Origin of the sequence: Myxococcus sp. SDU36 (assembly GCF_030168875.1) — a bacterium.
Lineage (GTDB): Bacteria > Myxococcota > Myxococcia > Myxococcales > Myxococcaceae > Myxococcus > Myxococcus vastator.
Genome location: NZ_CP077414.1, coordinates 5,266,390 through 5,381,732, shown reverse-complemented (window position 1 = coordinate 5,381,732; position 115,343 = coordinate 5,266,390). Strand labels below are relative to the sequence as shown.

The following is a 115,343-nucleotide window of genomic DNA, read 5'->3' as shown; positions in this document are numbered from 1 at the left end:
CGCTCCGGTGGCTTCCAGCGCCGCAGCGCGGTTTGTTGTTCGTAGGGTTGGGGCGACGGGTAGCTGATGAACTCGATGAGGGTGCCCCAGGGGGACCGGGCGTAGCAGAAGGCGTTGCCGGGGCCTTTCTCCAGGGCTGGTAGTTCGTGGGGGCTGGAGAAGACCTCGCCCCCCGCCGCCTGGAAGCGCGCCAGCGCCGCGTCCATGTCATCCACGTAGACGGCCAGGTGCTGGATGCCCAGGTCATTGGGGCGCGCGGGTGGGCGCTGCTCGGGGGCTGTGTATTCGAACAGCTCGAGGCTGGGGCCGTTGCCCAGGCGGAGCAGCCGCATCGCGCGGATGCTGGAGCCCCGGAGGAAGCGCAGGCGTCGTTGCAGGTCCGCGCCTTCCTGGGGCGGCTGTCCTCTCTCCAGGCTGTCGTAGAGGACCTCGGCGCCAAGGGCTTCGATGAAGAAGGCCGTCGCCGCTTCGAGGTCAGGCACCGTCACGCCGACATGGTCGATGCCGCGTACTCCGGGAGAGGCCGAAGGCATGTCGCGCACGCTCCTGAACGAGATGGAACGCCAGACTGCTGGGCCCTCCACGGTGCGGCCACGTGGCGTGTTCCGTCAATGTGTGGTGCCCCTCGGGGTGGGCGGGTGTTCATTCATGGGCGGGCCATGCCCCGACACGAGAAGCCCCGCCCCAGTGCTTCGCGGCACCGGGACGGGGCGGGGTGTGGGTGAAACAGGTCGCGGAGTGACTACAGCGTGGGCGTGCCGACGCGGTTGCTGCAGTACGCGCTGGAGCCGCAGGTGGTGCCGACGTTGGCGTACCAGGCCGTCTTGCGCGTGCCGTACTGACGGTTGTCCGCGTGGACGTGCGCGCCCGTGGAGTTACCCGTGGAGCCCACGAGCCCTAGCGCGCAGCGGTCGCACGTCTTGGTCCCCGACGACACGTTGGAGTTCAGGTGGAGCTGGCGGAAGTCCCAGCCGCTGCCACCCGTGACGACGTAGTAGTTGCCCGCGCCGCCGTTGCAGCTCGTGCCGCCGCTGCAGTTGTTCGCACAGCCGCCGTAGTAGGTGTAGCGGCGGCTGACGTTGATCATCCCGCGGTGGTTCCACACGCTGCAGGTGCCGTTGCTCATGTCGAGCGCGTTGTGGCTGCCGCCCGAGCAAGAGTAGTACGTCGTGGACCCCACGCGCGCGGCGGTGTCACAGATGGGACCCACTGCCGTCGCGGCCGTGACGGAGGTGGCCCAGCCCGCTGCGGCGAGCACCAGGCCCGCCATGGTCAGCTTCATCGTCTTCATCAAGAGACTCCCTCGTTGGTGTTGCGCTGCGTACTGCGGTGAAGCAGGGGTCACCTCCGGCGGCGCTGCTTCTCACGCAGCACCAGTTCCCACTCCTGGAGGTTGAGCTTCAGGACGGACACCCAGGCGTCAATCTCCGCGTCCATGGCGCGGTCCACGCCGCGCAGGGACTCCAGCACGGGCACCGCGTGGGCCTGCCCCAGCCGGGCAATCCCCTGGAGCGCCGCCTTGCGCACCGCCGGGTCCTTGTCTTCGCGGAACAGGTCCACCAGCGAGCCGCGCGCACCCGCGGACTCGCCGCCGGGCACGCCGCCCAGCGCCGTGGCCGCCGCCGCGCGCAGCTCCGGGCTGTCCGAGCGCAGCTGGCGCGTCACCTGCTCCACCGCCTCGTGGCCCACGGCCTCCATGGAGACCTCGCGCAGCAGCTTCGCCGCCACCGCCGGGTCCTCGGACGCCGTCGCCACCGACACCGCCGCTTCCGACACCCGGCGGTCATGGCCGCTGTAGACGTCCGCGCTCTCGGAGACGATGTTGTCCGCCACCGCCGCGCGCACCTCGGGGGACGCGTCGCGCACCAGCTGCTCGTAGGTCACCACGCCGCCGTTCTTCTCCATGAACTCGACGGAGGGCACGCCGCGCAGGCCCCGCACCGCCGCCGCGCGCAGCGCCGGGTCCGAGTCCCCGGTGGCCCGGGCGAGCAGCGGCTGGATGAGGCCTGGGTTCTCCGCGTTGCTCGCCTTGGTGGCCAGCGCCGCGCCCAGGGCCTCCAGCACCTCCGGGTCCCGCTCACCTTGCAGCGCCGCCAGCAGGGACTCCGCGGGCATGGCGAGCGCGGCTTCCTTCAGCCGCATCTTCACGTAGCGCTTCAGCGCGGGGGAACCGTTCTTCATCGCCACGCGCACGTCGTCCAGCATGCCCTGTACCGTGCATTGCGCGGGGTGGAGCGTCAGCTCGGCGCGCGCCGTCACGGGCAGCAGGGACGACAGGGCCACCAGGAGCGCCGCGCGCCCCATTCGCTTCATCGACAGGGGTGACATCAGTGCGGCGCTCCTTCTTCGACCAGGCAGTTGTGGTGCTCGCGCTTGCCCAGCCAGATGCGGGCGAAGTCCACCGTGCCCGACGCGTAGAGGGCTTTGAACTCCAGGTAGTCCTGCGTGAAGCGCGGGTCCTTCGCGGCGAACTGCTCCAGCAGCGGCAGCGCCTTCTCGCCGCCCGCGCGCACGGTGAAGCGGAAGATGGCCCAGCGCACGCAGAGGTCGTGCTCGGCCTGGAAGGCGGCGCTGAGGATTTCCATCGCCTGGTCCGGCTCGCTGGTGACGCCCAGCCGGAAGGCCGCCATCTCCCGCACGTCCCGCTCGCGGTCGCTGGAGAGGATGCGCTTGAGCGAGTCGAAGGACTCCGAGCCGATGAGGGGGTTCGAATACGACGGCATCTCCAGCGCGAGCAGCCGCACCGCCATGTCGTCGGATGAACCGCTGATGTCCAGCAGCTCCTTCCAGTAGGGCGCGTAGTTGCCGGTGCGCTCGAAGTCCTCCTTCATCACCCGGCCCAGCGTGCGCGTGGCCACCCACGCGGTGGAGTCCAGCGTCTCATCCAGCGCCAGCTTCTTGAGCCGCTGGATGTCTCCCGGCGCCAGCTTCCGCTGCGTCTCCAGCGCGTCCAGCGCGGCGGAGCGCGTCTGCAGGGGCGCGCCGGGGTCCTCGCCCAGCTTCAGCAGGTTCTGCGCCACCTGCGGCGCGTGCACCGCGGGCGCGGCCTTCAGCGCGTCCATGTAGATGCCCAGCTCCGGCCCGCTGGCGCCCTTGGCCCACTCCAGCACCTGGAGCGCGCGGGCCGCGTCGTTGCCCACCAGCTCCGTCAGCCGCTCCTGGAGGTACGCCGCCAGGTACCGGTCGCCGTTGCCGATGGCCGTCGCCAGCGCCTGCCGGAACGAGTCCATGGACACCGCGGCGTCGAAGGCGTGCAGGCCGTCCCAGCACCCGGGCATGGGGATCTGCTCCACCGCGGGCTCGGGCTCCGTGGGCGATGCGCCTGGGACGCCAGCGCCGGACGTGCCGCGAGGACCGGAGGCCGCGGAGCCGGTGGGCTCGGCTGCTCCGGGCTCGCCAGGGAGAGAGGGGACAGTCCGTGGCCACAGCAACGCCACGGCCGCCGCGACCAGCAAGACGCCCGCGGCCACGGTCCAACGAAGGTTTCTGGAAGTCATCAGGTGGGGGGCTGACTCGGTGAATACTGCGAATTCTTGAATACTTTGAATTTGAGGTCCTTGGCAATGGGAACCCGCGGAACTCAGCCTGTGCGCCGCGTCATCGCTTCAGAGGGGGCGGAAATGTCCACGGCACGCACGGTTCGAATGGGAGTCATTGGCGCGTGTCTTCGCCGCAACGACAACCGCGCCTCCTGGACCCATTGTCCGTCGCAGTGTGATGGCCACCCGCCCCCTGCCCAGGTGGAGATGCGCGCGACCGTTGCCACATTGAGTGGGAAGGAGCCACCGGATGAGAGACCCGCCCGCCGCACCTGAACGACCGGATGCACCAGCGCCCGCCAGGCCGCCTGCCGGCACGAAGCCTCCGTGGCATGCGCTGCCGCCGGACCAGGTGCTGTCGTCGCTCGAGAGCACGGCGGAAGGGCTGACGGACGAGGAAGCGCGCCAGCGCCTGTCACGCCATGGGCCCAACGTGCTGGAGCGCACCCAGGGGGACGGCCCGCTGAAGCTGCTGTGGCGGCAGGTGAACAGCCCCTTCATCTGGGTGCTCATCGCCTCCGCGGTGCTGGCCGTCATCATGGGGAAGGTGACGGACGGGCTGGTGGTGGCCGCGGTGGTGGTGCTCAACACCCTCATCGGCTTCGTGCAGGAGTACCGCGCGGGGAAGGCCATTGAGTCGCTCAGCCGCATGGTGCCGGAGAACGCCACGGTGATTCGCGCGGGCCGCAAGCTGCGGGTCCCCGCCGCGCAGGGCGTGCCGGGGGACGTCATGGAGCTGGCACCGGGGGACAAGGTGCCCGCGGACATGCGGCTGCTCACCGCGCGCAACCTCACGGTGGAGGAGGCCGCGCTCACGGGCGAGTCCGTGCCCGCGCAGAAGGCCGTGGCCCCCGTACCGGAGGACGTGGAGCTGGGAGACCGGACCAGCCTGCTCTTCGGCGGCACCCTGGTGACGTCCGGCTCCGCCACCGCGGTGGTGGTGGCCACCGGGCAGGCCACCGAGCTGGGCCGCATTTCCACGCTGCTCCATGAGGCCACCGACCTCCAGACGCCGCTCACCCAGGCGCTGGCCGTCATCGCCAGGTACATCACCCTGGGCATCCTGGTCATCTCCGCCGCGCTGCTGGCGGTGGGGCTGGTGCGCGGCTACGCGGTGAGCGAGGCCGTCGTGGTGGCGATTGCGCTGGCCGTCGCCGCGATTCCGGAAGGGCTGCCCGCCATCGTCACCATCGCCCTGGCCATCGGCGTGCAGCGCATGGCCGCCCGGCGCGCCGTCATCCGCAAGCTGCCCGCGGTGGAGACGCTGGGCAGCACCACCGTCATCTGCACGGACAAGACAGGCACGCTCACCCGCAATGAGATGACGGTGCAGGCCCTGTGGACGACCCACGGCCGCTACGCGCTCAGCGGCGTGGGCTACTCCCCCAAGGGGAGGCTGACGCGGGAGGGCCAGCCGGTGGAGGCGCCTCCACCGGACGTCCGCGAGCTGCTGCTGGCGGGCGCGCTGTGCAACGACTCCGCGCTCCAGCACCGCGACGGACAGTGGGACATGACGGGCGACCCCACCGAGGCCGCGCTGCTGGTGGCGGCGGAGAAGGCGGGGGTGCGCGTGGACGACGCGCGGCGGGCGCACCCGCGCGTGGACGCCATCCCCTTCGAGTCGGAGAACCAGTTCATGGCCACCCTGCACGACGACGGGAAGGGCGGCCGCCGCATGCTGCTCAAGGGCGCGCCGGAGGTCGTCCTGCGCCGCTGCGTCCTGGAGGAGGGCTTCTCCTCCAGCACGGTGCTGACGGAAGTGGAGGGCCTGGCGCGGCAGGGCATGCGGGTGCTCGCGGTGGCCTCCCGGGAGGTGCCGGTGTCACACGCCGCGTTGCGCATGGAGGACGTCGAGGGCGGCCTGCGGCTGCTCGGCCTGGAGGGGATGATTGACCCGCCACGCGAGGAGGCCATGGCCGCGGTGCGCGCCTGCCACGAGGCGGGAATCACGGTGAAGATGATTACCGGTGACCACCCCGCCACGGCGGCGGCCATTGGCGCGCAGCTGGGGCTGCTGAAGCCGGACGAGGAGGGCATCCCCGGCGCGCGGCTGGCCGCCACGGAGGACACGGCGCTGGAGGAGGTGGCCTTGCGCTCCAACGTCTTCGCGCGGGTGGCGCCCGAGCACAAGCTGCGGCTGGTGCGCGCGCTCCAGCGCCGGCAGCACGTGGTGGCCATGACGGGAGACGGCGTCAATGACGCGCCCGCGCTCAAGCAGGCCAACATCGGCGTTGCCATGGGCGTCACCGGCACGGCGGTGGCGAAGGACGCGGCGGACATCGTGCTGACGGATGACAACTTCGCCTCCATCGTCGCGGCGGTGGAGGAGGGGCGGCGCGTCTATGACAACCTCATCAAGTCGCTGGCCTTCGTGCTGCCCACCAACCTGGGGCTGGCGCTCATCCTGCTGTTCGGCGTGTCCTTCTTCCCCATCCAGGAGGTGGAGGGACGGCTGGTGCCGCTGATGGCCATGCTGCCCACGCAGCTGCTCTGGATAAACCTGGTGGCCACGGTGTCGCTGGCGCTGCCGCTGGCCTTCGAGGCCCGGGAGCCGGACGTCATGCGCAGGGCGCCCAGGGCCCCCGGGGCGCCGGTGCTCAGCCGCTTCGTGCTGATGCGCACCGGGCTGGTAGCGCTGCTGATGGCCGCGGGCGCCATCGGCCTCTTCCTGTGGGAGTTCCGCCGGGACATTCCTCGCACCGGGCAGGCCCACGCGCTGGCCGAGGCCCAGACGATGGCGGTGAACACCGTCATCAGCTTCCAGATATTCTACCTGTTCATGTGCCGCAGCCTCATGGGCCCGGTGCGCAAGGTGGGCCTCTTCAGCAACCGCGCCGTGTTCGTGGGCATGGGCCTGCTGGTGCTGCTCCAGGTGGCCTTCATGTACCTGCCCTTCATGCAGCGCGTGTTCGGCACCGCGCCCCTGGGCTGGGAGGACGTGGGGCTGTCCATCCTGGTGGGCGCGGTGGTGCTGCCGGTGGTGGGGCTGGAGAAGTGGCTGCGGCAGCGCAAGGAGGACACGGACGCTTCGTCAGGGCGCGGCGCCCCGCGGCTGCGCGAGCGTGCGCCCGCGTGAGGCGGCGTCCGGCAGCGTCCAGTCCTGGGCCATGAAGGCGATGTGGCACTGGTCCAGCCGGGGGCCGCAGGCGCGGTCCAAGTCACTGCGGGTGTCGCAGCCGGGCCGCTCCTCGCAGGTGTCCGGCAGGAAGGCCCAGACGAACTGGAGCACGTTGCCGCCGCGCCCTTCGGGCAGCGCGGCGAGGAAGTCCTCGCGGTACTCCTCGAAGAGCGACGTCAGGTAGACGGTGTCCCGCTCCAGCCGCACGTTGCGCCGGTCTCCCACGAAGCGGCGCCCGGCCTCGTTGAGCTGCGAGTCCAGGAACTCCGGCTGGAAGTGCGAGCCGTCCAGCCGGGGGCCGCCGCGCGCGGCCTGGAAGAGCGCCAGGTGGATGCGCGGGTCGACGAACTCACGGCGCAGCACGCGGTTCTTCAGCGCCCACAGCGTCAGCCGCTCACCCCCCACCGGCCAGGAGCGGCCCCAGAAGAAGCGCCCCAGCCAGGGCTGCTGCACGGTTTCGAGGTACGGGTAGCCGTCCACCACCTGCTGGAGCACGAGCGCGTTGTAGGCGTTGAGCCAGTAGGCCAGCGCGTCCTCCGGCGTGGGGAAGACGTCCGGGCGGTTGTGGGGAGAGAACGACGCCAGCGATTCGACGAAGCCGTCCAGCGTCTTCCGCTCGCGCCCCACCGAGGCGAAGTCCACGTCCCCGTCGGAGCGCACGTGCCGCAGCACCTTTTCGTAGTCCTGGTAGCTGAACGGGGCGGCCGGGGAGGGCACTCGCGCGGGCAGCAGGCCCTGCACGTGGAGCGCGCCTCCCGCGCCCAGCAGCGCGGCCACGGCGAGCAGCACGGCGAAGACGTGGGGACGGCGTCGAGGTGCGGAAGGGGTGGCCACGGGGGCGAAAGCATAACCCAGGGGGAAGGGGGCTGCCCGGCCCTCCAGTTCACCCCGCGTAACTCGGAGTCCATTCCAAACCGGGATAGTCGTCGACTTATACTGGGCCCTCATGGAGCCTACCCCCAAGGTCATCCGTCACTTCCATCCGGTGCTCTCGGCCCGCGCGCTGGGCACCCGGCCGGTCCGCGTGGAGGTGGCGGGCCGCGCCTACGCGCTCTTCCGGGATGGCGCGGGGCAGCCCGCGGCGCTCGCGGATGCCTGCCCTCATCGCTTCGCGCCGCTGTCCAAGGGGACGGTGCGCGCGGACGGACGGCTCCAGTGTCCGTACCACGGCTGGCGCTTCGACGCGCAGGGGCGCGGCAGCAACCCCAGCCAGCCGGAGCTGCGCCACTGTGACGCGCGGAGCTTCCAGGTGGTGGAGCGCTACGGCTACCTCTGGCTGGCCGAGCGGGACACGCCGCTTTCGGCCATGCCCGACATGGGCGATGAGGGCTACGTCTTTGGCGGCGCGTTCTCCACGCACTTCGCGGCGCCGCTGCACGTGTCGCTCGACAACTTCAGCGAGGACGAGCACACGCCCTACGTCCACACCCGGCTGGGGTGGGACGACCCGAACGCGGGCCGGGTGGAGTTCGAGGCGCGCAACCTGGAGGACCGCACGGAGGTGCACTACCGCGCCCCGCAGCGGCCCGCGCCCATCATGGCGGTGCTGGGCGTGCGGGACGGCGACCTCTTCCAGAACGACTGGGTGACGCGCTTCGACCCGGTGCGCAGCCAGTACACCATTTGCTGGGTGGCGCCGGACGGCTCGCCGCGCCCCTTCATCACCCGGGCGAACATCTTCTTCGTGCCGGAGACGGCGCGCACCACGCGCCTGCACGTCTTCTCATTCCTGCGCACCGAGCAGCCGCTGCTGCGCCCGCTGCTCCCGGTGGCGGCGCGGGCGGCCATGGCGCTCACCTGGTGGGAGGTGCGCGACGACGCGCGCTTCATCACCACCGTGGCGGACACGCCGTACAGCCACAAGGGCATGCGGTTGGACCGCTTCGACGCGCCGCTGGTGCACCAGCGGCGCCTCCTGGAGCGCATCTACTACGGCGCCGGCCCGAAGATGACGGGGGCCGTGGTGCCGCTCACACGCGAGGCCCCGGGCCGCTGAGGGCCCGAAAGGCGCGCCCCGCGCTTCAGTGTAGCGAAGGGGAGGGCGCTTCGTACGCCGGAGCGGCCACGCCGGTGCGCGCCTCGTAGGCGTTGCAGCCGCTCTCTCCGGACAGCTCCAGCTCGAACTCGGCCAGCTCCGGCTGCATGCAGCGGTGCGTCTCGCCGGCGCTCTGGGGGTTCTGGTTGGCGAAGTAACGGCAGCCCCTGCAGTTGCCCCACTGTCCTTCCGCCATGACGTCCTCCTCGGAAAGGGTGTGATGCCTCTCTCCACGAGGGTGGGGCCGGCGACGGCCGCTCACAACCGGCGCTCGGCGCCCGCCTTCCTGGCGGGCGCCGGGACGCCGCGCCGCGGGGTTACTGCTGCCGGGGGGCGTCCGCCGGCCCTTCCTGCGGGGGCTGCGTCGGCTGCGTCTGCTCCGGCAGCGGCTGGAGGAACGGCGCCTCCGAGTCCTCCACCTTCAGGTCCGCCGTCAGGGGACGGGCGCCGAACACGCCCACCGCGCGCAGCAGGCGCAGGCCGGCGAGCGAGGCCTGCAGCCGCTCACTCACCAGGCCAATCTCCGCCTGCGTCAGCGCGGTGTTCGCGTCCGCGACCTCCAGGTACGTGGCCACGCCTTCCTTGAAGGAGACCTCGGTGAGGCGCTGGGACTCGCGCGCCAGTTCCACGGCCTGCGAGGCCTTGAAGCGGTTGGCCAGAGCGCTCTCCAGGTCGAGCTGCGCGGTGTTCACTTCCTGGCGCGCGGTGAGCTCCGCCTTGCGCTGCAGGGCCCGGTTCTCCGCGATGATGGCCGAGGCCTCCTGCAGGTTGGCCTCACGCAGGCCGCCGTCCCACAACGTCCAGCTGGCGCCCAGGGTGATGAACCAGATGCGGTTGGAGCCCACGAGGCCCGCCGCGTTGCTGATGTTGTAGGTGCCGGAGATCTGCACGTTGGGCAGGTAGCTGAGCCACACGCCGCGCTTGTTGATTTGCGCGAGCTCCACGGACTCACGCGCCGCGGCGACGTCCGCGCGCTGCTCGAGCGAGCGCTCGACGAGCACGCCGGTGTCCGTCTTCTCCGGCACCTGGGGCTCCGGCGGCGGCGCCACGTTGAAGTTCGGGTCGTCCAGCGCCAGCAGGGTGGCCAGCACCAGCTTGGCGGACGCCTCCGCGTTGCGCGCGCGGATGAGGTCCTGCTCGGCGCGGGCCAGGTCCTGCTCGGCGCGCAGCAGCGCCACGCGCGTCACCGTGCCCGCGTCGAAGCGGACCTGCGTGTCCTTGGCGCGCGCGCCGTTGAGCTCCACCAGCCGCTCCTGGACCGCCACGGCCTGCGCCTGCGCCACGGTGCCGTAGTACGCCTGCGCCACGCCGAAGAAGATTTCGCGCCGCGCCTGCTCCACGTTGAGCTCCGCCACGCGCTCCGCCTTGTAGGCGGCCTGGATGCCGGCCCACAGCTGCGGGGCGATGAGGGCCTGCCGCACCTGGCCCTGGGCCTGCAACTGCACCCGCGGCTGGATGACGATGTCCACGGGCGCGAGCGGACCCGCCGGAATCACCGCTTCGACGGAGTTGCGGACGATGGCGCCGTTGACAGTCACGTTGGGCAGGTAGCCGGCCCAGGCCTTGCGCGACGCGGTGTCCGCCTGCGCGAGGCGGGCCTGTGCGGCCTTGAGGTCCAGGTTTTCCTTGCGGGCGCGGTTGAGCGCGTCCTCCAGGGTCAGCGTAGGCGGCGGTGCCGCGGCCAGGGTGGCAGCCAGGGACAGCGCCAGGAATGAACTCATGACCGCCTCTACCTCCTCAAGGGCCCGCGCCGACGGGGGCCACTGCGTCCGGGATGGACTTTCTACGGGTTCGAGCCTCGGGTCGGCAGCCATAGTCCATGACGTCCGAATTTGGAAGCTCCGGAATGTAGTAGCTCTCAATAGTTGATGAAGTCAATTGTTTAGGTGGTTCAGGTGACATAACATGAGGAGTATGAACGGGAGCGGCGAGCAACTGGAGCGGAAGACGAAGCCGGGGAGTGGGCCTGGGCAAGCCGGACCTGAGGGTGACTTGCCACGCCAGGCGTGGACCCTCCTCTTCGAGCTGATGCACACGCACATGCGCAACTTCCCCGCCCTGGCGGCGGAGTTCGACTTGTCGCCGGTGCAGGCGCACGTGTTGCGGCAGCTGGGGGAAGGGCCGCTGGCCATGAGCACGTTGGCCGCCTACCTGTCGTGCGACGCGTCCAACGTGACGGGGCTGGTGGACCGGATGGAGGCGCGCGGACTGGTGGTGCGCCGCAGCTCCGAACAGGACCGGCGGGTGAAGATGCTGGTGCTGACGGACGACGGCGCGGCGCTGCGCGAGCGGCTGCTGGAGCGCATCTTCGAGCCGCCGGACGCCATCTGCGGCCTGCCGGAGGAGGACCTGTGCGCGCTGCGCGACATCATGCGCCGCGCGCTGGGCGCGCAGTAGGCGCCCCGCGTCAGTCCAGCAGGAAGGTGTACGAGTACTTCATCTCCGTGGAGACGGGCTCGCCGCCTTTGATTGCGGGCTTGAAGCGGAAGCGGCGGATGGCGTCCCGCGCCGCCTCGTTGAGGCCATAGCCGGGGCCCTTGAGAATCTTCACCGCCGTCACCGTGCCCTCGTGGCTGATGGTGATGGAGAGCGTCACGGTGCCCTCCACGCCCGCGCGGCGCGCCTCCTCCGGATAGGGAATCTTCACCTCGGAGGCCACCGTGGGCTCGGAGTCCACCTGGTAGATGGGCGCGTACTTCGGCGCGCTGTACCCCTTCACGTCCTTGGGGTCCTTCGCGGTGGGGCCCGTCCTGCCGTAGGCGGTGTTGCCCACGGGCGCGGCGAACGAGCCCGCGCTGGTGGTGGAGGACATCGTCATGCCCACCACGAGCGGCGGCGGCTTGGCCTGCGGCTCCGGCGGCGGCGTGTCGTTGGGCGGCGGCGGCGCGTCCACGGGCGGCGGCGGCAGCGGCTTGGGGGCCTCGGCCACCTTCACCGGCGGCGGCTTCACCACCTTGGGCTTGGGCGGCGGCGGCTTGGGCGGCTCCTCCGGCTTCGGTTCTTCCGGCGGAGGCGGGGGCGGCTTCACCACCTCCACCATCACCATCTCCACGGGGCGTTTGGCGGCGGGGAGGGTGCGCGCGGCGCCTTCTCCCAGTGCCCAGAAGCCGCCGACGTGAAGCCCCAGCGACACGAGCAGGAAGACGCCCACCACGGCCAGCGAGCGGTCGCGTCGGGGCGTCGGAGCGTTGTCGAGGACCGCCTGACTCATGAAGTGACGCCTTGCCTCAGGGTGCCGCGGGCGCGGCCGCGGGGGCCACGTCCTTCTCGATGTTGAGCGCGAACTTCGCGATGCCCTGACCCTTCACCACGTCGATGAGGCGCATGACGCGGCCGTAGGGTATCGACTGGTCGGCGCTGATGATGGCGCGCGTGTCCTTGTCCTTGGCCACCGCTTCCTGGACGCGCTTCTCCAGGTCCTGCTCGGTCAGCTCGGCGCCGTCGAAGAAGAGCTTGCCCTCCTTGTCCAGGACCACGTTGACCAGGCCCTGCACCGTCTCACCGCCGTTGGCGGCGCGGGGCAGGTCCACCTCCACCGTCTCCCGGACGATGAAGTTGGCCGTCACCATGAAGATGATGAGCAGCACCAGCACCACGTCCACCAGCGGGGTGACGTTGATGCCGGTGATTTCGTCGTCGTTGTCCTGCGCGCCGCCCGCCATGGCCTAGCGGGCCTCCGCGGCGCGAGCCGCAGTGGCCGTGCTGGCCGCGGGGCGCTCGGCGCGCATGCTGCCCACCAGGGCGTAGCCCAGGGCATTGGTGCGGCTGGTGAGCGTCTTGAGCTGGCGGTTGAAGACGTTGAAGGCCACCACCGCCGGAATCGCCACCGCCAGCCCCACGGCCGTGGCGACGAGCGCTTCGGAGATGCCCGCCATGACGGTCTGCTGCATGGCCCCGCCGCCGCCCTGCGCGTTCATCTTCCCCAGGTCATTGAAGGCCTTGATGATGCCCAGCACCGTGCCGAACAGCCCGATGAAAGGCGCGTTGTTGCCCAGCGTGCCCAGGTACGACAGGAAGCGCTCATACTGGGGGCGCTCGCGCGACAGGGTGGAGGCAATCACCTGCTCCACCGTGTCCGCGCCCTGGTCGGCGGAGGCCAGGGCCTCACGGATGATGGCGGCCTCCATGCCCGTCTTGCCTTCAATGGCCTTGCGGGCCACGTCGTACTCGCCGCGGGCCAGCCGCACCGCCAGGGCCTCCGAGTCCGGCAGCCGGTGGCGGGCGAAGTACACCGTGCGCTCCAGCATGATGGCGATGGAGAGCACGGAGAGGATGACGAGCACCCAGAGCACCCACTCGGCGGAGGTGAGCGTCACGCCGAGCAGTTTGCTGCTGAGCCAGCCAAGCTCGGTGTGACTCGTCTGGGCCAGGGAGAGGAAGGGCGTCATGGAGGGAAGCCTGGGTAAAGGTGGGTCACGGGGTACTCGCAACCCGGTTGCCAACTTGCGGGCCCATGTCTTGTTCCCTTGGCGCGGAAAGTCAAATGGAACGGCTCGGGTGGGGTGTCGCCCTCCCGGAAGCGGACGCTCAGGCGCCCGCCCGGGTGGGACGGCTCAGGGGCGCTGGGCGGGGACGTCGGTCAGGGCGGGATTCCGTTCAATGGCGGGGCCCAGCACCGCGTCAATCCGGCGCAGCAGCTCCGGCTCCAGCTTCACGCCCGCGGCCTTCACGTTGTCGTGCACCTGCTCCGGCCGGGAGGCGCCGACGATGGCGGAGGAGACGCTGGGATTCTGGAGCACCCAGGCCACGGCGAGCTGGGCCATGGTGAGGCCGGCGTCCTTCGCCAGCGGGACGAGCTGCTGCACGCGGGTGAGCACGTCGTCCGTCATGAAGCGGGTGATGCCGTAGCGGACGGCGTTGGCCTCCGTGGCGCGGCTGCCCACGGGGGGCGCCTGGCCGGGCAGGTACTTGCCGGTGAGGACGCCCTGGGCGATGGGCGACCAGACAATCTGCCCCAGGCCCGCTTCGTCGGAGGCCGGGATGACCTGCGGCTCGATGACGCGGTAGAGCATGGAGTACTGCGGCTGGTTGGAGATGAAGGGGACGCGAAGCTCGCGGGCCAGCGCGGCGCCCTGGCGAATCTGGTCGGCCGTCCACTCGGAGACGCCGATGTACAGCGCCTTGCCCTGGCGGACGATGTCGGCGAACGCGAGCATCGTCTCCTCCAGCGGCGTCTCCACGTCGAAGCGGTGGGCCTGGTACAGGTCCACGTAGTCCGTCTGCAGCCGGCGCAGCGAGCCGTCGATGCTCTCCAGGATGTGCTTGCGCGACAGGCCGCGGTCATTCTTCCCGGGGCCGGTGGGCCAGTACACCTTGGTGAAGAGCTCGTAGCCGGCGCGGCGCTGGCCCTTCAGGGCGCGGCCGAGCACTTCCTCTGCGCGGGTCGCCGCGTACACGTCCGCGGTGTCGAAGGTGGTGATGCCCACGTCCAGCGCCGCGCGCACGCAGGCGAGCGCGGCCTCCTCCTCCACCTGGGAGCCGTGGGTAATCCAGTTGCCGTAGGAAATCTCACTGACGACGAGGCCGCTGCGGCCGAGCTTGCGGAAGTGCATGGTGCGCGCGAGCCTAACCGCGGGCCTCCAGGCGCGCACGGCCGCGGACGGGCCACCAGCCGCCGGCCCACGCCACCCAGGCGACGTAGACGAGCTGGAAGGGGATGCGCAGCCAGAAGTACCAGTCCGGGAAGGGCAGCACGTGGGCGGCGGTGTTGGCCTGGGCCTCGTGGATGTTGGCGGGGAGGATGGCCAGCAGCAGCGCGATGAGCCCCAGCGCCGCGAGCCGGCGCGTGCGTGGCAGCAGCAGCCCCAGCCCGCCCGCGACCTCCGCGGCCCCGGAGAGGTAGACCCAGAACGCGGGTGACGGCAGTCGCGGCGGAATCATGGCCGCGTAGCGCGCGGGCATGACGAAGTGCATGACGCCCGCGCCCACGAAGAAGAGGCCCGCGGCGACCGCGGCGCGCGCCGTGGGCGTGGACAGCGCGGCGAGGCGCCGCAGCGGAGGCAGGTGCAGCAGCAGGAAGAAGGACAGCAACAGGATGGCGAAGGACATGGGGTGTGCTCCTGAAGAGAGGCACGGGCGGGTGGCCTGCCGTGCCGTTGACTCCAGGATGGGGCCCCGGTGCCGCCGTCCGCTTGAACGAACTGGCTGCGTTCTGAGCGGCGCGCGTCGTGCAACCTCCGGTCTCGGTGCTACCGCTGGACGCGCGGGTGGGTGTGGTGGGCCTACCCACCACGGCAGTTGCGGTGTTGGTGGTCCACTATCCAGGTTTGTCTGTGATGTAGTGTTTGCGTGAAGCTTTGGCGCCGCCAGTGCTTCGTGAGCGTGTTCTTGCTCCTCGCCGTGGGCGGCTGCGGGTCGGCCACCGTCAGCACCGCAGCCGGGAAGCCTTCAGCGAAGTGGGTGGGCCCGGCCATCCCGAGCCCGGCTGGCGGGAAGGTGCAGACGACCATCTACTATGGCCCTTGGCTGTGTAGTGCCTCGCTGCTGTCTCGCTGCGAGCGCCGGTGCGTGGCCGAGGGGCGTGCGCCCTTGCTCGGCTGCATATGGCTCGCGGACATCGAACAATGCGCGAGTTGGCTTTCGCGAAGCGTGGGGAAACGAATTCGGCGGCTGGCCGCAGTCGGACGGGCGCAACTGGCCGGGGCACCACATCTTCGACTTGTTTCACGGCGGCCACCCAACAGCGCTTGCGAACGTGTTGCCAGTGCCTCCGCTCGTGCATGACGTCTTCAGCGGGGCCTACCCGGCTTGCTATAGTCGCGGCGGCCGATGGCGCTCTGTGGGGCCGGACAGGCCCTACGTGGACTAGCGATGGCCATTGAGTCACTGCTCGCGGAAATCTCACGGGCGCATTTCCCGCACCCTCCGGCGACGCCAGAGCGGATTGCTACCTTCGAGGCGCGGATGGGGTGGCGCCTGGACGAAGACTTGCGCGCCTTCTTCCTGCACTGCGACGGCGCAGAGCTGTTCGAGCGGCTTCCCGAGGCAAACTACAGCATCCTCTCGTTGGCGGGGATTGAGGAGGCGACCCTTCGGCTTCGCCGTCGCGACCACAGCGATGGAGAGGCCGCCTGCTGGTATCCACTGGTGGACTGCCAGGACTCCGACTTCGTACTGGTCGATGTGGCGCACCCCGGAGGCCCGTACCCTCTCCTCGACGCCTACCACGAGACGTACCCGCGCGAGGTGCGGCGAGTCGCCGGCTCGTTCCGCGAGTTCCTCGAGCGCGCCCTGGCGAGTGACAACCAGTTCTTCTGGCTGGAGGAGTAGCGGGCTTCGTCTACGACTCCGTCAACCGGAATCGGGGCAGGCTCACTCACCTGTTCGGCGCTCTAACTCCTGGGCCTTGTCGGTGGTGGCGCGCCGGTGCGGCCCTGCGCCTGGACGCGCGGTCCACGGCGCTGAAGTGATGACGGCGTGGTGCCGAACATCCGCCGGAAGGTGCGCGTCAGGTGCGCCGCATCCGAGAAGCCGGCCGCGTGGGCGGCGTCACCCAGGGTGCGGCCCGCGGCGATGGCGCCCGCGGCCCGCTGGAGCCGGAGCCACAGGAGATAGGGCCGCAGCGGCACACCGACGGATTCGGTGAACGTGTGCATCAGCCTGCCGGGCGAGAGGCCCGCGACCTGGGCCAGGGCTTCGAGCGAGGTGTCTTCCGGCGCGGCCTCCGCGCGCAGGTGGCGCAGCAGCTTGCGCACGCGCGGGTGGAGGTGACGGGGAGCTCCGGGCGTCCCGGAGAGGGCCGCCAGCGTGGACTCCATCCATCCGCCGACCGCTTCGTGCGTCAGTGCTCCCGCCGTGGGCAGCCCGCCGAGGAGGGCATCGCGCTGCGTCGTGTCGAACAGCCGTATCGGCCCGTCGAGCGCGGCCTGGAGTCGCGCGCCGTCGTCGCTCTCGGGCTCGATGAAGAGGATGATGATTTCGCTGTCGCGCGCGTCGAGCGCATGGGGAAGGTCCGGGCCCACGAGCACGCCGGCTGCCTGCTCGGCCGTCTTCACGCCCTGCGCGCGGACGGACAGGACGCCCTGCCGGCACAGCACCAGGTGCATGGCGTGGTGGGCGTGCTTCGTCGTCGCGTCGCCGGGGCCCCACATCGCCAATGCGGTGGGCCACACCACCAGCGGCATGTCCGGCCACGGCGCCTGGGGCGCCAGTTCTGGAGGGCGGGCGAGGAGCATCCGGAAGATGGGTTGTAGCAGCAGTCCGGTGGGCTTGATGGCACTTGGGGACAGTGGGTGGGCCATCTTTGGCGCGCGAGGCGGCACCTGGGGCAGTCTCGCGTGAAGGCGCGGCCATGGGCACTTCCTCCGCGGGGATGCCGCGTCGGTGTCCGCGAGGCTCGGGCGATCCACGCCGGGCAGCGGGAGGGGGCGTCAATGCACGGCGGGAGGCGACCGCTCACCCCCGGACCGCGACGGCTGGGCGTCGCGTCGCTTGTGGGGAATGGGCCGAGTAGTCGACACTCGGCGCTTCATGGCTGCCAGTGAAGAACGCCGCTTCCAGGCCCTGGTGCTCGCGCCCATCCGGCGCGTGCAGCGGCGCCTCAACGCGGTGGCATGGGCGGAGGCCGGCATCGTCCCGATGTGGGCCACCGCCACGGCCTGCGTGCTGACCCGGCTCCTCCTGCGCGGCGCCTTCGTCTGGGCCCTGCCGCCGGTGCTGGCGCTGGGGCTGGGCGCGTGGTTCTGGCGCGCGCGTTCCCGGCGGGTGTCGTTGGAGCAGGCGGCGGTGCTCGCGGACCGGTCGGCGAACGCGGGCGGGCTGCTGCTCACCCGGCTGGAGCGCCAGGTGGGGGAGTGGGAGCTGGCCGTCAATCAGCTCGCAAGTGGGGTGAAGCCTCCCGACGTGAAGTGGCGACGCCCGGCCGCCGCGCTCGCGGGCGCGGTGCTGTTCGCGGTGGCGGGCTTCCTGTTGCCCCTGTCCGCGCCACGAGGCCGCGCCGTGAATGCCGCCGCCGCGGCGAAGGTGGCCGCGGTCCAGGCGCGGGCGGAGGCGCTCGCCAAGGAAGAGGTGCTGGAGGAGGCCGTCGAGGACGAGCTGCGGCGCCTGGCCGAGGAAGTCGCCGATGGCCGCTTCGACGCTGGAGACTGGGAGGCCGCCGACGCGCTGGAGAAGCGGCTGTCCGAGCAGGCCGCGGAGGCCGCCGCGCAGCTGGCCCAGGCCGCGGAGGCCGCGCGGGCGTTGGAGGATGCGCTGGGCGCCGCGGGAGGCGCCGAGGCCGTCACGCGTGAGCGCGAGGCGTTGGAGCAGGCGCTGATGGCGCTGGAAGGCGGCAAGGAGGGCGGCGCGTCCGACGACGCGGATGGAATGGGGGAGAACGGGACGCCGCACGCGTCCGAGAACGGCGAAGCGGCACAGGCGGAGGCCGCGCGCGCGTCCGGCCAGGGAACGGAGGGCGCCGAGGGACAGCAGGGCACGGAAGGTTCGCAAAGTGCTCGCTCCGGTGAAGCGCAGGCCGCTGCCCGCGCGCGGGCCTCCGGTTCACCGGACCAGATTGCCAGCCTGCGCGAGGCGCTGGAGCGCAGGCGTCAGTCGCTGGAGAACCGCTTCGATTCGAACGGCCGCAACGGCTCCGAGTCGCAGGCCCGTCGCCAGAGCCGTGGTGGCCAGCGCTCGGGACAGGGGCGCCAGGGGCAGTCGGGGCGCGGCGGCGAGGGCGAGGGGCAATCCGGCGAGGGCGAGGGGCAATCCGGCGCGGGCGAGGGGCAATCCGGCGCGGGCGAGGGGCAATCCGGCGCGGGCCAGCAGGGGCATGCGAGCCGGGGCGTGCAGCGCGGCGCGGGTGCGTCACGCGGCGGCGGAAGCCAACCGCTCGTCTTTGGCGACGAGGCGGAGATGGACCCGGAGCGGCTCGCGTTCGAGCCGCTGCCTCCCGGACAAGGGGGCGACGAGGGCGAGGAGCTCTGGGGGCTCCGGGCCGCGGACCCTCGGCGGCGCGCGGGCCCGGCCGGGCCTGGCGGCGCGCAGGGCACGCAGGCGCGGGGCGATGCGACGGCGGGGCCCGGTGCGGCGCCGCTGCTTCCCCGCAACCGGGACATGGTGAGGCGGTACTTTGGTGGCGAGTCGTCTGGAAGGGGGCAATGACGTGGCAGCAGAGCTTCTCAGTCCCGCCGAGGCACAGGGAGCGGCGGAGGTGGCGGCCCGGCTCAAGGACGAGCTGAACACCGTCATGCTGGACCAGGAATCCGTCGTCGAACAGGTGGTGGTGGCGGTGCTCGCGCGCGGGCACGTCCTGCTGGAGGGGCTGCCCGGTCTGGGCAAGACGGAGCTGTGCAAGGCGCTGGCGCGGCTGCTGTCGCTGCCCTTCCGCCGCATCCAGTTCACCCCCGACCTGCTGCCCGGCGACATCACCGGCACCTATGTGCTGGAAGGCGACGGCCGCCGCGACTTCGTCTTCCGCGAGGGCCCGCTCTTCGCCAGCCTGGTGCTGGCGGACGAAATCAACCGCTCCAGCCCGAAGACACAGTCCGCGCTGCTGGAGGCCATGCAGGAGCGCAGCGTCACCGTGCTGGGGCAGACGCGGCCGTTGCCGGACCCCTTCTTCGTGCTCGCCACGCAGAACCCCATCGAGCTGGAGGGCACCTATCCGCTGCCCGAGGCGCAGCTCGACCGGTTCCTCTTCCGCATCCAGGTGCCCCCCGTGGGCGCGAAGACGCTGCGCGCGCTGCTCACCACGCGCGTGCGGGGCGCGCCGCCGGAGCTGTCGCCGGTGCTGGACGCGGAGGGCCTGGGCCGCCTCTTCGCCGCCGCGGACCGCGTGCACCTGCCCGGCCCCGTGGCGGACTTCATCGGCCGGCTGGTGGAGGCCTCCGACCCACGCCAGGCGTCGGCGCCCGACGCCGTGCGCCGCTTCGTCCGGTACGGCGCCAGTCCTCGCGCGGCGCTCGCGCTCGCGGCCGCCGGGCGCGCGCTGGCCCTGCTGCGAGGCAGGCCCAACGTGGGCTTCGATGACGTGGTGGCCGCCGCGTCCTCCGCCCTCAACCACCGGCTGGTGCTCGCCTACGAGGCCTCGCTGGAGAAGGTCAGCGCGGCGGACGTGGTGCGCGCCCTGCTCCAGGCCATCCCCGAGGTGCCGCGTGCGTAGCGCGGTGCTGACCGCCAGTGTCCTGCTCTGCGCCCTGGGCGGCGCGCGGGCCTTCGCCAGGTCGCCGGCGGTAGAGGCCGCTCCCACGGGCTATGGGTACCACGCTGCCTCCGGAACCACCGATACGCGGGAGCACGGCGACCTGCGCATCACCCACCGCTCCAGCGTGCTGAAGCCGGAGCGCGGCTACACCCCGTTCGATGTCGTGCTCCAGAACTCGGGGCCCGTGCCGCTCCAGGTCCGCCTGACCTTCCAGGGGCATTCGAGCTCAGGCCCGAGAACCGCCGAGCGCACGGTGGAGGTGGCGCCGCGTCAGCGGCTCGTCACCTGGCTGTTCGTGCCAGCGGAGGTGCAAGCGGGGAGCCTCATGGCGGAGTCGCCCGGCCTGGCTTCGCTGTCGCCCCTCGCCCACGCCCCCGTCTATCTGGAGCGTTCCACGGGTGGGACGGTGTTGGTGCTGGGGACGCTCAAGGACTTCGACGACACGTCGGGGGTGCCTCGGGTGGAGGCGAGCGGCAGCCCGCTGTTCTCCGTGCGGACCGTTGAGCCGCGCGACGCGCCCAGGGAGCTGTCCGGCTACGTGGGCCACTCCGTGGTGATGGTGCCCGGGGACCTGGCTGCCGTGCCCGCGGATGTCTGGGCCGTGCTGGAGGCGTACGTCCTCACGGGAGGGCGACTCGTCCTGCCGCGGGTGTCGAGCAGCCTGACGGACCGTCTGCCGTTGCTCCCCGCGGAAGGCTCCTGGGATGTCGTGCCGTATGGCTTTGGCCGGGTGCAACTGTGTGGCGCCGCGGTCGAATGTGAACGGGTCTTGAACGCGATGCTGGGGGAGGTCATCCCGGGGCCGGTGAAGCCCGCGGGGGACGCGCCTCGGTGGGAGCGAAGCAACCTGCTCGCCGGGGGCATCGCGCCGCTGCTGGACCATGCCAACACACCCGTGGGGCGGTTCCTGCTGCTCATCTTCGCCTTCGTGCTGGCGGTGGGGCCGGGCGGGCTGATGCTGGCGCGGCGCCGGGGGCCGGTGGCGGTGCTGGTGGCGGTGCCCCTGGTGTCGGTCATCACCTGTGTGGCGCTCGTGACCTGGTCGGTGCTCGTGGATGGCTTCGCCGTGCACGCCGCGCGCTACAGCCTCACATGGCTGGACTCGGAGCGCTCCCGCGCGGTGACGCTCGGCGTCTCCGCCTGGTACGCCAACGTGTCCGCGGGGCCGGTGCGCTTCCCGGCGACGAGCGCGCTGCTGGCACCGGACAACGCCGACGAGATGCTGGCGGACCTGGACTGGACGCATGGCCTGACGGTGACGCATGGCTTCCTGCCGCCACGGACCTACCGTGAGTGGGGGGAGGTGGCCGTGCTGCCTTCTCGCGCCCGGCTCGTCGTCCGGGAGGAAGGCGGCATCGTCCGCATCCAGAACGCGCTGGGGTCGCGACTGGAGAAGGGCTACGTCCGGGTGAACAGCCAGACCTACGCGTTGCCCGCGCTGGAGGATGGCGCGGAAGGAGCCCTGGGCGAGCCGCTGCCCGCGAGCGAGACGCCGGTGAGCCAGGTGTTGTCCGGCGTGGAGGGACAGTCGCTCGCCGCGGGACGTCTGGCGGCGGGCGAGGAGCACTTCCGCGCTCCGCTTCCGGAGGGCGGCTTCATCGCGCGGCTGGGGGGCTTGGGACTGACGCCTTCGTCCGCCGTTGACGTGGAGCTGGAGGCCGGCATCCACCTGGTGCGAGGCCAGTCGGAAGCGGGGCGGCCATGAGCCTGCTGGAGGTGAAGGGACTGCGGCGCGACTACGGGCCGCTGCGCGCGGTGGATGGCGTGTCGTTCTCCCTGGAGGCCGGCAGCATCCTGGGCTTCATCGGGCCCAACGGCGCGGGCAAGAGCACCACGCTGCGCATCCTGGCCACGCTGGACGTGCCCACGGCGGGCGAGGTGCTGCTGGACGGGCACTCGCTGGTGGATGCGCCGGACCGGGCGCGTCCGCTCATCGGCTACATGCCGGACCGGTACGGCACCTACGACGACGTCACCGTCTTCGAGTTTCTGGACTTCTTCGCGCGCGCCTATGGCCTGAAGGGCGCGGCGCGCCGGCAGCGCGTGGAGTCGGTGATGGAGTTCACCGGGCTCACCCCCCTGGCGGACCGGCTCACCACCACGCTGTCCAAGGGCATGCGGCAGCGCGTGGCGCTGGGGCGCACGCTGCTGCACGACCCGTCGCTGCTGCTGCTGGACGAGCCCGCGGACGGGTTGGACCCGCGCGCCCGCATCGAGCTGCGCGAGCTGCTGCGCGCCCTGGCGGACCAGGGCAAGGCGGTCATCATCTCCAGCCACATCCTCACGGAGTTGGCGGAGATTTGCGACACCTGCGCCATCATCGAGCAGGGGCGGCTGCTGGCCACCGGGAAGGTGGCGGACCTGCTCCAGCAGCAGGAGGCGGGCGCGGCGGTGACGCCCGAGTTGACGGTGCGGCTGGCCGTGGGCGACGCGGGCAACGCCGTCTGGGAGCGCGCGGAGCGGCTGCTCCTGGAGCAGCCGCGCGTGAAGCGTGTGGCGCGGGAGGGGGAGTCGCTGCGCGTGCGCCTGGAGCTGGAGGCGGGCGCGGGCCCCGCGCGGGTGGACGCGGCGGCGGCGGCGGTGCTGGCGGCGCTGGTGTCCGCGGGGCTCCCCGTGTGTGCCTTCAGCGCGCGGGAGCGGAACCTCGAGGATGCCTTCATGACGGTGACGAAGGGGAGGGTGGCGTGAGCGCGCCCGTGGATACGGCGATGAGCCCTCCGGCCCAGGAGCCGACGGCTTCGGGGGGCGCCCGGGTCGCGGGCGCGGAGCCCTGGTCTCAGCGGTGGGGGGACCGGCTCAACCCGTTGGTGGTGAAGGAGCTCCGCCAGGGACTGCGCACGCGCGTCTTCTGGGTGTGCTTCGGGTTGATGCTGCTGGCGTGCCTGGCGGTGGCGCTGGTGGCCTACGTGGAGACGCGCGAGGGCGCCTACTCGCGACGCGGTCAGGGCTACTTCTTCGCCTTCTTCATCTGCCTGGGGGTCGCGCACTTCTTCGTCATCCCGTACAGCGCCTACCGCTCGTTGGCGCGTGAGCGCGAGGACGAGACGTGGGTGTTGCTGGTGCTCACCGGCCTGGGGCCGCGCCGCATCCTCCGGGGCAAGGTGGCGTCGTTCCTGGTGCAGGCGGCCCTGTATGCCTCCGCGGCGGGGCCCTTCCTCCTCTTCAGCTACTTCCTCAATGGCATCGCGCTGCCCACGATTCTGGTGGTGCTGGCGCTGGGCGGCGCGTGGCTCGTGTTCCTCACGGTGGCCAGCGTGTGCGCGGCGACGCTGGCCGATGGCCGCATGGGGCGCGCCTTCGTCCACTTCGGCTTGCTGGGCGCGCTGGGCATGGCGCTGTTGCAGGGGCTGGGCGCGGCCTTCGCGATATCGGAGATGGGCGACCGGTTCCTGCGTGACTCGGACTTCCTCTATCTGGTGGGCTTCGCGTTGCTGCTGATGCTCATGGACGGCTGGCTGCTCTTCGAGGCCGCCGCATCCCGGCTGTCCCTGCCCACGGAGGACTACACGCGGGGGCCGCGTCGCGCGGTGGGGGTGCAGGTGCTGGTGGGCATGCTCGCCGGAATCGCCATCTGGTGGCTGACGGGGCGTGCGCACAAGGTGCCGGAGATGTTCGCGCTGCTGGGCGGCGTCCACTTGATTGGCGTGGGCATGTTCGTGGTGGCGGACGTGGATGGACAGGCGCGCCCGCTGCGCGCGGCCACCCGGCCCTGGTCCGTGCTGCGGCCCGGCGCGCTGCGGGGCTTCCGCTGGATGGTGTTCCTGCTGGGCGCCTGGGGCGCGCTGTTCTGGGGCTTGCAGGTGGGGTCCTCGGACCTGCCGCTGAAGGGCACGTCCCTGCGGATGGCCACCCTGGCGCTGCCGGCGTACGGCGTGCTCTTCCTGTCGCTGGCGGTGTGGCTGGGGCGGAAGGTGCGCCCGGACCGGCTGGCCACGCCCGCGGCGGTGCGGTTGATGTTCGTGGCCTCCGTGGCGCTGGCCTCGGCGCTGCCCCCATTGGTGGCGGTGTTGATGGGGTTCGATGGGGATGACCCTGTCCTCAACCTCTTCAACCCCGTGGTGGGCATCGCGAACTTCGCGACGTACGACTACGGGGCGTCCGGGCCGAAGATGTCCTGGGACTTGCTGGGCGCCGTCGTGGGGCTGGCGCTGGTGGCCGCCTTCGGGACGGACCGGATGCTCGTGGAGCGTGAGCGGCGGGCCCACGCGTCGTGAGCGAGCGGATGGACGCATCCGCCGTCGCGCGGCTGGTTCCGGGGCTGGCCCTGGCGCTGCCCAGGGGGCCTCACCGGGGCCTCTTGGGCGAGGTCCGCGCCACGTCCGCGGGCAGCGCGCTGGAGCTGCATGACTTCCGCGCGTACCAGCCCGGAGATGACCTGCGGCAGGTGGACTGGAACGCGGTGGCGCGCACGGGCGAGCTCGTGCTGCGCATCCGCCAGGACGAGGTGTCGCCGCGCGTGGAGGTGGTGCTGGATGGCTCGCGCTCCATGGCGCTGTCTCCCCGCAAGGCCGCGTGCGCGCGGGAGGTGGCGCTGCTGACGGCGGAGGTGGCGGCGCGGCAGGGGCTGACGCCCACGTTGATGGTGGCCGGTGCCCGGCCGGAGCGTGCTCAGGGGCAGGCGTGCCGGGCGGCCCTGGACGCGGCGGACTTCGACGCGCGGGATGGGCTGCCGGAGTCGCTGGGGCGCCTGCCGCCGCTGCGGCCGTGTGGGCTGCGCGTGGTGGTGAGTGACTTCCTCTTCGAGGCGGACCTGCCGGCGCTGTGCGCGCGGCTGGCGCGGGGCGCGTCCGGGCTCTTCCTGGCGCAGGTGCTGGACGCCGAGGACCTGGACCCCGCGGGTGGGGAGGGAGCCCGGCTGGTGGACTCGGAGAGCGGCGCGGCGCTGGAGGAGTTGCTGACGGACGAGGTGCTGGCCACGTACACGCGCCGCTTCGCGGAGCACCAGCGCGGCTTGAGGGGCGCGGCCTTGCGTGCTCGCGGAGCGCTGCTCACCGCGCGGGCACAGGATGGGCTGGGCGCGTTGGTCTCGGGGCCGCTGCGGCCCCTGTTCCTCGCGGCGGGGGCGTCATGAGGGGACGCCGGGTGGATGACGTTGCCTCGCGCCTGGGGCGTGCCGTGGGCGGTGACGCGTGAGCTTCGGCTTCCCGTGGGGGCTGCTGGCGCTGGGCGCGCTCGTGCCGCTGGTGGCGGCGTACTTCCTGCGGCGCCGGCAGAAGCCGGTGGTGGTGAGCGCGCTCTTCCTGTGGCGCAGGCCCAGTCCCCGCGCCGAGGCGGGGCCTCGCTGGGAGCGCTTCACGCGGGAGGCCTCGCTGCTGCTGGAGGTGCTGGCGGTGGTGGCCGCCGCGCTCTTCCTGGCGGACGTGCGGTGGGGGGAGGCCGCGCGGGCCCGGCACCTGGTGCTGGTGGTGGACGGGAGCCTGTCCATGTCGGCGCGCGGGCCGGACGGCGTGACGGTGCTGGAGCAGGTGCGGCGCGAGGCGGCGGCGCGCGTGGAGTCGGAGGAGGCCACGCAGGTGACGCTGCTGGCCAGTGGTGGCACGCCGCGCATGCTCGCGGGCCCGGAGGCGGAGCCCTCCCGGGCGCTGGCCGCGCTGGAGTCCTTCCAGGCGCAGGGCGCGGACCATGACCCGATGCCCACGCTCATCTGGGCGCAGGAGTTGGCGGGGGCGGGGCGGCGCGTGGCCTTCTTCACGGACGTTCCACCGGAGAACGCGGCCCTGGTGCCCGCGGCCGTGCGGTGGACGGCGCTGGGGACCGCCCGAGGCAACGTGGCGCTGGTCTCCGCGCAGCGGCGCGATGATGGGCCCACGGCCACGGTGACGCTCCGGGTGGCGCGTTTCGGGGAGGGGCCGGGGGAGGTGGACGTTCGGGTTCGCGCGTTGCCAGGGCCCGGTGCGAAGGCCGGCGCGGAGCGGGTGGAGCGCGTGCGCCTTCCGGAGGAGGGCACCGCGACGGTCCGGCTGACGTTCCAGGGAGCGGGCGAGGTGGAGGTGACGCTTCCGGACGACGCGTTGCCCGAGGACGGCCAGGTGCGGCTGCCGCCCGCGCCCACGCGGCCCATCGCGGTGGCGTTGGCGCAGGGCTTGGGGGCTCCCGAGCAGACCGCGCTGGAGCGGTTCCTCGCGGTGTCGCCGGAGGTGGCGCGCGGCGCGGAGGACGTGGTGTTGGTGCTGGGGCCTCCGGGGACGGATGCGCGGGTGACGGTGGGGGCGGGCGGCGCGCCGCGCACGTTCGTGGGGCCGTTCTTCTCCGAGAAGGGGCACCCGCTGCTGGATGACGTGCAGCTTTCGGGCGTGCGGTGGACGGCGGGGGACAATCCGCCGGGAAAGCCGCTGGTGAGCGCGGGGGACGCGGTGCTGGTGTCCGAGGAGGCGGATGGCCGGGTTCACGTCAACGTGGACCTGTCGCGCTCGAACGTGCAGCGGGTGTCCGCGTGGCCGGTGCTGCTGAGCAACCTGGTGCGCGAGGCCCGGCGCACGCGGGAGGGGTTTCCTCGGAGGCAGTTGATGCTGGGTGAGCCGCTGCCGGTGGTGACGCTCGCGGGTGCGCGTTACGCGCTCGTGGGACCGGGGGGGAGCCGGCCGGTGTTTGGCGCGGGCGAGGTGACGCTGTCTCCCCCCACCGGGCCTGGGGCCTATTCGCTGGAGCGCGACGGCGACGTGGTGGACACGGCGCAGGTGCTGGCGCTGGATGCCCGGGAGTCGGACCTGCGGACGCGCGGACGCGCGGAGGTGCCGGCACGCGAGGCGGGGGAAGACGACGCGGGAGGCAACGCGCCGGGCCGGGCCCGATGGCCCCTGGTCCTGCTGCTCGCCGCGTTGGTGGCGGACTTCTACCTCACGCGGCGGGAGCCGCCGGGCGCCTCCGGGACGGGGGCGCCTGGCACTGGGGGCGTGTCATGAAAGTGTCGGAGTCGCGAATCCCGGACCGTTGCGCCAACGGGACGACAGGTGCCTCGAACTTCAGGTCCTTCAGTCGCTCCCGCTTCATGGCGTCATGGCTGCTCATCGGTGGTGCCTGGATTGCCGCATGCTCCAGTCCAAACCCGAATGTGCGGGCCCGTCGGTTGCCCACTGGCGGAATCGCGGTGAAGGGGCCTATGGCAGGGCCATTCGAGACTGAGCAGGAGCTTGCGCAGAACGCATGCTCCATCATGACGAGCCAGCCCGGCGCATCCGCGGGGATGTACGGAACGGAGTACTGCGCGCTCGGGTACTACTCAGGCCAGGGAAAGGGCTACTTCCTGAGCTACCTGTCCGAGTTGAAGTCACGCTTGGACAGTGGAAGGAAGAGCTGCCTGATTCCATCGGCGCTTGACGATGAAGCGCATGGTGATGCGGTGGTCTTCTGGGCGCCGCACACGCATCCGCACAATCGAGAGTTCTCGCGAGTCGACCTCAAGACGCACCTGCGCTGGCTGCCGACGCGCGTGGCGGAGAAGGGCACAGGGAGGACCTTCCCTAGGTCCATCGTGCTCCTCTACCGGGAGAAGACGGGCGAGTGCCGGGTGTATCGGTACGAGCTACCGTCAAAAGGTGTCTTCGCGCTCCGCGACGGAGCGTGGGTACCGATTGGCCGGGTCTACGATGACGAAGGGAACGTCGAGATGCTGGACGGGATGGGGTGGCTGCCATGAGGTGCTGTCACGATGGGGGAGCCTCCCTGCGGTGGGCGTTGGCCTGTGTCCCACTCCTCGGCCTCTGCGGCTGTTCCACGCTGGGCATCTACCGATTCGACAAGCCGGAGAGAGCGCCTGCGAATGAATCGGTGACGATTCCGAGCCAGATGGAGGGCGGCGTGGCGCTGACCGGCCCCATGATGGCGGCCCTCAAGGCGGCCATGGATGATTTTCGCCCACCCTGGGTGACGCCAGAGAAGCAGGAGCACTTGGAGGAGAAGTGCCTAGCGGATTGGCGGTACATCGACGCTCGCGTGGTTCAGGCGAATGACGACCTGTTCTATGTGACGTTCTCTCCCAACCTGAGTGCATGTGGCCCAGGCCTTGTTCTTCTCGACGGTGGCGTCGTCTACGCTATCGATGGGAAGGGCCGCATCCTCGCGGAAGGAGAGTGACGGGCGCATGACCTTCTCCCTCCCGCAGGCGTGGGTGCTGCTGCTGCCGCTGGGCCTCTTCCTCTGGAAGTACGGCCGCCGGCCCGGCCCGCCCATGTGGCTGCGCGCCGCGCTGCTGGTGCTCGTCGTCGGCGCGCTCTCGGGCCCCGAGCTGCGGCTGGCCGACGCGGGCAGTGACGTCGTCGTGGTGGTGGACCGCTCCGCGTCCATGCCTCGCGACGTGGACCGCACGGCCCAGGAGCTCGTCACCCTGCTGGAGTCGCAGCGCCGTCCCGGGGACCGTGTGGGCGTCATCACCTTCGGGCGGGAAGCGCGCGTCGAGCAGCCCCTGTCCAGCCTCGGAGGCTTTGGCGGCTTCACGCGCCCCGTGGACGCGGAGGCCTCCGATTTGTCCGCCGCGTTGGACGCCGCGAGCGCCCTCATCCCCGACGAGCGCACCGGCCGCGTGTTGGTGCTGTCCGACGGCCGCGCCACGGGCGTGGATGCGCGCGGCGCCGCGCGGCGCCTGGCGGCCCGGGGCCTCGCCGTGGACTGGCGTCACCTCGCCCGTCCCGAGCCGCCGCTCGACGTGGCCGTCGTCTCCGTGGACGTCCCCGCCGCCGTCTCCGAGCGCGAGCCCTTCCAGTTCTCCGCCGTAATGCACGCCTCCGCCGCCGTCACCGGCACCGTCCGCCTGGAGCGCAACGGCCGCGTGCTCCTCCAAGGCCCCTTCGACTTCCAGCCCGGCCCCAACGTGCTTCCGCTGCGCGACCTGGTCGAGGAGCCCGGCCTGGTCCGCTACCAGCTCTCCGTGGCCGCCCCCGGCGACGGCGTGGTGGAGAACGACCGGGGCGTCGCCGTGCTGCGCGTGGAGGGCCCGCCCCGGGTGTTGCTGCTCACGAACCAGTCCCGGGGCACGCTCGCGCAGTCGCTCGCCGCTTCAGGGTTGCAGCTCGACGTGCGCCCACCGTTCCGCCTCACGCTGGATGACCTGGACGGCGTGGGCAGCGTGGTGCTGGAGAACGTGGACGCCAATGCGCTCGGCGAGCCGGGACTCAACGCGCTGGCGGCCTACGTCGAGCAGGCCGGTGGCGGGCTGGTGATGACGGGCGGACGCAACAGCTTCGGTGAAGGCGGCTTCCGTCGCTCGCCCGTGGAGCCGCTGCTCCCCGTGTCCCTGGAGATGCGCGAGGAGCAGCGCCGCGCGTCCCTGGCGCTGAGCGTGTTGATGGATGCCTCCTGCTCCATGGGGATGACCGTCCCGGATGGGCGGACGAAGATGGAGCTGGCCGCCGAGGGCGTCGTGGCCGCGCTGACGCTGCTCAACCCCAAGGACGAGGTCTCCGTGCACATGGTGGACACGGCGGCCCATGAAATCTTCCCGCTCAGTCCGGTGGAGGCGGGGTTGCCCCTGGACGCCGTCGCGCGCGGCTTCAGCGGTGGCGGCGGCATCTACGTGGGCGAGGCGCTCCGCACCGGCCGCACGGAAATCCTCCGCAGCGAGAAGTCCACGCGCCACGTCCTCCTGTTCTCCGACGCAGCGGACTCCGAGGAGCCCGAGGACTACCAGCGCACGCTGGCCCACTTGCGCGAGCAGGATGTGACGGTGTCCGTCATCGGGCTGGGCGTGCCCTCGGACCCGGACGCGGACCTGCTCCGGGAAGTGGCCCACCGGGGCGGTGGGCGCGTCTACTTCGCCGAGGACGCGATGAGCCTGCCGCGCATCTTCAGCCAGGAGACGCTCACGGTGGCGCGCGCCACCTTCGTGGATGAGCCCGCGTCGCTGGAGGGCGCGCCGGACCTGCCGCTGCTCGGCAGGCTGTCCGCGCAAGGGCTGCCCCAGGTGGGCGGCTACAACCTCACCTACCTCAAGCCCCGCGCCAACGTGGCGCTGCGCACCCTGGACACGAATGGCGCGCCCATCCTGGCGATGTGGCCGCGAGGCGCGGGGCGCACGGTGGCCTTCACCGCGGAGGTGGACGGGCCGTACACCGGCGAGCTGCGAACGTGGACCTCCCTGCGCGCGGCCCTGGAGGGGATGGTGCGCTGGACGCTGGCGGGCGCGGCGCCCGTCGGGGACGCGGTGGTGCGCACCGAGCGGCGGGGGCACCTGCTGCGCGTGACGCTGGACCTGCCTCCGGGCGAGGCGCTGCCCGGCGCGGCGCCGACGATGGTGCTCCTGCCCGGCGACGGACGCGCCGCGCCGGTGGAGCGTCCGATGCGCTGGGAGGATGAAGACCGGCTCGTCGCCGAGTACCCGCTGGAGGGCAGCGGGACGTGGCACCCGGTGGTGCGGCTGGGCGCGAAGGTGCTCCGCGCGCCGCCCGTCACGCTGCCCTACGCGCCGGAGTTCGAGCCCGGCTCCGCGAAGGCGGGGCTGGAGTTGCTGCGCGCCATCGCGGCGGTGGGAGGTGGCGTCGAGCGCTTGTCCATGACGGGCCTCTTCATGGAGGCCCCGGAGTCGCTGGGCCGCGTGGCCCTGGCGCCGTGGCTGGTGGCCCTGGCGCTGGCCCTGCTGCTGGCGGAGGTGGCCGTGCGCCGCTTCCTCTCCGCGCCACGGCTGCGTGCGTCGCGGACCCGTGAGCGCTCAGTGTCCGTCCCCGCGGCACCCGGGGCGTCCTCGGCGCCGTCGCACGCCCAGGCCACACGGACGACCCAGACGTCCGCTCCGCCCACCCACGAGGGCGACGCGGCCGTGACGCCAGCGAAGCCGGCCGAGGGGAGCGTGGACTCCGCGCTGGACGCCGCGCGAGCCCGGGCCCGTCGGCGGCTGGACCGTTGAGACGATGGCGTGAGGAGAGGTGCGGGCCGCCCCGGACAGGAAGGGGCTGGCACAGGTGAGGGCGACTGTCCGCGGTGGGTACGAGTCGCCCCGAACAAGAAGGGGGGATCGGAGATGTGGGGCGACCCGCGCCCTGCGAAACGCACAGGGTGAATGAGTGGATACACGAGCAGTGTATGATTTGCAACGCGGGCCTAAAATTTTCCGTGAGTGGAATGTGGTGCGGTAGCGCACGTCCTGGCCGGGTCGAGGTGTCGGGTACCCGGCAGCGGGCGCGCGTGGCTCCCAGCATTGAACATCCGTGGCGTGCCGGAAGGGCCGTGGGCGCTGCCTCGCGGCGGAGGCTTCGTAAAGAGGGCGCATGAACGTGCTCTCCCGACTCTCCCTCGGCGCGGCGGCGCTGCTGTTCCTGGTGGACTGCGCGCACCGCGCGCCCTCTGCCGCGCCGGAGCCCGAGGTCCCCGCGCCGACGCTGCCGCCCCCGGACCCGAGCTTCGACGTGCAGCGCTACAGCACCGTCATCGGCTGGCCGGAGGGGACGCAGCCGGTGGCGCCCGACGGCTTCGAGGTGACGCGGTACGCGGACGGCTTCCAGAACCCCCGGTGGATGTACGTGCTGCCCAACGGCGACGTGCTGGTGGCCGAGGCCGCCTCCCTGTTCAAGGACGAGGAGGACCGCGAGGAGGCCATCGAGACGGGGAAGGTCCGCTCGCAGAATGTCGGCACCAGCGCCAACCGCATCACCCTGCTGCGGGACGCGGATGGAGACGGTCGCCCCGAAGTGCGTGAAGTCTTCCTGGAGGGGCTGAATCAACCGCTGGGCATGGCGCTCGTGGGCAACCAGCTCTACGTGGCGAACACCGACGGCGTGTGGCGCTTCCCCTACGCGCCGGGCGCGACGACGCTACGCGCCCAGGGGCAGAAGGTGCTGGAGTTGCCCGCTGGCGGCTACAACAACCACTGGACGCGCAACCTGCTGGCCAACGCGGACGGCTCGAAGCTCTACGTGGCGGTGGGCTCGGCGAGCAACAACGCCGAATACGGCCTGAAGGAAGAGGAGCGCCGGGCCAACATCCTCGAAATCAATCCGGATGGCAGCGGCGAGCGCATCTTCGCCAGCGGCCTGCGCAACCCGGTGGGCATGGGCTGGGCGCCGGGCACGCGCACGCTGTGGACGGCGGTCAACGAGCGCGACAACCTGGGCGAGGACCTGGTGCCGGACTACCTCACACACGTGGAGGAGGGGGCCTTCTACGGCTGGCCCTATGCCTACTTCGGCGCGCACGAGGACCCGCGCATGGCGGGCCAGCGGCCGGACCTGGTGGCGAAGACGCGCGTGCCGGACGTGGCCCTGGGCTCGCACACGGCCTCGCTGGGGCTGGCCTTCTACGAGGGCCAGGCGTTCCCCAGCCGGTACCACGGTGGGGCCTTCATCGGGCAGCATGGCTCATGGAACCGGCGCGTGCTGTCTGGCTATAAGGTCGTCTTCGTGCCCTTCCGGGACGGCCAGCCCAGCGGACCGCCGGAGGACTTCCTCACGGGCTTCATCGCCGATGAGGCCTCGGCCCGCGTCCATGGCCGGCCGGTGGGCGTCACCGTGTTGCCAGACGGCTCGCTGCTCGTCGCGGACGATTCGAGCAACACCCTGTGGCGGGTCGCCGCGAAGCGCTGAGCTTCGCGGAAGCCACTCCGCCAACGCCGCGCGCCCGAGCACTGTCTGGGTGGCCTGGGTAACGGATTCAGCCGGACACCAATAATCCGTCAGCCATTTAAAATAAGAAATTCTTGAATAATGTTTTACGCGGCTGGAGCCTCGGCCTCCCCTGGCCGTGGCCGGTGAGCGCTGCTCTCCGGGTTCGCGGCCCATCCCCCCGAGGACGCGATGAAGACGCGATTGTGGTTGCTCCTGGTGCCCGCGTTGGTGGCGGCCGGCTGTGGTCCCATCGACGCGGAAGAAGAGCCCGTCATCGACGAGCTGACCGGTCAGGTGCTGCTGGAGGCCACCACGAAGTACGACATGCACCGGCTGCTGGAGGACACCGACATCACCGGGAGCCAGTGGGTGACCACCGCGCAGGTGCAGGCCTTCCTCCAGCAGAACAACTCGTTCCTGGCGAACTACCGGGACCCGGCCTTCAACAACAAGACGGCCGCCGCGCTCATCGTCGAGCGCTCCAAGGCCTTTGGCATCAGCCCGCTGTACATGCTGGCCCGCATCCAGGTGGAGTCCAGCCTCATCCAGAGCGGCAACTCCAACAACCTGGCCAAGGCCACCGGCTGTGGCTGTCCGGACACCAGCGGCTGTGACGCGCAATACGTGGGCTTCGGCAAGCAGATTGACTGCTCCGCCAAGAAGCTGCGCGGCTACCTGACGGACCTGGACGCGGGCCGTCCCACCATCTCCGGCTGGCGCGTGGGCGTGACGAAGTCCACGTCGGACCCGTGCTCGGTGCGCCCCGCCAACAAGGCGACGGCGGCGCTCTACACGTACACGCCCTGGGTGGGCGCGTATGCCCTCCAGTGTGGCCGCACCAACGTGGGCGGCTCGTCGCTGGTGGCCGTCGTCTACCACCGCTACGAGTCGGCCTACGCCTGGGGCTCCGCCTCCGGCTGCTTCTCCGAGACGGCCGGCGCCACCTTGCCGGAGCTCGGCTGCGTGCAGAGCTCGTCGGATGCCATGTGGCGGCAGTGCCAGTCGGGCGCCTTCACCGCGGGCAGCGTGGCCAAGCCGACGAACTGCACCGCGTCCTACGGCTGGTGCTCCTCCGCCACGCTGGGCCGCTCCGTGCCGGTGCGCACCTGCGTGCAGTCCACGGGTGACGGGCAGTGGCACCAGTGCGGCGCCAACAGCGCGTGGCTGAGCGCGCCGAGCGCGCCCATCTCTGGCGCGGGCCCCGCGGGCTCGTGCTTCGCGATGTACGGCCTCTAATCGTCGAAGCGGCGGCTCCCGCCCGGAAGGACGGGAGCCCGCCGTGTCCCAGCGCGCCTCAGTACTGGTGGGTCCAGATGAGGTCCAACCCGCCCGAGCGCGCGTCGCCGTACTGGCCTTCCAGGCTCCAGCGCGTGCCCAGCTGGTACTCGAAGCGCACCGCGTTGGCGTTCTCTCCCTGCTGGAGGTTGGCGCCCACGCGGCCGGTGTAGCCGACGTAGATTTTGTCCGTCACGTACGTGCCGACCTCCAGCTTGGTGCCCGCGATGCCGGAGTCCCCCGCTTCGATGGAGACCACGTCCAGGGGCAGCTTCGCGGCCAGGGCCTTGCGGGCCTCGTTGGCCACCAGCGAGCCCACCACGGACGCGGCCTGCGCGCTGGCGTTCATGGAGGCCCCGGAGCTGCGCTCCAGCGTGCGCCGGCCCGTCGCCAGCAGCGTGTAGATTTCCGACTCCGGCAGCGGCGGGTCGCTGGTGGGTTTGATGGTGATTTCCCGCCCCTGGCCCCGGATGGTGACGAACACGGTGACCTTGGCGCCGTCGTTGCGGTGCTCGGCGGTGACGTTGATGTACGGCGACATGGCCGGGCCGGTGAAGCGCACCTGGCTGTCGCGCTGGACGTCGAAGCGGCGGCCCAGCACGTCCACGCGTCCGCGCAGCACGCGCACCTCACCGAACAGGCGCGCCACGTCCGTGTATTCGACGCGGAAGTCCCCCGACAGCCCCAGCTCCGCGTTGATGTCGGAGCCCTTCACCCAGAGGTTGCGGGGCGCATTCACATTCACCCAGAACACCATGGGCGGCGTGGCCGCTTCGTCCGGGGGCGCGCCTTCGGCGGGGGTCCCATCGGGGTTCGTCGGAGGCCGCGCCTGGGCCGCCTCCTTGCGCTTCTTGGGGTTCAACGGCTCGCCGTTGCGCACCAGCACCACGTCCCCGGGCCGCTCCAGCGCCTGCAGGTCCTTGCGCTTGGCTTCCGGCAGCTCGATGGTGGCCTCGGGGATGGCGACGTTGCGCAGGTTGACCAGGCGCTGGGACAGCGTGCCCTCCACCTTCGCGCGCAGGCTCACCAGCGCCATGAGCTGGTCGTCGACGATGATGGGGAAGTTGCGCATCACCAGCGGCGGCTCGGCCGTCCCGGGGCTGGACAGCTCGTACTCATTCCGGGCGTTGAGCACCGCGGTCAGCGGCGAGTTGAGGTGGAGTGAGCCGTTGCCGGCCTTCGCCGACAGCGTCGTGACGGCGATGGACTCGCGGCTGGCCTTCAGGGCGAGCTGGATGTCGCGGTACTCGCCCAGGCCCATCAGCCCCAGCTTGCCGTCCTTCCACTCCAGGCTGCCGTTGATGCGGGGCGCGCCCAGCGTGCCGGCGACGCTGGCGTCCGCCTGGAGCACGCCGCCGATGCTGCGCAGCATCTCCACCGTGCCGGAGAGGAAGGCCGGGTTGAAGTCGCGCGCCTTGAGCGTGACCTCCACCGGCGCGTTGTCTGTCTGCAGTCCCTGGGTGAGCGCGGGCAGTGACACGTCCAGGCCCAGGCCTCCGTTCACCAGCATGGTGCCGCCGCCCGGCTCGGTGAGCAGCAGGTCGAAGCGGGAGCGGGTGTCCCGGTACGTGTAGTTCAGGCGCACCTGACCCAGCCCCGTGTTGCCCACGCCCAGGTCCTGCACGCCAGCGGTGAGCTCCAGCTGCGGCGTGTCGAGCGTGCCCCGCGCGCCCAGCTCCATGGCCAGCACGCCCTGGATGCCCGTGGGCCGGCCGCCCCGCGGTGGCGGCGCGCCCTCCGCCACGGGCGACGCCGGGGTGGCCAGGCCAGGGAGCTCCTTCAGCGGCACCGGGCCCACGCGGCCGGTGAGGTCGAAGGGGACGTGGCCATGGGCCTCGCGGTCCTGGAGCGCGCCCAGCGGAGCCGCCAGCGTGGCCGTCAGCTGCGCCAGCGGCCCGTCCTGGCGCTGCGCGTTCAGCGTCAGCTTCACGTCCTGCTCGCCGCCCACGACGCTGAGCTGCCCGTTCATGGGCGGCAGCCCGTTCATCGTCACCGCGTGGGCCTGCACGCGCAGCGTCGCCTGGGGCACCAGCACCGAGCCCTCGAAGTCCAGCTCCGCCGTCACCGTGCCGCCCGGCTGCTGCACGCCGCTCATGCCCTTGAGCAGGGTGAGGGGCAGCTGCGTGACGCGAGCCTCCACGCCCAGCGTCGTCGCGAAGAGCTCATCGGGCGTGGGCGGCTTCGCCATCAGCCCGCCCACCGTGAAGGGCGTCCGCAGGGCCACGTACGTCGGGGAGCCCAGGCCCTCCACGTCCAGGCGCGCAGCCAGCGTCGGGTCCTCGCGGTCGGACACGGCGCGCAGCTCGAAGGCCAGCGGCACGGGCAGCGAGAAGCCCGGCGGCGGCGTCTGGTAGCGCACGTCCTGCCCGCGCAGGGTGAAGTCCAGCAGGGGCTCCCGCGCGGGGCCCTCCACGGTCAGCGTGCCCGCCAGCCGGCCGCTGGCGCTCTCTGGCTGGCCCGCGAGCTTCATGGCGCCGGCGATGTCCAGGTCCTCCAGCTTCACGCGCAAGGACATCGCGTCGCGCCGGCGCTTGAGCACGCCCTGCACCGGCACGTCGAACTCGGCGGCGAGCCGCGCCACGGGCAGGCTGGCCGTCAGCGTCCCGGTGGCGCGGTCCTTCACGTAGCGCGCCTTCACCTCCGCCTGGAGCCCCTCGTAGCCGCGCGCGCTGCCGTCTTCCAGCCGCAAGTCGGCCTCCGCGTCGGGGCGCGCCATCGTCCCGCTGACGGCGGCGTGGCCCGTCAGCCTGCCACCCAGTCCCAGCGACTCGGGGACGAAGGACCTGGGCAGCCGCGACAAGTCGAACGCGCCCAACTCCGCGCGCGCCGTGACGCGCTGGCCGCGCAGCGCGCCCTGGAGCGACAGCGTCTGCCCCTCCGACGCGAGCCGCAGCGGGGGCGCCACCTCGACGTTGCCTCCGCCGAAGCCCAGGTGCGTGGGCGCCTGGAGCGTCCAGGTGGCCTCCGGCCAGAACAGCGCCAGCCGCTGGAGGGTCAGCCCCTGGCCACCGTCGTCCACCTGGCCCCCGAGCGTGAGCCCCAGCTCCGCGTCTCCCGCCACGCGCACGCTGGCCTCCAGCGCGCGCTCCTTCGTGGCCAGCGTGACGGCGACGTCGCGCAGGTCCCGCCCGCCCGCCTTCAGCCGGGACACCACCAGCGCGGCGTTGGACGTGAGAGGGCGGCTGACGTCCGGCATCTCCAGCTTCAGGGACACATCCTGCGCCGCCACGTCGCCGTACCGCAGCGCCGCGAAGCCGCCGTCGACCTTCACCGCGGGCGTGCGCGGCCGGCCCTTCACGGAGAAGTCCAGCGTGCCGTTGCCCGCCATGGGCGCCACCCCGCCCGGCATCAGCTTGGACAGCAACCGTGACAGCAGGGCGAGGTTGCCGGCGGTGAGGCTGCCTTCCAGGTTCACCGACTCCGCCGTGCCGTCTCCCTTGGCCATCAGGGCCAGGCCCGGGGCGAGCATCCGCAGCCGCATCAGCGAATACCGGCCCTCCTTCGCGCTGGCCTCCAGCTCCACCGGGCCCAGCGGCTGGGCCAGGTACTCGGACGGGGACACGGTGAGCTTCACCTCGCCCTCCAGCGACTCCAGGCTCGTGCCTCCGCCCTTCGCGTCCAGGTCCGCGGCGATGCGCGTCTTGGGGCCCTGCGCCACCAGCTCCGACAGGTCCACGTCGCGCGCCTTCACGGACAGGCCGTCGGTGCGCATCCGCTCCAAGTCCAGGTCGCCCTTCACGGACACGGAGGCGCTGGCGGCCTTCGCGGTGACGTCCACCTGGGCCGCGTCGCCCTCCAGCCCGGCGGAGCCCTCCGCGGACACCGGCACCCGCAAGGGCCAGGTGGGCACGAAGGCCCGCAGCAGGTCGGGCGGCGCGGACAGGCGCCGCAGCTCCAGACCCGCCTGGAGCGGGCCCTCCGGCACGCCCGGCGGCGTCTCAGGAGGGAGCTTCGCGCGGCCGCTGGCCTCCAGCACCAGCCCCGCGGCCTCCAGGTCGACGTCGCCCTCGAAGGCGCCCTCTTCGCCGCGGGCCTTCAGCGCCAGCCGCACCGGTCCGGGCACGGGGTGGGTGAGGCGCGCGGTGGCCTCCAGGTTCGCGCCCACGCCCTGGGTCGCGGCGGCGTAGCGGCCCGAGCCCCGGGCGTCCAGGCCCTCCAGCCGCACCTGCCGCTCACCCCCTTCGGGCAGCGCCTGCCGGAAGTCGACGAAGCCGTCCGCGAGCACCAGCTCGTGCAAGTCCAGCGTCAGCGCGCCGCGGCCCGTGGCGGGCTGCGCGGGGCTGGGCGCGCGGGGCTCCAGCGCGCGCGTCAGGTTCAGCCCGCGCTCGTCCTGGGCCAGGTACAGGCGCGGACGCTCGAGGCGCGCGGAGGAGATGTTCACGTGCGGGCGCCCCAGCCCCGCCAGCCGCGCGCGCACGTCCACCCGGGCGACTTCCGCCACCAGCTCGCCTTCGGGGTCATACAGCTTCACGTCCTCCAGGATGACGCCGCCCGGGGACAGGTCCAGGCGCCCCAGCTCCAGCCGGCCGGAGAGCTGCTCGTTGGCCAGCGCGAGCCCCTTCTGGGCGAGCCAGGCCTCTCCGCGCGACGTCGTGGCGAAGACGAGCACGCCCGCGACGACGAGCACGATGAGGCCCACCAGGCCCAGCAGGCTCCACAGCACGCGGCGGCCCCAGCGCGCGGGTCGGCTCGGGGGGGATTGCGTCAAAACGCCTCTCCAATCGACAGGTGCAGCGCGCACTGCCCGTCCGGAGCGCCCGCGAACGCGCCGCTGGGCGTCGTCGGACCCGTGGGCCGCCACCGGCTTCCGATGCCGAAGCAGCCTCCGGCTTCGGGATAGATGTATCCCGGGGTGGAGACGGGCAATCCCCCGCCGATGTTCAACCGCCGGGCGATGTCCAGCCGGATGGGCCCCACGACGGTCAGATACCGCAGGCCCATGCCCACGGCGTGGTAGTGCTGGGGGCCGAAGAGCTTGGGCCGGTTCGCGTGGGCGAAGTCCTCGATGCCCACCAGGCCCGTGTCATAGAAGGCCGCCACCATCAGGCTCTCCGTGAACTGGTAGCGCAGCTCCACCGACGTTTCAAAGAGGCTGTTGCCACCCACGGGCACGGTGTCCCACTCCTCGTCCTGGACGACCTCCGGGACGCCATCGCCGTCCACGTCCGCGGTGCGCTGCAGGGCGGCCAGGGGGGACAGGCGCTGGCCGTTGAAGCCCCGCATGAACGTGCCACCGCCCGAGAAGAAGCGGGTGACGATGGAGCTCTGGCCGCCGCCCGCGGGGTTCAGCGTGCCCGCGCGCACCTTCGCCGCCAGGATGAACCGCTTGTCCTCGCCGAACGAGCGGTAGACGCGCAGGTCGGGCAGCAGGCGGACGTAGTTGAAGTCTCCGAAGAGCGGGCCGCCGCCCTTCTGGACGGAGAGGGAGACGTAGTAGCCGTCGCGCGGCTCGATGACGTCATCGCGCCGGTCCCAGGTGAAGGCCAGCTCCAGGAAGCTGAGCGCCACGTCGCACTGCTCCTGGCCTTCGCCGCAGCCCAGGACGATGGGCGGCACCCGCGAGCCCGCGCTGACGCGGCCGCTGAGCCGGTACACCTGGAGGTTGTACGAGGGGAAGATGGAGAAGTCGGGGTGCGGCTGCCAGATGACACCCGTCTGGAGCCTGCCGCCCCAGAAGTCATAGGCCTGCTCCAGGCCCTTCTCCACGCTGAGCGAGTTCTGCGCCCGCAAGTCCCGGAAGAGGAAGCGGGGCTGCTCGTACTCGGCGGTGACGTCGAAGACGGGGCCGTTCTTGTTGAAGCTGAGGACGTTGGGGATGAAGGCGTAGCCCAGCCGGCCGCGGACCGTGAAGCGGCGCAGGCCGCCGCCGAAGTTCCGGTGGGTCCACTCTCCCACCGCGCGGACCTCCTGCCGCGCCGCGTCCACGCCCAGGCCGCCGCCCAGCCGCACGGAGCGGAAGGGCGCCTCGCGCACGTCCACCACCACGGGCACCGTGCCGGACTCGCGGTCCGGCGCGCCGCGGTTCACCTTCACCGCGCCGAACACGCCCATGCGGAACACGCGCGCCTGCGCGTTGGCCAGCGCCGTCTCGCTGTACCAGTCCCCCTTCTTCAGCGCGCCCGTCACCTGTTCGATGATGCGGCGCGGAGGCACCTGGGGGTTGGCGTCCGTGGCGACGAAGGTGTTGCCGAAGCGGTAGCGGATGCCGGGCCGGGTGCGCAGCGCCACCACCGCCTGCCGGGTGTCCACGTCCACCCGGACCTCACCGTCGACTTCGGCCTCGGCGTAGGCCAGCTCGCGCAGCCGCTCCTGGACGCGGACCTTGGCTTCCTCCCAGGCCGCTTCCCTGAAGATGTCGCCCTCGTGCAGGGGCAGCCCCTCCAGCACGTATTCGCGGTGCTCCTCGCGCACGTCCTCTGGCAAGGTGTCCAGGCCCGTCACCTGGATTTCGCTGATGCGGGTGGGCTCGCCCTCCTGCACGCTGATGTCGATGGCGACCTGGTCGTCGCCGTCCGGGTTCACCTCGGCGTTGGTGACTTTCGCCTGGTAGTAGCCCTGGGCCTGGTAGTACCGCTCGATGCGCCGCAGGTCCGCCTGCCAGGCGTTGGCGTCGAAGTAGCTGGGGCCGCCAAAGGGCCAGAAGCTCCAGAAGGGCGTCTCGGTGGTGAGGATGCGGTCCTTGATGGCGCCTTCGCTCACCTGGTCCGTTCCCTGGATTTCCAGGTCGGTGACCTTGGGGGCGGAGGGGGGCGGCGCATGCGTGGTGGCGCAGGCCGCGGCGAGCAGCAGCGCGAGCGGCGTGGCGAGGCGGAGGTGTCTGAGCAGGTCGGCGACCACGGGAGGTTTCATAGCCGGAAGGCTCGCGGCCCCAACACTTCTTCCGTCCAGGATGGCAGTGCTTTGTCGCATACCGCGACGTCGGGCGGGACTCCAATGTCCGGTGTCACGGCGTGGCGCCTCGCGAAGACGTGCAAGCCGCGCCCGCCTGGCCCAAGATGGGGGGTCATGGCCCAGTCCCGGCGAATCAGAAGCCTGGTGTTCTCCGTGCTCGCGGTTTGCGCGTCCTCGTGTGGTGTCTCCGAGGACGAGGCGGTGCGCCCCAGGGAAGGGGAGAGCTTGTCGGACGCGCCCTACTGCGGCTCGTTCGGCTGTGTGAATCCGTACCAGTACTGCACGGAAATCTTCCTGGAGTTCGGCCGCTCGCCGCCCATCTGCGTCTTCGACAACGTCTGCGAGCGGCTGGAGTGCGCCAACGCCAACCGCACCTGCGCCCTGTTCGACGGCTTCCCGGCCCAGGTGAAGTGCATTGAACCGTGAGGCCGTCGCCGCCCGGGACCTTGGGGCTCCCGGGCGGACGGTGGCTCAGCGCCGCGCGGACGCGGTGAGCCAGGCCAGCCGCTCTGCGGCCTCGCGCGTGCGCGAGTCGGTGAGCAGGTCGCTCACGTTCTGTTCGATTCGGTAGGCCCAGTTCGAATCGCTCATGGAGCCGGGCAGGTTGATGCGGTCCCGGGTGCCGAGCACGTCCTGCCAGGGCAGCACGCACAAGTCACTGTTGGCGTTGAGCGCCGAGGCCAGCATGGCCCGGTGCACGTCCGGCGTGAAGTCCCGGGTGAGGGCCACGCCGTTGAGCTCCGGCCACGAGCGCGCCGCCGCCTGCCGCTCGTGGTCGCCCGCGCCCTCCCACCACTCGGCCACCGTGTCCGTGTCATGCGTGCCGGTGGTGACCAGGGACACCGCCGGGAACTGGCGCGGGTCGCGGTAGTGGTTGTCGTCGCGCTCCCAGCGCATCACCCGGTAGCCGGGCAGCTGGAGCTCCGCGAGGATGTGGCGCACGAAGGGCGGAATCACGCCCAGGTCCTCGGCGACGATGCCGGCGCCCTCGGACAGCAGGCGGAAGGTCTTCTCACCCAGGCGGCGGTGGCTCTCCTCGTCCGGCGGGATGAAGCGCCCGGTGGGCGTCTGCGCGTCGCGAATCCACTGCCGGAAGTACCCCACCGCGTGGTCCACCCGGCGCAAGTCGTAGTAGCTGGCCGCCTTCTTCGCGCGCATCTTCAGCCACGCGAAGTCGTCCCGCTCCATGGCCGCCAGGTCGAAGTAGGGCAGGCCCCAGTCCTGGCCCGTGGCGGAGAAGTCATCCGGAGGCACGCCCAGGCGGGCGTCGCGCCGCAGGATGTCCGGGTGCGCCCACACGTCCGCGCTGTCCTGGCCGATGATGAACGGCTCGTCGCCGCACAGGAGGACGTCCCTGGCGCGGGCCTGCGTCCGCACCTCGTTCCACTGCTGCTCGGCCACCCACTGGAGCCAGGCGTGGTAGCGCACGCGGCGCTCCAGCTCCCGGGACTTCTGGGCCAGGGCCTCGGGCTGACGGGTGCGCAGCGGCTCCGGCCACTCCCACCACGGGCGGCGGTCCTCCTGCTCGCTGATGGCGGTGAAGAGCGCGTAGCTCTCCAGCCACTCGCCCTGGGCGTCGCGCCACTGGCGGAAGGCCTGCGCTCGCTCGGACTGGGGCGCCCAGTGCTGGGCTTCGAAGACGTCGAAGGCGCGCGCGAAGGCGGCGTCCTTGAGGGGGAAGACCCAATCATAGCGCACGCGCGGCGCCGCACGCGCCTCGGCCAGCTGGGCGCGCTGCGCGTCGGACAGGGCCGCCTCGCCGCCGGCCGCGGTGAACTCCGGCAGCCGCCGCAGGTCGATGAAGAGCGGATTGAGGCCGAAGGCCGAGCGCGTCGCGTAGGGGCTCGGGTCACCCGGCGCGGTGGGCAGCAGCGGCAGCACCATCAGCATCCGCTGGCGGGCGGCCTGCATCCAGGTGAACAGGCCCTCCAGGGCACCGAAGTCACCGATGCCAAAGTCGCTCTGCGAGCGGAGGGAGAAGAGCGGGAGCAAAAGACCGGAGAGCCGGCCGGGTGTGGACATGGTGTGATGCAATCTGCCCCAGCCCCGCGCCGGTGGGAACTGCCGACGCACTCCGAAGGTGTCTGGGTTCTTCGCTTTCCGGACGGAAGGGCCGTTAACATCCAGGCGTGAACTGGTTGCCGGAGTCTTTCTACGCCCGCCCCGCGCTGGTGGTCGCCCGGGAGCTGCTCGGCACCTTGCTGGTGGTGGAGGAGGGCGGACAGCGCCGGGTGGGCCGCGTCGTGGAGACGGAGGCCTATCTGGGCGAGCACGACCTGGCGTGCCACGCGGCCAAGGGGCTCACCCCTCGCACCGAGGTCATGTTCGGCCCGGCCGGCGTGGCGTACGTCTATCTGATTTATGGCATGCACCACTGCTTCAACGTGGTGACGGATGCCGCGGGGGTGGGCGCGGCGGTGTTGGTGCGGGCGGTGGAGCCGGTGGAGGGCCTTTCCCCGGGGACGCGCACGGACGGGCCGGGCCGCCTGTGCAAGGCGCTGGGCCTCACCCGGGCGCACAACCGGCGGGGCCTGTGCACGCCCGCGCTGCACCTGGGACGCGGGACGCCTGTTCCCGAGTCAGCCGTGTCCCGGGGGCCGCGGATTGGCGTGGACTATGCCGGGACGTGGGCCGCCGAACCCTTCCGGTTGTGGGTCCGGGACAGTCAACATGTCAGCAAGGGGCCGCCGCCGGGAGGCCGCAAGCCCGCTTGACGGCGGGCTTCCTGGCTGGTTGGGTGCGTCCCGCCATGTCTGACGAGGCCGTCATGGAAGAGGACCGTCAGCTCCTCTCTCGCGCACAGGATGGGGACGTTTCCGCCTTCGAGGCCCTGGTGGATGCCCACCGGGACAAGGTGTATGGCCTGGCGCTCCGGATGACCCGTTCGGAGGCCGACGCGGCCGAAATCACCCAGGACACCTTCCTGTCCGCCTACCAACACCTGAAGGACTTCCGGGGGGATGCGGCCTTCGGCTCCTGGGTGCACCGCATCGCCGCCAACCATGCGCTCATGCGCCTGCGCCACCGCCGCGTGGCCCAGGCAGCCGAGCAGGAGCTCCAGGGCCCGGAGTTCACCGAGCGGGGCTCCCTGGCGGAGTATCCCCAGTCGGACTGGAGCCGGGACGCCGAGGAGAAGGCCCTGGACGCCGAGCTGGGGGCCGCCATCCAGCAGGCCTCGGACCGCCTGCCCGAGGGGTACCGGGAGGTCTTCCTCTTGAAAGACGTGGAGGGCCTCAGTTACGAACAGATTGCAGAGGCAACGGGGGACTCCATCCCCGCCATCAAGAGCCGGTTGCACCGGGCACGGCTCGCGCTCCGTGAAGCCATCGACGCTTTCTACAACCGGGACAGTCGCGAGTTGTGAAACGCGACGAAGCGCTCGGCATCTTTGAGAGGAACGAGGGCGCGCCGCAGCCAGCCGAGGTTCGGATGTACAACTGCAAAGATTCCATCAACCTCCTGCTGCGATTTCTCGACGGAGAGATGTCTCCCGAGGACACGCAGCACCTGCGTGAGCACTTGCGCGGGTGCAGCCCCTGTGTGGATTTCCTGCGCACCTACCGGGCCACGCCCGGGCTGTGCAAGAAGGCGCTGGCGGCGAAGATGCCGAAGGAAGTCTCCGAGAAGCTCACCGAGTTCCTTCGCTCCAAAATCAAGTCCGCCTCGTGAACCTGAAGTCATTGTCGTTGCCGGAGTTGGAGGCCGCGCTCGCGCCGCTCTCCCCGTCGCCCGCCGCCATCCGCAAGGTGTTCGCGGCCGTCTTCGCCCACGGTGCTCAGTCCGTGGAGGAGGTCGCTTCGGCCCGTCAGGTGCCGCGCCGCGTGGGAGACCACCTGCGCGCCCACGCGGAGCTGCCGAAGCTGGCCATCGTCGAGCGCCGCCGCGCGGACGATGGCTTCGTGAAGTACCTCTTCGACTCGCCGCTGGGCGGACGCATTGAAGCGGTCCGCATCCCCATCTTCGATGAGAAGTACGTCATCTGCGTCTCCAGCCAGGTGGGCTGTGCGCTGGCGTGCGACTTCTGCATGACGGGGAAGTTGGGCTTCAAAAGGAACCTTCAGACGTGGGAGATATTGGACCAGGTGCTCCAGGTCCGGGAGGAAGCGGACCGGCCGGTGCGCGGCGTCGTCTTCATGGGGATGGGGGAGCCGCTCCTCAACTACAAGGAGACGCTGCGGGCCGCGGACATCCTGCGCCACCCGGCGGGGTTCTCCATCGCGGGGGAGGCGATTACCTTCTCCACGGCGGGCCATGTGCCGGCCATCCGCCGCTACGTGCGCGAAGGGCATCCGTACCGGCTGGCCTTCTCCGTGACGAGCGCCATCGCGGAGAAGCGCGCGAAGGTGCTGCCGATTGAGAAGACGCATCCGCTGCCGGAGCTCATCGCCGCCATCCGCGAGTACAGCGAGGTGCGGCGCGAGCGGGCGATGATCGCCTATGTCGCCATCAGCGGCTTCAACCTGGGCCGCGAGGACGCCGAGGCCTTGAAGGCCGCCTTCGAGGGCATCCGCATCAAGGTGGACCTCATCGACGTGACGGACCCCACCGGGAAGTACCTGCCGCCCACGCCCGAAGAGCTGAGCGCGTTTCGCGACCACCTCCAGATTCTCAAATCACCGGTGGCGAGGCGGTACTCCGGTGGCAAGGAGATTGGCGCGGCGTGTGGCACGCTGGCGGCCACGCAGTACGGCGGCACGGTGCTGCAGCGACCCTCCGAGCCGCCTCCCACCACGACGCCGTGACACGCGCGCGAGGGTTGGGGCCTAGGGCGGGGAGGGTGGACTGCCGCCGCCCTCGTTGTCCCAGCCATCCTCCCGGTGGCCCGAGCCGTGCCATTGCGCCGCGGGGGGCGCCTGTCGTGTCAGCGGGCTCTTGCTCCAGCTTCCAAAGTCCAGCAACTGGAGGGTCCGGTCCTCCGCCTGGACGCGGTACGCAATCCACTGGTCGCCCAGGAAGATTCGGTGCGCACCGGGGGAGACAATGGCGAGCTCGCTCGCATGGGGGCGGCTCATCCTGGACGGGGAGCGGGCGGCGTCGTCGGCAGCCGCGGCGAGCATGTCCAGCCGCTCCTGGATGGGGTGGCGCTCGGAGAGAGGCAGCCGCTGGTAGGCCTCCGTGAGCTCGGGGGCGACAGTGACGCGATAGGACATGGCAAGAGACCTCGGTGAGGGGATGGGCCCGCCATGGGATGCGTTCCGCCCGGAAGGTCCACGTGATTGAAGGGCGCACCCGAAGGGTAGTCACGCTGGGCGCGCCCTGCCGTGGCCGGGCTGAGCCCTCGCTCGGATGTCGGCACTCCTTCAGGCAACAGGCGGTGGGGCGGCGGTTCACGCCAGGCGCGCTCCGGTGCTGTTCACCGCGGGCGGGGCGGCGTGGATGCCGCTTTCGTATCGGCGGCGTCCGGCTTAAATCCGACGGTGCTCGGCTCGCCGGAGGTCGCACGCGCGGATGGTGGAATTCATCGACCAGCTCATCTCTGCCCTGGGGCCCCTGGGCCTGCTGGTGCTGGGGCTGGCGGCGATGTTGGAGTACGTCGTGCCGCCTTTTCCCGGGGACACCATCACCCTGCTGGGGGGCGTGTACGCGGTGCGTGGCGCGCAGTCGTGGGTGCTTGTCTTCCTGGTGGTGACGGTGGGCAGCGTGGCGGGCGCGGCCATCAACTACGCGGTGGGGCACTGGCTGGCGAAGCGCTTCGACGCCCACCCCGAGCGCAGCTTCATCGGCATCACCCATGCGCGGCTGGCACAGGTTCAAGCGCGCATGCGCGTGAATGGGCCGTGGCTGCTGCTGGTGAATCGTTTCCTGCCAGGCATCCGGGGGCTCATCTTCGTCGCGGCGGGGGCCTCGCGCATGCCGCGCTTCAACGCGCTGGCGCTGGGGGCGGTGTCCGCCATGGCACACACCGGGCTGGTGCTGGGGCTGGGCGCGGCGGTGGGTGGCAACCTGGAGCGGCTGACGGCGCTCGTCACCCGGTACCAGTACGCGGTGGTGGGGCTCGTCGTCATTGGCGCCATTGGCGTGGGCATCCGGATGTTGGCTCGGCGCCGTGCCCCCGCGCCGGAGCCTTGAGTTCGTCTCAGGACGGCGCCTTGGTGTTGCATTGCAGAGGCGCGCGGCCCCGCGCTTGAGTCGCGGGCATGCATCCGCAGGCGCGTTCCTGGAGTCCGTTGTGGGTGGCGCTCATCCTCGCCCTGACGGGGTGCCAGTCAGGGGACTCCGGGACGGGAGGCTCGCGTCAGGGGTTCCGGCCCCGGGATGCGGAGGTGGACTTCGGCCGTGTGCTGGAGGGAACGCAGGCTCGCCGCGCGGTGACGGTGCTGGCCACGGGCCGTGCGGGCCTGACGGTGGTGGCCTCCGTGGATGCGCCCTTCGCCGTGGTGACGTCCGAGGTGAGCGTGTCCGGGGGCGGCGCGAGCGAAGTGGAGGTTGTCTTCACCGCGGGGCATGGGCCGTCGGAGGGAACGCTGCTGCTGTCAGGCGCGGGGCTGACGGAGTCCGTCCGCCTCACGGGCCTGGGCATTCGTCCCATGCCGTGTCCGGAGCGTCCCTGCTTCGACTCCCGCTTCGACGTGGCGTCCGGGACGTGCGTGGAGACGTCGCTGGAGGAAGGCGCCGCGTGCACGCCGGAGAGCCGGTGTCAGGTGGACGGCCGCTGCCAGGCGAGCGTCTGCGTGGGCCACCCGCGGACGTGTGACGACAACAACCCGTGCACGGTGGATGCGTGCTCACCCACGCGGGGGTGTGTGACGTCTCGGGTGGCGTGTCCCGCGCCGGAGAACCCCTGCAAGGTGGGGTTGTGTGACCGCGACGAGGGCTGCACGGCGGTGGACGCCGACGACTTCAGCCCTTGCGGCCCGGCGGACTGTCAGACGGCGCGCCTGTGCTTCAGCGGCGCGTGCCGGGAGGTGACGCCCCCCGAGGGCTTCGTCTGCGCGCCCGCCACCGCCTGCCAGGGAGAAGGGACGTGCCAGGGCGGCGTGTGCCAGCGGCCGGGCCCGGTCGAACTCGCGCCGGAGCTCAGCCTGGAACTGGAAGGCGTGCCAGTGGAGGCGGACGGCGGGACGGTGTTGCTCGTCTCGGAGGATTCCCTCTACACCTCCGTGTGTGGCGGGGACGCGGGCTGCCAACTGGTCGCGTATACGCGCTCGGGGCTGTTGCGTTACGCGACGCCATATCCCGAGGGTGGGGCCCGGACGCTGCTGGCCGCATCGGATGCGGGTGTGGTGGTTCATGCCCCGGAGGGGCTGGAGGCCTATGCGCCGCGCGGCACCGGGGCGCGCCTCTGGCATGCATCCTGGGCGTCGCTTGGGGCGGGCGAGCACCCCTCGCCGGGCCGAACCCCTGCGAGCCACGTCGCAGTCACGCAAGAGGAGGACGTGCTCGCGTATGTCGCGTGGCGCGCCGCGCCAGATGCCGGCGGCGTGGAGGACGGCGGTACGGCACCAGAATACGCGAGGCTCATCTTGCTCTCGGGTCGCGAGGACGCGGGCACGCTGTTGGGTGTGTCGCAGGTCGAAGCCTGGCGAGGGGAGGCGCGGCTGGGGCTCGACGCGCTGGGAACGGCCTGGCTCTACACGACGGATGGACGGCTGGCGCGAGTGGACCTCGACAACAGCGCGCTCTCGAAGGTGTCGCCAATGGAGTCTGATGAAAGCGGAGGCACGGTGCTGAAGTTGAGCGCGCTGGTGGACGGCGGTGTTCCAGATGGAGGTGCGTCCCTCGCCATCGCGGGTGGGCGGCTGCTGGTGGGGGCGCGAGCAGTGGTCCCGGTGGATGGCGGTGTGCCCGTCATGCTTTCGGACGGAGACGGCGGAACCGGCGCGCGAGTGCCCATCGCGGAGCCCGCGCTGCTGCCCTCGACGGGCCAGCCTGGCTACCTCTTCACACGGGCGTGTGCGCGCACGGATGGCATTCCCTGCACGGCGCGGGAAGCGCGTGTCGTGCTTCGCGCCGTGAACCCCGAGTCCGGGCACGTAATATGGGAGGTGGATGCGCTTCCGGACGAGGTCGCGCCGGGCACGGTGTACGAAGCCGCATTGCTTCAAGGGGGGCTGGTGGGCGTGCTCGCTGACGCCGAGTTGCCGGCAGGCCGCCAGTCCTGGATTCAGTTCTTCGTACGTGGTGCCCGGGCCGGCAGCTGCCCGCTGCCCGGCCGTCCGCATGTGGCGGGTGCCGCGTTCCTGGGGCAGCACCTGTATGTCGTCCTGAATCGCGACGGTGAGTGGCGACTGGAGTCGTACGGACTGGGACAGGACTTCAAGGCGGAAGAACGCGGCTGGCCGCAGCGCCATGGTGGAACCGCGCGAACGCGAAGCGAGTCTCCGTGACGCTGATGTCGAGCATCACCCGCGACGAGGCCTGACATCAAGCCCACGAAGGGGGCTCGAAGCCGCTGCGGCCGACTTGACCCGCTCCGGAGCCTGAAAGGCCATCTCATCGCGGGGCGATGGCAACGCGCTTCGACGTTCCCCCGGTGCTGTGGGGCCCGCTTCCAAGCGGCAAGCCGTGTCCGCGCGCCGGGCCATCGTCGAAGGAGCGCTCATTCCAGTGATGCGTCACCGCAACGCCGTCAGCGCCTCCGACATCGGAACCGGCTTCCGGTCGCGCCCGAAGCCACGCCGGCCTCAAGGCCAGGGGGGGCTGGTGGAAGGAACGTTCATTCCATCGGGAGGTCGCGGCTACGGGGGCAGCGGCTTCGTCATCAGGGCCCTGAGGTGGTCCGCGCATCGGGCCGTGTGTCAGACCCACCTGTTAGATGGGGCATTGTCGCACGAGCGTGACCGCCAGAGCGGCGGCCGCAGGGATGGATGGGGAGGGGTGATGTACACGTTGCAGGAGCTGCGCACTTCCAGGCTGCCTGACGCGGCGAGGTTGCTGGCACAGCGGGGCCTTGACAACGTCCGGGCTGCGGAATTGGCGCGCGCCACGAGGCTCTCGGTGGGCTCGCTTTACCGTTACTACGGCAGCAAGCAGGGCATCTCGAGGGCCATCCGGAACTTCACCGAGCGCGAGCTGTCCTACACCGGTTTCGTCGCCTACCAGATGGCGGACGGGGACCCGCTGAAGCAGGGTTTTCGCGACGTCTTCATCGCCTTCTGGCGCGAATTCGCGACCTGGGCGCTGTTGCAGCCCCACCTCGTCGACTTCACGTTCCTTCATCACCATCCAGACGCAGGCACTCCCGGCGAGCATGAGGGACGGACCCGCGCGCAGGTGCTGGAGGTCCTCGAACATGGCGAGCGCGAGGGGGTATTTGTCGGGGGCCGCACCTGGCTCCACGAGTGCATGGTGTGGGGCGTGTTGGCGGAGCTCGTGCGAAGGGCGGGACGAGGAGCAGCGGTCAGTGATGAAGACGTCCAGGTGGCGGGAGAGTCCCTCTGGCGGGCGCTCATCCCAGAGGCGCCGTCCAGCCCGCGAGGAGGCGGGCCTCCTCCAACTGGAGAGGCGCTGCACACGATGGAGGTTCTCCCTGCTCAGAACCTGGGCATGGCTGAGGGGAGCCTGCGCGGCGATGCATCTGCGGAAGGCCTGAATGGGCGACCTGGCCTGACAGCCGCCAGTCGTGCCGGGGATTCGGAAGAAGCGCAGGCCCCGGGCACCGTGGCGGAGCAGGCGCCATCCGCCCGCGTGGACCCGGGCCCGCGCGGGCGTGGTGTGAGTCATGAGGCGGCGTGGGGCGATGTCTCGTCGTCCCCAGCTCAGGGCGCAGCGGTCATTGCCTCGGCATTCATGCGTCGCTTCAGGCGAGCGCCCTGGCTCCCTTCGCGAACAGCGCATGGCTCGGAGGAGCGGGGGCTGTCGAGTCACCTGTCGCGGTCATGCACAACGTCGCGGGTGTCCCGCCCGCGGGCACCTCATTCGTCACGGAGGTGTCGAGGTCCGGAGCCGCCTCGCTCAACTGGAGCGTCCCTCCGGTTCCGGCGGCCGATGGGAACACTTCGGCGCTCCAGGTCAGGTGGAGGCGTTCGGGTCCACCCAGAGGTCGTCGAAGCGCACCTGAGGCGGCGTCTGGTGCAGCCGCAGGCTCTGGACCGCGGGGGTCGCGGCCGCGTGGGCGCGGTCGTGGTACAGCGGGATGAGCGGGCAGTCCTCCTGGAACAGCTGCTCCGCGCGCAGGTAGAGCTGACGGCGCAGCTCCGGATCGATGGAGATGCGGGCCTCGGCCGTGAGGCGGTCCAGCTCCGGGTTCCGGTAGCCCATGGGGAAGACCGTCTGGGCGCTGGAGTGGAGGAGGAAGTGCAGGAAGGTGTCCGGGTCCGGGTAGTCGGCCAGCCAGCGGTTGCGGAAGGCGGGGAGGCGGCCCTCGGTCACCTGGGCTGTGTATTCCTCGCGCGACATCTCCACGTAGCGCAGCTCCAGCATCCCGGCCTGGAGCAGCGGACGGAAGAGCACCGCGTCCTCCGCGGAGTGGTCATTGCCGGTGGGGCGGTGGAGCGTCAGCCGCAGCCTGCGCAGGCCCACCTCTCGCAGCAACTGCTCGGCGAGGGCCACGTTCGGTACGGGCGCTGGCCCCATGTCCGCGTCATCCAGCAGCTCGGGTGGGGTCAGCGAGCGCGCCACGCGCGCGCCGGGGTGGAACTGGCTCACCATGGCCTGGATGTCCATGCCCGCGCGGAGCGCGCGCCGGACGCGCACGTCGTCAAAGGGCGCTTCCCGGTGGTTGAGCACCACGAAGGCCGTGGAGGGCGTGGTGCTCGCGGCAAACTGGAACGCCTCCAGGCCGGGCAGCTCCACATGCTCCGTGTCGAGGAAGGACACCAGGTCCACCGCCCCTTGGCGCAGCAGCGTCACCGCTTCCTTGCGCGACCCGGTGAGCAGGAACTCCAGCCGGTCCACCATGGGGCCGCCCGGGCGCCAGTAGGAGGGGTTCCGCTCCAGCACCACGCGCTCGGGCTCCAGGGCGAGGAGCCGGAACGGCCCGGTGCCCACCAGCCGACCGTTGGCGTCCGTGCGGGCCACCGCGGTGGCGGTGAGCGCCATCAACTGGAGGAAGAACGCCTTGGGCTCGCGGAGGCGAATCTCCAGGGTGTGGTCGTCCAGCACTTCCAGGCCGGACACGTCGCGCGCCATGCCAGCGGTGTACTCTGGCGCGCCCTCCACGTCCTCCAGGAGGCTCCGGTCGGGCGAGCGGAGCGCCGGGTCCAGCAGCCGCTCCAGGTGGCGCTTCACGTCGGTCGCCGTCAGCAGCGTGCCGTCGTGGAAGGTGACGCCGCGGCGCAGGTAGAAGCGGTAGCGGCGCGCGGAAGGGTCTGCGTCCCAGCGCTCGGCCAGGTCGGGCTCCAGCCCGCCGTCCTCCCTGCGCACCAGCGTGGAGAACACGCACGCGGTGAGCTCTGAGACCTGGTTCTCCACGCTGAAGAGCGGGTCCACCGCCTGGCGGTTCCGCAGCGACGCGGCCTGGTGCATGCCCACGCGCAGCGTCCCTCCGAAGTGGGGCGTGGGGAGCTTGAAGTGGTACACCTCCGCTTCCAGGCCCTCGGCTTCGTGACCCAGCTGGTCCACCGTGCGCGTCAGCCCGTCGCCGATGAGAATGACCCGGCGTGCGTCCTCGCGCACCTGGGCGACTTCCTCGCGGATGGAGGCGTCGGCCTTGGTGAGCACCACGTTGGCGGAGCGCAGCTCTTCCAGGGCGGCGCTCAGCCGCACCACCGATTCGGAGAGGTCCCGGCCGGTGCGCGCCTGGGCCTCCGCCTTCTGCGAGGCGCCCTGGCCCACGCGGGCCATCTCCTGCGTCTGGCGCAGCAGCTCGCGCGCATGGCCCGACTGCTCGATGGCCATGCGCGTGACGTTCTCCACCCGCAGGGCCACGCGGCGGCTGGCCTCCACCACCGTGGCGCCCTGGGCCTCCAACCGCTGCGTCTCCGCCACCGTGGCTTCGACGGCGGTGAAGGTGCGCTGGGTGATGGTGCGAATCTCCACCAGGGCCTCGGCGGCGCGGTCGCCCAGGGCCACACCGGCGGTGGCTCGCTCGCGGCCTTCCTGCACCAGCGCCACGGCCGTCTGCACGGCGTCGCGCACGCCCGCCACCATGGCGCCGATTTCGCGGGTGGAGCGCGTGGTGCGCTCGGCCAGGTTGCGAATCTCGTTGGCCACCACGCCAAAGGGCCGCCCCTGCACACCCGCCTGGGCGGCGATGATGGCGGCATTGAGGGCCAGCAGGTTGGTCTGGTCCGCAATCTCCTGGATGACGTCGACGATGCGCCCGATTTCCGTCGAGCGCGTGCCCAGCATCTCCATCAGCTCGGCGGCCTTCCGGACCGTCTCCTCCACCCGGTACATGCCCTTGACGCTGTCGCCCACCAGCACCTCGCCGCGCTCGGCGGTGGCCGTCACGGCGATGGCCAGCTGGTTCGTCTCGTTGGCGCGGCGGCGCACCGAATCAATGCCGCCTTCCACCGCGGCGACGAAGTCCTCGGCCTCGCTGGCGAAGCGGCCCAGCTCGTCACCAGACGCGGCGATGTTGGCCATCCGTTCGGCCATGGCCTGCATCAGCGACGTGGTGTTGTGGGCGAAGGTGTTGACCTGGGCCAGCGAGTCCACCACCTGCTCCAGCCGCTCCGTCATCTCCAACAGCGCGCCGGTGGTGTCGACGGCGAAGACCTCCAGCTGGTGCACCCGCTTGCCGGCCACCTGGAGGCTGCCGCCCATGCCGCTGACGGCCTCCAGCGTGCGCTCCACGGCGCCGCCCTGCCGCCGCGCGGCCTCCAGCAGGCTCCGGGCCTGTCCGCTCACGTCCGTGCTGGTGCGGTGCAGGTTGGCCGTCACCCGCTGCACCTGCGCCAGGGCGCGCCGCAGGGACAGGATGAGGCGGCGCACGTCCTCGTGGCCCTCGTAGCGCGGGCCCACCGTCGTGGTGAGGTCTCCCTCCGCCAGCCGCGCCATCACCTGCCGGCGGACCCTCCGCCGCTGCGCCGCCCAGCGAAACCACGCGAGGTATCCCCCCGCGAAATAGAGCGCGGGCGTGGCGAGCAACACCACCGCCCAGGTGGCATTCGAAAGCGGCCCCTCGGAGACGGCTCGCAGCATCCCCCCCAGGAGGAGCGCGGAGACCAGCCCTGCCGCCAGGCCGAACGTGAACAGATACCGTTTGGCGCCCATGAAGGAGTGGCACGCTACTCCGCCTTCTCGCGCCGGTCCTCAAAACGCCGCACACTGGGGCCGTGGCCACCCTGCTTGCCCTGCTGCTGCTGACGCTCCCGGTAAAGCCAGAGAGTCCAGTCAATGCCGACGCGCCCCCAACGTCCCAGGCGGAGTCCACGCGTTACGTCTTCGCCTGGCGCGGCGTGCCGGTGGGCACGGTGACGCTGAAACTGGAGCCGGGCCGCTTCACCTACGTCAGCCAGCACCTGCACACCCGCGCCGGGAAGGCGGGAGCGCGCCGCCGGGAGCAGACCCTGGAGGTGGATGCCCAGGGGCGGGTGCGGGGCGCTCAGGCGGTGCCGCAGGCGCTGTGGCTCTGGAAGGGCGTGCCCGCCCTGGGCTGCGTCGTGGGACGGGAGGAGCTGACGGGCCGCGAGGGCCCGCACTGCGTCACCCGAGTGGGGGACGGGCGCGTGGAGGGCACGCTGGTGGGGACGGCCTTCCAGGCCCGCTATGGGGCGGACGGCCGGATGGAGGCGCTGGAGGTGGGGGACTCGCGCTTCACCGTGGCCGCGCCCGGGGAGCGGCTGCGCGCGCCTCCCGAGCTCTTCGCGGACGGGCTGCCCGTGGAGGGGGCCCGGGGCGCGCTGTCGCTGGAGCCGCCGCTCGACGTTCCAGCGCAGCTCGCGGGGCTGACGCCGTGGAAGGCGGCGGCGGCGCGGGCGCTGGCGGCCGAGGTCCACGCGGCCTTCCCGGAGAAGACGCCCGGCGGCGCGGACTGGCGCGAGGACGGCGAGGGCGAGGCGGGTGGGTGCCTGGCGCACGCGCTGCGCTTCGCCGCGGGGGCCCGCGCGCGGGGCGTGAAGGTGGCGCTGGTGCACGGGCTGCTGGTGGTGGACGGCGGGCCGGCACGCCCCCACGCCTGGGTGCGCGTGGCGCTGGCGACGGGTGGGACGCTGGATTTGGACCCGACGTCCCTGGACGAGGTGTCACCGAATACGCACCTGCCCATCGCCCTGGCGGAGGCGCAGGGCCCGGCGCTGGAGGCGGGGGCGCGCTGGCTGTCGCTGCTGCGCGGGGCGCACCGGGTGGTGCGCCGGCCGTGAGGCAGCGGGCTACTCGAAGGGGATGATGGACACCTTCGCGCCGGCCTGGACGTCCAGGACCTCCTTGGCCCACGCGGGCAGGAGGGCCTGGGTGTTCTCCAGGCGGGCGTGGCAGCGCACGGAGCGGAAGCGGTTGCGGCCGGTCTCACTCTCCACCGCGACGAGGACGTCATCCCCCTCCAGGTCGAAGTCCTCCTCCGCCACCTTGAGCGTGCGGTACTTGCGTATCAGGGAGATGTCGGCCGTGTCGGCCTCGAAGTGGGGGCCGCCGTCGAAAGGGTCGATGCGCTCCATGTACTTGAAGCCGATGCGCTCCAGCATGCGCTGCACGCCGCGCGTCTGCGGGCCCACCTCGCCCAGCACCTTCTGCACGCGCGCGGGGAAGAGCGACGCGTAGATGTCCGAGGCGGGGAAGAGCTCCTTGATGAACTCCTTGTTCTGCCGGCTGAGGCGGTCCGCCTCCTGGTAGGTGAGGCCGGTGAACTTCTTGCCGCAGGCCTCCCACAAGAGGCTGCGGCCGTCCGGCAGCAGCGGCGGCAGCAGCTCCGCCAGCACGCGGGGGCGGAAGAGCCGCCGGTGCATGGCGATGAAGAGGAAGCGCCCGTAGGACAGCTGCTTGCCGGGCTTGTCCGGCGTGGCGCGGTAGGGCGGGTCTACGACGAGGCCGCCTACCTCGGTGGGGCCCTCGTAGTTGTAGGCGATGGAGAGGACCTTGTGGCGAAGGTGACGGGAGAGGGACGCGGAGTAGTGCTCGCGCTCGCTCACCTCGTAATAGATGTGCGGAGCCTCGTAGGTGCCGTGCTGCGCGATGATCATCGACGTGCCGATGATGAGGCTGTTGCGCACGTCCTCCAGCACGAAGAGGTACTCGCGCTCGAAGGGGTTCTTCACCTTGCCCGCGAAGCTCTTCACCGACGTGTCCACGATGGCCGAGAGCGTTTCCTCGTTGTTCGGCAGGTTCACCGTGTTCAGCACGGCCGCGAGCCTCTTCAGCCCGGGCAAGTCGGTCTTCTGGACGTCACGCAGGACAAGCATGGGGACACTCGGGACGCCCCCGTGGTGGAGCGCCGGAAAGAGGGGACCATACCCCACACCTGCCGCCCGTCAGCTTGAAGGTTGCCGGCGTGTTGATGACGCGACGTGTTGCTGTCGGCTTGCCAGGATGCCCGGAGTGTGCAAGCCGCTCCGGGCTCGACGTGAAACATGGCGTGAAACATTCAAGGCCTTGCATGCCCGCCTGCCCACTTGCCGGACCAGCGGGAAGGAATTCGCGGGGGAATGAAGCAGGGGAGGGTTTGCGATACGGTGTGTCGGTCGTTGCATTCCAAACCTTTGCGAGGATGTATTTTGAGAGCCTTTGTCCCCGTATGGCTTGTGATGTGGTGCGTCCCCGGGCTCGCCATGGCAGGCGTCGTGTGGCGGGGGGACTTCGAGACGGGTGACCGCTCGCAGTACTCCCGTGCGCAGATGGTGAACGCGAACCGGCTGCAGGTGGTGACGTCCCCCGTGGCCGAGGGCCAATACGCGCTGAAGGCGACGGTGCATCAGGGCGACGACCCCATCAACGCCAGCGGGAATCGCAACGAGCTGGTCTACATCAGCAACGAGCCGGTGGGCTCGGAGTACTACTACCGCTGGAAGGTGATGTTCGCCAACGACTTCCCCAGCGTGGACACCTGGCAGCTCTTCACCCAGTGGCACCACGACGGGTGCTGTGGTTCGCCGCCGGTGGAGTTCTACGTGAAGGGGGAGGAAATTCGCCTGTCGCTCCCCGGCACCAGCGAGATTCCCTGGCGCACGAAGCTCACTCGCGGCGTGTGGCACGAGTTCATCCTGCACGCGAAGTGGTCGTCGGACCCGAAGGTGGGCTTCGTCGAGCTGTGGCACAACCAGGAGCTGGTGCTGCCCAAGCGCGGCGCGATGACGATGTACTCGGGGCAGCGCAACTACCTGAAGCTGGGCCTCTACCGGAGCGACACGGTGCGGCCGGTGGGCGTCGTCTACCACGACGGTTTCATGCAGGCGACGGCACTGTCGGACGTGCTCGAACAGAAGCCGGAGCCGCCGCCCGTGGACGCGGGGACGCCGGTGGACGCGGGCGTTCCCCTGGACGCGGGTTCACCCGAGGACGCGGGCAGCGTGGACCCGGACCCCGTGGATGCGGGTGGGGCCGAGGAGCCGGGGCCGCAGCCGGACGCGGGCACGCCGCCCGTGGACGCGGGCACGGTGCCCGGGCCGAACGTGCCCCCGCCCGGAGGCATCTCCCCGGATGAGGGCGTCGCGGCCCAGGCGGGGTGCAGCAGCACCGGTGGCTCCGCGGCGGCCTTCGCGCTGCTGGGGCTGATGGGACTTGCGGGTTACCGCCGTCGCGGCAACTGAGCCCCCGGGGGGCGCGCGGGCCATGGGCTCGCGCGCCTTCGTGGGGAAGTGTGCGGTGCGAGTCTCGACCTACGTGTCTTGAGCGCTCGTACCCACCGGTTGCGTTGGTTTGCCGGAGAAGGGCTGCGCGGCTCCGGAGCAATGCGCCGCTCTCGTTCGAGTGGGAGACCCAACGTGGCACGTCCGAGTGAGTCCCGGTGCCGAGGCTTCCTCACCTGGAAGGCTGACGCGTTGCTGGCGCGCCTGACGTGTCAGCAGTGCCTCGTGTCAGCCCTCTTCGCGCGAGCAGCCAATCCAATCACCTGACAGGTCAGGACCGTGCCTGTCGTTCGGCGGGAAGGTACCGCGGGCTCGCCGGCCACGTCCCTCGTGAGGGCCGTTCCGCCGGAACCAGGGCCTCAGGGGTTTCTCCTACGCAGCCATCCCGTCGTGCGTCGTCGCGCACCGGTGCCTTGCCGCGGGACGTGACGACCGGATGGGGCGGGTCCAATCCTCCCCCTGATTCCATATGCTGGTGCTGGAATGGAGGTGGATTCGCGTCTGTGGTTGAGGCGGATTCGGGCGCGCCTGGAGAAATGTCTTGCACGTCAGGCGCGGAGTGGCGGCGACAGCGGCTGACGCGTCAGTCGCATGGCGGAACTCCAGCCTCCATGTGGATTTAAGACGCGGCGAGGGGGGGGGCAATGGGTGGCATGTGAGTTGCTCTTGTTTGCGCCAGGCGGGATGAACTCCTTGCCGTGAATCCGATGTAAGGGTTCAGCAGCGATAGACATCAACCACACGAAAGAAATGGTGCGTACATGGCGAAGATCGTCTTCCTGATTGATTCCAGTGCACTTCCCAAGGGCGGGGCCTCCGTCAACACCGCGGTCGCGGTCGGGCATCCTCCGTTCGTCCTGAACGACAAGCCCCAAGACCCCGAGTACAAGGTGCCCGTCGCGAAGGGGGAGAACATCCGCATCTACACGGAGGAGCAGAACCACCTCACGTCCGTGAAGCTCGCGCCCAACGGCATCATCGCGCATACGTTCCAGAACAATCCGCTGAAGGTCGCGGACATGATGAATTCCGCGAAGCGGCCCATCGACATCCCCAACTTCGACATGGACCCAGGCCCGGTGCCTGACTTCATCGCGTTCGGCGTCAATGACGCGCAGTGGGGGCAGACGCCTTCTTCCTGGAGCAACTGGCCCAGCAACCCGCTCATCGACCAGGACCTCACGGCCAGCATGACGCGCAGCTACATCCCGTACGTCACGTTCAATGCCAGTACCATCGTGAGCGGTGAGCTTCAGTACGGATTGGTGTTCGGACTGACAAGGGACGGGGCGACCGTCGAGTATTTCTACTTCGACCCCTTCATTGTCATTGGTTCGTGAAGTGGATGGGCGCGGCCCCGTGCGCACGGTTCGTCTGGGCTGGATGCCATTGACGTAGCGCCCCTCTCACGAAGTGGCACCGGAAGCCGCTGCTCCAGCCGGGGGGGGCGTTGTTCCCCTGGGCTGCGGGCCCGCCTCTCCTCGGCGCGGCGCCCATCGTGGGGGCGCCGCGCGTCGAGCTCGAGTCCATGGACTGGATGTACCGGGTGGGCGCCCGCTTCGTCCCTCGCTCTGGCGCGTGTGCCGTGCAATATCGGTGTTCCAGGGACGTTGTCCGAACAGCGCCCGTCCCTTGGAACGCCCATGCGATACCTCCTCTTCCTTCCGCTCTGCACCTTGCTGGCCTGTGCCCACGCGCAGCCGGCCGCCACGCCTCCGGCACCCGCCGCGCAGGCGCCCGTGGACCCCGAGTCACGGTTCCGTGAGGCCCTGCAACGGGCGGGCATGGCCATGGAGGCGGGGCGCTTCGACTCCGCGCTTTCGGAGATGCAGCGGCTGTGGGACGGCGGACGCCAGACGGACGACGTGGCCTGGTACGCCGCCTATGCCTCGCTGGGCACCGGTGACGATGCCGCGGCGTTCACCTGGCTGGAGCGCGCCGTCGAACGCGGGATGAGCTCACCGGGCGACCTGCTGCATGACAAGTCCCTGGCGCCGCTGCGGCGGATGCCCGGCTACGATGCGCTGGTGGCGCGGGCCCGGGAGAACGCGCTGAAGGCGCGCGCCGAGCGCAACGTGGGGGCGGGGCTGGAGAAGACGACGCCCGCGGAGGCGGGGGTGTCGGTGCCGGCGCTCGAGTCCTTCGTGAAGGCGGCCGAGGACGCGGGCTCGTCGGCCCTGGTGGTGCTCCGTCATGGAAAGCTGGTGGGCGAGTGGTACTTCGGCGGCGAGACGCAGCGCATCGAGTCCATGTCCGCGACCAAGGGCGTGGTGGCGCTGGCCATTGGCCTGCTCATCGACGAAGGGAAGATTGCCTCCGCCGACGCGCCCGTCTCCACCTTCTTTCCGGAGTGGAAGGACGGCCTCAAGGGGAAGGTCACCTTGCGGCACCTGCTCAGCCACACCTCGGGGCTGGCGGCGAACGCCAACGCGATGGACATCTACGAGTCGCGAGACTTCGTCCGCTACGCGTTGGACGCCCACGTGGTGGACGTGCCGGGGAGCCAGTTCTTCTACAACAACAAGGCCACCAACCTGCTCGCGGGCGTGGTGGAGCGCGCCTCGGGGGAGAAGCTGGACGTCTATCTCATGCGGCGCCTCTTCGAGCCGCTCGGCATCCGTGATGTCTTCTGGCAGAAGGACCCGTCCGGCAACCCGCTGGGCATGTCGGGGCTGCGGCTGCACCCCGTGGACTTCGCGAAGGTGGGCCAGTTGATGCTCCAGCGCGGCGTCTGGCAGGGCCAGCGCATCCTGAGCGAGTCCTGGATTCAGGAGTGCACCGCCGCGCCATCGCAGGCCCACAACCCCACGGCGGGCCTGCTGTGGTGGCTCGTCTACGACAAGGCGTTCCGCGTGCTGGGCCAGGACATGGTGGACGAGGCGCGCCGCAACGGCATGCCCGAGGCGCCGCTGTCCCGCCTGCGCGACGTGGTGGACCAGCCGATTCCCTCCGGGGACTTCATGCGGGTGCTCTCCGAGCGGCTGGGCGGGATGAAGGGCGTCATGGCGCTCATGGAGAAGAGCGCCCGCGTTCCACTGCGAACGCAGGTGGAGGGGGCACCCCAGGGCTACTCGGCGCGCGGCTCCTTCGGGCAGCTCCTGCTGGTGGTGCCGGACCAGGACCTGGTGGTGGTGCGCATGGCCGTGCCGGACGGGCGGGTGCCTCCGGACGTCATGGAGTTCCCCGCCTTCAACGCGCTGGCCCGCTCGCTGGTGCCCTCTCCCTGACAGGCGCTCAGGCCCGCGAGGCGCGACGGTGCGCTCGGGTGCCCGCGCCGCCGGCCCTGTGGCATAAGGCCCTTCCAGCATGCCGCCCTCTCGCCGTGTTTCGCTCGTCCTGAGCTACCAGTACCCGGGCAAGTACGCCTTCACCGTGCTGGCGGGAGCCGTGGAGTCGGACCCGGCGCTGGCGGACGTGACGCTCCACTTTCCGCGCAGCCGCGAGACGCTGCTGGACACGATTCGCGAGCGCGTGGACGCCGGAGACACGGTGGTGGCCGCGTGGTCCTTCTACTCGGCCAGCTTCGCCCCCGCGGCGGCGGAGCTGGCGTGGGTGCGTGAGCGGCTGGAGGGGCGGGAGGTGCTGTGCATCGCCGGCGGCGTGCATGCCACGGCGGAGACGCTCCAGACGCTTCAGGCGGGCTTCGACCTGGTGGCGGTGGGCGAGGGTGAGTACTCCCTGCGCGCGTTGCTCGGCCGGGTGCTGCGGGGCGAGGAGCCGCGTGACACGCATGGCATCGCGTCCCTGCAGGACGGGAAGCTGGTGCAGCACGGCCGAGGGGAGGGCGTGCTGCTCGACGACTTCCCGCCCTTCGCGGCGCGCAACGGGCAGTACGGCGCCATCGAGATTACGCGCGGCTGCATCTATGCGTGCCGCTTCTGCCAGACGCCGTTCATGAGCAAGGCGCGCTTCCGCCACCGCTCCGTGGCCAACGTGGCGCACTGGGCGGGGGAGTTGCGGCGCTCGGGCCGGCGCGACCTCCGCTTCATCACGCCCACCTCCATGTCCTACGGCACCGCCGACGAGTCGGTGAACCTGGACGCGGTGGAGGCCTTGCTCGCCGCGGTGAAGGAGGCCATGGCTCCCGATGGGCGCGTCTACTACGGCACCTTCCCGTCGGAGGTCCGCCCCGAGCACGTCACGCCCGAGGCGCTGGCGCTGCTCAAGCGCTACGTCCACAACGACAACCTCATCATCGGCGGGCAGTCCGGCTCCGAGCGCATCCTCCAGCGTACGCGCCGCGGGCACGACGTGGAGACGGTGGTGCGCGCCACCCGCATCGCGGTGGCGTGTGGCTTCGTGCCCAACGTGGACTTCATCCTCGGGCTGCCCGGCGAGGAGCCGGCGGACGTGGACGCCACGGTGGCGCTGATGGAGCAGTTGGCCGGGCTGGGGGCGCGCGTGCATGGGCATACCTTCATGCCGCTGCCGGGGACACCCTTCCGGGACGCGCCGCCCGGGTCGGTGGATGAGGCGACTCAGCGCAAGCTGGACCGACTGGCCTCGCAGGGGCGCCTGTATGGGCACTGGAAGCAGCAGGTCGCCCTGGCCGAGGGCATTGCCTCACGCCGTCGCCCGCGTGCGGGGTAGCGGCAGGGCGGCACGGGCAAGACAGGCGTGAAGGCGCTGGCCCGCTTCGAGCTGCCCGGGCCGTCACTTCCACGGGCCTCCGCTCCGCCAGGCGCTTAGGATGAGGCCGCGATGTCCACCGACCCGGCACCTCCCTACTGGCTCCTCATCTCCGTCCTCTTCAGCAACCAGCCGCTGTCTCCCTCGCTGGCGATGACGCTGCACCAGGCGGCCTTCGAGCTGCACCAGCGCGGAGAGGGCGCCAAGGAGGTGGCCGGGGACATGGTGAGCGGCCGGGTGGTGAACCTGCGCAAGGACGTGTCCTTCGGAGGCATCGCAGGGCCGGCCTTCGAGGCGGAAATCGAGACGGAGCGGGGCTCCGGCGTGGTCCGCTTCGTCCTCACCCGCCAAGGACTGGAGCGGATGAAGCAGCAGTCCCCCGAGCCGCCCCGGCCCAAGTACCTCAACTGAGCCAGCACGCGCCCGCCCGGCTGTCCGCTCCCTGCGCGTGGACGGTGGGCGTCTCCATCTTGGAGACATGGACCCCAAGGACTACCTCAAGCGGAGCGCGGGCATCCCGCTCGACCCCCAGAAGCAGAAGGACCCCGAGGCGGACGGCGAGCAGGTCCCCGCGGAGGGACGCGCCGAGTTCCTCAACGACATCACCGAGCAGGACGGCGGCCAGCGCACCGACGTCGACCTGCCGTGGCGCAAGGGGCCGGAGCTGCAACGCGGCCAGCGCGCCGCCTACAACGCGGAGAGCGACAAGAAGAAGGGCTGAGCCCTACTCCCGGTCGAGGTCCACCTTCATCTTGTTGCCCATGTGCAGGATGGAGTTGGACAGCGTGGCGGCGGACATCTCCGCCAGCTCCATGAGGACCTGCTCCTGCTGCGCCTGCTCCGAGCCCGCGGGGGCCTGGGACACCGGGGCGCGCGAGCCGTCCTCGGAGATGGGCCCGCGGCCCACGGCGGAGAGGTAGGAGTTCAGCATCCCGTTGTTCGGCGAGCCGCCCACCGAGGCGAGCGCCGAGGCGACCACTGCGCCCCCCGACACCATCAGCGGATCCCCAGGCCGGTTGGCCGGGGCCATCGGGTTCACCAGCGCGCCAAAGCCGGTGCTCGCGGCGCGGCTGCTCGCCTGCGTGGTGGGGGGCTGAACCCGGGGACCGTTGAGGGAGTTGATGCGGTTCATGGCGGCTCCGTCTCGGTCCGGGACGCGCACCACGCACGTGTCGGACCTCTCGAATCCCCATTATCGCCCGGCCGCCGGCGAAGTTGCGCGAAAGGCCGAAAACGCCCGAAGGCCGCGGACTTACGGGCGTGCACCCCGTCAGCCGCGGCCTTCCTGGGACTTCAGGAGGCGCCGTCGCCTAGAACTGGTGGGCCTCGGTGGACTCCGTCAGGGCGAGCGTGCTGGCGTTGCCGCCGGAGATGACCTCGGCCACCTGGTCGAAGTAGCCGGTGCCCACCTCGCGCTGGTGACGGGTGGCGGTGTAGCCGTCCTTCTCCGCCGCGAACTCGGCCTGCTGCAGCTCGCTGTAGGCCGCCATGCCGCGGTCCTTGTACTTCCGCGCCAGCTCGTACATCCCGAAGTTGAGCGCGTGGAAGCCGGCCAGGGTGACGAACTGGAACTTGTAGCCCATGGCGCCCAGCTCGCGCTGGAACTTGGCGATGGTGGCGTCGTCCAGGTTCTTCTTCCAGTTGAAGGACGGCGAGCAGTTGTAGGCCAGCAGCTTGTTCGGGTACTTCGCGCGGATGCTCTCGGCGAACTTCTTCGCCTGGGCCAGGTCCGGGGTGCTCGTCTCGCACCACACCAGGTCCGCGTAGGGCGCGTACGCCAGGCCGCGGGCGATGGCGCAGTCCAGGCCGCCGTTGAGGCGGTAGAAGCCCTCCGCGGTGCGGCCGGCTTTCTTGTCGATGAAGGCGTGGTCGTACTCGTCCGAGTCGCTCATCAGCAGCTTGGCGCTGTCCGCGTCCGTGCGGGCCACCAGCAGGGTGGGCACGCCCATGACGTCCGCGGCGAGCCGGGCCGCGGAGAGGGTGCGGATGAAGTGGCTGGTGGGCACCAGCACCTTGCCGCCCATGTGGCCGCACTTCTTCTCGCTGGCCAGCTGGTCCTCGAAGTGTACGCCGGCGGCGCCGGCCTCAATCATGCCCTTCATCAGCTCGAAGGCGTTGAGCGGGCCACCGAAGCCGGCCTCGGCGTCGGCGATGATGGGCGCGAACCAGTAGCGGTCCTTGCGGCCCTCCGCGTGGTCAATCTGGTCCGCGCGGCGCAGGGCGTTGTTGATTTTGCGGACCACGGTGGGGACGCTGTCCACCGGGTAGAGGCTCTGGTCCGGGTACATCTGCCCCGCGGAGTTCGCGTCCGCCGCCACCTGCCAGCCGGACAGGTAGATGGCCTTCAGGCCCGCGCGGACCATCTGCACCGCCTGGTTGCCGGTGAGCGAGCCGAGCGCGTTGATGTAGTCGTCAGTGTGGAGCAGCTCCCAGAGCTTCTTGGCGCCCATCTCCGCCAGCGTGTAGCTGATGGTGATGGAGCCGCGGAGCTTCTCCACGTCCTGCTGGGTGTAGTTGCGCTTGATGCCCTCGAAGCGCTGCGCGTGGAGCTTGGCGTGAGGGGAAGCATCGGCGGTCGTCGGCGTGGCGTCGTACATCGTGGGCTCCTCGCTACGGTAAAAGGGGTGGGTTGCTGCCGCGAAGGTGAGAAGGGTTCAGCGTTGGGCTTCCAAGGCGTCGTAGGCCGGCAGGGTGAGGAAGTCCTCGAAGGTGCCGGCGGTGGAGAGCCGCTCGAAGAGCACGCGCGCGCGCTCCAGGTGGGCCGCGCCGTAGCGCTCCTTCGCGCCTTCCTTGTCCAGGCGGGCCATCTCCTCGCCCAGCGCGTCGCGGAAGAGGGCGGGCGTCACCTTCCTGCCGTCCTCCAGCGAGGCGCCGTGGTGAATCCACTGCCACACCTGGGCGCGTGAGATTTCGGCGGTGGCCGCGTCCTCCATCAGGTTGTAGAGCGGCACGCAGCCCAGGCCGCCCAGCCACGCGGCGGTGTACTGGATGCCCACGCGGATGTTGTGGCGCAGGCCCTCCTCGGTGCGCGTGCCGGACGGCGCCTTGAGCAGCTCCGCCTCGCCAATCTTCACGTCCTCGCGCTTGTTGGAGAGCTGGTGGGGGCCCTTCATGTGCGAGTCGAAGATGTCGCGCGCGATTTCCACGAGGCCGGGGTGGGCCACCCACGTCCCGTCGTGGCCATTCTTGACCTCGCGCAGCTTGTCCGCGCGGACCTTGTCCATGACGGCGTCGTTGGCCGCCGCGTCCCCCTTGATGGGGATGAAGGCCGCCATGCCGCCCATGGCGTGCACGTTGCGGCGGTGGCAGGTCTGGATGAGCAGTTGGGAGTAGGCGTTGAGGAACGCCTTGTCCATCGTCACCTGGCCGCGGTCCGGCAGCACGACGTGGGTGTCCGACTGGAGCGTCTTGATGAAGCTGAAGATGTAGTCCCAGCGCCCGCAGTTGAGGCCGGCCGAGTGCTCGCGCAGCTCGTAGAGGATTTCGTCCATCTCGAACGCGGCGGGCAGCGTCTCGATGAGGACGGTGGCCTTGATGGTGCCGGGCGGGATGCCCAGCTCCGACTGGGCCAGGTGGAACACGTCGTTCCACAGCCGGGCCTCCAGGTGGCTCTGCAGCTTCGGCAGGTAGAAGTAGGGGCCGGTGCCGCGCGCCAGCTGCTCCCGGGCGTTGTGGAAGAAGAAGAGCCCGAAGTCGAGCAGCGAGCCGGAGATGGGCTTGCCGTCGATTTCGAGGTGCCGCTCCGGAAGGTGCCAGCCGCGGGGACGCACGAAGAGCACGGCGCGCTTCGGGTTGAGGGCGTAGTGCTTCCCGTTCTCCGCGGTGAAGGAGATGGTGCCGCGCACGGCGTCGCGCAGGTTGACTTGCCCGCGCACCACGTTGTCCCAGGTGGGGCTGTTGGCGTCCTCGAAGTCCGCCATGAAGACGTTCGCCCCGGAGTTCAGCGCGTTGATGACCATCTTCCGGTCCACCGGGCCGGTGATTTCCACGCGGCGGTCCTGGAGGTCGGCGGGCAGGGGCGCCACCGTCCAGTCCCCCTCCCGGATGGCCTTCGTCTCCGGCAGGAAGTGGGGCCGCGCTCCCTTGCTCCAGGCCGCCTGCACGGCCTTGCGGCGCTCCAGCAGGGCCAGCCGGCGCTCACCGAAGGTGCGGACCAGCTTCGCCACGAAGTCCAGGGCCTCGGGCGTGAGGACCTCGGCGTAGTCGGGGTGCCAGGGCCCCTTCACCACCACGCCCGGGCCGAACGCCGGGGGTTTCACAGCGGGGGCTTGGTCCGACATCTGGGCTCCTTTGGCTAGGCGCGTTGTAAATCTGCTGTGACGGCTCGGAAAATGAGTCCTGAGAGTGCGAAAAGGAAGTGCGGCGTGAATCTTTGCCTGCTTGCCTGTAACTGTGTCAACAGCCTACTTGTTAAATCTGTAAATCAACAGAGTGCCCCCAAGGGCGTATGCAATGGGGTGCACCCAGGCGCGTAGGTAGGAATGGGGGCCACGGACGCCAAGTGGGAGCGGCCCCGGAAGGGAGACGTGATGGACGCCAAGAGACGCTGCGCCACCTGCACGGAGGAAGTGAGCCTGGAGGTCCGGAGGTGCCCGCGCTGCGGCGCGCGCACGGAGCCGATGCACCGGGGCGTGGACGGGCGGCTGTTGACGGGGGTGTGCGCGGCGCTGGGGCGGGAGCTGGGCGTGGACGCGGCGCTGGTGCGCGTGGGCTTCGTGGTGGCGCTGGCGGTGTCCGGGGGCACCGCGCTGATGGTGTACCTGCTGCTGTGGGCCTTCACGCCGCCGTCGGCGACGGGCATCGCGCCCCTGCGGCGCACGTACAACTGGCTGGCCGGCCTGGGCAACTCGGAGCGCACGCCGCGCGTCGAGCGCCGGGTGTAGTGCTCAGCGTCCAACGATGAAAAACACGCCGGAGCCCTGCCTGAAGGCTCCGGCCTGTTATTCGAAGGGGCCACCTTTCTTTCCAAGGAGCCCCGCGCGTGAGCATGAAGAACGTCCGCACCGAGAAAGACACCTTCGGCCCCATCGACGTCCCCGCTGACCGGCTGTGGGGCGCCCAGACGCAGCGCAGCCTCCAGAACTTCGCCATCTCCACCGAGCGCATGCCGCTGGCCCTCATCCGTGCCCTGGTGCTGGTGAAGAAGGCCGCCGCGAAGGTGAATGTGGAGAACGGCTCGCTGGCGAAGGAGAAGGGCGAGGCCATCATCCGCGCCGCGGACGAGGTGCTGGCCGGCCAGCACGACGCGGAGTTCCCCCTGAGCGTCTGGCAGACGGGCAGCGGGACGCAGACGAACATGAACACGAACGAGGTGCTGGCCAACCGCGGCTCGGAGCTCTTGGGCGGCGAGCGCGGCGAGGGCCGCAAGGTCCACCCCAACGACGACGTCAACAAGGGGCAGAGCTCCAACGACGTCTTCCCCACCGCGATGAGCGTGGCCGCCGTGGCCGCCCTCACCGAGCAGGTGCTGCCGGAGCTGAAGGCGCTGCGCGACGTGCTCGCGCAGAAGGCCCGCGCCTTCCATGACGTGGTGAAGGTGGGCCGCACCCACCTGCAGGACGCCACCCCCCTGACGCTGGGGCAGGAGCTGGGTGGCTTCGTGGCGCAGTTGGACCACGCGAAGGGCCACCTGGAGCGCACCCTGCCGCACCTCTTGGAGCTGGCCCTGGGCGGCACGGCGGTGGGCACCGGCCTCAACGCGCCCAAGGGCTACGCCGAGCGCGTGGCGAAGGAGCTGGCGCAGCTCACCGGCCACCCTTTCGTCACCGCGCCGAACAAGTTCGAGGCGCTGGCCGCCAACGACGCGCTGGTGCAGGCGCACGGGGCGCTCAAGGGGCTGGCGGCGGTGCTGTTCAAGGTGGCCAACGACGTGCGCTGGCTGTCGTCCGGGCCGCGCTCCGGGCTGGCGGAAATCGTCATCCCGGAGAACGAGCCGGGCAGCTCCATCATGCCGGGCAAGGTGAACCCCACCCAGAGCGAGGCGCTCACCATGCTTTGCGCCCAGGTGATGGGCAACGACGTCGCCGTCACCGTGGGCGGCGCGTCCGGCAACTTCCAGCTCAACGTCTTCAAGCCGCTCATCGCCCACAACCTGCTCCAGAGCTGCCGGTTGCTGGCGGACGGCATGCGCAGCTTCCGCCTGCACTGCGCGGTGGGCATCGAGCCCAACCGGCCCCGCATCCAGGAGAACCTGGAGCGCAGCCTGATGCTCGTCACGGCGCTCAACCCCCACATCGGCTACGACAACGCGGCGAAAATCGCGAAGACGGCCCACAGGGACGGCACGACGCTCAAGGAGACGGCCGTGGCGCTGGGGCTCGTCACGCCCGAGCAGTTCGATGCGTGGGTCCGCCCGGAGGACATGACGGGCCACGAGGGGTAGGTCCCCAGGGGGGCAGGGGGCTCCGGCGCCGAAGCGTGGGACAGCGCACGCTCCGGGAAGAAGGGACGGGCGCGGCGGCGGAAGGGCGATTAGGGTAGGGGCGTCATGAACGTCCCCTTCGTCATCGAGACCACGCACCGCGGCGAGCGGGCGTACGACCTGTACAGCCGGCTCCTCAAGGACCGCATCATCATGCTGGGCACGCCTGTCAATGACGACGTGGCCAACATCATCGTCGCCCAGCTCCTCTTCCTGGAGTCGGAGGACCCGGACAAGGGCATCAACCTCTACATCAACTCGCCGGGCGGCTCCGTGACGGCGGGCCTGGCCATCTACGACACCATGCAGTACGTGAAGTGTCCGGTGTCCACCATCTGCGTGGGGCAGGCGGCCTCCATGGGCGCGCTGCTGCTGCTGGCCGGGGCGAAGGGCAAGCGCTATGCCCTGCCCAACAGCCGCATCATGATTCACCAGCCGCTGGGCGGCGCGCAGGGCCAGGCCACGGACATCGACATCCAGGCCAAGGAAATCCTCCGCCTGCGCAGCTACATCAACGGCCTCATCGTGAAGCACACGGGGCACACCGTCGAGCGCATTGAGAAGGACACCGAGCGCGACTACTTCATGAGCGCCGAGGACGCGCGGCAGTACGGCCTCATCGACGAGGTGGTGGAGAAGCAGCGCGCCATCGCTCCGACGCCCGCTCCGGCGAAGTAGGGTCCTCTCCGCCCCGGACGTTTGCCGGGGCGGGGTGCGCTCCCGGCGGGGTGCCGCTCAGGCGCCGCGCCGGACGCAAGTCCAGCACTGGACGTTTCCGGCTTCCTTGCCTGCAGGTGGCACGCGGCGTGCTCAACATGGGCATATGACGCCGATCCGATTTCGCATCGTCCCCCGGTTCCTCTTGCCCGGCGCCATCCTGGCCTCCATGGCCTGCGCGACGGGGCCCACCGGCCGTCCCCCCGTGCCACCCAGCTCGGCCGCCGTGCAGACGGAGCTGGGCGCCCGGGACGTGGTCCAGGCCGGTGAGGAATACGCCCGCAACAACGCGGTCGTCCTCGCCGAGGCCAGTGAGGCCGTGGAGATACGCCCCAACTACTGGCGCATCCGCTTCGGCCTCGCGGACCAGCCCGGCCGCTTCCTGGAGGTCGAGTTCGACGAGCTGACGCGCCAGGTGACGAACGCGCGCGAGCTGGACGTCATCCCGGAGAACCCGGGTGACGCCGCCCTGGGGGGCAGCGGCCCCGTCCCGGCGGCCGGTCAGCCCCGGGGCCCCATTCCCTGAGCGTGGGTGTCCTCGCAGAACAGCAGCGACGCCTGCGCGCCGGCGCGCCCCACGAGCACCGCCACCTGTCCATAGGCGCGGCCGAAGCGCGCGGCCTCCTCGCGTGGCAGGCCCGGGATGAAGAGGCTCTGCTCGCACCAGCTCCCGTCATCCGCCTGGCCCAGCGCGGGCGCCACCACCCAGCCCCCCGCGACGAGCTGCGCCTCCAGCCGCTCCTGCGCGCGGCGGTTCTCCTCGGCGCCACGTTGCTGGGAGCCGGGGTTCCACGCCGTCAGGAAGGCCCACTCCCGGTGGCCGCGCGCCGCAAGGGTTGCGTCCAGCGCGGGATGCAGGGCGCCCGCCCGCAGGATTTGCTCCACGCCACCGGTGCAGGCGTGGGGCCGGATGACATAGCGCGTCGCCGCGTAGGCCTTCGTCAGTCGCTCGCGTTCATGGGGGCTCATTCCGCTCATGATGCGCCGCGCCCGCCCCGGGAAAAATCGGGTTTCGGACGATTCAGTGTGAATGTCCGATTCCGTTCGTCGTCCATGCCCCGCCACGTTCCGGAACGGAATGAGAGGCTTTGGAGGGGAACATGTTTCGTCGCTCTGTTGCTGTTGTATCTGCATTGATGGGTATTCTGGGGACGGGCTGCGCGTCGGTGAGCCACGTCCAGACGGCGGACACGCTGGGGGCGGGCCGCTTCCAGGTTGGCATCGAGCCGGGGGTCATGGGCGCGGCCGTCCTTGGGGATGACGAAGGTGTTTCGGCGGCGGGGTACGTGCCCCACTTCGACCTGGCGATTCGCTATGGTGTGTCGGAGCGCGTGGACCTGGGCGTCCGGCTTGGGTCCTCCCTGGCGGAGCTGCAGAGCAAGTTCCTGCTGACCCAGCCCAATGACCCGGTCAAGGCCATCTCCCTGGCGCCGTCCATCTCTGGCGCGTCCATTGGCACGGGGACGGGCGACGACGGAGAGTCGGCCTCGACGAGCTACCTGAACGTCGCCGTCCCGCTGCTGGTGGGCTTCAAGACGACGGGCGGCTCGGAGCTGGTGCTGGGGCCTCGCGCCATCTGGACGCGCGTCGCCGGTTCCGCGGGCGATGACGGCGCCGCCGTCAACATCCTCAGCGTCGGCGCCTCGGTGGGCTACGCGTTGCGGGTGACAGAGGGCTTCCGGCTGATGCCCGAGGTGGGCATCTCCTTCCCCATCGTGGGCGAGGTGAACAGCACCGGCACCGACTCGGAGGCCATCGCGGGCTTCAACGGCGGCTTCGCGCAGTTCAAGCTGGGCTTCCTGTTCGGCGCGGGCCGCCCGGTCCGGCGCGGTCCCGACATCCTCCCCCCGGGCGCCATGGAGGAGACGGACCGCCGCGACGACAGCTACCGCGCGCCGGAGCGTGGCGGCGAGGACATCGATTACTGAGCGGCACGCCCTGCTCCGGCCGTCCCATGCCGGAGAAGGGCTCAGGGCGTGGTCCGCACCCCGCCCGTCACGCGCTTCACCGTGCGGCCCGCGGGCAGCGTGTCCCCGGGCTGTACGCCGTTGATGAGGGCCAGCTCCTCCAGGGGGATGGTGGACGGGTTCTGCTCGTTGAACTGTTGCAGTGTCATGGGTGACGTCACCTTCGCCAGCTCGATTTTCGCGGGCTGGACGGCCAGCGCCGACGCATCCGTCAGCTCGCTGAAGCTGGAGAAGGTCGCGCGGAAGGCGTCCTCGTAGGCGGGGAGCTGCTGCGCGCCGGTGTAGCCCAGCAGTTGGAGCGTGGTGCCACCCTGGGTCACGAAGGCGGTGACGCCGGCGATGACGCCCTGCTCCGTCTGCGCCTGGAAGAACGCGGCGCCCGGGGGGAAGCCCGTGGGCGCGGCGCTCGCGGGCTGGATGCCCTCCTGCGCGAGGAAGCGCTGCATGGCCTCCTGCGGGGCGATGTCGCCGGTGGGCACCAGCCCGACGATGGCGTCCTCCTGCGGACTGATGCCCGCCACCTGCTGCGGCTGGTTCGCCGTCTTCCACCCCTGGGGGAAGGTGAGCTGGAAGCGCAGCCCCGGGTGCATGAAGACGTTGCCCCGGAAGAAGCCCTGCCGCGGGTCGTTGCCGTAGGGCATGCCCTGGAGCATGGCGAGGTATTCCTCCCGGCCATCCTTGAGCTGGTTGAAGTCCACGTTGGCTTTCGCGGCGCGCGCCTGCGCCGTCTTCACGCGGTCGCCCGGGTCGGGGTGGGTGGACAGCCACGCGGGGAGGCTCTGCCCGCCCGCGGCCTGGCCCACGCGCTGCAGGGTGGCGAAGACGGTGGCCGCCTGGCGCACGTCATAGCCGCCGTCCAGCATGTACTTGAAGCCCAGCTCGTCCGCCTGGCGCTCGTCGTCGCGGCCGTACTTGAGGAACAGCAACTGGAGACCGGCCGCGGCCAGGCCCCCGAAGCGGGCCACGTCCTCGCTCAGCACGCTGCCCAGCAGCAGTCCGGCCTGGGCGAGCTGCGCCTGGGACAGCTGCTCCACGGAGTGCCGCGCGGTGATGTGGGCGATTTCGTGTCCCAGCACGGAGGCCAGCTCCGCCTCGGAGTTGAGCGCGGTGAGCAGGCCCCGCGTCACGAACACGGGCCCGCCAGGCAGGGCGAAGGCGTTCACCACCGGGTCATCCACGGCCTGGATGGTCCAGGGCAGCTCCGGCCGCTCGGAGGCCTTCGCCATGGGCAGGCCCACCCGGGCGACGTAGTCCTGCACCTTGGGGTCCTGGATGAGGCCAATGGACCCGCGCACCTCCTCCGCGCTCTGCTTGCCCAGGGCAATCTCGTCATCCTGGGAGACGAGCGACAGCATGCGCTTGCCGGTGGCGGGGTTGCGCACGCAGGTGGTCAGCGAGAGCAGGGCCAGCAGCGGCAGCAGCCGGAGTCGTGAAGTCATGGGACCTTCCTGGTAGGGGTGGATGCGCAGATAGGTCAGCGGCGGCCATGCGACCACGGCGGGCGTGGGCGAGCCGTCACTGCTGGACAGTCGGGCGCGCGCACCGGGCCCGCTTCCGTTAGCTTCTCTTCGCGAGGAGGCGTTCGAATGGATTCGGAGTCGCTCGAAGCACGGATGGCGCGGCTGGAGCGCAGTTGCCGGCGGTGGCAGGGGCTGACGTTCGCCGCGCTCACGCTGGCGGGGCTGGGGTTGGGCGCGGCGGCGCTCCGGGGCGAGGACGTGTCCTCCGGGACGCTGGTGGCCTCCCGGCTGGTGCTGACGGACGCGCGCGGCCAGACGCGGGCCACGCTGGACACCGACGCGCAGGGCAACGCGGGCCTGGTGCTGCGCGACGGCGAGGGCCGGCCCCGGGCGCTGCTGGGGGTGGGCGAGGACGGCTCGCCCCGGCTGCGCTTCTCCACCGCGGACGGGCAGTCGCTGGCGGAGCTGATGGTGTACTCGGACGAGGCGCCGCGCCTGACGCTGTCCAAGCCCGGCGGCGGGGAGCTGTTCGCGGTGGGCCTCCAGGTGGATGGCTCGTCGCGGCTGGAGCTGTCGGACGCGGACGGACGGCCCCGGGCCATCCTGGGTGCGGACGAGCATGGCGCTCCCGGCCTGGTGCTGAGGGACCGCAAGGGGCTGGCGCGCGTGGCGCTCCGGGTGTCGCCGTCGGATGGCGCCAGCCTGGTGGTGGAGGGCCAGGACGGCGCGGTGTTCCGCGCGCCCGGCGGCTGAGGGCTATAGCGTGGGCGGCACCACCTTGTAGCCACGCTGGAGCAGCGGTGACAGGCGGTCGGAGATGTCCCAGGACTCCACCACCTTGCCGTCGCGCAGCCGGTACAGGGAGTGCCCGTGCAGCAGGAGGGGCTGGGGCTCGCCGGCGTCGTCCACCTGCTGGGGGTCCGGGCCGGTGGCCTTCCAGTGCACCAGCACCAGGTCGCCGTCCGCCACCAGGTGGAGGATGTCGAACTTCAGCTCGGGGAATGTCTGGAAGCTGGCCTCCGCCTGCTGGCGGATGAAGGCGGGGCCCACCGCGTTGAGGGGCGCGCCCTGGGAGCGGTCCACGAAGTCCTCGGCGATGAACTCCGGGATGCGGTCCAGCTTGCGCAGGTTGTAGAGCTCCTCGGTGAGCTGCCGCACCCGCTGCTTGTTCTGGGCCTCCAGGGCGGCCGCGCGCTCCACGGGAGACAGCGTGGCGCAGCCCGACAGCCACCCGAGGGCGAACAATAGAATCGTCGTGTGTCGTGTCATGGCCCCATGAGGCTGCGCATGGGGCAGGCAGGCGTGCAGTGCCGCCCGCCTCAAACGTTCACCTCATGGCGACAGGTGGCCCAGGCCAATGGGGGCGGCGAGGCAGGTGTCCGGTACTCCAAACGCGTTCACCAGGGCCACCGCGTCCGGGCGCAGCTCGGCGCACAGGTGCGTCACCTCCTTGCGGATGGCCTTCGCCTTGGCGGCCTCGAACCACCCGTGCTCCTGGAACCAGCCGCTGGCGGACTCCAGGCAGGACAGGCCGTAGAGGTCGCACAGGCGCCCCAGCACCGTCTTCAGGCCGGAGTCCTTCACGTCCGCCACGCCCTTGAGGAACTGCTCCAGCACCAGCCGCTCCACGTGGGCGTGCGCCAGCTCCAGCAGGTGGACCTGGACCTGGTTGAAGGCCGCGAAGGCCTCCACGCCCGCGCTCAGCCGCTTGCGGAGGCGCTTGGACACGGTGGCCAGCAGCTCCTCTTCACGGAAGCGCAGCGCGCGCAGGTGGTAGTCGTTGTCGCGCAGGTGGTCGCTGTCGGTGCGCCGCGCGGCGAAGGGGTTGCGGTCCACCACGCTGGTGGCCCGGTCCGCCAGCAGCTTCAGCACGGCGAAGACGCGGTCGTCCTCGAAGCGCTGCTTGTAGCCGGTGAGCAGGCCCTTGGCGACCAGCTGCATCAGCACCGTGTTGTCGCCCTCGAAGGTGGTGAACACGTCCGTGTCCGCCTTCAGCGCCGCCAGCCGGTTGGCTTCCAGGTAGCCCTGGCCGCCGCACGCCTCGCGCGCCTCCTGGAGGACGGCGGTGGTGTGCCAGGTGCTGTAGGCCTTGAGGCCGGCCGCCAGGGACTCCACCTCGCGCGCGTCCTCCTCGGTGCGCTTCACGTAGCGCTCGACGAGGTATTCGAGCGCGAAGTCCACCGCGTATGTCTTGGCCAGGGGCTTGAGCAGGCGCCGCTGGTGGGCCTGGTGGTCCAGCAGGCGGAACTCCTTGTCGCCCGCGGGGCCGAACTGGCGCCGCAAGTCACCGTAGCGCACGGCGATGGTGAGCCCGCTCTTGGCCGCGCTCAGCGCCGCGGCGGCCACGCTCACCCGGCCCGCCACCAGCGTGCCCAGCATGGTGAAGAAGCGCTTGGAGTCGCCGGTGATGGAGCTGGTGTATTCGCCCTGCGCGTTCACCTGTCCGAAGCGGTCCAGCAGGTTCTCCCGCGGGACGCGGACGTGCTCGAACCAGATGCGGCCGTTGTCCACGCCATTGAGGCCCATCTTCTCGCCGCAGTCCTCGATGCGAACGCCGGGCAGCACCTTGCCGGCCGGGTCGCGCAGCGGCACCAGCAGCGCGTGGACGCCCAGCGCCCTGCCGCCGACCTCGAGCTGGGCGAACACGGTGGCGATGCGGCCGTGCCGCGCGGCGTTGCCAATCCACTCCTTGCGCGCTGAATCCGTCGGCGTGTGCACCACGAACTCGCCGGCCTCCGCGTCGTAGCGGGCCACCGTCTCCACGTCCCGGACGTTGGAGCCGTGGCCCAGCTCGCTCATGGCGAAGCAGCCGGGCAGCTCCAGCGAGGCCACCTGGGGCAGGTACTTCCGGTGGTGCTGCTCGGTGCCGAGGAAGAGGATGCTGGCGCCGAAGAGGCCGAAGTGGACGCCGGCCTTGATGACGAGGCTCAGGTCGAAATAGGCCAGCGTCTCGAAGGCGGTGACGAAGGCGCCCAGGTCCGCGCCGGCCTCATTGCCCGCGGGGAAGGCGATGCGGCCCAGGCCCTGGTCGGCCATGGCCTTGAGCCAGGCGAGCACCTGGTCGCGGTACTTCGTCGTGTCGCGGGTGTCCGTGTAGCGAAACGCCGGGTCCGCCAGCCACTGGCGCACCTGGGCGCGCGTCTCCGGGTACGTCCGGTCCAGCACCGCGCGCAGGGCCTCCGGGTCGAAGGAGGTGGGCGTGCCCTCATGGGTGCGGCTGGGCGAGGCGGCGGGGACGAGCGAGCGGACGGCCTCGCTGCCGGAGACGCCCAGGGACGCCTCCAGCTGCGCCAGCGCGCGCGTCAGCTCCGGCATGGGGGCGGGCAGGGCCTCGTCGCCGTTGCCCACCTGGGCGAGCCGCGCGCCCAGCTCGGCGAGGTTGTTGTGTTCGCTGTGGGACAGGCGCTCCGCGGTGCGGCGGATGTGCTCGCGCACCTGGGCCAGCTCCCCGGGGCTGGGCGGCATCAGCGGGTCCAGCCAGCGCGCCAGGACGGCGTTGGCGCGCAGGTCGAGCCAGTGCTGCTCGCTGGCGGCGGAGCCCATGGCGCGAAGCTCCTCCGGCGTGAGCTCCCCGTCCGTCCAGGCCACGTACAGCATGGGCACGAGCGGCGCGAGGCGAGGAAGGGACAGCAACTCGTGGGCTGTCGGACGGGTGTCATCCACCATGGTCGGCGCTCCTGGAAGCGAGAGGACGGGCGCAGTGTGTCCAGCATGGCGCCGCGCGGCAACGGGAAGCGTGCGCCGGGCCCGAGGCAGGCGAGCAGGCACGGCATTCCAGGCGGAGGGAGTCATCCCTAGCTTGCCCGTATGGATGAAATGCAGGAGCTGGAGGCGCTGATTCCCAAGCCCGGGGCGCTGGGCTTCTCTGACGGCGCGGAGCGTGAGCGCCATGAGATGAAGGGCCCCTTCACGCTGCCACCCGGGCCGGAGGCGTTCTCGTTCGCGCTGTACCAGTCCACGGGCGTGGGGCTGATTCCCGGACACTCGCTGGAGTTGCTGGAGAACAGCGCCGTCTTCGAGCGCATGCTGGAGGACATCCGCGCCGCCCGGAGCAGCGTGCACGTCCTGGTGTACATCTGGCGGCCCTGTGCGCTGTCGGACCGTGTCGTGGAGGCGCTGGTGGAGCGCGCCCGGGCGGGGGTGGCGTGCCGCGTGGTGGTGGACCCGGTGGGCAGCGAGGAGATTCGCGGCGACCGGGACTTCGACGAGAAGGTGGAGAAGGTGCTCACGGAGGCCGGGGTGGAGGTCCACTACTACCGGCTCCTGGCGGGCAAGGTGCTGGGGCGTCTGCTCGGGCGCAGTCACCAGAAGCTCGTCATCGTCGACGGGCGCATTGGCTACACGGGCGGCTTCGGCATCTGGAAGGTGTGGGAAGGCGACGGCCTGAAGCCGGATGAGTGGCGCGACACGCACGTCCGCGTCGAGGGGCCCGAGGTGCGCCGCATGCAGTTGTCGTTCTCCCGGCACTGGCAGGAGTCGGGCGGCGGGTTGATTCCGCCGAGCGCGTTCCCGGAGGACCTGGAGGACTCCGGCCCCTGCGCCGCGGGCTTCATCGACAGCGCGGGCAAGCTGGGCCTCACCGACGCGGAGCGCATGATTCGCATCGTGATTGGCGCGGCGCGTGAGCGCATCTGGATTGCCAACGCGTACTTCTCACCGCCCAACGCGATTCTGGAGCAGTTGGAGGAGAAGTGCCGTCAGGGCGTGGAGATTCGCGTCCTGGGGCCGGGGCCCAACCATGACGTGCCCATCATGAGGGCGTCCCAGCGCTCGACGTATGAGCGGCTGCTGGCCGCGGGCGTGCGCATCTGGGAGTACCAGCCGTCGATGATGCACTCGAAGACGCTGCTCGTGGACGACTGGCTCGCCGTGGTGGGCTCCACCAACATGGACTCGCTGTCGCTCAACAAGCTGAAGGAGGGCTCGCTGGTCATCCATGACGCGTCCTTCGTCCGCAAGCTGGCGCGGTGCTGGGCCACGGACCTGCGGCACTCGAAGGAAATCACGCTGGAGAATGGGGGCCGCACCAACCCCTGGCGGCGGCTGGCCCGCCGGGCGACGCAACTGGTGGGGCAGGACCGGTAGCGTCAGCGCGCGTCCGTCTTCGTCAGTCGAGCGGCTTTGACAGGTCCCGGGCGTACCAGTGGTCGCAGCCGAAGTGGCCCGTGCGACCCAGGGGCGTGCACAGCGGCTCGAAGCCCATGCGGCGGTAGAGCTTCTGGGCCTGCTGCATTCCCGCGAGTGTCTCCAGGTAGCAGCGCTGGAAGCCCGCATCACGCGCGAACTCCAGGCAGCGCCGGAGCAGGCGCTCGCCCTGGCCGAGTCCTCGGGCTTCGGGGAGGAAGTACATCTTCCGCAGCTCGCAGACGCCCGCGTCTCCGCCCTCCAGCGGGGCGACTCCACCGCCGCCGATGATGCGCCCCGCCCGCTCCTCCACGACGAAGTAGGCGTGCCGGGGCCGGGCGTAGGCGGCGGTCATCGCGGACACCTCGGGGTCGTGGATGGCGAAGCCAGGGCCGTCCGCGCCGAACTCCGGCATGACCGTCCGGATGACGCTGGCCACCGCCGCGTCATCCCTCGCTTCAATGCGTCGCAGCGTCAGCGCTTCCGTGCTCATGCACGCGACGGTTTCACAGCCGGGGCCAGGGGGCCAGCGGCGGGTGCGCTGAGGCTCACGCACGGGGTGTGCAGCCGGATGCACAGGTGTCGCGGGCGTGAGGCCCCGTGCACGTGTGCGCGTCCCCCTGTCTGGAGGCTGTGCCTGTACGCGACGGCCTCTTGAATGGCATGTTCGTTGTATCGAGGGGGATGCATGTACTGCGCTGACTGCCGCGAAGAGCGGCGTGGCAAGGACTTCTGGTGTGCGCTGTGTGGTGCTCGGATGACGGAGCGCTCGCGAGAGGTCATCGAAGCGGAGCTCGCGCACGTTCAATTCCTGCTCGATGAGCTGACGCGGTGGGGGGCCTCCGAGGTTCCTCCCAACGTCCGGCGCTTCATCTCGGAGCGGTATGAGCGGCAGGCACGCATCCTCCTCGCGGTCTTGACGGAGGTGCCTCCAGCGGGCTCAGCGGAGGCCGTGGCGGATGCGGTCATGGCGTCCGCTGCCGTCGCATTGGTGCAGGAGCCTTCCGCGCCGCGGGAGGCCGCGTCCGTAGCGCCGGTGGCCGAGGTGACTCCCGCCGTGGAGGCGCCGGGACTCTCCGAAGCGCAGGTCCGGGCCGAGACGGCTGCTTCGTCGGAGCCAGAGGGCGTCGCGGCGCCATCGCACCCGCCCGAGCCGGAGGCCGACGCAAGCGTGGATGCCGCGCCTCCAGAGGCCCCGCCTGTCTGGATGCCGCTGCCCGAGAACCCGGCGGAGCCCTACGCGGAGCCGCCGCCGGCGCGAAGCCTCACCGCGCGTCTCGTCGAGGAGACCTCCACTTGGAACCGCGTGTGGAGGCCGTTCCTCTACGAGAGCATCATGTGGTTCATCGGGGCCTTCCTCATCCTCTCCAGCGCCCTCTACCTCGTGTTCGAGAGTTGGGCGGGGATGTCGTCCGACGGCCGCTCGCTCACGGTGTTCGGACTGACGGCGGGTTACTCCGCGGGCTTCACCATCTGGGGCGCGTACCTCGCCAGGCGCGAGGCGTTGCGCAAGCCGGGGAACATCCTGGGGCTCATCGGCTCGGCCGTGGCTCCGCTCGCGGGCATCGCGCTGGGACCCATGGGCCTGGGGGACGTCTTCCAACTGGGAGGCGTCGGAACGGTGTGGCTCATCCCCGCGCTGCTGGTGTGGGCGGGCGTGGCGGCCTTCCTGGCGCGCAAGCCGCTGGAGGCCTTCGATTCCACGTCCCGTCCCTTCATCCAACTGGCGCTCGTGGCCAGCACCTTGATGATGGGGTTGGCGCCGCTCGCCGCGGGGCTGGGTGGCCTGGCGCTGTGGCTCAACGTCCTGCCGTGCGCGCTCTTCTTCCTCCTGTCGTCGCGTCCGCCACCCGCGCCGCGTGAGGGCACCGCGCTCGCTTTCGTCGTCGCCGCGCCGCTGTACCTGCTGCTCCTCTATTTCACGCGCCTGCACGTCGCGCTGGCGGGCGCGGACGTGGCGGTCTCCGTTGGCACCTATGCCCCGTTCGGCGCCTTTCTCCTGGCCACCGCGTTGCGCTTCCGCACCCTGGATGCCGAGCGGGGCGCGGATTCGCTGTCCATGGGCGCGGTGTCACTCCAGGCCACCTGTCTCATCGCCGCGGCGATGGCGCCGGCGCCCGCGTTCTTCGTCACGGCGGCGGTCGTCTCGTGGACGTTGCTGTCGCTGTCGCGCGGCGGCGTCGCCCGCATCCGGTGGGTCTACGCGGCCTACGCGAGCACGTACTTCGCCTATGCCTCCTTCTCCCAGCTCATCCCCGGGCCGGTGCGTCGCCTCATCGATACGGTGAAGGCCTGGCTCGGCTACGTCACCGAGCCGCTGCCCCTTCAATTCGGAGCGCTGTCCGCGCTGCCCTTCATCTCCGCGGGCGCGCTGTTCGCCGTCTCGCGGCTGTGGCGAGGCCAGCGCACGGGCAACGCGCGGGACCTCGCGCTGGCGGAGGTGCTGCTGCGCGCCACCGCGGTGGCGAGCCCGCTCTTCGTCTTCCTGGGCCTGACGGGGCCGGACGCCCGGCCCTCCTTCTGGAGCGCGCTGGCGTTGGCGGTGCTGTGTCTCGTCCTGGGCCTGCTGGTGGAGCGCTTCTTCCTGACGGTGGTGGGGGCGGGGCTGGCGCTGTTCCTGCCCTTCCAGGCCTACGCCGTCCTGGGCGCGTCCGCCGGCGCGGTCGCCTCGGGGGCGCTGGCCCTGGTGCTCGCCGCGGTGAGCATGCTGTGCACCGCGCGCACGCGCTTGCTGCTGGGCGTCGTCGTGGGCGTGGTGGCCATGGCGGGGTTCCTCATGGGCCTGGTGGCCGGCGAGGGCTTCACGGCCGTGACGGGCATGGCCCTGTGTGGCGCCGCCGCGGTGCTCGTCGCCTGGGTGCTCCAGCGCGCCTCCCTCATGGCGCTGGCGTCCGTGCTGGCGGCGGCCGTGCTTCCGAGGTTGGCGGGTGAGCTGTCGTCCGCGGCGGTGGCGCCCACGCTCGCGGCGGTGGCGCTCGGACTCGCGTTGCTGGGGCTGCGGGGTGGGCTGGTGCGGTGGCTGGGGCTGCCGGGTGTCTTCTACGCGGTGCTCGCGATTCCCTGGGGCGTGCTGGCCCGGGTGCCGGGGCTGGCCGGCGTCATCCTGGTGTCCGCGGGCGCGGTGGCCGTGGCGTCGCGGACCTTCCCGGCGGTGCGTCCCCTGGCCGTGCTCATGTCGGCCCTGGCGCTGGTGCACGACATCCCGAAAGTCTATTCGCCATGGGGTGGATGGATGTCGCCGGGTCTGTCCGTGGCGCTGTTCTGCTGCTGGGCCCTGGGGGCTTCCGTCGCCGCGGCGCGGTGGGGCCGCAGTCTCAGCGCGACGGTCGCCGGGCTCATCGCGCTCGTCTTCCCGCTGACGGCCCTGCTGGGCACGCGTTCATCGGAGCACGCGCCCCTCCTGCTGGGGGCGGCGCTCGCGGCGCTGCTCACCGCGCGCGTCTTGCCCGCGGCGCTGAGTGTCTCCGTGGCCGCGCTCTATGCGCTCATCGCGACGTTCAGCTTCGGCGCCGTGCCGTTGTTGTGCCTCGCCGGGGTGTTGAGTCTCCTGGCCGTGCTGGAGGAGGTCCCCGTCGTCTCGCGCGTGGGGGCGGGCGGTCACCGCTTCGCCCTGGCGGCGACGGTGTCCGCCGCCGTGGTGCTGGGCGTCGCGGTGGTGAAGTGGGACGACGGGGGGCTGCCGTTGCTGCTCGTGGGCACCTGCGTGCTGCCCCTGCTCTGGACGCGCGCCAACCGGCAGCCGTTCTTCGCGTCGCTTCCCGTCCCGTATTCCTTCGTGGGCATCGCGGTGGTGGGCGGCGAGTTGCCCGCGTGGATTCAGGCGCTCCCGCTGCTGAGCCTGGCGCTGGTGCGGGTCGTGGCGCACGTCCCCGTCGCGGCGTCGCTGCTGCTGCGCTCGCGTGAGGAGGCCCCTCGCCAGTCGCTGTCCGCGTGGATGCAGGGCTGGCTCGCCGGGGTGACGCTGCTCGTGCTCGTCGTCGAGCTCAGGCCGTACCATGTCCCCACGGCGCTCTATGTGCTGTTGGCGTCGCTGGCGCTGATGCCCGGAGCGCGCCCCAGCTTGCGCGTGTGTGGCTCCGCGCTGGTCTTCCTCTTCTTCCCAGCGGCCCGTCCCCTCGTCATCGGCCTGTTGCTCGCGCTGGCCATCGCGGAGACCCATTGGCCCGCTCGCGTATGGGCGTTCTTCCGGAGCGCGCCGGACAAGGCGCTGCGGCCCTGGGCCGTCGTCTCGGCGCTCATCCTCGCGGCGCTGCCCGTCATCGATTCGCCCACGCCGTCTCAGTTGGCCACGCTGGCGGGGGTGCTGACGCTGGCCGCGTTCCTGCTGTCTCAGCGTTGGCTGCTGGCTCCCGCCATCTGGGCGTTGGCGCTGGCGCCCATGGGCGCGTCCAGCGTGAGTGCGCTGCTCGAGCGAGGGTTCGACGCGGGCCTGTCCGTCATCGCCGTGGTGCTGGGCGCGGCCGTGGCGTCCGCCGTGTGCCAGTCCGGGGGCATCCAGCGCGCGCTCACCCAGACCTTCGCGAAGGTGCTGCCTCCGCTGGAGGACACCTGGAGCGAGCCGCTGTGGGTGGGCAGCGCTGGCGCGTTGGGCGTGCTGCTGCTGGAGCGCCTGCTCCTGGTGGGCCCTGGCTCGTTGCCGCTGCCGGTGGCGGTGGGCGCCGCGGTGACGGCATGTGTGTTGATGGTGACGCGGGAGCGGTGGATGGCCAACGTGGCCACCGCGTTGCTGGGGGCCTCGCTCGTCGCCGCCGTGGACCCGCTGTGGGTGCCCGCTGTCGTCAGCGGAACAGGGCTGGCGCTGTGCCTCGTCGGGGCGCTCGTGGACGCTCGCGGTGGGCGGGTGGGCGCCTCGCTGCACCATGGCGGCTGGGTGCTGGCGCTGCTGTCGCTCGCGGGCTTGCGCGAGCTGGAGCACGTGGGCACCCCGCTGACGTTCCTCTTCGGCGTGGGCGCGGCGTGGGCCGTGGTGTGGCGGCGCCGCGAGCGTGAGGTGGTGGGGTGGCTGGCCTCGCTCGCCGCCGTGCACGGATGGCTGCTGTACCTGGGCGCGGTGTACTCCAGCGGCCGGGGCGCGGCGTTCATCCTCCCGTACTTCGGCGCGGCCAGCGCGCTGCTCGCGGCGCTCTCGCTCTTCGTGGCCGGCAAGGCGCGGCGCCGGAGCGTGGGGCACGGCTTCGCCTGGGTGGCGCTCTTCGAGGTGATGGCGGGGCTGGCGCTCGTGGATACGTCGCTGGGCGCGCTCCGCGAGGGCCTGGTGGCGAGCGTGGCGCTGGGCGTGCTGCTCGTCGCCCTGGTCCGCCGCGCGGCCACGGAGAAGGAAGAGGCGTCCGCCTACCTGGCGCAGGCGGTGCTCGCGCTGGGCTATCTCTCCGTCCGCATGCTGGGAATGGGGGCGCACCCGGGCCCCGGCGACAGCCTGGCGGCCCTGGTGGGCGGCGCGCTGTTCACCGGCCTCTACTTCTTCGTGCAGCGCGAGGGTTCCTCCCTGGCGTGTTTCCGCCGGCCCGCCTTGTTGGGCGCGTACCTCTTCCCGATGGCGGGGTTGCTCTCCGCGCCATGGAGCGAGCCCCTTCACGTCGCGGCGCTGATGGTGGGGTATGCCACGCACTTCGCCGCGCTGGCCTCGCACCCGCGGCATCGGGGTCTGGCGTCGCTGACGTCGGTGGTGGCGTTCAACGCGGCGCTGCTGCTGGTGTGGCGGGGGACGGGCGCGGGAGAGGCGCAGTTCTATGTCATCCCCGCGGGGCTCTCCCTGCTCGCGCTGCTGCGCGTGTTCCGGGAGGCCATCGAGGAGGAGACCTATGCCCGGCTGCGCGCGCTGGCCGTCACCGCCATCTACGTGGCGGGGGCCTGGAAGCCGCTCATGTTCAATGACGGCGGCTCGATGCTCCTGTGCGTCACGCTCTGCGTGGTGGGCGTGGCGTGTGGCATCGCGCTGCGCATCCGCTCCTACGTGTACCTGGGCACGGCGTTCCTGGTGACGTGCATCGCCGCCAACCTGGTGCGCTTCGGCATGCGGGACCACCGGATTGCCGCGGCCTCGCTGTTCGTCCTGGGACTGATGGTCATTGGTTCCATGGTGTTGCTCAGTGCGCACCGCGCGGCGCTGCTCCAGAGGTATGCACGGGTGCGCGCCATGCTCGCGACCTGGGAGGGCTGACACCGGGAGTTCTTGGCGGACGGCCTGGGAGGTGGTCTTGAATGCTGCCTCTCATGTCGCTCCGCCTCCCACTCCTGGCCGTCTTCCCCCTCGGCCTGCTCGTGGGGTGTGCCACCGTGACGCCGCGTCCCTCGGAGCCCGTCGCAGCACCGGAGGGGGTGACGGTGGCCGCGCCAGGCGGGCTCGCGGCGCCGGTGCCGGTGACGACGGTGGAATTGGGGGCCGGCCCGGCGTCACCCACGCACTGGGTGAGCGCGGGCGTGCTGGAGGCCACGCTGCGAGCGGCCGAGCAGGTGACGGGGCCCGCCAGCACCACGGGCCGGTTCTGGGACGTGGTGCTCACGCCCACGAGGATGTCGCGCTCCATCGTCCAGCGCTCCCTCCAGCTCGTGGGCATGCGCAGCCTGCGCCGAGTCAGCCGAGGCGTTCCGGATGACTGCTCCGGCTTCGTGCGTCTGGCGTACCACTCCGCTGGTATCGACCTGGTGGCGCACGGCTTCCGCGCGGGAGAGAACGCTGTCTCCGCCATCTTCCGCCGCGCGGTGGAGGTCGGCTCCGTCCACCACCAGCCGCCGCGCCCCGGAGACCTCGTCTTCTTCCGTGAGACGTATGACCGCAACCGCGATGGCCGCCGCAACGACGGAATGACACACATTGGGGTGGTGGAGGCCGTGGATGCCCATGGCACCGTCACCTTCATCCACCGGGGCGGCAAGGGCGTGGCGCGAGGCCGGCTGAACCTGTCCTTCCCGTCGAGGCACCAGTTGGAGCAGGGCGGGCCCGTGGTGAACGACTACCTCCGTCCCGCCGCGAAGGGCTCGCGGGCCTATCTCGCGGGAGAGTTGTTCGCGGCCTTCGCGTCGCCTGAGGGGCTGTAACTTTCCAGCGCCCGGCTCACACCCCGCGTGGCTTTGAAGATGTGCCGCGCTGAGGCGTCATGGGTGGCATGCGACTCGCCCTTGTCATTGGCTGTCTGATGTTCGCTTCGGGTTGTGTCATGCACACCCGTGCACCTCCGCCGCGTCCACCGCCGCCTCCGCAGCGTCCGGTGGCGATGACGTACAAGGAAGCGGTGAACCTGGGCTTCAACCAGTGCCGCTCGCGTGGCTACGAGTGCCGCCTGAAGGACGCGGACCGCAAGGGGCGGGACGTGTGGCGGGTGAAGTTCCACGCCTTCGCTCGCGGGGCGAGGGGCCACCTGCACCTGGACTTCGACGCGTACTCGCGCAGCCTCCTGCGGGTGGACGAGAAGGTGAAGGCCCGCCGACATGACTGGGATGATGACGACGACCGGCGCGGGCGCGGGCACGGCAAGAAGAAGGGGCACGCGCGGCGGGATGACTGAGAGCGGGGACAGCTACACGGATTTTCCGTAGCCTGGAGCCTTCCTCGCGCTGGAAAGCGGCTCATGGCAACTCGTCTGGGCGTCACGGGCCTGCTCTTCGCCCTCCTCGCTGCGTGCTCCACTCCGCGTGCCATCCGCCTCGACATGGGGCAGGGCTCGCCCCTGGAGTACAGGCCGTCTTCCTCGAACGAGTCCGTGAAGGTGGACGCGGGAGCATTCGAGGAGGCGCTGGCGCGGCTGGTGCTGGAGGTGCCCCTGACGCTCCGTGCTCCCCAGCAAGGCTTGCTGGTGCGCGCCTCCCACTCGGGAAGCAGTGCTGACGCCCGCTGGCAGCGTCTGATGCGCAAGAGCTTTGGCGGCCTCTGCGAGCCCGGCCAGCGCAGGGCCCACTGCCTCTCCCTGCGCGACATAGGGCCTGGCCTGGGCGAGTGGGACAAATTGGGTGTGGCTTTGGGCCTGTCGCTGGAGCCTCTCAAGGAGAGCATCGCCCGGGCGGTGGAGAAGACCCTGGCACCCCAGCTCTTCTACACTGTCATCGCCACGGGGCTCGTCACCTGGGCCGTGCTGGCGGCGAATCCCGAGCCGGTGTTCACCAAGGCGGCGGCCATCGTCTCCGCGGTCCTGCTCATCTACCTGGGATTGGAGACGTTCCTGGAGGTGGTGGACGCGAGCCGGGAGCTGAAGCGGGCCACGGACAGGGCCATGCCGTGGATTGAGCTGGAGCAGGCCGGCCAGCGCTTCGCCCACAGGGTGGGACCGGAGGTGGCGCGCGTCTTCGTCCTCGCGGTCACCGTGGTGGTGAGCCACGGCATGGCTGGGGGCGCCGCGTGGCTGGCGTCGCGGCTTTCGATGCTGCCGAGCTTCACGGAGGCTGCGGCGGCCGGGGCCTCACGAGTAGGCATCAGCCTTGCGAACGCGGGACAGGTGCGTGCGGTCGCCGTTGAAGGGAGCACCGTCGTCATCTCCCTGCCTGCCCCAGCGGTCGCCATGACGGCACAGGACTCACGAGGAACCGCAGTGGGAGTCAGTCCTGCCGGCTTCAGGTCCTGGGGCTCGTCTTCCGGACTCAAGAGTGCCTTGGGCCCGGCTGGCCAGGGAAAGCAGTGGCACCACATCGTCGAGCAGACCCCAGGCAACGTGGAGCGGTTCGGACCTCATGCCCTGCACAACACCGAGAACGTCATCCGCCTGGGGCAATCGCTACATACCCGCATCAGCGCGCTCTACTCGTCCATTCGCTGGAACATTACCGGTTCGAGGAGTCTGACCGTACGACAATGGTTGAGCACCCAGTCGTACGAGGCCCAGCGCAAGTTTGGTTTCACGGCGATTGAGAAGGTCACGAAGGGGGTCTGGTAATGAAGCTGGAGGATCTCGTCGAGCAGTTCGCCGAGAACGTGGCTGCGCAGACCGATGCCATCTGGCGGGGGGACGCAAAGACAGGGAACAAGCATGCCAAGAGGTACGGCGCCGCGTTCGACAAGCTCCGGACCCATGGAGATGCTGGACGAGATGCACTTGCCGCTCTTTTGACACACCCGCGACTGGATGTCCGGGTCACAGCAGCGGCCTGCCTGCTCCGCCATTGCACTGTGGAAGCCAAGGCGGTTCTGGAAGAGGCCGCCAAGGGTGAGGGAATGGTCCCCTTCGAGGCGCAGCAAGCTCTGCAACGGTGGGAGGAAGGCACCTGGGCCTTGGACCCGGCATGAGCCTGCGCGACCTCCAAGAGGCGAGCAGCAATGAACTCATCCAAGAGTACGAGCAGGCGGCGCTTGAGTTCGCACCAGATAAGGGGAACCTGTTCTGGTGGATCTTGCAGCCCGTCCAGGACCCATCCGGACACCCGCCGAGTACGCACTCAAGGCGTGGCGAGCGGGCATGCTCAAGTTCCCGTGAGACAATGGCTGTTCGTTACGAAACCGCCGCTTCATCCCACTGCCCCTCGCCTCAAGGGCTGCCGGAATCAGTTGCTCGTCTTCTTGAGTGACTTGATGGCGTCCGCCGCTGCGTCGTGGCCGCAGTCCTTGCTGCCCAGGAGGCCCTTCTCCTTGGGCAGCGTGGTGACGCGCTCCAGGGCGGGGATGGCATCCGCGTCACCCAGGCCCGCGAGCCGGTTGGCGGCCTGGGTGCGGATGCCGCAGTCCGGGGTGTTCAGCGCCTCGCTGTACGCGCGGACCAGGTCCACCCCGTCCGCCGCCTTGGCGAACTCCAGGTAGCGCAGCGCGCCCCACTGGCGCAGGGAGTACGCCTCCTCGGCCAGGTCCTCGTAGTGGGCGCGCATGCGGTCCTTCGGGAGTCGGGCCAGGGACCGCTCCAGGACCGTGAGCGGCTCCTTGCCGTAGTCCTCCGCCAGCCCGTCGAGGATGAGCGGCTCCACGTCCTCGAGCTCCTCCTCCTTCAGGTGGTTGAGCGCGGTCCGCTCGCTGATGTGGTGCCCCTTGGCATGGTGCGCCGCCACACGCGCGCGCCGCAGCGAGGGCAGCTCCTTCTCCTCGTCGGTGGCGCCGTCCATCAGGGCCAGGGCTTCGTCGAGCTTCCCATCCTCCAGCAGCGCGAAGGCCCGCGTGCCGGCGTCGCTGCGCTGGCCCAGCCACGCGGCCCCGGCGCCCAGGAGCACCACCGCGCCGGCGATGAGCGCCGCCTCGCGCCGCCGCTGACGCAGCAGCTCCCCCAACTCGGTGGGCAGCTTCACGGCCTGGAGCTTCGCCAGCAGGGGCGCGAGCGCGTTGCCCCGGCTGCCTTGCGAGGCGAAGCGGTCTCCGAAGGGCGGGCCCTCCGCGGCGCGCTGGCAGCGGTAGAGCTGGAGCTGCTCGTCGCGGCCGGGCAGGGCGATGGCGCCGCAGGGCTCGGCGGTGACCTCCGCGCGGTTGCGCGCCAGGTTCACCGCTTCGGTGAAGGTGACCTCGCCCGCGCTGGCGACGTGCTCCACGGCCTCGACGACCTCCATGGGCTCGCCCAGCACGGTGTCCGGCGTGGCGAGCACCTCGCCCGCGTGCAGGCAGACGCGCACGTTGAGCCGGTCCACCTCCGGCACCGCCTGGTTGTGCCGCCACAGCCGGTCCTGCATGGCCATGCCGCACAGCACGCCCGAGGTGGGGGAGCGGAACACCACCAGCAACGCGTCCCCGCGCTTCTGGACCAGCCGCCCGTCGTGCTCCTTCACCAGGGGCATCAGCAGCTTGTCGTGCGTCTCCAGCATCCGCGCGTTCTCTTCGTGCGTCTGCCGGCTGGTGCGCTCGGTGAAGCCCTGGATGTCGGTGAGCATCACCGTGAGGTTCTGCGGCTTCACCACAGACGCGCTGCCGCCCGTCAGCGCGGCCATGCTGCTGGAGGGCTTCAGTCCGAAGGCCGCCGTCCCCGTGCGCGGCGCGGACGCCACCGGCAAGGCGCCCGAGGCCGCGCCGCCGCTGGAGGCCACGCCGAACGCGGCGGTGCCACTGCTCGCCTGCGGCGCCGGAGCGACTCCCGCGAAGGCCGCCGTGCCCGTGGGGCCCGCACCGCTCCCCGTGGCGCTCCCGGTGCCGAACACCGACGTGCCGGAGGAGGGCGTGGCGCCGCTCCCCGGCGGAGGGACGTAGGCGGGGGTGCCCAGGCCGGGCGTGAAGGCGGAGAGGGCCGAGTGCGCCGCGGCCAGCGCGTCCGCCAGCTCATGCGCGCTCTGGGGGCGCTTGCCCGGGTCCTTCTCCAGCAGGCGCATCACCAGCGACAGCAGGCCCACGTAGCGCGACAGCGTAGGGGCCGCGCGGTCCAGCGGCAGCGGCGCGGCGGAGGCGTGCTGCGACAGGAAGTGGCGCGGCAGGGGCCCGTCGAAGGGGAGCCGCCCGGACAGCACGCGGTAGGTCAGCACGCCGAACGAGTACAGGTCGCTGCGCGTGTCCACCTTCGCGCCCACTGCCTGCTCCGGCGACAGGTACTCCGGCGTGCCCAGCACCACGCCCACCTGACTGACGCTGCTGGCGGCGTCCGGCTCCACGAGCCGGGCGATGCCGAAGTCCAGCAGCCGGGCCTGCTCGCCCCGGGCGCCCTTGGAGATGAAGACGTTCTCCGGCTTCAGGTCGCGGTGGATGATGCCCTTCTCGTGGATGGCGGCCAGGCCCTCCGCCAACTGCTGGAGCAGCGGCAGCCCGCGCCCCACGGGCATGGGGCCTGGGGTGAGCACGTCGTACAGGCTCTCACCTTCGACGAACTCCATGACGAGGCACGCGTGGTCGCCGGACTCGCCGAAGTCGACGATGCGCACCACGGCCGGATGCTCCACGGCGGAGAGGAGGCGCGCCTCGCGCTTGAAGCGCTCCGCCATGCCGGCCTGGGCGTGGAGGTCATGGTGCAGGACCTTGATGGCCACCTTGCGGCCCAGGGAGACCTGTTCACCAAGGTAGACCTCTCCCATCCCGCCCGAGCCCAGCGGACGGAGAACCCGGAAGCGACCGTCGAGGACAAGGGAGTCGGGGGCCAACACGCGGGCGCATCTTGTCCGACTTCGGCCCAGGGCGCAGCCCGTTCCTTCACCCTGGATTCGGGGAGCCATCACGTCTCGTTGCCTGCCCCACAAGCGGGGGTTTGCCAGAAATTTCGAGGGCTTGGACCCCGTGCTAACGTCCCTGCTCCCGCGATGGCCACCGAAAGCGATTCTCCCAAGCCCGCCACGGCGCTGGATGCGCGCGCCGCCGCCCCCGAGCTGCGCCTGCTGGACCGCAGGGCGTTCGTGGGCTTCCCGGCGCTGGAGGTCCTGCCGGGGCTGCGCATCTCCGACTTCGCGCTCCAGATTCCGGACGTCAGCTTCCCCTTCAACGTCAGCGCCGGCGCCACGCGCTACCAGCGCAAGAAGCTGCACTTCGGCTTCCTCGAGCTGTCCGTCGACGCGGACCTGGTGACGCGCCGGGTGGCGGAGCTGGCCGGGCGCCTGGCCGGCATCGAGGACCTGCGCCTGCACTTCCGGCCCGGCTACCTCGAAGGCCAGGGCCGGCTGCCGGCGCCGGAGCACACGCCCTTCACCTTCAAGGTGGCGTTCGACGCGGACGGGGAGCGGCTCGCCGTCTACCTCTACGACGTGCGCCTCTACGGCTTCTCCTCCACGCCGTCCGTGCAGGTGCCGGGGCTCTTGTCCTCGGCGGTGGGCGCGCTGGCGTTGGTACCGGAGGTCGAGGTCCGCGGGGCCACGGGGTTCTCCACGCGCGTGTTGCCCGTGCTGTGCCAACTGGCGGCGGTGAGCCGTGGCTACAAGATGCCGACGCTGGACACCGCGCGCCTGTCGGCCGCGGAGGTCTCCAGCACGGGCCTGCGCCTGCGCTTCTCCGCGGGGGGCCTGCCGCCGCCGTCGCCTCCAGACGAGGAGTTGCTGCTCGCGCTGGAGGGCGCGCGCGCCTTCGCGGACGCCGAAGGGCTCATCGCGCAGGGCCGGCTGGCCGACGCGCGTCAGGCGTATCTCCAGGCGGGGGACGCGCAGGACGCGCACCCCTTCGCCGCCGAGCGGCTGCTGTCGCTGATGGTGGCGGACCCGCAGGCGCATGACCTGGCGCTGGACGTGGCGGCGACGCTGCAACGCCGCAGGGACCGCAGCCCCGCCTCGCTCTGGGGCGAGGCCGTGGTGCGCGAGCGCCGGGGCGAGGGTGCCCGCGCCGCCGAGCGCTACCTGGCGCTGTGCGCGCTCGCGCGCCGGACCTCGGAGGAGGCCGCGGCCTTCTTCGCCGCCGAGGCAGCCGCTCGCTGCTCGCGCGACACCGCGCCGCAGGTGGCGGTGAAGGCGCTGCACGAATTGCTGGGGCTCAAGCCCGACCACCTGCCGTCCCTCAAGGCGCTGGCGCGTGCGTCGGACCAGGCCCGCGACAGGGCCGGCGCGGTGCGGGCCTATCGCCGGTTGGCGGCGCTCGCTCGCGACCCGGCCGAGGCCGCCGATGCGCACGTGCACCTGGCCCGGCTGTGCGCGCAGACGGAGGACGACATCGCCGGCGCGCGCCTGCACTGCGAGGCCGCGCTGCGGCTGGCGCCGGACCACCCGGACGCGCTGCTGCTGCTGGGCGAGCTGTGCCACCGCGGCGGTGAGCACCTGCGCGCGCTGAAGGCCCTGGACCGCCTGCGCGAGGTGGCCATGGGCCGCCACGAGCTGGACCGGGTGGGCCACGCCGACCTGATGGCTGGCCGCGTGTGGGACGAAGGCCTGAAGCAGCCGGAGAACGCGCTGCTGCGCTTCCGTGAGGCGGTGTCGCTGCTGCCCGGTGAGCCGGAGCCGCTGTTCGCCGCCGCCCGCGTGGCGGAGGGGCTGGGCCGGCTGCAGGAGGCGCTGGCGGGCTACCAGCAGGCGCTGGAGCTGGCAGGGCCGGCGCCGCGCTCGGACGAGGTGCGGCACGCCGCGCACGCCAGCCACCACGCCCTGGCGCGGCTGTACCGCACGCGGCTGGGGGACCCGGCGCGCGCGCGGGAGCACCTGGAGTCCGCGCTGGCGTTGGACCCGCGCGACGCGGTGGCGCTGGAGGAGCTGATTCCGTACTTCCGCGCCACGGGCCGCTCGCAGGAGCTGGCGGAGGCGCTGGAGAAGGCCGCGGCGCTCCACGACGCGCCCGGCAAGCGCGCGGCGGCCTGGGCCGAGGCGGGCGAGCTGTACCGGGGCAAGCTGCAACAGCCGGAGAAGGCGGAGCGGCTGCTTTTGCTGGCGCTGGAGGCGGATGGCGACCACCGGCCCGCGCTGGAGTCGCTGCTGGCGCTGGCCGAGGCCCGGCGTGACGGCGCGCTGCTGACGCGGTGCCTGTCTTCGTTGGCGCGGCTCGCCACGGACCTGAAGGAGCGCGCGCAGAAGTACCGCCGGCTCGCGGTGGCCGCGCGCGACCTGGCCTTCGATTTGGACCTGGCCGTCCACGCGCTCCAGGAAGTGCTGCGCGCCGAGCCGGATGACCTGCCCGCGCTGGGGGAGCTGTGCGCCTTGCAGCGCAAGCGCGCCGACATGGCCGGGCTGGCCGACGCGCTGGAGGTGCGCGCGCGGGTGGCCGAGGCGCAGGGCGACAAGCGCCTGGCGGCGGCGGCGCTGCGAGAGCTGGCCGGCGTGCTGGAGGCCCGGCTGGGCCGCGTGGGTGACGCGCTGGTGGCGCTGGAGAAGGCCGCGCGGCTGGCGCCGGACGCCGCGGTGCTGCTGGACCTGGCGGACCTGTCGCTGCGCTGCGAGCGCCCCGAGCATGCCCGGCGCGCGCTGGAGACGTTGCTGTCCACGCTGCCGCGCACGGCGGCGCCGGAGAAGCTGGCGGACGTGCGCTCCCGGTTGGGCCGCGCGTGCGAGATGCTGGGCGACCGTGAAGGCGCCATCGCCGCCTACGCGCAGGCCTTCCCGCTGCGCCGGCTGGATGACGCCCTGGCCGCGCGCCTGGAAGCGCTCTACACGGAGGCGGGGGAGTCGCAGGCGCTGGCCGAGCTGTGGGCCAACCGCGCCCAGGCGCTGATGGGCGCCGACCGCGCCGAGGAGGCCGCGCCGCTGTTCCTCCAGAGCGCCCGCGCGCTGCTGGAGCGAGGAGAGAACGCCGCCGCGCTGATGCGCCTGACGGCCGCGCTGGAGGCGAGCCCCGAGGGTCCGCTGGCCGCCGAGGTGCTGGAGTCGCTGGCCGAGCTGGAGCTGGAGCGCGGCGAGAAGCTGGAGGCCGCGCGCCTGTACGCGCGCCGCGCCGCGCTGATGCCCGAGGCCCGGGCCGGCGCGAAGCTGCTGTTCCGCGCCTCGCTGCTCGCCGCGGGGACCAGCCGCGAGGAGGCCTTCCTCGCCGACGCACTGGAGCGCGACGCGAGCTACGCGCCCGCGCGGCAGCGGCGGGGCGAGCTGCGCCTGCCCACGGATGCCCGCGCCGCGTTGGAGGACTTCGAGGCGGTGCTGGCCTTGCCGCCCGCGGACAGCGATGCGCCGCGCGAGAGCGAGCGCGTGGCCCTGACGCGCAAGGCCGCCACCGCCGCAGTGCGCGCGAGCCGCACGGATGCCGCCCGCCGCCTGCTGGCCGAGTACAGCGCGCGCGCGCCGGAAGATTTGGACGCCCGGGTGGAGCTGGCGTCGCTGCACCGCAAGGCGGGCGCGCGCGAGGCCCTGGCGGACCTGCTGGTGGAGCTGTGGCCGCGCCTGTCCGGCGAGCCCCGCCGCGCCGCCCGCCGCGAGCTGGCGGAGCTGTCGCTGGGCCTGGGGCGCGCCACCACCGCGGTGGACGCGCTGCGCAGCCTGCGCCTGGAGGAGCCGCACGACACCTGGGCGGCGCAAGCGCTGCTGGACCTGCTGCCGCCGCCCGGCACCGGCACGCCGGAGGAGGAGACGGAGCGGCTGGAGCTGCTGAGCACGCTCGTGGCCGCCGCCTCGGGCGAGGCGCGCGCGGAGCTGCTGGCCCGTCGCGCCGTGCTTCACCGCGCCGCGGGCCGGGTGTCCGCCGCGCGTGATGACTTCTCGGAGGCCGCGAAGGGCGCTCGTCGTCCCGCGGCGTTGCTGCTCGCGCTGACGGAGCTGGCGCGCGAGTCGGGCGACGAGGCCGCGGAGCTGGACGTGTGGCGCCGCGCGGTGTCCGTCGACGCCAACCTCGCCACCCGCGCTCGCGAGCGCCTGCTGGCCCTGTCCGCCACGCTGGTGGAGAAGGACGAGCGCGTCCTCGCGCGCGAGGCCCTGGGCGCGGCCATCGGGCTGGAGCTGTCCGCGGCGGAGCGGTGTGACGCCTTCTTCTCCCTCGCCGAGCTGGCGCGCCGGGAGGGCAAGCTGGAGGAGGAGGCCGCCGCGCTCGCCGATGCGGCCCTCCAGGGCCCCGTGCCTCGCCGCGTGGAGGCGCTGCTGGCGCGCGCCGCGCTGCTGGAGTCCGGCGGCCGGATGGAGGACGCGGGGCGGAGCCTGGAGGCGGCGCTCGCGCTGGCACCCCGGCACGCGCGGGCCACCGCCGCGCTCCAGCGCGTGCTGCGGACCCGGGAGGACTGGGCCGCGCTGGCCGAGCTGCTCTCCACCGAGGCACCGCACGTGGCGCCCGCCGAGGCGGCCGCGATGTACGCCGAGCTGGCCAGCCTCTACCTGGACCGGCTGTCGCAGCCGGTGCCCGCCGAGGCCGCGCTGCGGCAGGCGCTGCGCCTGTCTCCGTCCGACGCCGCCGTCCGCCGTCGCCTCGTCTCGCTGGTGGCGGAGCGTGGCGAGCTGCGCGAGGCCGCGGCGCTGCTGGAGACCGCGGCGGAGAGCGCCACCGCGCAGGACGCCGCGCTGCTGCTGCGCGAGGGCGCGGGTTACGCGCACGGCGCGCACGACCTGGACAAGGCGCTGAAGCTGGCGCGCAAGGCCCACTCGCTGGTCCCCGCGCAGGGGGCGGAGCTGGCGTCGCTGGCGGAGCTGCTCTACCTTCGCGGCGCGGTCGTCGAGGCGCTGCCGCTGCAGGACGCGCTCGCCGCCGCCGCGGACTTCCGGAGCGCGCCCGAGGCCGCGGAGTCCACGTGGCTGCGACTGGCGGAGCTGGCCGAGCAGACTGGAGAGACGAAGCGCGCGGTGGACGCGTACCGGAAGCTGCTCGCGGAGCGGCCCCTGTGCGAGGCCGCCGTATCGCGCCTGGCCGCGCTGCTGGAGAAGGACGACCCGCGCGGCGCCTTCGAGGTGCGCGTCACCCACGCGCACGCCCTGGCGCCGTCCGAGGACACCGTGCAGCGGCTCGTCGAGCTGTCGGCGCGGGCCCGCGAGGTGCTCGCGGACGCGGGAGTGGCGGCCTCACTGCTGGCGCGCGCCGCGTCGCTGGCCACGGAGCCGCTGCCGCTGCGTCGCCGGCTGGCGGCGCTGCACCGGGAGACCGGCCGCACCTTGGAGCTGCTCGCCGAGCTGCGCGAGGTAGCCACTCTCAGCCTGGAGACGGGGGACGCGGACGCGGCGCTCGAGGCCTATCAGGAAGAGGCCCGGCTCGCGGTCGACCTGGGCCGCGCGGACGACGCGCTGCGGGCGCTGGCGGATGCGCGCGACCTGCTGGAGGCGCGGGGGCAGCAGTCCGAGGCCGCCGCGTGTGAGCGCTACCGGGCGAGGCTGCTGCGCGACGTGAAGCTGGACCCTGCCGGCGCCGAGGTCGCGCTGGAGCGCGCCTTCGCCCTGGCCGTGGATCTGGGCACCGCGAAGCTGGGCGCGGCGCTGGCAGAGCGTCGCGATGACGCGGAGGCCGAGGCGCGTTGGCTGGAGCGCGCGCTGCCGCTGCTGGATGACGCGGGCGAGGCCGCAGCCATGTTGCTGCGGCTGGCGCGGCTGAACCTGGACGTGCTGTCGGACGTGGCGAAGGCCGAGGAGCTGCTGCGCTCGGCGCTGCGCAAGGACCGGGCGCTGACAGAGGCCGAGGGCCTGCTGGAGAAGCTCCTGGAGAGCGACGGCCGGCTGGCGGAGCTGGCGGCCTGGTACGAGGAGTGCGCGGAAGGCGAGCCCGACGCGGCCCGTCGCGCGGACCTGTTCCTGCGCGCCGCCGTGCTGTACCGCGACCGGGCAGGGCGCCCGGAGTCCGCCGCCGCGGCCTTCATCGCGGCGCGTGGCGCGCGCCCGGATGACCTGGAGCTCACCGCGCAGGCGGCGGAGCTGCTGCACGAGGTGAAGCGCCACGCGGACGCCGCGGAGTTCGACGCGGTGCTGCTGGAGGCGGACCCGTTCCGCGAGCCCGTCTTCGCCCGGCACCTCGCCTTCCTGGAGGCGGACGAGGACCACCAGGCGCTCGCGGAGCTGATGCTGCGCAGGGCGCAGCGCCAGGAGGCCGCGGGCGCAGCGGAGAGCTACCTGTCCGCCGCCCGGGCCTTCCGCGCCGCCGGTGCCCGCGAGCGGGCGCTGCTGTGCGAGGACCAGGCCTTCGAGCTGAGCCCCGCGAGCGCGGAGGCCTTCGAGCGCGTGCGCGAGCGCGCGTCCGGGGACGTGCGCCGGCTGGCGGACCTGCTGTCCCAGCGCGCCGCGGCCCTGTCCACGGCGGAGGCCCTGCCGCTGCTGCGCGAGCGCGCCGCTCGACTGCTGGACGCGGGCGAGGCGCTGCTGGCCGCGGAGGCCTTCGACGAATATCTCTCCCTGGCGGGAGACGACGTGGACGCCCTGTCCGCGCGCGCCGAGCTGGCCGCGAAGGGCGGAGGTCCCGTCGCCGCGCGCCCCTACGACCGCCGCCTGCTGGACGTGGGCGGGGACGCGCTGCCGGTGCCGGTGCGCACGCGGACCTGGCTGCGGCTGGGCCATGCCTCGCTCGGCGCGGGCGCGTTCCACGACGCGGCGGATGCCTTCGAGTCCGTGGTGGCGCTGGAGCCGGAAGGCGAGCGCGGCCGTGAGGCGCTGTCGCTTCTGGCCGAGGTTCACTCGCGCACGGGCAACGCGCCGGGCCTCTACCGGGCGTCGCTCCAACTGGCACGCAACGCGGAGGACGCCGCCACCGCCGAGGTGCTCTACCGCCGCGCCGCGGACCTCTTCGACGACCCGAAGGACGCCATCGACGCGCTGCTGCCGCTGGCGCGCCTGCGGCCCGCGGATGCGTCCGTCATCGACCGGGCCGTGGCGGGCCTGCACGCCCTGGGGCGTCATGGCGACCTGCTGGACGTGTACGCCTCTGGCGCGGAGGCGGCGGGTGGCCGCCGCGCCGCGGAGCTGCTGTTGGCCGCCGCGTCGTTGGCCTCCAACTCGCTGGCGGATGAAGACGCGGCCTGGACGCTGACCCAGCGCGCCGCGGAGGCCGCGCCGGAGGACCTCACCGCCCTCCAGGCCCTGGTGACGGGCCTGCGTCAGCGGAGCGAGTCCACGCGGCTGCTGGAGGCGCTGGAGCGGCTGGTGCCGCGCGTCGAGGACGCCGACGAGGCCGCGGTGCTGCGGCTGGAGCTGGCCGCGCTCGCGCGTGACGCGGGCCGCGAGGCCGTGGCACGGGAGGCGCTGGAGGAAGTGGCCGCGCGTGGCGCCTCGGGCGCGGGCTACGCGGACGCGCTGGAGGCCCTGGAGCCGCTGCTGAAGGACGCCCCCGCGCGCCGCGCCGAGGTGCAGGTGGCGCGCGCGGAGCTGGCCTCCGGCCGCGAGCGGCAGGTGCTGCTCATGGCGGCCGCGCGAGGCTTCGAGTCCGCCGGCCAGCTGCCGGAGGCCCTGAAGGCGGCCAAGGCCGCCGCCTCGGTGGAGCCGGACGTCGACGCGGCCCTGCGGGTGGCCCACCTGTACCGCGCGTCGGGCGAGGCTCCTCGCGCGGCGCGGGCGCTGCTGCAGGCCGCGCGGCTGGCGGCGCCGGAGGAGCGTCCGCCGCTGCTGCTGGAGGCCGCGGGCCTCTGGGAGAAGGCGGGCGCGCACGGCGAGGCGCTGGAGGTGTTCGAGCGCATCGCCACCGAGGCCCCGGACATGCTCGCGCCCTCGGAGCTGGCCGAGCGCTTCGGCCGGCTGGGCGCCTTCGCCCGCGCGCTGGAAGTGGGCTTCGCGCCCGCCATGGCCTCGGGCGACCTGACCGACGCGCTGGCCATGGCCGCGCAGGCGGGCGACCCGGCCCGCACGCGTGAGGCGCTGTGGGCCCTGGCCGCGCTGGCGGACGCGGACCCCGCGCATGCTTCGGCCCTGGCGGATGGCCTGCGCGCGGAAGGCGACGCGGAGGGGTTGCTGGAGCTGGCGGGCCTGTCCGCCGCGCGTGACGCCGTGTTCGCGGTGGCGCTGCGCGACGAGGTGCTCCGCTCGGCCGCGGCCCCGGTGCTGCCTCGGCTGCGCGCGCTGGAAGAGCTGGCGCCCGAGCCGGGCTTCGCGGCCCGGCTGACGCTGTTGCTGCCCACCCTGGAGAAGCTCCCGGAGGCCTTGGCGGAGGCGGTGCTGGCGCAGGTACATGCGCAGCCGGGCACGGCGCGGGTGGAAGCGCTGGCCATGGCGGCGGACGGCTGGCCCTCGCGGCGCAAGACGCTCTTGCGCGAGCGTTGCGCGCTGGAGCTGGAGCTGGGCCGCTACGAGTCCTGCGTGCGCACGCTGTCGCAGCTGGCCGACGAAGAGCCGGAGGCGGTGGCTCGCGCCGTCCTGCACCTGGAGCGGGGTGAGCTGCTCCTCAGCCCGCTGGAGCAGCTGCTCGAGGCGCGCGAGGCCTTCGAGCAGGCCCTGAAGGACGACCCCGCGCAGCTCCATTCCTTGCGGCACCTGCTGTCGCTGGTGGACCTGGGCGAGGAGCCCGCGGTCTTCGTGTCGCTGGTGGAGCGGCTGGAGCAGGCGGCGGGCGCGGAGTCCGGGAACATCTACCGCGAGCGGCTGGCGGACGCCTACGAGGCCCTGGGCATGGTGGCGGACGCGGCCGCGCAGCTCGAGCGGCTGCCGGAGACGGATGAACGGCTGGCCCGCCGCGCGAGGCTGGCGGAGGAGCGCGGCCTCACCGGCGAGGCCCTGCGCCTGCGCGAGCGGCTCACCGACGAGCCCGCGGTGCTGGAGGCCATCCTCCGCGGCTACCTGGACGCGCAGTTGGTAGCGCCGGGTGCCCGGCTCGCCGCGCGCCTCTTCGACGCCGGCGAGCTGTCCCCCGAAGTCACCCGCATGGCCGCCGAGCACCTCTCCTCGGTGCCCGAGGGGGTGTCCCTGGCCGTCCGCATCTGGCCGCACCTGCTCCGGGAGCGCCCGCTGGACGTGGATGGCTGGACGCTCTACGCGGAGGCCCTGCGGGCCCTGGGCCGGACGGAGGACTCGCAGCGCGCGGACGGCGTGGGCGCGGCCCTGTCCTCCAGCGACGCGGCGGCGCCTCAAGCCCTGGTGTCCACGCTGCCAGTGCCGTCGGGCTTCGAGCATCCGGTGCCCGCCGGCGCGGTGCCGGTGACGGCCGAGCGCCTGCCTCGGCTCGCCGCGGCGCTTCGTCCCGTCCTGGCCTCGCTGGGCGCGGACGCGTTGCAGCTCATGGTGGACCCGGTGGGCGGGGTGGAGGCGTACCTGGTCAGCGGCGACGTGCTGGTGCTGGGTGCGGGCGCGCTGTCCTGCTTCGGCGCCTCCGAGCTGAGCTACCTGTGCGCGCTGGCGCTGGCGCTGGGGGAGGACGGCGTCAAGCTGACCCGTCCTGGCCCGGTGCCGGGCATGGAAGCGGCGGCGGTGACGGCCTTCCTCTCCGTGCCGGCCTCGCTGGCGGCGGGGCGCGTCCTGGCGCGGCTCGACCCGGAGGTGCGCGGAGGGGACCCGGCGCAGGTGGATGTAGGCGCCGTGCTGGCTCGCGGCGACACCTTCCGGGCGCTGGCCCTTTGCGTGCTGGACGTCGCCTAGCCGTGTAGCGTGGCGTCGCCATGCACGTGAAGCGTCTTGCTCTCGCCGCCCTGCCCGTCACGGCCGTCGCCGTGGCGATGGCCTGCTATTCCGAACCTGTGTACCCGGGTGACCAGGTGCTCGGTTCGTTCCAATTCGAGGCCCGGCTGGACGCCGCGCGCACGACGTGCGACGCCTCGGTGCCGGACTTCGCGCAAACCAACGACGCCGGCGTGTTCCTCTTCGAGGGCACCTTCTCGCGCGACACGGACGCGGGCACGGGCTACTTCACCGTGCAGGGCTACTCGCGTGACGCGGGCTATGAAGGGCAGGTGGCCACGTCCACGCTGAAGGCCGTCGCGCCCCGCGCGTCCTGTGGCACGGGCTGCGAGGACTCCTCCATCGAGGAGACGCTGCGGGTGACGCTCTTCAGCGACAGCCAGGCGCGCAGCCTCAGCCGTGACTGCCGCCAGTTCGACGGCGGCATCCCCGACGGCTCGGTGCCGGGCCCCACGGAGAATGGCTACGACGTGTCGCTGGCGTGCGGCTCCCTCACGGACATCTTCTTGCCGGGGACCCGCAACTGCAATTGCCAGCCGTCCACCTGCACCACGGTGTACACCGTGCAGGGAGCGCGGAGGGATTGATGGTGAAGCGTGCGGTGGTGTTGATTTCGGGCGGGCTGGATTCGACGACGTGCCTGGCCATGGCGAAAGCGAAGGGCTTCGAGCCCGTCTGCCTGGCGGTGGCCTACGGACAGCGGCACGCGGTGGAGCTGGAGCAGGCGAAGAAGGTCGCCGCCGCCATGGGCGTGACGGACTTCCGGGTGGTGTCCATCGACCTGCGGCAGGTGGGCGGCTCCGCGCTGACGGCGGACATCGAGGTGCCCAAGGACCGGCCCGCCGATGAGCTGAGCCACGGCATCCCCGTGACGTACGTGCCGGCGCGCAACGCGCTGTTCCTCTCGCTGGCGCTGGGGCTGGCGGAGGTGGTGGGCAGCACGGACCTCTACATCGGCGTCAACGCGGTGGACTACAGCGGCTATCCGGACTGCCGCCCGGAGTTCATCCGTTCCTTCGAGACGATGGCCAACCTGGCCACCAAGGCGGGCGTGGAGGGGGCGCGCTTCACCGTGCACGCGCCGCTGTCCGGCCTGACGAAGGCGGACATCATCCGCGAAGGCGTGAAGCTGGGCGTGGACTACGGCCTGACGCACTCCTGCTACGACCCGGACACCCAGGGCCGCGCCTGCGGGCGCTGTGACAGCTGCGTGCTGCGCAAGAAGGGCTTCGAGGAAGCCGGCGTGCCGGACCCCACGCGCTACACGGAGTCCGCGTGACGCCGCGCCTGGGCTGGGGCGTGGTGGTGGCGCTGGGCCTGTCGTCCGGGCCCACGCTGGCCAACGATGCGGGAGCGCCGAAGGCCACGGCGACGCCGAAGGCCGCGGCCTCCCTGGTGGACGCCACCACGGTGGTGCCGGACCTGGTCGTGGACCTGCGCTACGCGACGGCGGACAACTTCATGAAGCGGAAGGTGTACCCGGACACGGCGCGCTGCCTGCTGCTGCCCGAGTCGGCCGAGCGCCTGAAGAAGGCCGCGGACGTGCTGCGTGCCCAGGGCTACCGGCTGAAGGTGTACGACTGCTACCGGCCGCGCGCGGTGCAGTACCAGATGTGGGAAATCATGCCGGTGCCCGGCTACGTCGCCAACCCGCGCACCGGCTCCAACCACAACCGGGGCGGGGCGGTGGACCTCACGCTGACGACGCTGGAGGGCCAGGAGGTGGAGATGCCCACCCCCTTCGACACCTTCAGCCGCGCCGCGCACCATGGGTACGAGGGCGGCACCGAGGCGTCGCGCAGGCACCGCGAAGTCCTGCGCGAGGCCATGGAAGGCGTGGGCTTCAAGCGCAACCGCATGGAGTGGTGGCACTACGACTTGCCCGACGCGAAGAAGCGCCCCGTGCTGGACGTGCCCTTCTCCTCGCCGTGACATGATGAAACCATGATGAACGGAGGGTCCGCCTGCGGCACGCTGCAGGCACCTCCCCAGGGTCATCACGGCGTGCGTGGCCCGGGATGGCACCCACGATGAAGCCCACCCTCCGCAAGGCCCTCTGTGTCGTCCTCCTGCTGCTGTCCGCGCCAGCGCTAGCGGCCGGAGGGCTCTCCGGCACCGTCGTGCGTGCCAGCGACAAAAGCCCCATTCCGGAGGTGCGCGTCACCGCGACCTCACCCGCGCTGACGGAGCCCCGCTCCACGGTGACGGACGCGCAGGGCGGCTTCCGCTTTCCCCAACTGGCGGAGGGCGTCTACTCACTCCGCTTCGAGAAGGAGTCCTTCCAGGGGCTCAGCCGGACGGACCTCGCGGTGAAGGCCGGGCAGGAGTCCCGCGTGGACGTGGCGCTCCTGGCGGCGATGCCGACGCGCCCCTCCGTGCTGGCTCCCGCGCCGCCGGACGATGACCGGGAGCGCGCACCCGGTTGGACGTTGCAACACCTGCCGGTGCTCGTGCCGGACGGGGCGTGGCAGAGCGTCTATCGCGCATCGCCAGGCAAGCCGGGCTCCGGCGTCGAGACGCGGGGCTTCGGGGTGAACCCCACCATCGACACGGAGGAGTCGCGCGTCTCGGAGTTCCCCGTGGCCGTGGACACCAGCGCCTACGCGGTGGCGCGTGACTACCTGTCTCGTGACGTCTTCCCCGCGGAAGGCGCGGTGCGGACGGAGGCCTTCATCAACAGCTTCAACCCGGGGGACGAAGGCGAGCCATACGGCCCCTTCCTGCTCTACGTCGAAGGCTTTCCTTCGCCGGGCCGCAAGGGCTACCACGTGGTGCGAATCACCGTGAAGGCCCGCGAGCCGGTCCGCGAGGTCGGCGTCCAGGTGGAGTTCAACCGGCAGGCCGTCGCCCGCTACCGCCTGCTGGGCTACGAGTACCTGTCTCCGAACCCGGAGCCGCGCGACCCAGGCGATGAGACGGAGCTCTTCCCTCTGGCCGCCGGCCAGGCCGTCACCGTCATCCACGAAGTGAAGCTGCACGGGCCCGCTATCGCCTTCGGGATGCTCCGGGTTCGTTACGAGCAGGGCGACTCGAGCAACTGGCGCCGGGTGCAGATGATGATGCCCTCCAGCACGTTGCGCTCCGACTACGCCCGGGCCGCGGCGTCCACGCGCCTGGCCTACGTGGCCTCCGCGTTCGCGGAGAAGCTGCGAGGCTCCTTCTGGACGCGCGCCCTGGACTGGCCCCGGCTGCTGTCGCTGTGGGAAGGACTCGGCGAGCCGCTGCGAGCCCGCGAGGACGTGGCGCAGCTGGGGGCGCTCATCCGCAAGGCCCGGTCGCTGGACACGCGCAAGGCGCGCTTCGAGCGCCTCATGCCCGGTGGAAGCTCGGACTTCGACGACGTGCCCTCCCTGGGAAACTGAGCCGCTCCGATGCTCCGCCGGTTGCTGCCCACCCTCATCGCGCTCCTGCTGGGCTTCGCCGGGCTGGCCTGGGGCCTGGGCTCGCTCCAGCGCATCTTCGCCACCGAGCGGGATGACGCGCAGGCCTCGCTCGACTCCCGCCGGGAGGCCCTGGAGCAGTACGCGCGTGCCTCCCTGGCGCAGTCCCTGCGAGACAGGCTGGAAGCGGCGCGCCCCGCGCTGGAGGCCGCCGCGTTGGATCCGCTCGCCCCGGCAACCGGCCTCTACCTGCGCGAGCGAGGCGCGCAGTTGCTGCCCCGGCTGGCCCTCCACGACACCGGCGAAGACACACCCGCGAAGGGGCGCTACGCGGGCCTGCGCGCGGGTACGGAGCGGGCGGACGAGGCGGAGGACCCCTGGGCGGAGCGGCTCGCGCTGATTCGCGAGGTGGACCGGGCGCTGGCGCGCGGCGACCGCCGTGCGTCCACCGTGGCGTTGATGGCGCTGCTCCAGCACCGCTCGCAGTACGTGCTGGCCTCCACGCGCGACGTGCCGGGCTTGCTGGTGGTGCTGGAGTCGCTGGCGGAGCGGGGAGACCCCGTGCCCCAGTTGATGCACGCGCTGGTGCGTGACGGACTGGCGGACGGCCGCAGCGGGCGCCTGGATGGATTGCAGCGGCTGCTCCTGCTGCGCCGCGCGCGCTTCACGAAGGAGGACTTCGACTTCCTGCGCGAGCGCATCGTGGCGCTCTCCACGAAGGCGGGCGTGCCGGTGGCGGACTTCGAGGCCCGCGCCGCCGAGCTCGCGTCCGAACCGCTGCCGTTGCCCAGGGCGCTTCCGGGCCCCGCGCTGGTGCGAGCGGGGTGGTACCTGGAGCCGCGCGGCGGAAATCACGTGCGGGGCGTGGCGGTGGACTCGGGCGCGCTGCTCCAGTCGCTGACGCGGGAGATGCGCGAGCGCGGGTTGCTGGAGGCGGACGGACAGGTGCGGCTGCTCGCGGACGCGGAGGTGCTGCCGCTGGCCGCCCTGCCGTTGTCGGTGGACACGCCGGAGTGGGCGCGGGCCCAGGGCGCGCTGGCGCGGCGCTACCGGCTGAAGACAGGCATGGTGGCCGCGTGCGCGGTGCTGGCGCTGGGCATCGCCGCGCTGGCCTTCGTGGCCCAGCACCGCAAGCTGCGCTTCGTGGAGCTGAAGAGCGACTTCGTGGCCACCGTGTCGCACGAGCTGCGCACGCCGCTGGCCTCCATCCGGCTGCTGGCGGAGACGCTGGAGTGGCGGCTGGCGGAGGGCACGGACGCGCGCGACTACCCGGCGCGCATCGTCCGGGAGGCGGACGGCCTGGGCTTCCTCGTGGAGAACCTGCTGTCCTTCAACCGCATCGACAAGGGGCGCTGGGTGCCGAAGCTGGAGCCGGTGCGCCTGGACGAGCTGGTGGGCCTGCTGCGGCGGGATTGGGAGTCCTGGTCCAAGGTGCCCGTGGAGCTGGACGCGGACGTGGGGGAGCGCTCCCTGCGCGCGGACGGACAGCTCCTGCGCCTGCTGCTCTCCAACCTGGCGCGCAACGCCTGTGCCTACAACACCCGCAGCCCGGTGCGCCTGCGCATCGAGGCGCTGGCGGATGGCCGCGTGCGCTTCTCCGACAACGGCGTGGGCATCCCCCAGGCGCAGTGGGAGCGCGCCTTCGAGGAGTTCGTGCGCCTGCCCGGCCAGGGACACGATGCGCCCGGCAGTGGCCTGGGACTGGCCCTGTGCCGCCGCATCATGCGCGTGCACGGCGGCACCCTGCGCGTGGCGGCCTCCAGCCCGGAAGGCACCACCTTCGAGCTTCGCTTTCCTCATCCGGTGACGACATGACCTCATCCGTTCCGGCGCTCCTCCTGGTGGAGGACGACGCCAACCTGCGGCTCGCGCTGCGCGACAACCTGGAGAACCAGGGAGGCTACGCGGTGGAGGAGGCCACCTGCGTGCGCGAGGCGCGCGAGCACCTGGGCCGGCGCGACTTCCAGCTCATCCTCCTGGACGTCATGCTACCGGACGGTGACGGCTACACGCTGTGCCGCGCGCTGCGCGAAGAAGGCGTGACGACGCCCGTCCTGATGCTCACCGCGCGCACCCTGGAGGATGACGTGGTGCGGGGCTTCGAGTCGGGCGCGCAGGACTACCTGGGCAAGCCCTACCGGCTCCGGGAGCTGCTGGCGCGCGTGGGCGCGCTGGTGCGCCGCTCCGGCGCGGCCTCGGTGAAGGGCCTGCGCTTCGCGGGCTATCGAATGGACCTGGACCGCCGGAAGGTGGAGACGCCGGCGGGAGCCCCGGTGGAGCTGACGCGGACGGAGTTCGACCTGCTCGCGTTCCTGCTGCGCGAGCGCGAGCGCGTGCTGCGCCGCGACGAAATCCTGGACGCGGTGTGGGGGCGGGAAGTCGTCGTGGACCCGCACACCGTGGACAACTTCGTCTCCAGCCTGAAGAAGAAGCTGGGCTGGAACAGCACGTCCCGCTTCGCCATCCAGACGGTGCGCGGCGTGGGGTACCGGATGGAAATCGAAGCGGCCTGACGTCAGCGCAGCGGGCTGTGGCGCAGCCGCTCGGCCAGGGCGTCCAGCGCCGCCTGTTGGGAGGGCGGGGCACGCAGCCGGGCCGCGTCGATGAGCGTGGGTGTCTGGGGCGCATCCACGCGCAGCAGGGCGTTGGAGACAGCGCGCCGCACGTCACCGTCCGTGTCCAGGTACGCCCGCACCAGCGCCTCGGCCGCCACGCGACGGATGGCGCCTTCCTCCGAGCGCGCCTTCACGCCGGACGTCTTCCACGCCCACGCGGACCCGGCATCCCCCAGGGCCTGGGCCAGCCGGCGCATGACGTCGCGCTCTGGCCGGGCGTCCAGCGCGTCCGCCAGCGCCCGCGTCGCCACGAGCCGCCGGCACAGGCCCAGGGACTCCATCGCAACCTGGCCCCGGGCGTCCTGCTGTTTCGACAAGGCGATGAGCGTGTTCGCCGCGTCCAGGGTCTCCAGCCGCGCCAGCGCTCCCGTGACTGCGCGAAGGACCTGGGGCTGGGTGTCCGGACCCTCGAGGAGGCTCTTCCACAATGGGGCCAGGCGGACGTCTCGCAGCGCCCCCGTTGCCTCCACCAGTCCTACCTTGAAGGCCAGCCGCGCGGCCTCGCGCGAGGGGAGCCGGGCTGCCTCATGAGGAGGGAAGGCGAGCCGCTCCACCATGGGCCACAGCGCCTCGGGGCCCAGCGCGCGGAGTCCAGGCGACACCGCGGCCAGGGTGCCCCGCTTCTTCTCATCCAGCGCGTCCACCTGAGCGGCGGCCGTGTCGAATCGGATGAACGCCGCCGGATTCTCCTGGCGGGCCCGGGCGATGTTCGTCTTCAAGCCGGCCCTCCAATCCTCACCCGGGTGCGGCGTCTGTGTTCCGCCCGCGCTCAGGGAGGCCAACATCCAGGCGGCGCTGAGGCCGCGAAGGAGTGCGCGTCTCATCGTCCACCCTCCCACCACTTCGCGTCGGGCACCTGCCGCGCGCTCTGGGTGGCGCAGTGGACGTTCCCTTGGGCGATGTGGAACGGCGCCCACGCATCCACCCAGTGCACGCGGATGCCGTAGGCCCCGAGCGCCTCCTCGAACTGCGTCTTGAACGGGTCCTTCCCGTCGATGAGCGGCCCGTGCGGGTCCGGCGCGACGACCTGCGTGGGCGTCAGCGACAGCAGGTTCAGCGTGGCGGGCTGGTATGCCGTCACGCCGTCGCCCGCGTTCTGGAAGAGGAAGGGCACGCGGAGGATGTCGGCGTCTGTGAGGCCCGTCTCCTCGCGGAGAATGGAGAGCTGCGTGTCGATTTCCAGGGCCGCCACGGCGCTGGCGTCCATCAGCTCGGGGTTGTCGAGCACCTGGGCAATGCTCGCCTCCGCGGGAATGGAGTACGCCCAGGACAGGCCGGCGAAGAGCTTCGCGTCCCCATGCCCCCGGTCCTGCGCGTCCTGGAGCATCCGCCGCGCGAGCGCCGGGTCGGCCACCAGGGCCATCCAACCCCGAGGCGTGGGCGCGGGCAGGAAGGAGAACGTCTCATCCACGTGGTCCACGAAGAGCCACGAGGTGTCCACGTAGATGGGCGGCTGCACGGCCTGCGCTTCCAGCAGCTTCGTGAAGCTGGGGTCGGGTTGATAGTCCGGCCGCGTGTCCGGCCCCCGGCCCCGCAGCAGGCGGCCCAGGGGATACGCGACACCGTCCTTCACGTAAGGTGGGATGACCTCCGTGTTGCCGAAGGAGTTCAGCGTCTGGGAGGCCATGGACATGCCCTGCTGGTACTGCTGGATGGCGGCATTGTCGGGGCCGCGAAGCCAGAACGCGATGCGGCCGGCCGCGCGCAGCGGCGCGTTCGCGTCGGTGTTGTAGACGTGCGGCGCGCGGTAGTTGACGTGCATGACGTGCTGGCGGCCGCCCGGGGCGGGCATCGACATGTACGCGGGCTCGAAGTAGTCCTGCGGCCACAGGTCATCCACCGCGAACTCGGAGTAGACCCGCCGCGCTCCTGAGTCCGCGAGCACGCCACCCAGCGCCTGCCGGAACCGGTTGGCCTCGATGCTGGCGGCGGGCTTGGAGACGAAGACGTTCCACGCGGGCGTCATGTGGTGGAAGAGCACCACGGGCGCCACGCGCATGCGGACGGTGTCGGTGAACACCGGGTCGCGCGGGTTGTTCCGGCCGATGGTGAGCACCACGTCCGCGAAGCCATCCCACGCCTCGGGGTCGCGAACGATGTCGCGTCCCTCGATGGCGAGCACCACGCCGCGCTGTATCTCCGCGGTCGTCAGGAACACCATGTCGGGAAAGCCGGTCGAGACGAAGGTGCCTCGCACGCGCTTGAACAGGCGCACCTTCTTGCGCGCGGCCCCGGACACGATGACGGAGCCCACCGTGCCCGCGGGCGCCTCGGGCCAGGGCACCGTGCGCAGCCGGGCCAGGTCCTCCAGGTCCGACTCGCCATTCACCACCTCGTCCATGGCGTCATGGCACTGCGCCAGCGCGTCATCGCTGATGCGGCTGGGGTCCATGGAGAAGGGGCAGGCGTCCTCGTCGTCGTCCAGGTTGGCCAGGAAGATGGCGCCGCGCTCCGCCGTCCAGGTGTCCTCGCCCTCGTCCTCCGAGGGGTCGTCGAGCTCGACGATGCCATTGCGATTCACATCCGCGCGCAGGTCGACCACGGGATGGAAGGGCCCTTCGAGCGGACCCTCGCTTCCGGGGCGGTCCCCTTCGTCATTCGTCAGGGAGCCGCAGGCGCTGGCCAGCAGGCAGGCCAGCCACAGCGGCAGGAGTCGTGCTCGGGCGGGCGGGGACGGCGGCATGGCGCTCTCCGGGGGACGGACGGACTGCCCCGGCCCCGGTGGAATGCCATCGAGCGCCCGCGTTCAAGTGACGAAGACGTGGCCCCGAAGTCCTTTGCGCCAGGAAAGTGTCATTTGACTTCGTGCCTTCAGCTCACCGCGTAACTTCTGGCGTCATGCGGGGTTCTTCCTTCGTCATGCGTCGATTGCCTGTCGGATTCCTGGCGGCCGTCCTGCTCTCATGTGCGAGCGGTCCACACTCCAATGCTTCGGCGGCGCCGGGGCCCGTCGTGGCCAGCCCCGCCTTCGACGAGGCGCGCGCGGTCCATGTCCTGCGACGGATGGCCTTCGGTCCTTCGCCACAGTCCCTGGCGGACCTGCGGCGCCTGGGCGTGGAGGGCTGGATGGAGACGCAGCTCTCCCGTCCCGGTGCGCCGCTGCCACCCAGTCTGGAGGCGAAGCTCCAGACGCTGCCCACGCTGACGATGTCCATGGCGGACCTGGTGCGGGAGTACCCGCCGAAGCGCCAGCGGGAGGAGGCATTGAAGGATGGGCGTGAGCCGCGGCGTCCCGCCCTCATCGGCCTGGAGCAATCCGCGGCGAAGCTGCTGCGGGCGGTGGAGAGTCCCAACCAGCTCGAAGAGGTGCTGGTGGACTTCTGGTTCAACCACTTCAACGTGTCCGCGGACAAAGGCGCGGCGCGGTGGATGGTGACGGCCTACGAGCGCGATGCCATCCGCCCGAAGGTCTTCGGCAACTTCCGGGAGCTGCTGGGCGCCACGGCCCGCCATCCGGCGATGCTCTTCTACCTGGACAACTGGCGCAGCATCCGGGACGGCATGCCCGCGCGCCTGACGCGAGAGGCGCTGTCCGATGAGGACGACGCGCCCGAGCCGGCCGAGCCGAGGCCCGGCCTCAACGAGAACTACGCGCGCGAGCTGCTGGAGTTGCACACGTTGGGCGTGGAGGGCGGCTACACGCAGCAGGATGTGCGTGAAGTGGCCCGCTGCTTCACGGGCTGGAGCATCCGCGCGCCGCGCAAGGCCCCTGAGTTCTTCTTCCGGCGTCGGGCGCATGACGCGGACGACAAGCAGGTGCTGGGGCGGCGCATCCCCGGACGGCGGAGCCTGGCGGACGGGGAGCAGGTGTTGGACCTGCTGGCGAGGCACCCCTCCACCGCGCGTCACATCGCCAGCAAGCTGGCGCGGCGCTTCGTCTCGGACACGCCGCCACCGGCACTGGTGGAGCGGCTAGCGAAGGTGTTTCGCGACTCGGACGGGGACCTGCCCACCGTGTACCGCGCGCTCTTCCAGTCACCGGAGTTCTGGGCCCCCGAGGCGCGGGCGGTGAAGGTGAAGACGCCCTTCGAGTTCGTGGTGTCCGCGCTGCGCGCCACCGAAGCGGAGGTGACGGTGCGCCCCCGGCTGGTGCAGTCCCTGGCGAAGATGGGCGAGCCGCTCTTCCGGGCCCCGGCGCCCACGGGCTTCCCGGAAGGGGCCGCGCCGTGGGTGAACAGCGGCTCCCTGGTGGCCCGGCTCAACTTCAGCCTGGAGTTGGTGTCCGGGCGGATGCCGGGGACGGAGGTGGCGTTGAAGACGTTGGCCACGCCGGCCGAGCCCACCGAGCGCGCCTGGGTGGACGCGCTGGGCCAGGCGCTGCTGGGAGCGCCACCGTCGGAGGAGACGCGCGCGACCATCCTCGACGCGCTGTCGAAGCGCGCCGAGGCCGCCAGCGCCGTGGGAGAGACGCGCCCCGTGGACGTCCCGCTCATCGCCGGGTTGTTGCTCGGCTCGCCGGAGTTCCAGAAGCAGTAGCGGAGACGTTCCACTCCTGGGGCAGGTCGGCCTCGCAGAACACGCAGACGAACCAGCCCTCCTTCACGAGGTTGACTTCGCCGCACCGGGGGCAGCGCCGGAAGATGACTTCGTGCGTGAAGCCTTCAGGGGCATTCAGTCCCGCCTGCGTGAGGGCTCGCTCGACGGCGGTCCAACACGTCGTATCCGGACAGTACCCCGTGGACTGGTTCGAGACTTCGGCCACCGTGACGCCGTGGGTGTCTCGCTGGAAGCGAATCTCTCCAGCGGCCAGTACGTCCTCGCCTTTCGCGCACGCAACGTGCTCGGACCTGCGTGGGGCCAGGCGAAGTCGTCCTTGGAGGTCGACGACATAGGTGGCTCCCTCGAGGAGGGCATCCGGTGTCGCTTGGAGCCACGCTTCGACGTCTCGTGCAACCAGGATGGGGGCTCCGGCTGGTGCCGCGGCGACCGCGAGGCGTATCTCCTCTGGACCCACATAGGGATAGCGATGCAATGGCATGCCAGCCCTTTACGGGACAACGCGGCGTGACTGACGCCTGATCCGGAACGCCCCAGACGCTGGAGGTCGGGATGGGGCCCACGAGGTCGAACAGCCTGTTGTCCCGTGCAAAGGCGCGGTGCGGTCCACGATGACCTTACGGCGTTGGCTCGTGCTGCTTCGGCCCTGTGCCGTGGCGCAGGCCCAGAGAAGGTAGGTCTTTTGTAACCGTTCAGGGGTGGTGTTGAGGCCCTCGTCGCGGTGTGCAACCCGTAGCGGATGCGCACGAAAACCCCTGCGACGCTGGAAGCGAAGATTGAAAGACTGGTCCGCGAGCACCTGGGGGCACAGCACCTCTTGGTGAAGGCGGCGGTGGAGCGCGCATTCGCAGCGCGGACTGCCTCTCCAGAGGTGGCGACGCAGCGGCGAAGGACGAGAGTCCGGCGGCCATCGAGCGCGGTCGCCGACCTCGCGGAGCGGTTGCTCGAAGCCGTACAGGCGTGTCCTGGCGAGACGATGGCGGTCCTGGCCGCTCGCATGGGCGAGAAGTCTCGGGCACTGCACCGGCCGATGATGCGCCTGAAGAAGGAGGGCGGTGTGCGCAGCGCCGGTGAGCGAAACGCGACGCGGTACTTCCCGATGGGAAAGAAGGCCGCGTAGCGCTCAGAGCGAGGGCGGAGGCGCGCCCGTCCTGGCGGCGGTGCAACAGTCCGTCAGGAATTCGAGCGCATTCTTTTCCTGCTTGCGGGCGGTGTGCGCCACTGTCATCACCCTCTCGGCGAAGAGGTTCCCTCGGGTGCTCTGGGTGCCAAAGCTTCGCTTGCGCCACAGCACGAAGGCCCGCAGCTCGCGCTCCGCCCCTGTCAACGAAAGTCCACAGCGCCGCTCGGTGCTCGAGAATGTCCTCACAGGAGCCGGAGACGTGCGGCAGCCTCGCGGCCACCGCGCGCTCAAGCAAGACTTCCACCTGGGCACGTACCGGGGCCATGCGCTCGCGCAGCGTGTCCCGCTGCAATTCGCCGCTCCGGAGTCGTCCCCAGTAGTCGAAGAGGATGCCGATGTAGTCGAGCAACTCGCGCCCAGTCGCTCCGGCTGGCCCGTCGCGCTCCGAGAAGGAAATGGCCTTCCTCAAGAGGTGAGCCCAGCACACCTGCCGCGCTTCCATGGCCCAGAAATTCAGCGCGGTGGCGCGGTCGCTCACGAGGACACCGAGCTTCAGGCCGAAGAGCGCTGCGAGCGTCCGCGACTTGCCGTCCATCAGAATCTTGAAGACGGTGGCCATTGACGAGGCGATGGTCCACAGCGCGCGCGCCTGGCCACCCTCAAGCCACTGGGTGCCGTCCGTGTGCTTCACCGGCGCCGACAACACCTGGGCCCAGGCCTCGTCCACCGCGGGCTTCACCGCCTCGCTGACGCGCGCCTCGACGGCGCTCACCGCCCCCAGAGAAATGTCGATGCCCAGCACATCCCCCAGAAGCCTCACCGCCGAGCGCCGACTCAGGTGGTAGACGCCCGTCAAAAGGCCAACGACGGCCGATAGCCGCGGGCCGAAGGGCGACGTCGGAATCGGCGCGGTGCTTGCCCACGTCTCATGGTTGCACCTGGGGCACTCCACGCCATGGCGCACCCACTGCGTGACGTGGGCCTTGAGCGGCGGCAACTCCACGGACTGGTAGCGCCGCACCCGCGTGCCGCCTTCGGGCGAGAGGGGAGCCCAGCAATTCTCACACGCGGACGGGAAGAGGTGCTTGAACTCGCTCACCTTCTCCTCGGCAACCAGCGCGCGTGTCAGGCCTTTGTGTCCCGGCAGCCCCCCGCGCTTCTTCCCACTCCCGCTCTGCTTGCGCCGCTCCGCCTTCTGCCCCGGAGTATCGCTCGACGGTGGCCGGTTCGAGTTGCCCGAGTTCCGCCGCAACTGCTCCCGCAACTCCTGCACCAGTCGAGTCAGTTCCTCGACTTGACGCTCGAGCTCCGCGATGCGCGCATCCTTGGGGTCGACCTCGGCCACGACACGCCGTGTCCCATGCCCCACGCCGCGTTAGCGAGCGACGAGCCTACCGTCGGCTGCTGGCCTGCTCCTTCTTCAACCGCCCATCCCACCTGAACGCTTACTCCGAGCGCAGGTCCCGCTCTTGCGCGCTGCGCCCGTAACTTTTGTCGCGCCCCGGTGTTGAATGAGGGGGCCATGCCAGATGGCGGCCCCCGTGCCTGGCTCACCGGAGGTGAAGACGCGATGAACCCACTGCTGACCCGTCGTCATCTGCTGCGCGCCCTGGGGTCGACGGCGGTGGGGCTTGCGTCGGCTCCGGGCTACCTGGGACGGGCACTCGCTTCCAGCCAGCAGGCCTCCACGCGGGGCACGCTGGTGACTGTCTTCCTGCGAGGCGGTGCGGACGGGCTCTCCTTGGTGCCTCCGGTGGAGGATGCCGCGTATCAGCGGGCGCGTCCCACGCTGGCGTTGAAGGCGCATGGCCCGGACGCCGCGTTGAAGTTGTCAGGGCCCTTTGGCCTGCATCCCAGGCTCGAAGCGTTGATGCCGTTGTGGCGTGATGGCCAACTGGCGGTGCTGCACGGCGTGGGATTGCCGGAGCCGGTCCGCTCCCACTTCGACGCGCAGGACTTCGTGGAATCCGGAACGCCGGGGCGCAAATCGACGCCAGATGGCTGGCTCAACCGCGCGCTGGCCGAAGAGGAGGGCGTCGCGCTGCGCGCCGTGGCGTTGCAGCCCACACTGCCCCGAGCCCTGTTCGGAGACGCGGGGGCGGTGGCCATGGGGCGGCTGGAGGAGTTCCGGCTGAGGGGCGGGCGCAGAGGTGAGGAGGCCACCCGAGGCTTCAATGCGCTTTACGCGAGCGCCGTGGACGAGGCGCTGCGGACGACGGGCCAGGACGCGTTCGAGGCGATGTCTCTGTTGGACGAGGCGCGGCTGGCGAAGCGCTCTTCGTGTGCGGCAGTGGAGTATCCGAAGGGGCAGCTCGGACAGCGGCTGCGAGACATCGCGCGGCTCATCCACGGCGAGGTAGGGCTGGAGGTGGCGGCGACGGAGTTGGGAGGCTGGGACACGCACGCCGCTCAGGGCGCCGCGACGGGGGCGTTCGCCAACCGCTGCCAGGAACTCGGAGGCGCGCTCGCGGCCTTCGCGCAGGACCTGGGGGCTCGGCTGGAGCAGGTGACGGTGGTGGTGCTCACGGAGTTCGGCCGCACGGTTCGTGAGAATGGCAGTCGTGGCACGGACCACGGCGTGGGCAGCGCGATGTTCGTGTTGGGCGGAGGTGTGAAGGGCGGCAAGGTGTACGGACGCTTCGAACCGCTGGAGACGGACCGCTTGCAAGACGGCCGCGACGTGCCAGCATGGACGGACGTGCGCGCCCCGCTGGCGGAAGTCCTGCGTGCCCGCCGGCCCGGCGTGGCGCTTGAGAGGGTATTTCCAGGCTTCACGTCGCGTCCGGGGCTGGGCCTGTTCGGGTAGGCGCTGCGCTCACCTTCTCGGCGCCGGGGTGACAGCGCTTGCAAGGAGATGCGCTGTGTTGCGCGTTGGACATGGCGACTGTAGGCTTGTTCACATCATGTGAAGCCTTGGCGATGTGTCACGTCAAGGCCGTCCGAGGGGGACCCGTGAATTGCCTCAGCCGGTGGTTGGCTTTGCTTCCCGTCATGGCGCTCCTGGCATGCGTGGAGGACCGCTCGGCGCCAGCGAGCACGCTGGTGACGCGTCTCCCCGCCGAGCAGCCCCTCAAGCTGCGACCCGAGCAGGAGGGCGTGCTGGTCGTTCAGGCGCTGAATGACGACACGTATGCGGTGGACGACGTCCAGATCCTGTTTCTCGAACTCGATGACTCGCGTTTCGAGCTCCTGGACGCGCAAGACTCCGGTCCCCTGGTCCGCACCACGGGCTTCGATGCGGAGACCGGTCTGCGAGGCGCCGCACGCCTCCGGTTCCGGGTGAAGCCCGACGCGCCGTATGGCGTTGCACAGCTCGCCGCTTCACTCGTGCGGCCAGAGCAACCCGGGGAGCCGGATGCGTCACCCCCCTCCAACTTGACCCAGGTCACGGTGGAGGTCGTCCCTGATATCTCGAAGGTCCAGCTGACGCCCTTTCCAGCGGAGCCGGTTGTCTTCAAGGTGGGAGAGACCGAAGCGCAATCCGTCTATGTGCAGGCCGTGGATGACCAGTCGCGGCCCATCAACAACCTGGACATCTACGCGGAAGTTTTTGGCGGGGTGGATTCGCCGGTGGCGCTGATGGAGAAAGATGCGGCGCAGCCTCGCTCCACACGCACGACCACGGCGAACATCGTCATGGGCATGGTGACAGACGGTGTGGTCTGGTGGGAGGTCCGTCTGAAGGGCGCCGTGACGACACCCACGACCGCGCAGGTGCGCTTCGGATTGGTCGGAAGCGGAGGCACTGGGTCTGCCTCGCGGATTGGCAAGTTCGACATCCAGATTCTCCCCGCCGAGGAGCCCACGCCATGAGCCGCTTCCGCATGATTCCGCACCGGCTGGTGAGGTTCCTCCCCGCGGCGATGCTGCTCCTCTCGAATGAGGCCGTGGCCGCCGGGAATGGAACGGCTGATGCATCAGGCCGCGCCAACCTGGGGCCCGCGCTGTGCCGGACATTCGAGAGTGGCACCCGGGGATACTCCCTTCGATGCCCCAAGCGCGTGGACCCCTTCCGGGGGGAGAACACCCGGCTCCAGGCGACCTACAGGATAGGGGAGGGTGAACCCCGGCAAGCGGAGGTCTTCGGAGATGCCACCTCCTGGTTGGTCCACATCGCGGACCGCGCGCTCCCGGGTGACAAGGTTACCGTTTCGCTCACCTTCTATTTCGAGCCGTCGGACGCCGTGCGGCAGGAACTCAAGGCGGAGCTGAAGACGTTCGATCGGGCCTTGGTGGAGGGCATCACTCAGGCACTTCGTACGCACGGCGAGGCGTGGAAGGCGCATTTCTCCATCAACCCCGAGGAGAACAAGTACGCGTTGCTCAAGGAGGCTCGGTTGAGGGACGGCACCCGGACCCTCCCGACCCTGCTCAAGGGGCTGGGGTTCACGCAGGAGCCGGCCACCCAGCGCTGGGTGCCGACCGATGCGACACTGGGGCTCCTCAACGAGACGGCACTGCGGGAAGCCAGAACGGGTTTGCTTGCGCCAAAGCTGCTCGGGCTGGCGCAGACGGGAGCCAAGACCTGCGTGACGCTGCTCGGGGAGGAGGCTCTCGGTGATGCGCCTCAGGCGCTCATCAGCACGGCCACCCG

At 71.3% G+C, this 115,343-nt stretch carries 84 protein-coding genes and 2 pseudogenes (2 of these 86 only partly in view); 55 read left to right on the top strand and 31 right to left on the bottom strand.

Annotation, left to right across the window (positions count from 1 at the left end; all coding sequences use genetic code 11):
* From KGD87_RS21455 to KGD87_RS21440, 4 genes are all read right to left on the bottom strand, one after another.
* Positions 1–533 carry the 5' portion of a VOC family protein gene (locus KGD87_RS21455; RefSeq protein ID WP_284662220.1) on the bottom strand. Its footprint begins 7 nt before the window's first position, so the window shows 533 of its 540 coding nt (coding positions 1–533); the start codon lies at positions 531–533; its stop codon lies off the left edge, out of view.
* A 209-nt stretch (positions 534–742) separates the two neighbouring features.
* The gene (locus KGD87_RS21450) at positions 743–1,291 is read right to left on the bottom strand and encodes a M23 family metallopeptidase (RefSeq protein ID WP_284662219.1); all 549 of its coding nucleotides are present in this window, start codon (positions 1,289–1,291) and stop codon (positions 743–745) included.
* Between the two features lie 50 nt (positions 1,292–1,341).
* The gene (locus tag KGD87_RS21445) at positions 1,342–2,328 is read right to left on the bottom strand and encodes a HEAT repeat domain-containing protein (RefSeq protein ID WP_284662217.1); all 987 of its coding nucleotides are present in this window, start codon (positions 2,326–2,328) and stop codon (positions 1,342–1,344) included.
* On the bottom strand, positions 2,328–3,497 hold the full coding sequence (locus KGD87_RS21440) for a HEAT repeat domain-containing protein (RefSeq protein ID WP_284662215.1): 1,170 nt from the start codon (positions 3,495–3,497) through the stop codon (positions 2,328–2,330). The genes KGD87_RS21445 and KGD87_RS21440 overlap by 1 nt, the downstream gene beginning before the upstream one ends.
* A 292-nt stretch (positions 3,498–3,789) precedes the next feature.
* Here KGD87_RS21440 and KGD87_RS21435 point away from each other — a divergent pair, with 292 nt between their 5' ends.
* Entirely contained in the window at positions 3,790–6,615 is a 2,826-nt protein-coding gene (locus KGD87_RS21435; RefSeq protein ID WP_284662214.1) for a cation-translocating P-type ATPase, read from the top strand.
* Here the strand turns inward: KGD87_RS21435 and KGD87_RS21430 are convergent.
* On the bottom strand, positions 6,571–7,626 hold the full coding sequence (locus KGD87_RS21430; RefSeq protein ID WP_350099391.1) for a DUF547 domain-containing protein: 1,056 nt from the start codon (positions 7,624–7,626) through the stop codon (positions 6,571–6,573). The genes KGD87_RS21435 and KGD87_RS21430 overlap by 45 nt on opposite strands.
* Here KGD87_RS21430 and KGD87_RS21425 point away from each other — a divergent pair.
* The gene (locus KGD87_RS21425) at positions 7,604–8,653 is read left to right on the top strand and encodes a Rieske 2Fe-2S domain-containing protein (RefSeq protein WP_284662210.1); all 1,050 of its coding nucleotides are present in this window, start codon (positions 7,604–7,606) and stop codon (positions 8,651–8,653) included. The genes KGD87_RS21430 and KGD87_RS21425 overlap by 23 nt on opposite strands.
* A 25-nt stretch (positions 8,654–8,678) precedes the next feature.
* Here KGD87_RS21425 and KGD87_RS21420 read toward each other — a convergent pair whose 3' ends face one another.
* Positions 8,679–8,888 carry a hypothetical protein gene (locus KGD87_RS21420; RefSeq protein WP_284662209.1) on the bottom strand — a complete coding sequence of 70 codons (210 nt, stop codon included), beginning with the start codon at positions 8,886–8,888 and terminating at the stop codon, positions 8,679–8,681.
* Positions 8,889–9,009: 121 nt separating this feature from the next.
* Positions 9,010–10,413 (bottom strand): TolC family protein, encoded by a 1,404-nt coding sequence (locus KGD87_RS21415; RefSeq protein WP_284662207.1) that lies wholly within the window; start codon positions 10,411–10,413, stop codon positions 9,010–9,012.
* 184 nt (positions 10,414–10,597) lie between these two features.
* Between KGD87_RS21415 and KGD87_RS21410 the strand changes: the two genes are divergently transcribed.
* Entirely contained in the window at positions 10,598–11,089 is a 492-nt protein-coding gene (locus KGD87_RS21410; protein WP_284662205.1) for a MarR family winged helix-turn-helix transcriptional regulator, read from the top strand.
* Between the two features lie 10 nt (positions 11,090–11,099).
* On the opposite strand, the gene KGD87_RS21405 is transcribed toward KGD87_RS21410, so the two are convergent.
* From KGD87_RS21405 to KGD87_RS21385, 5 genes are all read right to left on the bottom strand, one after another.
* A complete protein-coding gene (locus tag KGD87_RS21405) occupies positions 11,100–11,903 on the bottom strand; it encodes an energy transducer TonB (protein WP_284662203.1) in 804 nt (267 codons plus the stop codon).
* A gap of 16 nt (positions 11,904–11,919) precedes the next feature.
* Complete coding sequence (locus KGD87_RS21400) at positions 11,920–12,354, bottom strand: ExbD/TolR family protein (protein ID WP_284662201.1); 435 nt, start codon at positions 12,352–12,354, stop codon at positions 11,920–11,922.
* 3 nt (positions 12,355–12,357) lie between these two features.
* On the bottom strand, positions 12,358–13,080 hold the full coding sequence (locus tag KGD87_RS21395; RefSeq protein WP_176417999.1) for a MotA/TolQ/ExbB proton channel family protein: 723 nt from the start codon (positions 13,078–13,080) through the stop codon (positions 12,358–12,360).
* A gap of 165 nt (positions 13,081–13,245) precedes the next feature.
* Positions 13,246–14,244, bottom strand: coding sequence for an aldo/keto reductase family protein (locus tag KGD87_RS21390; protein ID WP_284662199.1), 999 nt, complete (start codon positions 14,242–14,244; stop codon positions 13,246–13,248).
* A gap of 13 nt (positions 14,245–14,257) precedes the next feature.
* Positions 14,258–14,740, bottom strand: coding sequence for a DoxX family protein (locus KGD87_RS21385; RefSeq protein WP_284662198.1), 483 nt, complete (start codon positions 14,738–14,740; stop codon positions 14,258–14,260).
* A gap of 762 nt (positions 14,741–15,502) precedes the next feature.
* Between KGD87_RS21385 and KGD87_RS21380 the strand changes: the two genes are divergently transcribed.
* Positions 15,503–15,961, top strand: a complete 459-nt coding sequence (locus tag KGD87_RS21380; protein WP_284662196.1) for an SMI1/KNR4 family protein — start codon at positions 15,503–15,505, stop codon at positions 15,959–15,961.
* Between the two features lie 62 nt (positions 15,962–16,023).
* Here the strand turns inward: KGD87_RS21380 and KGD87_RS21375 are convergent, their stop codons facing one another.
* Positions 16,024–16,953 carry an AraC family transcriptional regulator gene (locus tag KGD87_RS21375; RefSeq protein ID WP_284662195.1) on the bottom strand — a complete coding sequence of 310 codons (930 nt, stop codon included), beginning with the start codon at positions 16,951–16,953 and terminating at the stop codon, positions 16,024–16,026.
* Between the two features lie 208 nt (positions 16,954–17,161).
* Here KGD87_RS21375 and KGD87_RS21370 point away from each other — a divergent pair, with 208 nt between their 5' ends.
* From KGD87_RS21370 to KGD87_RS21315, 12 genes are all read left to right on the top strand, one after another.
* Positions 17,162–18,772 carry a hypothetical protein gene (locus KGD87_RS21370; protein ID WP_284662194.1) on the top strand — a complete coding sequence of 537 codons (1,611 nt, stop codon included), beginning with the start codon at positions 17,162–17,164 and terminating at the stop codon, positions 18,770–18,772.
* A gap of 1 nt (position 18,773) precedes the next feature.
* Entirely contained in the window at positions 18,774–19,772 is a 999-nt protein-coding gene (locus tag KGD87_RS21365; RefSeq protein WP_284662193.1) for an AAA family ATPase, read from the top strand.
* A complete protein-coding gene (locus KGD87_RS21360; RefSeq protein ID WP_284662192.1) occupies positions 19,765–21,519 on the top strand; it encodes a hypothetical protein in 1,755 nt (584 codons plus the stop codon). Before KGD87_RS21365 ends, KGD87_RS21360 begins: the two co-directional genes overlap by 8 nt.
* Positions 21,516–22,502: an ABC transporter ATP-binding protein gene (locus KGD87_RS21355; protein ID WP_284662191.1), complete on the top strand. Its 987-nt coding sequence runs from the start codon at positions 21,516–21,518 to the stop codon at positions 22,500–22,502. The genes KGD87_RS21360 and KGD87_RS21355 overlap by 4 nt, the downstream gene beginning before the upstream one ends.
* On the top strand, positions 22,499–24,028 hold the full coding sequence (locus tag KGD87_RS21350) for an ABC transporter permease (protein ID WP_284662190.1): 1,530 nt from the start codon (positions 22,499–22,501) through the stop codon (positions 24,026–24,028). Before KGD87_RS21355 ends, KGD87_RS21350 begins: the two co-directional genes overlap by 4 nt.
* An 8-nt stretch (positions 24,029–24,036) precedes the next feature.
* Positions 24,037–24,885 carry a DUF58 domain-containing protein gene (locus KGD87_RS21345; RefSeq protein ID WP_284662189.1) on the top strand — a complete coding sequence of 283 codons (849 nt, stop codon included), beginning with the start codon at positions 24,037–24,039 and terminating at the stop codon, positions 24,883–24,885.
* A 58-nt stretch (positions 24,886–24,943) separates the two neighbouring features.
* Complete coding sequence (locus KGD87_RS21340; RefSeq protein ID WP_284662187.1) at positions 24,944–26,716, top strand: vWA domain-containing protein; 1,773 nt, start codon at positions 24,944–24,946, stop codon at positions 26,714–26,716.
* 251 nt (positions 26,717–26,967) lie between these two features.
* Positions 26,968–27,450, top strand: coding sequence for a hypothetical protein (locus KGD87_RS21335; protein WP_284662186.1), 483 nt, complete (start codon positions 26,968–26,970; stop codon positions 27,448–27,450).
* A 161-nt stretch (positions 27,451–27,611) separates the two neighbouring features.
* Positions 27,612–27,887 (top strand): hypothetical protein, encoded by a 276-nt coding sequence (locus tag KGD87_RS21330; protein WP_284662184.1) that lies wholly within the window; start codon positions 27,612–27,614, stop codon positions 27,885–27,887.
* A 7-nt stretch (positions 27,888–27,894) separates the two neighbouring features.
* Positions 27,895–30,648 carry a VWA domain-containing protein gene (locus KGD87_RS21325; RefSeq protein WP_284662183.1) on the top strand — a complete coding sequence of 918 codons (2,754 nt, stop codon included), beginning with the start codon at positions 27,895–27,897 and terminating at the stop codon, positions 30,646–30,648.
* A gap of 361 nt (positions 30,649–31,009) precedes the next feature.
* Positions 31,010–32,320, top strand: coding sequence for a PQQ-dependent sugar dehydrogenase (locus KGD87_RS21320; protein WP_284662182.1), 1,311 nt, complete (start codon positions 31,010–31,012; stop codon positions 32,318–32,320).
* A gap of 210 nt (positions 32,321–32,530) precedes the next feature.
* On the top strand, positions 32,531–33,577 hold the full coding sequence (locus KGD87_RS21315; RefSeq protein WP_163782581.1) for a hypothetical protein: 1,047 nt from the start codon (positions 32,531–32,533) through the stop codon (positions 33,575–33,577).
* Positions 33,578–33,635: 58 nt separating this feature from the next.
* Here the strand turns inward: KGD87_RS21315 and KGD87_RS21310 are convergent, their stop codons facing one another.
* Positions 33,636–38,324: a translocation/assembly module TamB domain-containing protein gene (locus KGD87_RS21310; protein ID WP_284662181.1), complete on the bottom strand. Its 4,689-nt coding sequence runs from the start codon at positions 38,322–38,324 to the stop codon at positions 33,636–33,638.
* Positions 38,321–40,465: a BamA/OMP85 family outer membrane protein gene (locus KGD87_RS21305; RefSeq protein WP_284662180.1), complete on the bottom strand. Its 2,145-nt coding sequence runs from the start codon at positions 40,463–40,465 to the stop codon at positions 38,321–38,323. Before KGD87_RS21305 ends, KGD87_RS21310 begins: the two co-directional genes overlap by 4 nt.
* 156 nt (positions 40,466–40,621) lie before the next feature.
* Here KGD87_RS21305 and KGD87_RS21300 point away from each other — a divergent pair, with 156 nt between their 5' ends.
* Positions 40,622–40,933 (top strand): hypothetical protein, encoded by a 312-nt coding sequence (locus tag KGD87_RS21300; RefSeq protein ID WP_284662179.1) that lies wholly within the window; start codon positions 40,622–40,624, stop codon positions 40,931–40,933.
* Between the two features lie 45 nt (positions 40,934–40,978).
* On the opposite strand, the gene KGD87_RS21295 is transcribed toward KGD87_RS21300, so the two are convergent.
* Positions 40,979–42,529, bottom strand: coding sequence for a 4-alpha-glucanotransferase (locus tag KGD87_RS21295; protein ID WP_284662178.1), 1,551 nt, complete (start codon positions 42,527–42,529; stop codon positions 40,979–40,981).
* Between the two features lie 107 nt (positions 42,530–42,636).
* Between KGD87_RS21295 and KGD87_RS21290 the strand changes: the two genes are divergently transcribed.
* From KGD87_RS21290 to KGD87_RS21275, 4 genes are all read left to right on the top strand, one after another.
* A complete protein-coding gene (locus KGD87_RS21290; protein WP_284662176.1) occupies positions 42,637–43,221 on the top strand; it encodes a DNA-3-methyladenine glycosylase in 585 nt (194 codons plus the stop codon).
* 35 nt (positions 43,222–43,256) lie between these two features.
* Positions 43,257–43,871, top strand: a complete 615-nt coding sequence (locus KGD87_RS21285) for an RNA polymerase sigma factor (RefSeq protein ID WP_176417979.1) — start codon at positions 43,257–43,259, stop codon at positions 43,869–43,871.
* A gap of 65 nt (positions 43,872–43,936) precedes the next feature.
* Entirely contained in the window at positions 43,937–44,176 is a 240-nt protein-coding gene (locus KGD87_RS21280) for an anti-sigma factor family protein (protein WP_284662174.1), read from the top strand.
* Positions 44,173–45,249: a radical SAM protein gene (locus KGD87_RS21275; RefSeq protein WP_284662173.1), complete on the top strand. Its 1,077-nt coding sequence runs from the start codon at positions 44,173–44,175 to the stop codon at positions 45,247–45,249. Before KGD87_RS21280 ends, KGD87_RS21275 begins: the two co-directional genes overlap by 4 nt.
* A gap of 21 nt (positions 45,250–45,270) precedes the next feature.
* Here KGD87_RS21275 and KGD87_RS21270 read toward each other — a convergent pair whose 3' ends face one another.
* Positions 45,271–45,657: a hypothetical protein gene (locus KGD87_RS21270; protein ID WP_284662172.1), complete on the bottom strand. Its 387-nt coding sequence runs from the start codon at positions 45,655–45,657 to the stop codon at positions 45,271–45,273.
* A gap of 298 nt (positions 45,658–45,955) precedes the next feature.
* Between KGD87_RS21270 and KGD87_RS21265 the strand changes: the two genes are divergently transcribed.
* From KGD87_RS21265 to KGD87_RS36950, 3 genes and pseudogenes are all read left to right on the top strand, one after another.
* Complete coding sequence (locus tag KGD87_RS21265) at positions 45,956–46,576, top strand: DedA family protein (protein ID WP_284662171.1); 621 nt, start codon at positions 45,956–45,958, stop codon at positions 46,574–46,576.
* Positions 46,577–46,680: 104 nt separating this feature from the next.
* Complete coding sequence (locus KGD87_RS21260) at positions 46,681–48,834, top strand: hypothetical protein (protein ID WP_284662170.1); 2,154 nt, start codon at positions 46,681–46,683, stop codon at positions 48,832–48,834.
* A gap of 223 nt (positions 48,835–49,057) precedes the next feature.
* Positions 49,058–49,483, top strand: a pseudogene (locus tag KGD87_RS36950) (helix-turn-helix domain-containing protein); the annotation flags it as partial.
* Positions 49,484–50,458: 975 nt separating this feature from the next.
* On the opposite strand, the gene KGD87_RS21250 reads toward KGD87_RS36950, so the two are convergent.
* Positions 50,459–53,605, bottom strand: a complete 3,147-nt coding sequence (locus KGD87_RS21250; protein WP_284662168.1) for an ABC transporter substrate-binding protein — start codon at positions 53,603–53,605, stop codon at positions 50,459–50,461.
* 62 nt (positions 53,606–53,667) lie between these two features.
* Between KGD87_RS21250 and KGD87_RS21245 the strand changes: the two genes are divergently transcribed.
* Positions 53,668–54,693 carry a lasso peptide biosynthesis protein gene (locus KGD87_RS21245; RefSeq protein ID WP_284662167.1) on the top strand — a complete coding sequence of 342 codons (1,026 nt, stop codon included), beginning with the start codon at positions 53,668–53,670 and terminating at the stop codon, positions 54,691–54,693.
* Between the two features lie 9 nt (positions 54,694–54,702).
* On the opposite strand, the gene KGD87_RS21240 is transcribed toward KGD87_RS21245, so the two are convergent.
* Positions 54,703–55,728, bottom strand: a complete 1,026-nt coding sequence (locus KGD87_RS21240) for an arginine N-succinyltransferase (RefSeq protein WP_284662166.1) — start codon at positions 55,726–55,728, stop codon at positions 54,703–54,705.
* Between the two features lie 366 nt (positions 55,729–56,094).
* Between KGD87_RS21240 and KGD87_RS21235 the strand changes: the two genes are divergently transcribed.
* From KGD87_RS21235 to KGD87_RS21210, 6 genes are all read left to right on the top strand, one after another.
* Entirely contained in the window at positions 56,095–57,072 is a 978-nt protein-coding gene (locus KGD87_RS21235; RefSeq protein ID WP_284662164.1) for a heparin lyase I family protein, read from the top strand.
* An 800-nt stretch (positions 57,073–57,872) separates the two neighbouring features.
* On the top strand, positions 57,873–58,451 hold the full coding sequence (locus KGD87_RS21230) for a hypothetical protein (protein WP_284662163.1): 579 nt from the start codon (positions 57,873–57,875) through the stop codon (positions 58,449–58,451).
* A 303-nt stretch (positions 58,452–58,754) separates the two neighbouring features.
* Entirely contained in the window at positions 58,755–60,338 is a 1,584-nt protein-coding gene (locus KGD87_RS21225; protein WP_284662162.1) for a serine hydrolase domain-containing protein, read from the top strand.
* 79 nt (positions 60,339–60,417) lie between these two features.
* Entirely contained in the window at positions 60,418–61,701 is a 1,284-nt protein-coding gene (locus tag KGD87_RS21220; protein WP_284662161.1) for a TIGR04013 family B12-binding domain/radical SAM domain-containing protein, read from the top strand.
* A gap of 111 nt (positions 61,702–61,812) precedes the next feature.
* Positions 61,813–62,151, top strand: coding sequence for a hypothetical protein (locus tag KGD87_RS21215; protein WP_284662160.1), 339 nt, complete (start codon positions 61,813–61,815; stop codon positions 62,149–62,151).
* A gap of 67 nt (positions 62,152–62,218) precedes the next feature.
* Positions 62,219–62,461, top strand: a complete 243-nt coding sequence (locus KGD87_RS21210; protein WP_176408784.1) for a hypothetical protein — start codon at positions 62,219–62,221, stop codon at positions 62,459–62,461.
* Between the two features lie 3 nt (positions 62,462–62,464).
* Here the strand turns inward: KGD87_RS21210 and KGD87_RS21205 are convergent, their stop codons facing one another.
* From KGD87_RS21205 to aceB, 3 genes are all read right to left on the bottom strand, one after another.
* Complete coding sequence (locus KGD87_RS21205) at positions 62,465–62,872, bottom strand: hypothetical protein (protein ID WP_284662157.1); 408 nt, start codon at positions 62,870–62,872, stop codon at positions 62,465–62,467.
* Between the two features lie 178 nt (positions 62,873–63,050).
* Entirely contained in the window at positions 63,051–64,337 is a 1,287-nt protein-coding gene (aceA, locus tag KGD87_RS21200; RefSeq protein WP_284662155.1) for an isocitrate lyase, read from the bottom strand.
* A gap of 57 nt (positions 64,338–64,394) precedes the next feature.
* A complete protein-coding gene (gene aceB, locus KGD87_RS21195; protein WP_284662154.1) occupies positions 64,395–66,020 on the bottom strand; it encodes a malate synthase A in 1,626 nt (541 codons plus the stop codon).
* 249 nt (positions 66,021–66,269) lie between these two features.
* Between aceB and KGD87_RS21190 the strand changes: the two genes are divergently transcribed.
* The 4 genes from KGD87_RS21190 to KGD87_RS21175 all read left to right on the top strand — a co-directional run bounded on the left by KGD87_RS21190 (position 66,270) and on the right by KGD87_RS21175 (position 69,404).
* Complete coding sequence (locus KGD87_RS21190; protein WP_284662153.1) at positions 66,270–66,623, top strand: PspC domain-containing protein; 354 nt, start codon at positions 66,270–66,272, stop codon at positions 66,621–66,623.
* Positions 66,624–66,721: 98 nt separating this feature from the next.
* Entirely contained in the window at positions 66,722–68,122 is a 1,401-nt protein-coding gene (gene fumC / locus KGD87_RS21185; RefSeq protein ID WP_284662152.1) for a class II fumarate hydratase, read from the top strand.
* 105 nt (positions 68,123–68,227) lie between these two features.
* Complete coding sequence (gene clpP / locus KGD87_RS21180; RefSeq protein WP_140795382.1) at positions 68,228–68,839, top strand: ATP-dependent Clp endopeptidase proteolytic subunit ClpP; 612 nt, start codon at positions 68,228–68,230, stop codon at positions 68,837–68,839.
* Between the two features lie 145 nt (positions 68,840–68,984).
* Positions 68,985–69,404, top strand: a complete 420-nt coding sequence (locus KGD87_RS21175) for a hypothetical protein (protein ID WP_176417961.1) — start codon at positions 68,985–68,987, stop codon at positions 69,402–69,404.
* On the opposite strand, the gene KGD87_RS21170 is transcribed toward KGD87_RS21175, so the two are convergent.
* Positions 69,380–69,847 carry a DUF3293 domain-containing protein gene (locus KGD87_RS21170; RefSeq protein ID WP_284662150.1) on the bottom strand — a complete coding sequence of 156 codons (468 nt, stop codon included), beginning with the start codon at positions 69,845–69,847 and terminating at the stop codon, positions 69,380–69,382. The two genes, KGD87_RS21175 and KGD87_RS21170, sit on opposite strands and share 25 nt — an antisense overlap.
* A gap of 131 nt (positions 69,848–69,978) precedes the next feature.
* Between KGD87_RS21170 and KGD87_RS21165 the strand changes: the two genes are divergently transcribed.
* Positions 69,979–70,806 (top strand): hypothetical protein, encoded by an 828-nt coding sequence (locus tag KGD87_RS21165; protein ID WP_284662149.1) that lies wholly within the window; start codon positions 69,979–69,981, stop codon positions 70,804–70,806.
* A gap of 41 nt (positions 70,807–70,847) precedes the next feature.
* Here KGD87_RS21165 and KGD87_RS21160 read toward each other — a convergent pair whose 3' ends face one another.
* Positions 70,848–72,284, bottom strand: a complete 1,437-nt coding sequence (locus KGD87_RS21160) for a M48 family metalloprotease (RefSeq protein ID WP_284662147.1) — start codon at positions 72,282–72,284, stop codon at positions 70,848–70,850.
* A 147-nt stretch (positions 72,285–72,431) separates the two neighbouring features.
* On the opposite strand from KGD87_RS21160, the gene KGD87_RS21155 reads away from it, so the two are divergent.
* Entirely contained in the window at positions 72,432–73,058 is a 627-nt protein-coding gene (locus KGD87_RS21155; RefSeq protein ID WP_284662146.1) for a hypothetical protein, read from the top strand.
* 3 nt (positions 73,059–73,061) lie between these two features.
* Here the strand turns inward: KGD87_RS21155 and KGD87_RS21150 are convergent, their stop codons facing one another.
* Positions 73,062–73,574 (bottom strand): ester cyclase, encoded by a 513-nt coding sequence (locus KGD87_RS21150; protein ID WP_284662145.1) that lies wholly within the window; start codon positions 73,572–73,574, stop codon positions 73,062–73,064.
* 63 nt (positions 73,575–73,637) lie between these two features.
* Complete coding sequence (locus KGD87_RS21145; protein ID WP_284662144.1) at positions 73,638–75,971, bottom strand: acyl-CoA dehydrogenase family protein; 2,334 nt, start codon at positions 75,969–75,971, stop codon at positions 73,638–73,640.
* Between the two features lie 141 nt (positions 75,972–76,112).
* Between KGD87_RS21145 and KGD87_RS21140 the strand changes: the two genes are divergently transcribed.
* Complete coding sequence (locus tag KGD87_RS21140; RefSeq protein ID WP_284662142.1) at positions 76,113–77,390, top strand: phospholipase D-like domain-containing protein; 1,278 nt, start codon at positions 76,113–76,115, stop codon at positions 77,388–77,390.
* 22 nt (positions 77,391–77,412) lie between these two features.
* On the opposite strand, the gene KGD87_RS21135 is transcribed toward KGD87_RS21140, so the two are convergent.
* On the bottom strand, positions 77,413–77,922 hold the full coding sequence (locus KGD87_RS21135) for a GNAT family N-acetyltransferase (protein WP_284662141.1): 510 nt from the start codon (positions 77,920–77,922) through the stop codon (positions 77,413–77,415).
* Between the two features lie 195 nt (positions 77,923–78,117).
* On the opposite strand from KGD87_RS21135, the gene KGD87_RS21130 reads away from it, so the two are divergent.
* The 5 genes from KGD87_RS21130 to KGD87_RS21110 all read left to right on the top strand — a co-directional run bounded on the left by KGD87_RS21130 (position 78,118) and on the right by KGD87_RS21110 (position 86,643).
* On the top strand, positions 78,118–83,589 hold the full coding sequence (locus KGD87_RS21130; RefSeq protein WP_284662139.1) for a hypothetical protein: 5,472 nt from the start codon (positions 78,118–78,120) through the stop codon (positions 83,587–83,589).
* A gap of 41 nt (positions 83,590–83,630) precedes the next feature.
* The gene (locus KGD87_RS21125; RefSeq protein ID WP_350099364.1) at positions 83,631–84,467 is read left to right on the top strand and encodes a CHAP domain-containing protein; all 837 of its coding nucleotides are present in this window, start codon (positions 83,631–83,633) and stop codon (positions 84,465–84,467) included.
* A 68-nt stretch (positions 84,468–84,535) separates the two neighbouring features.
* Positions 84,536–84,934 (top strand): hypothetical protein, encoded by a 399-nt coding sequence (locus tag KGD87_RS21120; protein ID WP_284662136.1) that lies wholly within the window; start codon positions 84,536–84,538, stop codon positions 84,932–84,934.
* A 63-nt stretch (positions 84,935–84,997) separates the two neighbouring features.
* Positions 84,998–86,293 carry a SitA5 family polymorphic toxin gene (gene sitA5, locus KGD87_RS21115; RefSeq protein ID WP_284662134.1) on the top strand — a complete coding sequence of 432 codons (1,296 nt, stop codon included), beginning with the start codon at positions 84,998–85,000 and terminating at the stop codon, positions 86,291–86,293.
* Positions 86,293–86,643 (top strand): DUF2019 domain-containing protein, encoded by a 351-nt coding sequence (locus KGD87_RS21110; protein ID WP_284662132.1) that lies wholly within the window; start codon positions 86,293–86,295, stop codon positions 86,641–86,643. Before sitA5 ends, KGD87_RS21110 begins: the two co-directional genes overlap by 1 nt.
* Before the next feature lie 254 nt (positions 86,644–86,897).
* On the opposite strand, the gene KGD87_RS21105 is transcribed toward KGD87_RS21110, so the two are convergent.
* Entirely contained in the window at positions 86,898–89,393 is a 2,496-nt protein-coding gene (locus KGD87_RS21105; RefSeq protein ID WP_284662131.1) for a protein kinase domain-containing protein, read from the bottom strand.
* A gap of 153 nt (positions 89,394–89,546) precedes the next feature.
* Between KGD87_RS21105 and KGD87_RS21100 the strand changes: the two genes are divergently transcribed.
* The 7 genes from KGD87_RS21100 to KGD87_RS21070 all read left to right on the top strand — a co-directional run bounded on the left by KGD87_RS21100 (position 89,547) and on the right by KGD87_RS21070 (position 105,027).
* Positions 89,547–99,095 (top strand): flagellar hook-length control protein FliK, encoded by a 9,549-nt coding sequence (locus KGD87_RS21100; protein WP_284662129.1) that lies wholly within the window; start codon positions 89,547–89,549, stop codon positions 99,093–99,095.
* A gap of 20 nt (positions 99,096–99,115) precedes the next feature.
* Positions 99,116–99,721 (top strand): hypothetical protein, encoded by a 606-nt coding sequence (locus KGD87_RS21095; protein WP_163782866.1) that lies wholly within the window; start codon positions 99,116–99,118, stop codon positions 99,719–99,721.
* On the top strand, positions 99,721–100,413 hold the full coding sequence (gene queC / locus KGD87_RS21090; protein WP_284662127.1) for a 7-cyano-7-deazaguanine synthase QueC: 693 nt from the start codon (positions 99,721–99,723) through the stop codon (positions 100,411–100,413). The genes KGD87_RS21095 and queC overlap by 1 nt, the downstream gene beginning before the upstream one ends.
* Positions 100,410–101,066: a D-alanyl-D-alanine dipeptidase gene (gene ddpX, locus KGD87_RS21085; RefSeq protein ID WP_284662126.1), complete on the top strand. Its 657-nt coding sequence runs from the start codon at positions 100,410–100,412 to the stop codon at positions 101,064–101,066. The genes queC and ddpX overlap by 4 nt, the downstream gene beginning before the upstream one ends.
* 98 nt (positions 101,067–101,164) lie before the next feature.
* A complete protein-coding gene (locus tag KGD87_RS21080; protein WP_284662125.1) occupies positions 101,165–102,496 on the top strand; it encodes a YfbK domain-containing protein in 1,332 nt (443 codons plus the stop codon).
* Positions 102,497–102,505: 9 nt separating this feature from the next.
* On the top strand, positions 102,506–104,329 hold the full coding sequence (locus KGD87_RS21075) for a sensor histidine kinase (protein WP_284662124.1): 1,824 nt from the start codon (positions 102,506–102,508) through the stop codon (positions 104,327–104,329).
* Positions 104,326–105,027: a response regulator transcription factor gene (locus KGD87_RS21070; RefSeq protein WP_284662122.1), complete on the top strand. Its 702-nt coding sequence runs from the start codon at positions 104,326–104,328 to the stop codon at positions 105,025–105,027. The genes KGD87_RS21075 and KGD87_RS21070 overlap by 4 nt, the downstream gene beginning before the upstream one ends.
* Before the next feature lie 2 nt (positions 105,028–105,029).
* On the opposite strand, the gene KGD87_RS21065 is transcribed toward KGD87_RS21070, so the two are convergent.
* Positions 105,030–105,848 carry a hypothetical protein gene (locus KGD87_RS21065; protein ID WP_284662121.1) on the bottom strand — a complete coding sequence of 273 codons (819 nt, stop codon included), beginning with the start codon at positions 105,846–105,848 and terminating at the stop codon, positions 105,030–105,032.
* A 101-nt stretch (positions 105,849–105,949) separates the two neighbouring features.
* Positions 105,950–107,812, bottom strand: coding sequence for a protein-arginine deiminase family protein (locus KGD87_RS21060; RefSeq protein ID WP_284662119.1), 1,863 nt, complete (start codon positions 107,810–107,812; stop codon positions 105,950–105,952).
* A gap of 269 nt (positions 107,813–108,081) precedes the next feature.
* Between KGD87_RS21060 and KGD87_RS21055 the strand changes: the two genes are divergently transcribed.
* Together KGD87_RS21055 and KGD87_RS21050 are read left to right on the top strand one after the other, a co-directional pair.
* Positions 108,082–109,605, top strand: coding sequence for a DUF1800 domain-containing protein (locus KGD87_RS21055; RefSeq protein WP_284662118.1), 1,524 nt, complete (start codon positions 108,082–108,084; stop codon positions 109,603–109,605).
* Between the two features lie 760 nt (positions 109,606–110,365).
* Positions 110,366–110,746: a winged helix-turn-helix domain-containing protein gene (locus tag KGD87_RS21050; RefSeq protein ID WP_284662117.1), complete on the top strand. Its 381-nt coding sequence runs from the start codon at positions 110,366–110,368 to the stop codon at positions 110,744–110,746.
* Between the two features lie 3 nt (positions 110,747–110,749).
* On the opposite strand, the pseudogene tnpC reads toward KGD87_RS21050, so the two are convergent.
* A pseudogene (gene tnpC, locus KGD87_RS21045) lies at positions 110,750–112,118 on the bottom strand (IS66 family transposase).
* Positions 112,119–112,319: 201 nt separating this feature from the next.
* Between tnpC and KGD87_RS21040 the strand changes: the two are divergent.
* From KGD87_RS21040 to KGD87_RS21030, 3 genes are all read left to right on the top strand, one after another.
* On the top strand, positions 112,320–113,555 hold the full coding sequence (locus KGD87_RS21040; protein WP_284662116.1) for a DUF1501 domain-containing protein: 1,236 nt from the start codon (positions 112,320–112,322) through the stop codon (positions 113,553–113,555).
* 185 nt (positions 113,556–113,740) lie between these two features.
* Complete coding sequence (locus KGD87_RS21035; RefSeq protein ID WP_284662115.1) at positions 113,741–114,562, top strand: hypothetical protein; 822 nt, start codon at positions 113,741–113,743, stop codon at positions 114,560–114,562.
* Positions 114,559–115,343, top strand: the beginning of a protein-coding gene (locus KGD87_RS21030; RefSeq protein WP_284662113.1) for a hypothetical protein. The gene runs 850 nt beyond the window's last position; 785 of the gene's 1,635 nt are visible here — the first part of the coding sequence; its start codon is at positions 114,559–114,561; the stop codon falls past the right edge of the window. Before KGD87_RS21035 ends, KGD87_RS21030 begins: the two co-directional genes overlap by 4 nt.

Bases quoted from the DNA above. Each gene is read 5' to 3' on its own strand.
- KGD87_RS21450 (WP_284662219.1), bottom strand. From the start codon at position 1,291: ATGAAGACGATGAAGCTGACCATGGCGGGCCTGGTGCTCGCCGCAGCG.
- KGD87_RS21445 (WP_284662217.1), bottom strand. From the start codon at position 2,328: ATGTCACCCCTGTCGATGAAGCGAATGGGGCGCGCGGCGCTCCTGGTG.
- KGD87_RS21440 (WP_284662215.1), bottom strand. From the start codon at position 3,497: ATGACTTCCAGAAACCTTCGTTGGACCGTGGCCGCGGGCGTCTTGCTG.
- KGD87_RS21435 (WP_284662214.1), top strand. From the start codon at position 3,790: ATGAGAGACCCGCCCGCCGCACCTGAACGACCGGATGCACCAGCGCCC.
- KGD87_RS21425 (WP_284662210.1), top strand. From the start codon at position 7,604: ATGGAGCCTACCCCCAAGGTCATCCGTCACTTCCATCCGGTGCTCTCG.
- KGD87_RS21430 (WP_350099391.1), bottom strand. From the start codon at position 7,626: ATGACCTTGGGGGTAGGCTCCATGAGGGCCCAGTATAAGTCGACGACT.
- KGD87_RS21420 (WP_284662209.1), bottom strand. From the start codon at position 8,888: ATGGCGGAAGGACAGTGGGGCAACTGCAGGGGCTGCCGTTACTTCGCC.
- KGD87_RS21415 (WP_284662207.1), bottom strand. From the start codon at position 10,413: ATGAGTTCATTCCTGGCGCTGTCCCTGGCTGCCACCCTGGCCGCGGCA.
- KGD87_RS21410 (WP_284662205.1), top strand. From the start codon at position 10,598: ATGAGGAGTATGAACGGGAGCGGCGAGCAACTGGAGCGGAAGACGAAG.
- KGD87_RS21405 (WP_284662203.1), bottom strand. From the start codon at position 11,903: ATGAGTCAGGCGGTCCTCGACAACGCTCCGACGCCCCGACGCGACCGC.
- KGD87_RS21400 (WP_284662201.1), bottom strand. From the start codon at position 12,354: ATGGCGGGCGGCGCGCAGGACAACGACGACGAAATCACCGGCATCAAC.
- KGD87_RS21395 (WP_176417999.1), bottom strand. From the start codon at position 13,080: ATGACGCCCTTCCTCTCCCTGGCCCAGACGAGTCACACCGAGCTTGGC.
- KGD87_RS21390 (WP_284662199.1), bottom strand. From the start codon at position 14,244: ATGCACTTCCGCAAGCTCGGCCGCAGCGGCCTCGTCGTCAGTGAGATT.
- KGD87_RS21385 (WP_284662198.1), bottom strand. From the start codon at position 14,740: ATGTCCTTCGCCATCCTGTTGCTGTCCTTCTTCCTGCTGCTGCACCTG.
- KGD87_RS21380 (WP_284662196.1), top strand. From the start codon at position 15,503: ATGGCCATTGAGTCACTGCTCGCGGAAATCTCACGGGCGCATTTCCCG.
- KGD87_RS21370 (WP_284662194.1), top strand. From the start codon at position 17,162: ATGGCTGCCAGTGAAGAACGCCGCTTCCAGGCCCTGGTGCTCGCGCCC.
- KGD87_RS21355 (WP_284662191.1), top strand. From the start codon at position 21,516: ATGAGCCTGCTGGAGGTGAAGGGACTGCGGCGCGACTACGGGCCGCTG.
- KGD87_RS21345 (WP_284662189.1), top strand. From the start codon at position 24,037: ATGGACGCATCCGCCGTCGCGCGGCTGGTTCCGGGGCTGGCCCTGGCG.
- KGD87_RS21335 (WP_284662186.1), top strand. From the start codon at position 26,968: ATGACGAGCCAGCCCGGCGCATCCGCGGGGATGTACGGAACGGAGTAC.
- KGD87_RS21325 (WP_284662183.1), top strand. From the start codon at position 27,895: ATGACCTTCTCCCTCCCGCAGGCGTGGGTGCTGCTGCTGCCGCTGGGC.
- KGD87_RS21320 (WP_284662182.1), top strand. From the start codon at position 31,010: ATGAACGTGCTCTCCCGACTCTCCCTCGGCGCGGCGGCGCTGCTGTTC.
- KGD87_RS21315 (WP_163782581.1), top strand. From the start codon at position 32,531: ATGAAGACGCGATTGTGGTTGCTCCTGGTGCCCGCGTTGGTGGCGGCC.
- KGD87_RS21305 (WP_284662180.1), bottom strand. From the start codon at position 40,465: ATGAAACCTCCCGTGGTCGCCGACCTGCTCAGACACCTCCGCCTCGCC.
- KGD87_RS21300 (WP_284662179.1), top strand. From the start codon at position 40,622: ATGGCCCAGTCCCGGCGAATCAGAAGCCTGGTGTTCTCCGTGCTCGCG.
- KGD87_RS21295 (WP_284662178.1), bottom strand. From the start codon at position 42,529: ATGTCCACACCCGGCCGGCTCTCCGGTCTTTTGCTCCCGCTCTTCTCC.
- KGD87_RS21285 (WP_176417979.1), top strand. From the start codon at position 43,257: ATGTCTGACGAGGCCGTCATGGAAGAGGACCGTCAGCTCCTCTCTCGC.
- KGD87_RS21280 (WP_284662174.1), top strand. From the start codon at position 43,937: ATGTACAACTGCAAAGATTCCATCAACCTCCTGCTGCGATTTCTCGAC.
- KGD87_RS21270 (WP_284662172.1), bottom strand. From the start codon at position 45,657: ATGTCCTATCGCGTCACTGTCGCCCCCGAGCTCACGGAGGCCTACCAG.
- KGD87_RS21265 (WP_284662171.1), top strand. From the start codon at position 45,956: ATGGTGGAATTCATCGACCAGCTCATCTCTGCCCTGGGGCCCCTGGGC.
- KGD87_RS21250 (WP_284662168.1), bottom strand. From the start codon at position 53,605: ATGGGCGCCAAACGGTATCTGTTCACGTTCGGCCTGGCGGCAGGGCTG.
- KGD87_RS21240 (WP_284662166.1), bottom strand. From the start codon at position 55,728: ATGCTTGTCCTGCGTGACGTCCAGAAGACCGACTTGCCCGGGCTGAAG.
- KGD87_RS21235 (WP_284662164.1), top strand. From the start codon at position 56,095: ATGGCAGGCGTCGTGTGGCGGGGGGACTTCGAGACGGGTGACCGCTCG.
- KGD87_RS21230 (WP_284662163.1), top strand. From the start codon at position 57,873: ATGGCGAAGATCGTCTTCCTGATTGATTCCAGTGCACTTCCCAAGGGC.
- KGD87_RS21225 (WP_284662162.1), top strand. From the start codon at position 58,755: ATGCGATACCTCCTCTTCCTTCCGCTCTGCACCTTGCTGGCCTGTGCC.
- KGD87_RS21220 (WP_284662161.1), top strand. From the start codon at position 60,418: ATGCCGCCCTCTCGCCGTGTTTCGCTCGTCCTGAGCTACCAGTACCCG.
- KGD87_RS21215 (WP_284662160.1), top strand. From the start codon at position 61,813: ATGTCCACCGACCCGGCACCTCCCTACTGGCTCCTCATCTCCGTCCTC.
- KGD87_RS21210 (WP_176408784.1), top strand. From the start codon at position 62,219: ATGGACCCCAAGGACTACCTCAAGCGGAGCGCGGGCATCCCGCTCGAC.
- KGD87_RS21205 (WP_284662157.1), bottom strand. From the start codon at position 62,872: ATGAACCGCATCAACTCCCTCAACGGTCCCCGGGTTCAGCCCCCCACC.
- aceA (WP_284662155.1), bottom strand. From the start codon at position 64,337: ATGTACGACGCCACGCCGACGACCGCCGATGCTTCCCCTCACGCCAAG.
- aceB (WP_284662154.1), bottom strand. From the start codon at position 66,020: ATGTCGGACCAAGCCCCCGCTGTGAAACCCCCGGCGTTCGGCCCGGGC.
- KGD87_RS21190 (WP_284662153.1), top strand. From the start codon at position 66,270: ATGGACGCCAAGAGACGCTGCGCCACCTGCACGGAGGAAGTGAGCCTG.
- clpP (WP_140795382.1), top strand. From the start codon at position 68,228: ATGAACGTCCCCTTCGTCATCGAGACCACGCACCGCGGCGAGCGGGCG.
- KGD87_RS21175 (WP_176417961.1), top strand. From the start codon at position 68,985: ATGACGCCGATCCGATTTCGCATCGTCCCCCGGTTCCTCTTGCCCGGC.
- KGD87_RS21170 (WP_284662150.1), bottom strand. From the start codon at position 69,847: ATGAGCCCCCATGAACGCGAGCGACTGACGAAGGCCTACGCGGCGACG.
- KGD87_RS21165 (WP_284662149.1), top strand. From the start codon at position 69,979: ATGTTTCGTCGCTCTGTTGCTGTTGTATCTGCATTGATGGGTATTCTG.
- KGD87_RS21160 (WP_284662147.1), bottom strand. From the start codon at position 72,284: ATGACTTCACGACTCCGGCTGCTGCCGCTGCTGGCCCTGCTCTCGCTG.
- KGD87_RS21155 (WP_284662146.1), top strand. From the start codon at position 72,432: ATGGATTCGGAGTCGCTCGAAGCACGGATGGCGCGGCTGGAGCGCAGT.
- KGD87_RS21150 (WP_284662145.1), bottom strand. From the start codon at position 73,574: ATGACACGACACACGACGATTCTATTGTTCGCCCTCGGGTGGCTGTCG.
- KGD87_RS21145 (WP_284662144.1), bottom strand. From the start codon at position 75,971: ATGGTGGATGACACCCGTCCGACAGCCCACGAGTTGCTGTCCCTTCCT.
- KGD87_RS21140 (WP_284662142.1), top strand. From the start codon at position 76,113: ATGGATGAAATGCAGGAGCTGGAGGCGCTGATTCCCAAGCCCGGGGCG.
- KGD87_RS21135 (WP_284662141.1), bottom strand. From the start codon at position 77,922: ATGAGCACGGAAGCGCTGACGCTGCGACGCATTGAAGCGAGGGATGAC.
- KGD87_RS21130 (WP_284662139.1), top strand. From the start codon at position 78,118: ATGTACTGCGCTGACTGCCGCGAAGAGCGGCGTGGCAAGGACTTCTGG.
- KGD87_RS21125 (WP_350099364.1), top strand. From the start codon at position 83,631: ATGCTGCCTCTCATGTCGCTCCGCCTCCCACTCCTGGCCGTCTTCCCC.
- KGD87_RS21120 (WP_284662136.1), top strand. From the start codon at position 84,536: ATGCGACTCGCCCTTGTCATTGGCTGTCTGATGTTCGCTTCGGGTTGT.
- sitA5 (WP_284662134.1), top strand. From the start codon at position 84,998: ATGGCAACTCGTCTGGGCGTCACGGGCCTGCTCTTCGCCCTCCTCGCT.
- KGD87_RS21110 (WP_284662132.1), top strand. From the start codon at position 86,293: ATGAAGCTGGAGGATCTCGTCGAGCAGTTCGCCGAGAACGTGGCTGCG.
- KGD87_RS21100 (WP_284662129.1), top strand. From the start codon at position 89,547: ATGGCCACCGAAAGCGATTCTCCCAAGCCCGCCACGGCGCTGGATGCG.
- KGD87_RS21095 (WP_163782866.1), top strand. From the start codon at position 99,116: ATGCACGTGAAGCGTCTTGCTCTCGCCGCCCTGCCCGTCACGGCCGTC.
- queC (WP_284662127.1), top strand. From the start codon at position 99,721: ATGGTGAAGCGTGCGGTGGTGTTGATTTCGGGCGGGCTGGATTCGACG.
- KGD87_RS21080 (WP_284662125.1), top strand. From the start codon at position 101,165: ATGAAGCCCACCCTCCGCAAGGCCCTCTGTGTCGTCCTCCTGCTGCTG.
- KGD87_RS21075 (WP_284662124.1), top strand. From the start codon at position 102,506: ATGCTCCGCCGGTTGCTGCCCACCCTCATCGCGCTCCTGCTGGGCTTC.
- KGD87_RS21070 (WP_284662122.1), top strand. From the start codon at position 104,326: ATGACCTCATCCGTTCCGGCGCTCCTCCTGGTGGAGGACGACGCCAAC.
- KGD87_RS21060 (WP_284662119.1), bottom strand. From the start codon at position 107,812: ATGCCGCCGTCCCCGCCCGCCCGAGCACGACTCCTGCCGCTGTGGCTG.
- KGD87_RS21050 (WP_284662117.1), top strand. From the start codon at position 110,366: ATGCGCACGAAAACCCCTGCGACGCTGGAAGCGAAGATTGAAAGACTG.
- KGD87_RS21040 (WP_284662116.1), top strand. From the start codon at position 112,320: ATGAACCCACTGCTGACCCGTCGTCATCTGCTGCGCGCCCTGGGGTCG.
- KGD87_RS21035 (WP_284662115.1), top strand. From the start codon at position 113,741: ATGGCGCTCCTGGCATGCGTGGAGGACCGCTCGGCGCCAGCGAGCACG.